90 protein-coding genes and 3 pseudogenes (1 of these 93 running past the window's edge) are annotated in these 115,343 nt (G+C 43.4%); 79 read left to right on the forward strand and 14 right to left on the reverse strand.

Annotated elements, in window-relative coordinates; genetic code table 11:
* Window positions 1–1,491 (forward strand): GBS Bsp-like repeat-containing protein (locus O3627_RS07770; protein WP_371621330.1); only part of this gene is annotated, 1,491 nt, incomplete at its 5' end.
* A gap of 33 nt (window positions 1,492–1,524) precedes the next feature.
* On the opposite strand, the gene O3627_RS07775 is transcribed toward O3627_RS07770, so the two are convergent.
* The 4 genes from O3627_RS07775 to O3627_RS07790 are packed head-to-tail and all read right to left on the reverse strand — an operon-like array spanning window position 1,525 to window position 6,101.
* Window positions 1,525–2,760 (reverse strand): aminoacyltransferase, encoded by a 1,236-nt coding sequence (locus O3627_RS07775; protein WP_268682983.1) that lies wholly within the window; start codon window positions 2,758–2,760, stop codon window positions 1,525–1,527.
* 14 nt (window positions 2,761–2,774) lie between these two features.
* Window positions 2,775–3,989, reverse strand: a complete 1,215-nt coding sequence (locus O3627_RS07780; protein ID WP_002906856.1) for an aminoacyltransferase — start codon at window positions 3,987–3,989, stop codon at window positions 2,775–2,777.
* Window positions 3,989–4,798 (reverse strand): sugar-phosphatase, encoded by an 810-nt coding sequence (gene yidA / locus O3627_RS07785; RefSeq protein ID WP_002906855.1) that lies wholly within the window; start codon window positions 4,796–4,798, stop codon window positions 3,989–3,991. The genes O3627_RS07780 and yidA overlap by 1 nt, the downstream gene beginning before the upstream one ends.
* 1 nt (window position 4,799) lies before the next feature.
* Window positions 4,800–6,101, reverse strand: a complete 1,302-nt coding sequence (locus O3627_RS07790) for an HD domain-containing protein (protein ID WP_002919284.1) — start codon at window positions 6,099–6,101, stop codon at window positions 4,800–4,802.
* Between the two features lie 115 nt (window positions 6,102–6,216).
* On the opposite strand from O3627_RS07790, the gene O3627_RS07795 reads away from it, so the two are divergent.
* The 3 genes from O3627_RS07795 (at window position 6,217) to O3627_RS07805 (ending at window position 10,464) form a co-directional block, all read left to right on the forward strand.
* Window positions 6,217–6,603, forward strand: a complete 387-nt coding sequence (locus tag O3627_RS07795; protein ID WP_187759440.1) for a DUF1934 domain-containing protein — start codon at window positions 6,217–6,219, stop codon at window positions 6,601–6,603.
* 284 nt (window positions 6,604–6,887) lie between these two features.
* Complete coding sequence (locus O3627_RS07800) at window positions 6,888–9,584, forward strand: cation-translocating P-type ATPase (RefSeq protein WP_371621331.1); 2,697 nt, start codon at window positions 6,888–6,890, stop codon at window positions 9,582–9,584.
* A gap of 88 nt (window positions 9,585–9,672) precedes the next feature.
* Entirely contained in the window at window positions 9,673–10,464 is a 792-nt protein-coding gene (locus O3627_RS07805; protein ID WP_002906849.1) for a DUF2785 domain-containing protein, read from the forward strand.
* On the opposite strand, the gene O3627_RS07810 is transcribed toward O3627_RS07805, so the two are convergent.
* Complete coding sequence (locus O3627_RS07810; protein ID WP_002900641.1) at window positions 10,458–11,318, reverse strand: metallophosphoesterase; 861 nt, start codon at window positions 11,316–11,318, stop codon at window positions 10,458–10,460. The two genes, O3627_RS07805 and O3627_RS07810, sit on opposite strands and share 7 nt — an antisense overlap.
* Window positions 11,319–11,628: 310 nt before the next feature.
* On the opposite strand from O3627_RS07810, the gene prfB reads away from it, so the two are divergent.
* The 3 genes from prfB to ftsX all read left to right on the forward strand — a co-directional run bounded on the left by prfB (window position 11,629) and on the right by ftsX (window position 14,380).
* Window positions 11,629–12,724, forward strand: a protein-coding gene (prfB, locus tag O3627_RS07815) for a peptide chain release factor 2 (RefSeq protein WP_097677707.1) whose coding sequence is annotated in 2 segments (ribosomal slippage) — window positions 11,629–11,700 and window positions 11,702–12,724 — 1,095 coding nt in all. Because the reading frame shifts where the segments join, the coding sequence is not laid out codon by codon here.
* A 44-nt stretch (window positions 12,725–12,768) separates the two neighbouring features.
* Window positions 12,769–13,461: a cell division ATP-binding protein FtsE gene (gene ftsE, locus O3627_RS07820; RefSeq protein ID WP_002895890.1), complete on the forward strand. Its 693-nt coding sequence runs from the start codon at window positions 12,769–12,771 to the stop codon at window positions 13,459–13,461.
* Window positions 13,454–14,380 (forward strand): permease-like cell division protein FtsX, encoded by a 927-nt coding sequence (gene ftsX, locus O3627_RS07825; protein WP_002895888.1) that lies wholly within the window; start codon window positions 13,454–13,456, stop codon window positions 14,378–14,380. Before ftsE ends, ftsX begins: the two co-directional genes overlap by 8 nt.
* Window positions 14,381–14,449: 69 nt before the next feature.
* Here the strand turns inward: ftsX and O3627_RS07830 are convergent, their stop codons facing one another.
* Window positions 14,450–15,088, reverse strand: a complete 639-nt coding sequence (locus tag O3627_RS07830; protein ID WP_315687573.1) for an MBL fold metallo-hydrolase — start codon at window positions 15,086–15,088, stop codon at window positions 14,450–14,452.
* Window positions 15,089–15,223: 135 nt separating this feature from the next.
* Here O3627_RS07830 and O3627_RS07835 point away from each other — a divergent pair, with 135 nt between their 5' ends.
* The 11 genes and pseudogenes from O3627_RS07835 (at window position 15,224) to O3627_RS07885 (ending at window position 28,515) form a co-directional block, all read left to right on the forward strand.
* Complete coding sequence (locus O3627_RS07835) at window positions 15,224–17,668, forward strand: bifunctional DnaQ family exonuclease/ATP-dependent helicase (protein ID WP_125383127.1); 2,445 nt, start codon at window positions 15,224–15,226, stop codon at window positions 17,666–17,668.
* 99 nt (window positions 17,669–17,767) lie between these two features.
* The gene (locus O3627_RS07840) at window positions 17,768–18,748 is read left to right on the forward strand and encodes a YeiH family protein (protein WP_125383129.1); all 981 of its coding nucleotides are present in this window, start codon (window positions 17,768–17,770) and stop codon (window positions 18,746–18,748) included.
* A gap of 12 nt (window positions 18,749–18,760) precedes the next feature.
* On the forward strand, window positions 18,761–19,993 hold the full coding sequence (locus O3627_RS07845) for an FtsW/RodA/SpoVE family cell cycle protein (protein WP_125341642.1): 1,233 nt from the start codon (window positions 18,761–18,763) through the stop codon (window positions 19,991–19,993).
* Between the two features lie 72 nt (window positions 19,994–20,065).
* The gene (locus O3627_RS07850) at window positions 20,066–20,614 is read left to right on the forward strand and encodes a DJ-1 family glyoxalase III (RefSeq protein ID WP_371621332.1); all 549 of its coding nucleotides are present in this window, start codon (window positions 20,066–20,068) and stop codon (window positions 20,612–20,614) included.
* Between the two features lie 234 nt (window positions 20,615–20,848).
* A complete protein-coding gene (locus O3627_RS07855) occupies window positions 20,849–21,415 on the forward strand; it encodes an HAD-IA family hydrolase (RefSeq protein ID WP_032915978.1) in 567 nt (188 codons plus the stop codon).
* Window positions 21,416–21,427: 12 nt separating this feature from the next.
* Window positions 21,428–23,377 (forward strand): DNA topoisomerase (ATP-hydrolyzing) subunit B, encoded by a 1,950-nt coding sequence (gene gyrB, locus O3627_RS07860; RefSeq protein ID WP_371621333.1) that lies wholly within the window; start codon window positions 21,428–21,430, stop codon window positions 23,375–23,377.
* 86 nt (window positions 23,378–23,463) lie between these two features.
* The gene (gene ezrA, locus O3627_RS07865) at window positions 23,464–25,188 is read left to right on the forward strand and encodes a septation ring formation regulator EzrA (protein ID WP_002906841.1); all 1,725 of its coding nucleotides are present in this window, start codon (window positions 23,464–23,466) and stop codon (window positions 25,186–25,188) included.
* Window positions 25,189–25,282: 94 nt separating this feature from the next.
* A pseudogene (locus tag O3627_RS07870) lies at window positions 25,283–25,959 on the forward strand (hypothetical protein).
* An 80-nt stretch (window positions 25,960–26,039) separates the two neighbouring features.
* On the forward strand, window positions 26,040–26,705 hold the full coding sequence (locus O3627_RS07875) for a hypothetical protein (protein WP_125383135.1): 666 nt from the start codon (window positions 26,040–26,042) through the stop codon (window positions 26,703–26,705).
* Window positions 26,706–26,739: 34 nt separating this feature from the next.
* The gene (gene serB / locus O3627_RS07880; protein WP_125383136.1) at window positions 26,740–27,387 is read left to right on the forward strand and encodes a phosphoserine phosphatase SerB; all 648 of its coding nucleotides are present in this window, start codon (window positions 26,740–26,742) and stop codon (window positions 27,385–27,387) included.
* Between the two features lie 9 nt (window positions 27,388–27,396).
* On the forward strand, window positions 27,397–28,515 hold the full coding sequence (locus tag O3627_RS07885; protein WP_125383138.1) for a glycerate kinase: 1,119 nt from the start codon (window positions 27,397–27,399) through the stop codon (window positions 28,513–28,515).
* Here O3627_RS07885 and O3627_RS07890 read toward each other — a convergent pair.
* Both O3627_RS07890 and O3627_RS07895 read right to left on the reverse strand, forming a co-directional pair.
* Window positions 28,512–28,850, reverse strand: a pseudogene (locus O3627_RS07890) (nuclear transport factor 2 family protein). The gene O3627_RS07885 and the pseudogene O3627_RS07890 sit on opposite strands and share 4 nt — an antisense overlap.
* Before the next feature lies 1 nt (window position 28,851).
* Entirely contained in the window at window positions 28,852–29,301 is a 450-nt protein-coding gene (locus O3627_RS07895; RefSeq protein ID WP_009660568.1) for a DUF1694 domain-containing protein, read from the reverse strand.
* A 208-nt stretch (window positions 29,302–29,509) separates the two neighbouring features.
* Here O3627_RS07895 and eno point away from each other — a divergent pair, with 208 nt between their 5' ends.
* The 5 genes and pseudogenes from eno to mgtE all read left to right on the forward strand — a co-directional run bounded on the left by eno (window position 29,510) and on the right by mgtE (window position 34,497).
* Complete coding sequence (gene eno, locus O3627_RS07900) at window positions 29,510–30,814, forward strand: surface-displayed alpha-enolase (RefSeq protein ID WP_002906836.1); 1,305 nt, start codon at window positions 29,510–29,512, stop codon at window positions 30,812–30,814.
* 80 nt (window positions 30,815–30,894) lie between these two features.
* The gene (locus tag O3627_RS07905; RefSeq protein WP_101771221.1) at window positions 30,895–31,485 is read left to right on the forward strand and encodes a hypothetical protein; all 591 of its coding nucleotides are present in this window, start codon (window positions 30,895–30,897) and stop codon (window positions 31,483–31,485) included.
* Between the two features lie 97 nt (window positions 31,486–31,582).
* Entirely contained in the window at window positions 31,583–31,987 is a 405-nt protein-coding gene (locus O3627_RS07910) for a PaaI family thioesterase (RefSeq protein ID WP_343091835.1), read from the forward strand.
* A 262-nt stretch (window positions 31,988–32,249) separates the two neighbouring features.
* Window positions 32,250–32,711: pseudogene (gene tnpA, locus O3627_RS07915) on the forward strand (IS200/IS605 family transposase).
* Between the two features lie 445 nt (window positions 32,712–33,156).
* On the forward strand, window positions 33,157–34,497 hold the full coding sequence (mgtE, locus tag O3627_RS07920) for a magnesium transporter (protein ID WP_371621334.1): 1,341 nt from the start codon (window positions 33,157–33,159) through the stop codon (window positions 34,495–34,497).
* A 47-nt stretch (window positions 34,498–34,544) separates the two neighbouring features.
* Here mgtE and O3627_RS07925 read toward each other — a convergent pair whose 3' ends face one another.
* Both O3627_RS07925 and O3627_RS07930 read right to left on the reverse strand, forming a co-directional pair.
* Window positions 34,545–34,736 carry a hypothetical protein gene (locus O3627_RS07925; RefSeq protein WP_011836777.1) on the reverse strand — a complete coding sequence of 64 codons (192 nt, stop codon included), beginning with the start codon at window positions 34,734–34,736 and terminating at the stop codon, window positions 34,545–34,547.
* A 68-nt stretch (window positions 34,737–34,804) separates the two neighbouring features.
* A complete protein-coding gene (locus O3627_RS07930; RefSeq protein ID WP_125383143.1) occupies window positions 34,805–35,815 on the reverse strand; it encodes a lactonase family protein in 1,011 nt (336 codons plus the stop codon).
* A gap of 242 nt (window positions 35,816–36,057) precedes the next feature.
* Between O3627_RS07930 and O3627_RS07935 the strand changes: the two genes are divergently transcribed.
* From O3627_RS07935 to O3627_RS07995, 13 genes are all read left to right on the forward strand, one after another.
* The gene (locus O3627_RS07935; protein WP_002895853.1) at window positions 36,058–36,330 is read left to right on the forward strand and encodes a hypothetical protein; all 273 of its coding nucleotides are present in this window, start codon (window positions 36,058–36,060) and stop codon (window positions 36,328–36,330) included.
* A 28-nt stretch (window positions 36,331–36,358) separates the two neighbouring features.
* Window positions 36,359–37,624, forward strand: coding sequence for an efflux RND transporter periplasmic adaptor subunit (locus tag O3627_RS07940; protein WP_125383146.1), 1,266 nt, complete (start codon window positions 36,359–36,361; stop codon window positions 37,622–37,624).
* Window positions 37,611–38,285, forward strand: a complete 675-nt coding sequence (locus O3627_RS07945; protein WP_002895848.1) for an ABC transporter ATP-binding protein — start codon at window positions 37,611–37,613, stop codon at window positions 38,283–38,285. Before O3627_RS07940 ends, O3627_RS07945 begins: the two co-directional genes overlap by 14 nt.
* Window positions 38,286–38,360: 75 nt before the next feature.
* The gene (locus O3627_RS07950; RefSeq protein WP_371621345.1) at window positions 38,361–39,515 is read left to right on the forward strand and encodes an ABC transporter permease; all 1,155 of its coding nucleotides are present in this window, start codon (window positions 38,361–38,363) and stop codon (window positions 39,513–39,515) included.
* A 21-nt stretch (window positions 39,516–39,536) separates the two neighbouring features.
* Window positions 39,537–40,193, forward strand: a complete 657-nt coding sequence (locus O3627_RS07955; RefSeq protein WP_002897805.1) for a response regulator transcription factor — start codon at window positions 39,537–39,539, stop codon at window positions 40,191–40,193.
* Window positions 40,190–41,557, forward strand: coding sequence for a HAMP domain-containing sensor histidine kinase (locus O3627_RS07960; protein WP_125383149.1), 1,368 nt, complete (start codon window positions 40,190–40,192; stop codon window positions 41,555–41,557). Before O3627_RS07955 ends, O3627_RS07960 begins: the two co-directional genes overlap by 4 nt.
* Window positions 41,558–41,733: 176 nt before the next feature.
* On the forward strand, window positions 41,734–42,912 hold the full coding sequence (locus O3627_RS07965; protein ID WP_002897803.1) for an AI-2E family transporter: 1,179 nt from the start codon (window positions 41,734–41,736) through the stop codon (window positions 42,910–42,912).
* On the forward strand, window positions 42,899–44,128 hold the full coding sequence (locus tag O3627_RS07970; protein WP_125383151.1) for a tetratricopeptide repeat protein: 1,230 nt from the start codon (window positions 42,899–42,901) through the stop codon (window positions 44,126–44,128). The genes O3627_RS07965 and O3627_RS07970 overlap by 14 nt, the downstream gene beginning before the upstream one ends.
* Window positions 44,129–44,276: 148 nt before the next feature.
* Complete coding sequence (budA, locus tag O3627_RS07975) at window positions 44,277–44,996, forward strand: acetolactate decarboxylase (protein WP_002897801.1); 720 nt, start codon at window positions 44,277–44,279, stop codon at window positions 44,994–44,996.
* A gap of 72 nt (window positions 44,997–45,068) precedes the next feature.
* Window positions 45,069–45,560 (forward strand): flavodoxin family protein, encoded by a 492-nt coding sequence (locus O3627_RS07980; protein ID WP_002900615.1) that lies wholly within the window; start codon window positions 45,069–45,071, stop codon window positions 45,558–45,560.
* Window positions 45,561–45,730: 170 nt separating this feature from the next.
* Window positions 45,731–52,576, forward strand: coding sequence for a CshA/CshB family fibrillar adhesin-related protein (locus tag O3627_RS07985; RefSeq protein WP_371621335.1), 6,846 nt, complete (start codon window positions 45,731–45,733; stop codon window positions 52,574–52,576).
* Between the two features lie 208 nt (window positions 52,577–52,784).
* Window positions 52,785–58,382: a CshA/CshB family fibrillar adhesin-related protein gene (locus O3627_RS07990; protein WP_371621336.1), complete on the forward strand. Its 5,598-nt coding sequence runs from the start codon at window positions 52,785–52,787 to the stop codon at window positions 58,380–58,382.
* 341 nt (window positions 58,383–58,723) lie between these two features.
* The gene (locus O3627_RS07995) at window positions 58,724–66,733 is read left to right on the forward strand and encodes a CshA/CshB family fibrillar adhesin-related protein (RefSeq protein WP_343093603.1); all 8,010 of its coding nucleotides are present in this window, start codon (window positions 58,724–58,726) and stop codon (window positions 66,731–66,733) included.
* Between the two features lie 184 nt (window positions 66,734–66,917).
* Here the strand turns inward: O3627_RS07995 and fbpA are convergent, their stop codons facing one another.
* A complete protein-coding gene (gene fbpA, locus O3627_RS08000; RefSeq protein ID WP_125383333.1) occupies window positions 66,918–68,567 on the reverse strand; it encodes an Rqc2 family fibronectin-binding protein FbpA in 1,650 nt (549 codons plus the stop codon).
* A gap of 528 nt (window positions 68,568–69,095) precedes the next feature.
* Between fbpA and trpX the strand changes: the two genes are divergently transcribed.
* From trpX to O3627_RS08050, 10 genes are all read left to right on the forward strand, one after another.
* Complete coding sequence (gene trpX, locus O3627_RS08005) at window positions 69,096–70,103, forward strand: tryptophan ABC transporter substrate-binding protein (protein ID WP_125383335.1); 1,008 nt, start codon at window positions 69,096–69,098, stop codon at window positions 70,101–70,103.
* A gap of 110 nt (window positions 70,104–70,213) precedes the next feature.
* Window positions 70,214–70,513, forward strand: a complete 300-nt coding sequence (locus O3627_RS08010; protein WP_125383337.1) for an AbrB/MazE/SpoVT family DNA-binding domain-containing protein — start codon at window positions 70,214–70,216, stop codon at window positions 70,511–70,513.
* 221 nt (window positions 70,514–70,734) lie between these two features.
* Window positions 70,735–71,478 carry an ABC transporter ATP-binding protein gene (locus O3627_RS08015; protein WP_185756178.1) on the forward strand — a complete coding sequence of 248 codons (744 nt, stop codon included), beginning with the start codon at window positions 70,735–70,737 and terminating at the stop codon, window positions 71,476–71,478.
* Window positions 71,479–71,480: 2 nt separating this feature from the next.
* Window positions 71,481–72,215, forward strand: coding sequence for an ABC transporter permease (locus O3627_RS08020; protein WP_343091843.1), 735 nt, complete (start codon window positions 71,481–71,483; stop codon window positions 72,213–72,215).
* A gap of 281 nt (window positions 72,216–72,496) precedes the next feature.
* A complete protein-coding gene (gene pheS / locus O3627_RS08025) occupies window positions 72,497–73,546 on the forward strand; it encodes a phenylalanine--tRNA ligase subunit alpha (protein WP_002904274.1) in 1,050 nt (349 codons plus the stop codon).
* A gap of 45 nt (window positions 73,547–73,591) precedes the next feature.
* The gene (locus tag O3627_RS08030; protein WP_125383342.1) at window positions 73,592–74,101 is read left to right on the forward strand and encodes a GNAT family N-acetyltransferase; all 510 of its coding nucleotides are present in this window, start codon (window positions 73,592–73,594) and stop codon (window positions 74,099–74,101) included.
* A gap of 142 nt (window positions 74,102–74,243) precedes the next feature.
* Window positions 74,244–74,753: a GNAT family N-acetyltransferase gene (locus tag O3627_RS08035; protein WP_125383344.1), complete on the forward strand. Its 510-nt coding sequence runs from the start codon at window positions 74,244–74,246 to the stop codon at window positions 74,751–74,753.
* 210 nt (window positions 74,754–74,963) lie between these two features.
* Entirely contained in the window at window positions 74,964–77,369 is a 2,406-nt protein-coding gene (gene pheT, locus O3627_RS08040) for a phenylalanine--tRNA ligase subunit beta (protein WP_125383346.1), read from the forward strand.
* A gap of 171 nt (window positions 77,370–77,540) precedes the next feature.
* Complete coding sequence (locus O3627_RS08045) at window positions 77,541–77,933, forward strand: YbgA family protein (protein ID WP_125383348.1); 393 nt, start codon at window positions 77,541–77,543, stop codon at window positions 77,931–77,933.
* 115 nt (window positions 77,934–78,048) lie between these two features.
* The gene (locus O3627_RS08050; RefSeq protein WP_125383349.1) at window positions 78,049–78,876 is read left to right on the forward strand and encodes an alpha/beta fold hydrolase; all 828 of its coding nucleotides are present in this window, start codon (window positions 78,049–78,051) and stop codon (window positions 78,874–78,876) included.
* 124 nt (window positions 78,877–79,000) lie between these two features.
* On the opposite strand, the gene O3627_RS08055 is transcribed toward O3627_RS08050, so the two are convergent.
* Both O3627_RS08055 and O3627_RS08060 read right to left on the reverse strand, forming a co-directional pair.
* The gene (locus O3627_RS08055; protein WP_185756180.1) at window positions 79,001–80,146 is read right to left on the reverse strand and encodes a cobalamin-independent methionine synthase II family protein; all 1,146 of its coding nucleotides are present in this window, start codon (window positions 80,144–80,146) and stop codon (window positions 79,001–79,003) included.
* Between the two features lie 132 nt (window positions 80,147–80,278).
* Window positions 80,279–80,746 carry a GNAT family N-acetyltransferase gene (locus O3627_RS08060; protein ID WP_125383353.1) on the reverse strand — a complete coding sequence of 156 codons (468 nt, stop codon included), beginning with the start codon at window positions 80,744–80,746 and terminating at the stop codon, window positions 80,279–80,281.
* Between the two features lie 233 nt (window positions 80,747–80,979).
* Here O3627_RS08060 and O3627_RS08065 point away from each other — a divergent pair, with 233 nt between their 5' ends.
* The gene (locus O3627_RS08065) at window positions 80,980–81,450 is read left to right on the forward strand and encodes an SP_0198 family lipoprotein (RefSeq protein WP_125383354.1); all 471 of its coding nucleotides are present in this window, start codon (window positions 80,980–80,982) and stop codon (window positions 81,448–81,450) included.
* Window positions 81,451–81,629: 179 nt separating this feature from the next.
* Window positions 81,630–82,667 carry a zinc-binding dehydrogenase gene (locus O3627_RS08070; protein WP_125383355.1) on the forward strand — a complete coding sequence of 346 codons (1,038 nt, stop codon included), beginning with the start codon at window positions 81,630–81,632 and terminating at the stop codon, window positions 82,665–82,667.
* 91 nt (window positions 82,668–82,758) lie between these two features.
* On the opposite strand, the gene O3627_RS08075 is transcribed toward O3627_RS08070, so the two are convergent.
* Window positions 82,759–83,484, reverse strand: coding sequence for a hypothetical protein (locus O3627_RS08075; protein WP_371621337.1), 726 nt, complete (start codon window positions 83,482–83,484; stop codon window positions 82,759–82,761).
* Between the two features lie 109 nt (window positions 83,485–83,593).
* Here O3627_RS08075 and O3627_RS08080 point away from each other — a divergent pair, with 109 nt between their 5' ends.
* The 31 genes from O3627_RS08080 to O3627_RS08230 all read left to right on the forward strand — a co-directional run.
* Window positions 83,594–84,202: a TetR/AcrR family transcriptional regulator gene (locus O3627_RS08080; protein ID WP_125383358.1), complete on the forward strand. Its 609-nt coding sequence runs from the start codon at window positions 83,594–83,596 to the stop codon at window positions 84,200–84,202.
* A gap of 67 nt (window positions 84,203–84,269) precedes the next feature.
* Entirely contained in the window at window positions 84,270–85,331 is a 1,062-nt protein-coding gene (locus O3627_RS08085) for an ABC transporter permease (protein ID WP_371621338.1), read from the forward strand.
* On the forward strand, window positions 85,332–85,997 hold the full coding sequence (locus O3627_RS08090; protein WP_168956234.1) for an ABC transporter ATP-binding protein: 666 nt from the start codon (window positions 85,332–85,334) through the stop codon (window positions 85,995–85,997).
* A 51-nt stretch (window positions 85,998–86,048) separates the two neighbouring features.
* Complete coding sequence (locus O3627_RS08095) at window positions 86,049–86,465, forward strand: GNAT family N-acetyltransferase (protein WP_125383359.1); 417 nt, start codon at window positions 86,049–86,051, stop codon at window positions 86,463–86,465.
* 174 nt (window positions 86,466–86,639) lie between these two features.
* Window positions 86,640–87,251 carry a TetR/AcrR family transcriptional regulator gene (locus tag O3627_RS08100; RefSeq protein ID WP_125383360.1) on the forward strand — a complete coding sequence of 204 codons (612 nt, stop codon included), beginning with the start codon at window positions 86,640–86,642 and terminating at the stop codon, window positions 87,249–87,251.
* 18 nt (window positions 87,252–87,269) lie between these two features.
* Window positions 87,270–89,036 (forward strand): ABC transporter ATP-binding protein, encoded by a 1,767-nt coding sequence (locus O3627_RS08105; protein WP_125383361.1) that lies wholly within the window; start codon window positions 87,270–87,272, stop codon window positions 89,034–89,036.
* Complete coding sequence (locus O3627_RS08110) at window positions 89,029–90,774, forward strand: ABC transporter ATP-binding protein (protein ID WP_125383363.1); 1,746 nt, start codon at window positions 89,029–89,031, stop codon at window positions 90,772–90,774. The genes O3627_RS08105 and O3627_RS08110 overlap by 8 nt, the downstream gene beginning before the upstream one ends.
* A gap of 182 nt (window positions 90,775–90,956) precedes the next feature.
* Window positions 90,957–92,903: a P-loop NTPase fold protein gene (locus O3627_RS08115; RefSeq protein ID WP_371621339.1), complete on the forward strand. Its 1,947-nt coding sequence runs from the start codon at window positions 90,957–90,959 to the stop codon at window positions 92,901–92,903.
* Window positions 92,904–92,916: 13 nt separating this feature from the next.
* On the forward strand, window positions 92,917–94,188 hold the full coding sequence (locus O3627_RS08120) for a DUF2130 domain-containing protein (RefSeq protein WP_125383265.1): 1,272 nt from the start codon (window positions 92,917–92,919) through the stop codon (window positions 94,186–94,188).
* Window positions 94,189–94,197: 9 nt separating this feature from the next.
* On the forward strand, window positions 94,198–94,641 hold the full coding sequence (locus O3627_RS08125) for a GNAT family N-acetyltransferase (protein WP_011836809.1): 444 nt from the start codon (window positions 94,198–94,200) through the stop codon (window positions 94,639–94,641).
* A 30-nt stretch (window positions 94,642–94,671) separates the two neighbouring features.
* Window positions 94,672–95,475: an alpha/beta fold hydrolase gene (locus O3627_RS08130; protein ID WP_125383263.1), complete on the forward strand. Its 804-nt coding sequence runs from the start codon at window positions 94,672–94,674 to the stop codon at window positions 95,473–95,475.
* A 3-nt stretch (window positions 95,476–95,478) separates the two neighbouring features.
* Window positions 95,479–96,357 (forward strand): tRNA pseudouridine(55) synthase TruB, encoded by an 879-nt coding sequence (gene truB, locus O3627_RS08135; RefSeq protein WP_125383261.1) that lies wholly within the window; start codon window positions 95,479–95,481, stop codon window positions 96,355–96,357.
* 249 nt (window positions 96,358–96,606) lie between these two features.
* The gene (locus tag O3627_RS08140) at window positions 96,607–97,536 is read left to right on the forward strand and encodes a bifunctional riboflavin kinase/FAD synthetase (RefSeq protein WP_312022703.1); all 930 of its coding nucleotides are present in this window, start codon (window positions 96,607–96,609) and stop codon (window positions 97,534–97,536) included.
* 111 nt (window positions 97,537–97,647) lie between these two features.
* Window positions 97,648–98,049 carry a Spx/MgsR family RNA polymerase-binding regulatory protein gene (locus tag O3627_RS08145; protein ID WP_002906786.1) on the forward strand — a complete coding sequence of 134 codons (402 nt, stop codon included), beginning with the start codon at window positions 97,648–97,650 and terminating at the stop codon, window positions 98,047–98,049.
* 2 nt (window positions 98,050–98,051) lie between these two features.
* On the forward strand, window positions 98,052–98,330 hold the full coding sequence (locus O3627_RS08150) for a UPF0223 family protein (protein WP_125383257.1): 279 nt from the start codon (window positions 98,052–98,054) through the stop codon (window positions 98,328–98,330).
* Window positions 98,320–99,090: an inositol monophosphatase family protein gene (locus O3627_RS08155; RefSeq protein WP_185756173.1), complete on the forward strand. Its 771-nt coding sequence runs from the start codon at window positions 98,320–98,322 to the stop codon at window positions 99,088–99,090. The genes O3627_RS08150 and O3627_RS08155 overlap by 11 nt, the downstream gene beginning before the upstream one ends.
* Window positions 99,091–100,395 carry an RsmF rRNA methyltransferase first C-terminal domain-containing protein gene (locus O3627_RS08160; RefSeq protein WP_125383253.1) on the forward strand — a complete coding sequence of 435 codons (1,305 nt, stop codon included), beginning with the start codon at window positions 99,091–99,093 and terminating at the stop codon, window positions 100,393–100,395.
* A gap of 131 nt (window positions 100,396–100,526) precedes the next feature.
* Complete coding sequence (locus O3627_RS08165) at window positions 100,527–101,408, forward strand: phosphate ABC transporter substrate-binding protein PstS family protein (RefSeq protein WP_125383251.1); 882 nt, start codon at window positions 100,527–100,529, stop codon at window positions 101,406–101,408.
* Window positions 101,405–102,322 (forward strand): phosphate ABC transporter permease subunit PstC, encoded by a 918-nt coding sequence (gene pstC / locus O3627_RS08170; protein WP_002895771.1) that lies wholly within the window; start codon window positions 101,405–101,407, stop codon window positions 102,320–102,322. Before O3627_RS08165 ends, pstC begins: the two co-directional genes overlap by 4 nt.
* Window positions 102,312–103,196, forward strand: a complete 885-nt coding sequence (pstA, locus tag O3627_RS08175) for a phosphate ABC transporter permease PstA (RefSeq protein WP_002895770.1) — start codon at window positions 102,312–102,314, stop codon at window positions 103,194–103,196. The genes pstC and pstA overlap by 11 nt, the downstream gene beginning before the upstream one ends.
* Window positions 103,197–103,206: 10 nt before the next feature.
* Window positions 103,207–104,010: a phosphate ABC transporter ATP-binding protein PstB gene (gene pstB, locus O3627_RS08180; protein ID WP_002895769.1), complete on the forward strand. Its 804-nt coding sequence runs from the start codon at window positions 103,207–103,209 to the stop codon at window positions 104,008–104,010.
* 75 nt (window positions 104,011–104,085) lie between these two features.
* Complete coding sequence (gene pstB / locus O3627_RS08185) at window positions 104,086–104,844, forward strand: phosphate ABC transporter ATP-binding protein PstB (RefSeq protein ID WP_009660526.1); 759 nt, start codon at window positions 104,086–104,088, stop codon at window positions 104,842–104,844.
* Window positions 104,845–104,858: 14 nt separating this feature from the next.
* The gene (phoU, locus tag O3627_RS08190) at window positions 104,859–105,512 is read left to right on the forward strand and encodes a phosphate signaling complex protein PhoU (RefSeq protein ID WP_002895767.1); all 654 of its coding nucleotides are present in this window, start codon (window positions 104,859–104,861) and stop codon (window positions 105,510–105,512) included.
* A 157-nt stretch (window positions 105,513–105,669) separates the two neighbouring features.
* Window positions 105,670–106,266 carry a hypothetical protein gene (locus O3627_RS08195; protein ID WP_125410323.1) on the forward strand — a complete coding sequence of 199 codons (597 nt, stop codon included), beginning with the start codon at window positions 105,670–105,672 and terminating at the stop codon, window positions 106,264–106,266.
* A complete protein-coding gene (locus O3627_RS08200; RefSeq protein ID WP_125410324.1) occupies window positions 106,263–106,853 on the forward strand; it encodes a hypothetical protein in 591 nt (196 codons plus the stop codon). Before O3627_RS08195 ends, O3627_RS08200 begins: the two co-directional genes overlap by 4 nt.
* A gap of 257 nt (window positions 106,854–107,110) precedes the next feature.
* Complete coding sequence (locus O3627_RS08205; RefSeq protein WP_002900568.1) at window positions 107,111–107,740, forward strand: hypothetical protein; 630 nt, start codon at window positions 107,111–107,113, stop codon at window positions 107,738–107,740.
* Window positions 107,731–109,071 (forward strand): hypothetical protein, encoded by a 1,341-nt coding sequence (locus O3627_RS08210; RefSeq protein ID WP_125337297.1) that lies wholly within the window; start codon window positions 107,731–107,733, stop codon window positions 109,069–109,071. Before O3627_RS08205 ends, O3627_RS08210 begins: the two co-directional genes overlap by 10 nt.
* A 10-nt stretch (window positions 109,072–109,081) precedes the next feature.
* Window positions 109,082–109,378 (forward strand): hypothetical protein, encoded by a 297-nt coding sequence (locus O3627_RS08215; RefSeq protein WP_125337299.1) that lies wholly within the window; start codon window positions 109,082–109,084, stop codon window positions 109,376–109,378.
* An 8-nt stretch (window positions 109,379–109,386) separates the two neighbouring features.
* Window positions 109,387–109,713 carry a hypothetical protein gene (locus tag O3627_RS08220; RefSeq protein ID WP_125337301.1) on the forward strand — a complete coding sequence of 109 codons (327 nt, stop codon included), beginning with the start codon at window positions 109,387–109,389 and terminating at the stop codon, window positions 109,711–109,713.
* A 166-nt stretch (window positions 109,714–109,879) separates the two neighbouring features.
* Window positions 109,880–112,420, forward strand: coding sequence for a M1 family metallopeptidase (locus O3627_RS08225; RefSeq protein WP_343091860.1), 2,541 nt, complete (start codon window positions 109,880–109,882; stop codon window positions 112,418–112,420).
* Between the two features lie 163 nt (window positions 112,421–112,583).
* A protein-coding gene (locus tag O3627_RS08230; RefSeq protein ID WP_371621340.1) for a GbpC/Spa domain-containing protein crosses the window boundary here: on the forward strand, window positions 112,584–115,343 show its 5' portion. It continues 1,431 nt past the right edge of the window; 2,760 of the gene's 4,191 nt are visible here — the first part of the coding sequence; the start codon lies at window positions 112,584–112,586; its stop codon lies off the right edge, out of view.

Genomic DNA, 115,343 nt, shown 5'->3' on the forward strand with positions numbered 1-115,343 from the left:
TACTATGTGCAAAATGATGGCAATCTGGTTGGTGCTGGTGGCATCAAAACTAATGTTTCTCTAGGTAAGCCAAAGGGCAACATAAGTATTCAAAATAAGAATAATGTCAACGGCAGTTTTGATGTTGTGATTTCGAACGTTTCTGCCCCTTATGAAGTGTCTGCTGTCAGTGTTCCGGTTTGGTCTGAAGCTAACGGTCAAGACGATATTATCTGGTATACAGCTACTCAGCAGGCTAATGGTACCTATAAAGTTACTGTTGAATCTAGTAAACATAAAGACTCAGTTGGTAAGTATCATATCCATCTTTACTATGTCCGTAACGACGGGCAGTTAGTCGGTGTTGGCGGTACTACAACCAATGTGTCAGCAGTTAAACCACAGGGTAAAATCAGTATCCAGAATCGTAACAGCGAAAATGGCGATTTTGATATTGTAGTTTCAGATATCGTATCGCCAGGTGGTCTGAAGGGAGTTTCCCTGCCAACTTGGTCTGAAGCCAACGGCCAAGATGATATCAAGTGGTACACAGCAGAACGTCAAGCTGACGGCACTTATCGTAAGCATGTTCGTGCGAGCGACCATAATAACGTTCAAGGCGAATATAATGTTCATCTCTACTATGTGCAAAATGATGGCAAGCTAGTAGGAGCAGGCGGCATCAAGACCAATGTGTCTATCAGTAAGCCGCAGGGTAAAATCAGTATTCAAAATAAAAATAATGATACTGGAGAGTTTGATATTGTAGTATCAGGCATTGTGGCACCAGAAGGACTCAAGACAGTTTACCTGCCGACTTGGTCAGAAGCGAATGGCCAAGATGATGTCCAGTGGTACACAGCGGATCGTCAGGCTGATGGTACTTATCGTAAGCATGTATATGCGCGTGACCATAAGAATAATGCAGGCGAGTACAATGTTCACTTGTATTACTTAAATAATCAAAATCAGCTGCAGGGAGCTGGTGGAGAAAAGACCTCTATCTCTGTAAACCGTCCTCAGGCAGCTAGTCAGCGAGACCGTGTTCTTGCGGCGGCAGCTGCTATGGTAGGTGTCAGGGGAGGCAGTGCAGAGCATCAGCGCTTGGTCGACGATTATAACAGTGTCAGACCGCTGCCAGTTGGCTATGCTGTGAAAAACACAGATGACTGGTGCGACATTTTCACGACGGTTATTTTTCAAAGAGAAGGCTTGAGCGATCTTATCGGCCGTGAGTGCGGTGTAGAGCGCCATATTCATATTTTCCAAAGACTGGGTATCTGGAATGAAGATGGTAATTCGACTCCTAGCGCAGGCGATATCATCACCTTTAACTGGGACAAAGATACCCAGCAAAATGATGGCTGGGCTGATCATATCGGTATTGTCGAAAAAGTTGAGAATGGTATCATTCACACGATTGAAGGCAACAGCAATAACGTAGTTAAACGCAACACTTACCGCATCGGTCACGGGAATATCCGTGGTTTTGCGACACCTCGTTATAAATAAACACGCAAAAAAACCAAGGGAAACCTTGGTTTTTTAACGTCTTAGAATTTTCTTTATGAGCTGAAGCAACTTAAACTTGAGAGGGTTAGGATAATAACGGAAAGTTCCCATTTTTCGAACGATGAAGCCGTTGAAGTTTTGTTTGAAGCGCAGAACACCGTCAGAACCGTCGAAAATTCCCATAATGCCGAGGAAATTATAAAATGGAATGCCTCTCTTGATGCTTTCGGTCATAACATATTCCTGCAGCAGGGCAGGGGCATAGAATTTGTTAAACTCAGGATAAGATCCACTGAAGAGGTAAGTTGTTTCCTGAGGGGTGTAGATAAAGAGGCTGGCAGCCAGGATTTGGTCTTGGTCGCCGTACTTATCAATTAGTTCTTGGGCTTCAGCTTTGCGGGTTTCAAAGCTATCAAACTGGCTGGAAAGTTCTCGCAGCTGATTTTGCTTCTTTTCAGATTGAGGATTTTTTTCCAAGTCAGCCTGCAGTTTCTGGATTTTTTGGCCCAGTTTCTCTTGGTCTTTTTGTAAGTTCTGAAGATAGTCCTTGAAGTTGAGACTGGCTGTCATAAAGTCCGCCTGCTGACCAAAGCTATCATAAAAATCTTGATAGTAGTCTAGTGGCTTGTCATCATATTCCCGCCGGTCAGAAGTAGCAGCTGTGATGTCTTTGAAAATGCTGAGTTGGTCACGTTCCAGCCTTTTTAGCTTGATACCAAAGGTATTCGCCTTTTTGACAGTCGCCTTACCATTTTTACTGAAGGATTTGAGCAGGTCTTTCTCCGTCAGACCAGCTAAGTCTTTGACATAATGCCAATCAGGCTCCCCGCCTGGATAGCCCGTCTGTAAACCGTCAAAGTCAAAGCCCAAGTCAGTCAGTTGCTGGATAAGCTCGACTTTTTCATCAGATGTGGGCTGGCCATTGCTGTCAAAGGTCTGATAAGTCTCGTAGGGCTTGATGATGAGCTCTAGAGCGCCTTCTTTTTTAGCGTAAGCCTGCAAAGATTGATAGAAGGGAGTCAAGTATTGAGCATCGGTAGAGACAGGGCCGCAGTTGATTTCCATATGGAGGCCGCCAGTCATCGGCATACTGTAGAGGACAGCAGACACCACTACCTGTCCCTGTGGGTCAGTGTAGCCAACATACTGGGTACTGAAGCCACGCTTGCTCAGCAGCTTTGCCATTTCTACGGTCTGCATGAAAGAGCGTTGGGAGCTAGCTGAGGTATGCTGGATGAATTCTTCTTGGCTGAGAAGTTTAAAGGTCATAGGCTTCCTTTCTGTTAATGCTTGCTGCGCAGTTTCTTTCTGAGTGTGTAGGCCAGATTAGAGAGGTGGTAGAGGGGATTAGTTGGCAGGTTGAACTCACCAGCGAATTCCTCAATGGTCGGATTGAACTTGGATTTAAAGCTATAGAGACCACCCTTGAGATCGTTTTCGATTCCGCCCATATTTTGCCAATCAGCTCCGCGCTCAAAAGCATGTTTGGCCGTTTCGTACCAAGTGATAATGGCTGGCTGGTAACGGCGGTATTCCTCGTCCATTCCGGCATAGATATTTTCAGAGGTTTTGCCGTATTCCAAGACCAGTGTGCCAGACAGGGGAACGACAGTAGCACCTTGGCTGATTTTGTCCTGCAGGAAGTCAATCTCTTCTTGGAGGCGTTTCTGTTCTTGCTGGTTATTCTCAATCTTGCCAGGCTTGGTTTTCTCGGTAAATTTCTCTGCTTCCTTGAGTGTCTTGGTCAGCTGAGCCTGCAAGTCTTCCAATCGTGCCTTTAGATCAATGCTGGATAAGGTGACATAGGAATGCTCAGGATAAGTATCCAAGAGTTTTTGGTAATAGTCTTTTCCACGCAGGTGGATGTTTTTTCTGTTTTCTGTCTTTTTCATCAAGGCTGAAAAGTCATCCAGTAATTCTGCTCCGCCAAATTGGATTTGGATGCCTTTGTTACGGGCTGTGCGAATAGCCTGCCGAGTACTCTTAGAAAGCAGATCCTCGCTGAAATCTTCTTTATGGATATTGGCCTGCAAGCGAGGCTGGATGGTTTCGTCCAGAGACTCAGTCCGTCCGACCCAGACAGTTCCTGCTTCCTGTAACTGTTGAATCAGCTCAACCGTCTCTGTATTGTCTTGCAATTCAGCACCCATCTTGCTTTCTGCCAGAAAGAGGCTAGGGTCAAACTTGACAAAGAGCGCTTTTTTCTCCTTGGCAAATTTCTTGAGCGAGGCCAAAACAAAGGTCAGCAGCTCCTTGTCACCATAGTCCATGATGGGACCGCGCGGAATATAAAGCATGGTCATCCCTAAGGGCAGTGGCTTGATCAGGACACTGGCTGCAGCAACCAAGCGGTCGTCTTTATAGAAGCCCAAGCGCTCATTGGCCCAGTTATCCTTAATCTGAGCCCAGGCTGAACTCTGCAGAAGATTGGCCTGCGGATGAGCCGTGACAAAATCGTCGTGTTCCTGAGCTGAAATTCCAATTTTGTAACTAAACATTATTTTAAAACCCACTCTCTAATAGCGTGCGCTACGCCAGATTCGTCGTTCGATTTGGTGATATATTTGGCGATTTTCTTGAGTTCTTCCTTGCCGTTTTCCATGACAACAGGAGAGCCAACGGCTTCCAGCATGGCGCGGTCGTTTTCTTCATCACCGATAGCCATAGTCTGCTCCTTGCTTAAGCCAAGTTTTTCAGCCAGATGAAGGATAGCAGCCCCTTTATTGACAGTCTTTTTGACAATTTCCAGATAGAAAGGAGCTGATTTAACCAGTGTATATTTTTCAGCTAATTCCGGTGGCAGCTTAGCAATGGCCGCGTCCAAAATTTCCGGCTCATCAATAAACATGCACTTGACGATTTCTTTATTGGCCATTTCTTCAGGTGTGCGGTAGAAGATTGGCATGCTGACGAGATTGGACTCGTAAACAGTGTACTTGCCGATGTTGCGATTGGCTGTATAAATGCCGTCCTTGGTGATGGCATGCATGTGAACACCTAATTTTCGCCCGAGCAGTTCGATATCCAGATAGTCGTCATAGGTCAGTGTTTCTTTGATTAATTCTTGACTTGTGACAGTATCCTGCACCAGTCCGCCGTTGAAAGTAACGACATAGTTGTCTGGCTGATTAAGCTCTAGATCCTCGAGAAGCTTTTGAACGCCTGCAATAGGACGGCCGGTTGCAATGACGATTTTGACACCAGCAGCTTTGGCATCCTGAACAGCACTGAAGACTTCAGGAGTGATTTCTTTTTGGTTATTTAAAAGGGTACCGTCAATGTCAACGGCAACTAATTTGATAGACATATTATTCTCCGTAGGTAAATTGGTCGTTTTTGATATAGTGCATAAAGGTCTGGTTTTTTTCGCTGAAAAGTCCGGTCTCTGCTAGCATTTCCTTGGGGAAGTAGAAGCGATTATCACCCTGTCTGGTCCCGGCTAGCGAATGGACGATAGGAGACAGGCTGGACAGTTCTGCTAAGCTGCCATCTTTTTGTAGGATTTCTATCTGGGTCCGGGGTTTTTCAACGTCAGGCCGGTAGAAATCGTAAGGTAAATCAAAATTACGATGGATAGCAGTATAGTAATCAGGGTCAAAACCAACCTGTCCAACTAGGTCTCGCATGATATCCAAATGCCCTTCGTTTTCCTGAGAGAAGACGATAGACTTAAAGACCTTGCGGTTGATAAAACGCTGAGCCAAGTCAGATAAAATCTTGTCTGGACTAGTCATCCAGACTTGGAAATAGGTATTCATAACACCATCATCCAAGGCCAGATAATCCTGCAGGGTCACTCTGTTTTCAAAGAATGGAATGAGATTGGGCGATGACAGCGCAAAATAATCTTTCTGGGCCGGATAGAGGAACTTAGCTCGCTTGAGCAGATTTTGCAGCAGAACTTCCATCGCTCGGCTGGCCGGGTGGAAATAGACCTGCATGTACATCTGGTAGCGGCTGACTACGTAGTCTTCCACCGCATGCATGCCATTGCGCTTGAAGGCGATGCCGTTTTCTACTGGACAAATCACTCGTAAAATTCTGGTTAAGTCAAATTGCCCATAGGAAGCGCCAGTAAAGAAGGAATCGCGCAAGAGATAATCCATCCGGTCCACATCAATCTGGCTGGAAATCAGCTGGACCACCTGCTTATTGGGATAGGTATGGTTAATAACGCTAGCTACCTTTTCTGGAAAATCTGGTGAAACCTGCACCAGTACCTGATGAATCTCTGTTTCAGGACTGGTGATGATTTGCCGCGTAATGTCCTCGTGATTAGTATCAAAAAGGCGCTCGAAAGTGTGTGAATAAGCTCCGTGTCCCAAGTCATGCAGGAGAGCGGCTGTCATGGTCAGTAGGCTTTCATGGCTGTCCCAGTTGGCTTGGTATTTTTCGTTGAAAATCTTGGTGATGCGCCGAGCAATCTCATAAGCTCCCAGACAATGCGAAAAACGGCTGTGCTCCCCGCCGTGGAAAGTATAGCCGGAAGTACCCAGCTGTTTGATGCGGCGCAGCCGTTGAAATTCTTTAGTATTGATTAAATCATAGATAACCTGATGGTCCACATGAACATAATTATGAACTGGGTCCCGAAATACTTTTTCAATCATGTTACCATTATACCACAAATCATAGTAGGAAAAAAATCAAAGCTGCAACTGAAAGAAGAGCAATTTTATCCTTTTTTTGATAAAATAGGGAAAGAAAAAGAGAAACGAGATGAAGATGCAAATCAGAATAAAAAATCACATCCAGCTGGACGGGCATACCGAGCTAATCGATCAGGTCTACGATACGGACTGGACGCAAAAAGGAGACTTTCATTATCTGCTATACAAGAATGAAGAAGGAGAGAAAGTAGTTCTGAAGTTTCACGATAAAGAGCTTGTTATGACGCGCTTTTCTGAGCCTAAGTCCATCATGCGCTTCATCAGTCAAGGTCAGGCGCTAGTTGGCATCCATACACCTGTGGGCTTCCAGCAGTTTGTGACCGATACTTCTTTCTATAAAGTTGATTTGACCAAGCAGGTTCTGCAACTTCATTATCAGTTAAAAACAGTTGATGGAGAGCAGATTTTTGCCTGCTATGAAATGGAGATTAGCTGGGGTTAGCTGTAATTCTCTGAGAAATCTCTTGAAAATCATGATGTTTCCCTTGCAAAAGCCTGAAAATTTGGTATAATAGTTTCTAACTCAAGGGAGTAGCTAACGGAATAACCGTTACAAGGTCGTCAATACGAAAGAAATTTCCGGCCTTGTATGAAATAGCGAGACTTGTTAATAAACAGGTCTCTTTTTTGTTTCTGACTTTTTGGATATGACTGGTGCGGCTCAAGATGATGAGTCGTAGTGGTCAGAAAAGTTCAGAAATAAAAGAGGCCAAGAGGAGGAATACATTGTCAAAAGAACAAAAGCGCCAAGCTTTTTACACCCAGAGTCCTGAGGAAATTTTCAAAACTTTGGACGCTTCAGAGCAAGGTTTGTCCAGTCAAGAAGCAGCCAAGCGTTTAGCTGATTATGGCCGCAATGAACTGGATGAAGGGGAGAAAAAATCTCTCTTAATGAAGTTTTTGGAGCAGTTCAAGGATTTGATGATTATCATCTTGTTGGTAGCAGCTGTCTTGTCTGTTGTCACATCAGGCGGCGAAGACATCGCAGATGCTTTAATCATCTTAGCAGTCGTAATCATCAATGCCATCTTCGGTGTCTATCAGGAGGGCAAGGCTGAAGAAGCCATTGCAGCTCTCAAATCCATGTCCAGCCCGGCTGCACGTGTCCTGCGTGATGGTCATGTCACAGAAGTAGATTCTAAGGGGTTGGTACCTGGTGATATTGTTAGACTGGAAGCCGGTGATGTTGTCCCAGCGGATATGCGACTTTTAGAAGCTAATTCACTGAAAATCGAAGAAGCAGCTTTGACAGGTGAGTCTGTTCCGGTTGAGAAAGATTTGACTGTTGAGGTAGCTGCAGATGCTGGTATTGGCGACCGGGTCAATATGGCTTTCCAAAACTCAAATGTGACCTATGGTCGTGGGGTTGGGTTGGTTGTCAATACAGGGATGTATACGGAAGTCGGCCATATCGCAGGTATGTTGCAGGATGCGGATGAAACGGACACACCTCTTAAGCAAAATCTTAATAGTCTGTCTAAGGTTCTGACCTATGCTATCTTGGTGATTGCTGCAGTGACTTTTGTAGTCGGTGTCTTCATTCAAGGGAAAAATCCACTGGATGAGCTGATGACCTCTGTAGCCTTGGCAGTTGCGGCTATCCCTGAAGGTCTGCCTGCTATCGTTACCATTGTGCTAGCTTTGGGAACTCAGGTTCTGGCTAAGCGGAATTCGATTGTCCGTAAGCTTCCGGCTGTTGAGACTTTGGGATCAACTGAGATTATCGCTTCAGATAAGACTGGTACCCTGACCATGAATAAGATGACGGTCGAAAAAGTCTTTTATGACGGAGTCCTGAATGAAGCTGGACAAGATATTGAACTTGGGCTGGAGCTGCCGCTCTTACGTTCGGTTGTCTTAGCCAATGATACTAAGATTGACCAAGAAGGGAAGCTAATTGGTGACCCAACAGAAACAGCCTTTATCCGATATGCTCTGGACAAGGGCTATGATGTGAAGGCCTTTTTAGAGAAATATCCTCGTGTAGCTGAGCTGCCCTTTGATTCAGATCGTAAGCTCATGTCTACTGTCCATCCATTGCCAGATGGGAAATTCTTAGTGGCAGTCAAGGGAGCACCAGATCAACTATTGAAACGCTGTGTTGCCCGTGATAAGGCTGGAGATGTTGCAGCGATTGATGATGCTACTTCACAGCTGATTAAGTCTAACAACTCAGAGATGGCTCACCAAGCTCTGCGCGTGCTGGCTGGTGCTTACAAGATTATTGATGCAGTTCCGACTGACCTGACATCTGAAAATCTAGAAAATGATTTAATCTTTACTGGTTTAATCGGTATGATTGACCCAGAACGTGCAGAAGCAGCAGAAGCTGTTCGTGTAGCCAAGGAAGCAGGTATTCGTCCGATTATGATTACTGGTGACCATCAGGATACAGCTGAAGCTATCGCTAAGCGCTTGGGTATCATCGAAGAGGGAGATACTGAAGACCATGTCCTGACTGGTGCAGAGCTCAATGAGCTTTCTGATGCAGAATTCGAAAAGGTTGTTGGCCAATACTCTGTCTATGCACGGGTTTCTCCTGAGCATAAGGTACGGATTGTCAAAGCTTGGCAAAACCAAGGTAAGGTCGTAGCCATGACAGGTGATGGTGTCAATGACGCACCAGCTCTGAAGACAGCTGATATCGGTATCGGTATGGGAATTACCGGTACAGAAGTATCTAAGGGTGCCTCTGACATGATTCTGGCAGATGATAACTTTGCGACCATCATTGTAGCCGTGGAAGAAGGACGTAAGGTCTTCTCTAATATTCAAAAGACTATCCAGTATCTCCTTTCAGCTAATACAGCTGAGGTACTGACTATTTTCTTGGCAACCCTCTTTGGCTGGGATGTGTTGCAGCCAGTTCATCTGCTTTGGATTAACCTAGTAACGGATACCTTCCCAGCAATTGCTTTGGGAGTTGAGCCTGCTGAGCCAGGTGTTATGAGTCATAAGCCTCGTGGCCGTAAGTCTAGCTTCTTCTCAGGTGGAGTGATGAGCTCTATCATCTATCAGGGTGTCTTGCAAGGGGCTTTGGTTCTGGCGGTTTATGGTTATGCTATCTCTAATCCCGTCCATGTCGGTGATGTCAAGACTATCCATGCGGACGCTTTGACAATGGCCTTTGCAACGCTTGGCCTTATCCAGCTCTTCCATGCTTACAATGTAAAATCTGTTTATCAATCTATCTTTACAGTTGGTCCATTCAAGTCTAAGACCTTTAACTGGTCTATTCTGGTTTCTTTCATCCTATTGATTTCAACTATTGTAATTGATCCACTGGAAAAGATTTTCCATGTGACCAAACTGGACTTGTCACAATGGACAGTTGTTCTGATTGGTAGCTTTGCCATGATTGTCATTGTTGAAATTGTTAAGTTCATCCAACGTAAATTAGGTATGGACAAAAATGCTATTTAATAGCAAAAAGTCATCTACGGATGGCTTTTTTGCGTACAAGGCGATATAATCAAATTCAAAGAAAGCAACTCGAAAGGACGGTGAAAGTATGTATCAAAACTTACGAAAGAAGTTGGAAGAAGCTTCTCCTTTATATTATGAGGAAGAAATCTTATGGTTACTGGATCATATTGATCATCCAGAAGCGAAAATCCGTGATGAGTTAGTCTTTTCGTCCATAGCAAGGGGACTTCAGGATGATCTGTTTTCAGCTGAACAGTTTCGTTTCTTAGCTCAAGAAGCAGTCAAAAGACAAGGACTTTTTTATATGAGTGATAAAAATGGTCAAGCTACCTTAACACGTTCCTTCACGGCTTTGCTTTATGCTAATCTCTTAAACTGTGATGGCAATCCAAATTCTTCGTATTATCAGGCTTTATCAGTGCAAGGAAGAAAATACTTACTAGATAAGGGGCTAACCTACTTGTCAGTAGAAAGAGACACAAGGGGTTACTCCAGGAAATACGGTTGGGTTCATGCCTTCGCTCATGGAGCAGACTTATTGACAGAAGTGGCTTGTCATCCGGACTTCCCCTCCAGTAGGATGCCAGAGGTTTTAGAGATCATTCATCAAGTTTTTAAAAGAGTTTCAGTCCGTTTCGGAAATGATGAGGATTGGCGCTTATCCCAGGTGCTCTATCAAGCTGTCTTAAAGAAAAAACTGTCGCAGCATGAACTTAGACTGTGGCTTCAATCACAGAGTTTTCCATTGGAAAGTAACCAAGACTTCATTGCTTTTTCCAATTTTCGTTCCTGTTTATTAGAAGTCTATGTGCAGTTGGACAGCAAAAAGCAGCTCTCAGATGAGCTGAGAACTGCTATTCAACATTTTCATTACTGAACTTCAATCACCATTAAAGCATCTCGCAGTTCGTCTGCTAGGTGTTTTTTCTTATAGTCTCGAAATTCGGCTAAATCTTTAACAGCATTATAACGCTTGTGCAGGCGGTACATCTGGGGAATTTTATACTGAGGAAAGTCATTAAAAAAGTTTCGAGTCAGTTCCCATTCGCGGATATAGCCCAGAGGACGCATATGGTAGCGGACACCTTCGATAACACGGCTTTGGTGGCGGTGATGGAGATGACCAAAAATCACTTCTTTCACCCTGTATTTGACAAAGAGCCGATGAAAAGCTTGGCTTCCTAGGAAGGCGTTGAAGCGCTGGAAGTAGGGATGGTCGTATAGAAAGTCTTGATGGGGGACAAAATGCAGAGCAACAATAATGGGACCATCTAAAGTCATCAGCAGTTTTTCTAACTCTTGCAGTGTCTGAGCTGTAATGCTAGGGTCGTCGAGTTGACGCTCCAATCTGCGGTCAAACCAGAAATTAGTCTTGGTTCTCAGATGCTCTTCCTTGCTTTTTTCTGGACCAAAGCTGTAGTCGTACCAGCCAGAAAAGCTGATGAGCTTGGTCTGGCCAAATTGCTGGATCTGAAAATCATAGTTTGAAATTTCTTGCTCAGAAAGTCCCAGCATATCGTGGTTTCCCAGATTAAAAGAGAGGGGAATCTCTTGCTTCAAAGTTTCAAGAAAGGGCAAACTGATCTTGGTCAGGTCGTTGGACAAATCTCCTGCAATGTGTAGGTGGTCAATCCCTTCCTCTTTTAAAAGCTGGCGAAGAACTTGCCGCTCAAAATCTCCAAACTGGTTGGAGTCCAGATGGAGGTCGCTCATAAATCCGATTCTTGTCATAATTTTAGTCTAGCATATTTTTCAAAACTTGAAAATGCTTAAGGTCCTATGGAGTTTCTCCCTTTTATCTAAACACCTCATAAATTATCGTAATTTTGTATTTCGTTTATCCATAGATGAAGTCTAGGAAGGCTTGAAATAATTCTTCCAACCCCATGTCATTATATTACTTTTCTAACAATTAAGTGACAAGGAGTCGCTTGTCTTGCCTAGCTAGGGAAAATCCGATAAAATGTAAGCTGCTGAATGTGAGATTAGGCAAACTGTTTAATTTATGTTATAATTAAACGATATGTGAAAAGAGGTATTTATGGACATTTCAGAAATTCGTCAAAAGATTGACGCAAATCGTGAAAAATTAGCTTCTTTCAGGGGGTCTCTTTGACTTAGAAGGTCTGGAAGAAGAAATTGCCATCTTAGAAAATAAGATGACAGAACCCGACTTTTGGGATGACAACATTGCAGCCCAGAAGACTTCTCAAGAGCTAAATGAACTCAAGCAAACCTATGAAAATTTCCATCAAATGACCGAGCTTTTTGATGAATCGGAAATCTTGCTTGATTTTCTGGCTGAAGATGAGTCGGTTCAGGGTGAGTTGGAAGAAAAACTGGCTGAACTCGAGAAAATGATGACCAGCTACGAAATGACCCTGCTCCTATCTGAGCCTTACGACAATAACAATGCTATCCTTGAAATTCACCCGGGCTCTGGTGGTACAGAGGCCCAGGATTGGGGAGATATGCTGCTGCGTATGTATACACGCTTTGGCAATGCCAAGGGTTTCAAAGTAGAGGTCTTGGACTATCAAGCGGGAGATGAGGCAGGCATTAAGTCGGTGACCCTTTCATTTGAAGGACCGCACGCTTATGGTCTGCTTAAGTCAGAAATGGGAGTCCACCGTTTGGTCCGGATTTCGCCATTCGACTCAGCCAAGCGTCGCCATACTTCCTTCACCTCAGTAGAGGTCATGCCAGAGTTAGATGACACCATTGAGGTGGAAATTCGCGATGACGATATTAAGATGGACACTTTCCGCTCGGGAGGAGCCGGCGGGCAGAACGTCAATAAAGTTTCGACTGGTGTGCGGCTGACGCATATTCCTACAGGAATTGTGGTGCAGTCTACGGTTGACCGGACTCAGTATGGAAATCGTGATCGGGCGATGAAGATGCTACAGGCCAAGCTTTATCAGCTAGAGCAAGAGAAACAAGCAGCCGAAGTCGATTCACTCAAGGGAGATAAGAAGGAGATTTCCTGGGGCAGCCAAATCCGCTCCTATGTCTTTACGCCTTATACTATGGTCAAAGACCATCGGACCAGTTACGAAGTAGCACAGGTGGACAAGGTGATGGATGGAGATTTGGATGGTTTCATCGACGCTTATTTGAAATGGCGTTTGAACTAGGAAATGCAAGAGATTAGAATTAGATTGAAAGGAAATTTCAATAGATGTCAATAATTGAAATGAAAGATGTTGTCAAGAAGTATGGCAACGGGACCACTGCTCTGCGTAGTGTGTCTATTAACGTAGAACCTGGGGAGTTTGCCTATATTGTAGGTCCTTCAGGAGCAGGAAAGTCAACCTTTATTCGTTTGCTTTACCGGGAGATAAAGCTGGATAAGGGAAGTCTGAAAGTAGCTGATTTTGACTTGGCTAAGATTAAGAAGCGCGATGTTCCAATGCTGCGCCGTCAGGTTGGAGTCGTCTTCCAAGACTACAAACTTCTTCCTAAAAAGACGGTGTATGAGAATATTGCCTACGCCATGGAAGTTATCGGTGAGCGCCGCCGTAATATTAAAAAGCGGGTTATGGAAGTGCTGGATCTGGTTGGTCTTAAGCATAAGGTCCGCTCATTCCCTAATGAGCTTTCCGGTGGTGAGCAGCAGCGGATTGCCATTGCGCGTGCTATTGCTAACAACCCTAAAGTCCTGATTGCGGATGAGCCGACAGGAAACTTGGACCCAGATAATTCTTGGGAGATTATGAACCTGCTGGAGCGGATTAACCTTCAGGGAACAACTGTCCTGATGGCCACCCACAACAGCCAGATTGTAAATACTCTGCGTCACCGCGTTATTGCTATTGAAAATGGCCGTGTGGTACGTGATGAAGCGGAAGGAGAATACGGATACGATGATTAGAAGATTTTTTCGTCATTTGATTGAGTCGCTTAAGAGTCTTACGCGGAATGGTTGGATGACTGTAGCGGCTGTCAGCTCGGTTATGATTACCTTGAGCTTAGTGGCTGTCTTTGCTTCAGTAATTTTAAATACAGCCAAGTTGGCAAATGATATTTCCAATAATGTCCGCGTCATGGTATACATGCGTAAGGATGTTTTCGATAATAGCGAAACGATTGTAAAAGAAGGTCAAACAGTTCAGAATGAAGACTATCACAAGGTCTATGATGCTCTGACTTCTATGAAAAATGTAGAGAAGGTTACTTTTTCTAGTAAGCAAGAGCAGTATAATAAGCTAACAGAGACCATGGGTAGTGAGTGGGATGTTTTTGATGAAGAAAATAATCCTCTTTACGATGCTTATATTGTTGAGACCAAGGCACCTAAGTATGTAGAATCTGTTACAAAAGATGCTCGTAAGATTGATGGTGTATCAGAGGTTCAAAATGGTGGTACCAATACCAAAAATCTCTTTGCGTTTTCTAATTTCATCCAAACATGGGGATTGATTGGGACAGCGCTTCTGATTTTCATTGCTATCCTTCTCATTTCCAATACTATTCGGATTACCATTATTTCCCGAAGTCGTGAGATTCAAATCATGCGCTTGGTTGGTGCCAAAAATAGCTATATCCGCGGTCCATTTCTGTTTGAAGGAGCATGGATTGGCTTGTTAGGAGCAACAGTTCCGTCACTTGTAGTGTATTTGACATATGGTATAGCCTACCAGACTATGAATAAGAGCTTGGTAGGTCAAGGACTTTCTATGATTGATCCAAAACTCTTTAGTCCGATTATGATAGCAGCACTCTTTGTGTTGGGAATTCTTATCGGATCATTGGGATCTATCATCTCTATGAGACGCTTCTTGAAGATTTAACAAATCATAAAAAAACAGAGTTTGAAGAATTTCAAACTCTATTTTTGTTATAGTTAATTGCTTTAATGGCTACTGAGCTAAAAATGGATTAAAGATTTTTTCATGTGAAATAGTGGTATCATGACCATGCCCAGGATAAACAGCGTAGTCTTTAGGTAATACCAGAAGTTTCTCGCGAATGGATGTCAGCAATTGCTCCATGTTTCCTGTCGGCAGATCCGTTCGTCCGATGCTTTCTCGAAAGAGGGCATCGCCCGTCAAAACAAGGCAGTCATTAGGAAAGACTAGAGAGACACCTCCGATGGAGTGGCCAGGTGTTGCAAGCACATAGAAGTGAAAGCCTCCAATATCATAGTCTGTTTCGTAGGAGAAAAACTCTTCTGCTGGTCGACAGATAATATCATCCAGATCAGCATGGCGCGCCAGACCAGATAGGTTATCTGTCGGTGTGTAGAGCCAGCTGCTTTCACTCTCAGCCACATAGACAGGTGGGGCAGCATAGTGCTCCCGGACCTTTTCTAAACTCATAATGTGGTCATAATGGGTATGGGTCAAGAGTATAGCAATCACAGGCTTGGCGAGTTCCTCCAGCTTGCGCTCAATCTTTTTCCAGTCACTGCCAGGATCGATGACTAGGAGACCCTGATCGTTCTCTAAGATATAGGTATTTTCAAAAGCAACAAGGTTGATAATTTTATGAATTTTCATCTGATTTCCTCGGAAAATGTATTCTGCTATTGAGTGTAACAGAAAAGAAAATTTTTTGCACAGAATTGCTTTCTAGGCTAGGGCTGAAAATTTTCAGATGTCTCAGAAAGGCTTTTATGATATAATCATAGCAGTATGACACAAAATGATTATAAGTATGCCGTTGTGGACTTGGAGGCTACAGGAACGGGCAGCAGTGCAAAGATTATCCAGATTGGCATTGTTCTGATTGAAAATGGAATCATTACTAAGACTTATGAAACAGATGTCAATCCTCATGAGGAACTGGATGAGCATATCAAAGAGTTGACAGGTTTGGATGATGAGCGGCTTGGCCGAGCCCCGGAGTTTTCTCAGGTAGCAGCGGAGGTATATGAGCTGATTCAGGATGCGATTTTTGTTGCTCATAATGTCAAGTTTGACGCTAATCTACTAGCGGAGGCCCTTTTCTGGGAAGGGTTTGACTTGCTGACACCGCGTGTGGACACGGTGGAGTTGTCTCAGGTCTTTTACCCGACCTTTGATAAATATTCCTTGGGTAATCTCTGCGATCTGCTGGATATTTCTTTGGAAAACGCCCATACTGCTCTGGCAGATGCTCAAGCAACGGCTCAGCTATTTTTAAAAATACAAGACAAAATCAAGAGCCTGCCCAAGGCCTTGGTTGAGAAAATGCTAACTTTGGCGGATAGCATTATCTATGAGTCGCGTCTGGCTATCGAGGAAGTTTATCAGACAATGCCGGATCAGCAAGATAAGGAACTGCAATCCTGCCATGGTATTTTCCTGCGACGTCCCCAAAAGCTGACTTCGGAAAAGAAGCTGTCGCAGGATTTCCTGACCAATCTATACCTGCTGGGCTTAGAAGAGCGGCCAGAACAGCTCAAGTTTGCTCGCTTTATGGAGGAAGCTCTGGACCAGCAGGAGGCTAGTTTTTTAGAGGCGCAGACAGGCTTAGGTAAGACCTTTGGCTACTTGCTGCCTATCTTGTCTAGAGGTCAAGAAAAAGTACTAGTGACGGTTCCGACTAAGATTCTGCAGGACCAGCTGTTGCGAAAGGAAGGGCGATTGTTGGAGGAAGTATTTGGTATTTCCTTTCACAGTCTCAAGAGTCCGGAGAATTATCTCAAGCTGGACCATTTCTATCAGACACTGGACAGGGAATATGACAACCGTTTGGTTAATCGCTGCAAACTGCAACTCTTGGTTTGGCTGACAGAAACCAAAACGGGTGATTTGAATGAAATCGGACAGGCTCATCGCTTCTCAAGCTACTTTAATGAAATCCGTCATGATGGCAAGCTAAGCAAACATTCTCTTTTTTATGAGGAAGATTTTTGGCGGTTGGGACAGGTCAAGTCAGCTACTAGTCGAGTCGTGGTTACCAATCATGCATACCTGCTGACGCGTTTAGAGGATGACCAGTCTTTGCTGGACAATCGTATTCTGGTAGTTGATGAAGCTCAGAAGATGTTTTTCGCCTTGGAAAGCTTCTCTCAGTCCAGTATAAATCTAACTAAAACGCTGCAGCAGATAAATCATCTCCTTCAGGAAGAAGGGAAACTTCTGCAGCAACGGCTTTTGCAAAGCATTCAGTTTGAGCTGGCTGATGCCGCAGAGAAGCATCGCAAGAAAGCATCAGAGCTAAGTCCGGAAAAGATTTCCCGACTGCTTCAGGATGTGTCCGAGTTAAAGACAAGTTCATTGCCTGAGCTGCAGCACTTGTTCAGTGGCAAATACCAGTATTATTGGTTGGTTGATGAAGTTTTGGCAGATCATCGCTTGATGACTCTGCATGCTGGCCGTTCAGAATTGCTGCATTTTACAGACTTTTTGCCTGAAAGGGCCAAGGTTATCTTGGTTTCGTCTACTCTGGAAATCAGCTCAAAGGTCAATCTGGCGCAGTTGCTAGGCTTTGAAAGTTATCATTTTTACAAGCTGAAAAGCAAGAAGAAGCCACTGCAGAAGCTCTTTTTAGATGAAAGTTTTCCAGCAGTAGTGGATTTGTCAATTGAGGATTTTACTCGAGAGATTGTTGCTTGCCTGCAAGAAGTGGCAAAACTTGGTCTGCCTATCGTCGTCCTCTTCACCTCTAAAGATTTGCTTTTGGCTGTTTCGGACTTGCTGGCTCTGCCGCATTTGGCCCAATATAAAAATGGCGATGCCGGCAATATCAAACGCCGTTTTGATAGAGGAGAGGCAGGTATCCTTTTGGGCTCTGGCAGCTTCTGGGAGGGGGCTGATTTTGCTGAGCAAGACCAGATTATTCAGCTGATTACTCGGATTCCATTTGACAATCCCAAGGATTTCTTTGTGCAAAAGATTAACAGCCGCCTGAAAGCGGAAGGTAAGAATGCCTTTTATGATTATCAACTGCCTCTTGCCATCTTACGGCTTAAGCAGGCTATTGGCCGGACCCGGCGCAATGAGCATCAGAAATCAGCTGTTATTCTTTTGGATAATCGCATTTCTAGTAAACGCTATGGAAAGCAGATTCAGCATCATCTGTCACAATTGGCTTCTTTGGATATTCTGCCAGAGGCAGCCATTATGCAGGAATTACAAGAATTTTTTGACTGAAACTATCTGAAATCAGCTGATTTTTATTGGCTGATTTTTTAGGTTCATTCAGATTTTTGGGACAAAATTTGTTATAATGAGAGGCATAGGAAAGAAGGGGTGTTCGTGAAAAAATATTTACCAGGAATTCTGTTGTCCTTTGGCATAGCGGCTGTTTCTATCTTTTTAGGCGGCTTGCTTCCCTTGATAGGCTCTAGTGTTTTGGCTATTGTCTTTGGGATTGTTTTGAACAACAGCATGAAGCTGCCGGCTGTTTTTCAGGAAGGACTCAGCTATTCGGGGAAGAAATTGTTGCAGTATTCCATCATCTTTTTGGGATTTTCCATGTCCATTGGTCAGGTTTCTGAGACAGGGATTTCTTCTCTTCGTATCAGTCTTATCACCATTCTGATAGCCTTTCTGGCGGCTTATCTGGCTGGCCGTTTCTTTAAGATGAACCGTGTCTTGACTATTTTAATCGGTTTTGGAACAGCCATCTGCGGAGGTTCTGCCATTGCGGCTGCTTCACCAATCTTAGACGCTGATGAAGAGGAAATTGCCCTGTCCATCTCCACTATTTTCTTTTTCAATATTTTAGCAGTATTCATTTTCCCTTTTTTAGGGCATTTGCTGCAGATGTCGGATACCTTTTTCGGGACTTGGGCTGGAACAGCCATCAATGATACTTCGTCAGTAGTGGCAGCAGGCTATACATATAGCCCGTCAGCTGGGGACTTGGCGACTATTGTCAAGCTTAGTCGGGCTCTGATGATTGTACCGGCCTGCTTGATCTTCACAGCTTATCGCTATATCAAGTCTAAGAAGTCGTCACAAAAGACAAACTTGAAACAGATTTTTCCTTGGTTTATAGCTTGGTTTGTCCTAGCTTCACTTATCAGCAGTCTTGGATTTCTGCCGGCCTCTGTCATCCCCTATACAAAATTCATTTCTCAGTGGCTGATGGCTATGGCCTTGGCAGCTATTGGCGCAAAGGTTTCCTTTAAGCAGTTTAAGCAAGCAGGAGCAGCGCCTTTGCTGACTGGTGCTTTCGCTTGGTTTTGCGTCGCTGTTTCCAGCTTGATTATCCAGTATTTTTTCTAAAAAGGAGGGACTATGCCCTATCAAAGACGGACGTTTGAGTCTCGGATTGATTATAGTTTAATTTTGCCCGTTTTGATGCTGCTTTCAATCGGAGTTGTGGCTATATACATTGCTGTTAGTCATGATTATCCTGACAATGCCTGGCCCATGGTTGGTCAGCAGATTGCCTGGATTGCGGTGGGCTTCTTGCTCAGCTTTATCCTCATGTTTTTTAACACCAAGTTTCTCTGGAAAATTACGCCTTATCTCTATGTTTTTGGTCTTGGCCTCATGGTCTTGCCTCTGATTTTTTACAGCCAATCTCTGGTAGCCTCCACTGGTGCAAAAAACTGGATTGCTATTCGTGGTGTGACCCTCTTTCAGCCCTCGGAGTTCATGAAGATTTCATATATTCTCATGCTGTCGCGGCTGGTGGTTCATTTTCTCCAGCAGCACAAGCAGGATGAGCGAACCTTGGCTTTAGACTTTTTTCTGATTCTGAAGCTTGGGCTCTACACAGTGCCTGTTCTGGTTCTGTTAACCCTTCAGAGTGATTTGGGGACAGCTTTAGTTTTTGTTGCTATATATGGCGGTATCGTTCTACTGTCAGGTGTTTCTTGGAAGATTATTCTGCCGGTCTTTCTGACGGGAGTCCTGCTGTTGGGAGGATTTCTCTTTATCTTTATTTCCGATGGCGGTCGTGCCTTTCTGCATAATCTAGGCATGCCAACCTACCAAATCAATCGGATTTTGGCTTGGCTTCATCCTTTTGACTACGCTCAGACGACCACCTTCCAGCAAGCACAGGGACAAATCGCTGTCGGAAGCGGCGGTCTGACTGGCCAAGGCTTTAATGTCTCTAATCTCTTGGTGCCTGTTCGGGAAAGTGATATGATTTTCACTGTCATTGCGGAAGATTTTGGCTTTCTGGGCTCAACCTTGGTTATCATGCTCTATTTACTGTTGATTTATCGCATGCTCAAGATTACGATTAAATCCAACAACCAGTTTTACACCTATATCTCAACTGGCTTTATCATGATGCTGCTCTTCCATATCTTTGAAAATATTGGAGCGGTGACAGGGATTCTACCTCTGACAGGGATTCCGCTGCCCTTTATCTCACAGGGTGGCTCTTCTATCATCAGTAATCTTATCGGTGTTGGTCTCCTACTGTCCGTCTCCTATCAGAACAGCCTGACGGATGAAAAGAAGGAGCGAATTCCAGCTGTCCGTAAAAAAGTCGTACTGAAGAAATTAAAATAAAAATAAAGCAAGTTTTTGACTCACAAATCAGATGCGATTTTGTGACTGGCTCATCTCAGAAAGGATATTTTTATGAAAAAAGCAGCTTTACTCTTAGCTCCCGGCTTTGAAGAAATCGAGGCCTTGACAGTTGTGGATGTCTTGCGCCGTGCAGGTCTTGTCTGCCATATGATTGGTTTTGATGAATCAGTGACTGGATCTCATGCCATCACTGTTCAAGCGGATCAGGTCTGGAAGGGTCGGCTGGATGACTATGATATGGTTATTTTGCCAGGGGGGATGCCAGGATCGGCCAATCTCCGTGATGATGACCGCCTGATGCAGCTTTTGAAGGACTTTCAGCAGTCGGACAAATTCATCGCTGCCATTTGTGCCGCTCCCATTGCTCTTGACCGCGCAGGTGTCTTGACTGGTAAGTATTTCACTTGCTATGATGGTGCGCAAGACAATATTAAAAATGGAACTTACCGGAAAGAAACAGTTCTTGTTGATGGGAAGCTGATTACTAGCCGTGGTCCATCAACTGCCTTGGCTTTTGCCTATGAGCTGGTTCGTCAGCTGGGAGGAGACGCTGACCAGTTGGCTGATGCTATGCTTTATACAGATGTATTTGGAAATTAAAAATAGGCTGGGATTCATAATGTTTCCCAGCTTTTTTGAATCCTTATGACTTTTGCGGTCCTCTATATGGAACGGATTTAGAGCTGTTGAAAAGGACGAAACCAGCAGCCATTTTTAAATTTTAGATTCTTTGAGATATTTTGTTTAGAAAAAGGCTTGAAAAAAGTCGGAAAAGTGCTGGATTCGGGCAAATATTAGCCCCTTTTTCATGAAAATTATGGTATAATGAAAGGTATGAATTATCAAGATTACATCTGGGATTTAGGTGGAACACTCTTGGATAATTATGAAACTTCGACAGCAGCTTTTGTTCAAACCTTGAAAGAGTTTGGTCTGCAAGCTAGTCACGACGAAGTTTATAAGGCCCTCAAGGTGTCTACGGACTATGCAGTCCAGCAGTTTGCTCCCCAAGAAAAAGACTTTTTAAAGTTTTATAAGGCCAATGAAGCAGAAGAGTTGACTCACCCTGTCTTATTTGACGGCGCGGCAGACTTGCTTAGGCGGATTGTGGCCAAGGGTGGGCGGAACTTTCTGGTCTCTCACCGGGACAACCAAGTACTGGAAATCTTGGAGAAAACTGCCATTTCATCAGCTTTTACAGAAGTGGTGACAGCTGCAAATGGTTTTCCAAGGAAACCCTCTCCAGACTCCATGCTCTATCTAAAAGACAAGTATCAGATTGCCTCTGGCTTGGTCATTGGTGACCGTCCGCTGGATATTGAAGCAGGGCAGACAGCTGGCTTTGACACCTATCTCTTTGATAATATGCAGCATCTTGAAGAATTTATAGATATTGATTAGAAAAGGAACACTATGACAGAAGAAAAGCAGCAAGATATACAGGCCCAGGAATATGATGCCAGTCAGATTCAGGTCTTAGAAGGCTTAGAAGCCGTTCGTATGCGTCCAGGAATGTATATCGGTTCGACCTCCAAGGAAGGTCTTCACCATTTAGTATGGGAAATTGTTGATAACTCAATTGATGAGGCGCTGGCTGGTTTTGCCAGTCACATTCAAGTCTTTATCGAAAAAGACAATTCCATCACGGTAGTAGATAACGGTCGGGGAATTCCTGTTGATATTCAGGAGAAAACTGGCCGCCCAGCCGTGGAAACCGTCTTTACCGTGCTCCATGCCGGAGGAAAATTCGGTGGTGGCGGATACAAGGTATCAGGAGGTCTGCATGGTGTGGGCTCTTCCGTTGTAAATGCCCTGTCCACTCAACTGGATGTCCGCGTTTATAAAAACGGCCAGATTCATTACCAAGAATACCGTCGCGGTCATGTAGTCGCGGACCTAGAAATCATCGGTGAGACAGACCGTACTGGTACGACAGTTCACTTTACACCGGATCCAGAGATTTTCACTGAAACAGTAGAATTTGACTTTGAAAAGCTCAATAAGCGGGTACAAGAACTGGCCTTCCTCAATCGTGGTCTCAGAATTTCCATCACTGATAAGCGAGATGGAATGGAGCAGGTCAAGGATTACCACTATGAGGGTGGGATTGCCAGCTATGTCCAATACATCAATGAAAACAAGGATGTAATCTTTGAAACGCCGATTTATACTGACGGCGAAATGGACGACATTACGGTTGAAGTAGCTATGCAGTATACGACTGGCTACCATGAAACAGTCATGAGCTTTGCTAATAACATCCACACCCACGAGGGTGGAACGCACGAGCAAGGTTTCCGGACTGCCCTGACTCGGGTTATCAATGACTATGCCAAGAAAAACAAGCTTCTCAAAGAAAACGAGGACAATCTGACTGGGGAAGATGTTCGTGAGGGACTGACAGCGGTCATCTCTGTCAAGCACCCCAATCCTCAGTTTGAAGGTCAGACCAAGACCAAGCTGGGCAATAGCGAAGTGGTCAAGATTACCAATCGCCTCTTTAGTGAAGCTTTCTCAGATTTTCTTTTGGAAAATCCTGCTGTGGCTCGAAAAATCGTTGAAAAAGGAATTTTGGCTTCTAAGGCCAGAATTGCTGCCAAGCGAGCTCGGGAAGTAACCCGCAAGAAGTCTGGTTTGGAAATCTCCAATCTGCCAGGTAAATTGGCTGACTGTTCGTCCAACGACCCACAGGAAACTGAACTTTTCATCGTGGAGGGGGATTCAGCGGGTGGTTCAGCTAAGTCCGGTCGTAACCGTGAATTTCAGGCCATTCTGCCAATTCGTGGTAAGATTCTCAATGTTGAAAAAGCCAGCATGGACAAGATATTGGCCAATGAAGAAATCCGCAGTCTCTTTACTGCTATGGGAACTGGTTTCGGTGCTGACTTTGATGTCAGCAAGGCCCGCTACCAAAAATTAGTCATCATGACCGATGCCGATGTAGACGGTGCTCACATTCGGACCCTGCTCTTGACTTTGATTTACCGCTATATGAAGCCGGTTCTGGAAGCTAGATTTGTCTATATCGCTCAGCCGCCAATCTATGGTGTTAAGGTCGGAAGTGAAGTCAAAGAATACATCCAGCCAGGTGCCAACCAAGAAGAAGAGCTTCAAGCTGCTTTGGCTCGCTACAGTGAAGGTCGCTCCAAGCCAACCATTCAGCGCTATAAAGGGCTCGGAGAGATGGATGACCATCAGCTGTGGGAGACAACTATGAATCCTGAACATCGCTTGATGGCACGGGTTTCAGTGGATGATGCAGCGGAAGCTGACAAGATTTTTGACATGCTGATGGGGGATCGCGTTGAACCTCGTCGTGAATTTATCGAAGAAAATGCTGTATACAGTACGCTCGACGTCTAAAAAAATCAGAAAAATCAACCATTATGGGCAAAAATATGATATAATCATTATGTTTGCTTTATAGTAACAATGTGAAGGAGTTCTATATGTCTATTGGACTAGTTATTCTCGTTGCTGTGGTAGCTCTGCTTTTGGTTGTCGGCTATGGTACTGCAGTTCTGATGAGAAAGAGAAATGAAGCTTTACTTCAAAATTTGGAGGAGAGAAAAGAAGCACTCTATAATCTCCCTGTAAATGATGAAGTTGAAGAAGTAAAAAATATGCATTTGATTGGACAGAGTCAGGTAGCCTTCCGTGAATGGAATCAAAAATGGGTAGACTTGTCCTTAAATTCATTTGCTGATATCGAAAATAATCTATTTGAAGCAGAAGGTTACAATAATTCTTTCCGTTTCATAAAAGCCAAGCATGCCATCGGCAATATTGAGAGTCAGATTGATTTGATTGACGAAGATATCAAGATGATTCGTGCTGCCTTGGAAGATCTTAAAGAGCAAGAGTCTAAGAACAGTGGCCGAGTGCTCCATGCCTTGGATTTGTTTGAAAAACTGCAAACTCAGGTGGCTGAGAATGCTGACTCGTATGGGCAAGCCCTAGCTGAGATTGAGAAACAGCTGGAAAATATCCAGTCAGAATTTTCTCAGTTTGTGACTCTTAATTCTTCGGGTGACCCGGTTGAAGCAGCTGAAATCTTGGACAAGGCAGAGGATCATATTCTTGCTCTGACGCATATCGTTGAGAAAGTTCCTGCTATTGTTGAAGAGTTGACTGTGAAACTGCCAGATCAGTTGGAAGACTTAGAATCTGGTCATCGTAAGCTTTTGGAATCTGGTTATCACTTTATCGAAACAGATATAGAGTCTCGTTTCCAACAGCTCCATGCAAGCCTCAAACGCAACGAAGCTAATATTTCAGCTCTAGAGCTGGATAATGCTGAGTATGAAAATGAGCAGGCGCAAGAAGAGATTAACGCTCTCTATGAAATTTTTACGCGGGAAATTGAAGCCCATAAAGTAGTGGAGAAGTTGATTAAAAACTTGCCTAGCTATCTGGCTCATACAAAGGAAAACAACCAGCAACTCCAAAAAGAGATAGAACGTTTATCTCAAACCTTCCTTATCTCTGATACGGAGACTTCTCATGTCAAGGAGTTGCAGGCCGAGCTTTCTGCCCAGGAAGATGTGGTACTTAGCGCGGTAGAAGATTCTTCTGAAACCAAGCAAGCTTATTCTGTTGTTCAGGAAGAGTTGGAAGCTATCCAAGAGCGTTTGAAAGAAATCGAAGATGAGCAGATTTCTCTTGGCGAAGCACTGGCAGAGATTGAAAAAGATGATGCCAATGCTCGCCAGAAGGTCAATATCTATGCGAACAAATTGCATACCATTAAGAGATATATGGAAAAACGCAATTTGCCAGGTATTCCAGACTCTTTCTTAGAAATTTTCTTCTCAACCAGCAACAATATTGAAGAGTTGGTGAAGGAATTGGAAGCTACACGAGTCAATATTGAATCAGTTAACCGTTGGCTGGAAATTCTGGGAAATGATATGGAGCAATTGGAAGAAGAAACCTATCGTATCGTCCAAGATGCTACCTTGACTGAGCAGCTGTTGCAGTATTCAAACCGCTATCGTTCCTTTGATGATAATGTACAAGCAGCTTTCAACAAGTCCTTGTATGTCTTTGAACATGACTACGACTACGCTCAATCCTTGGAAATCATTTCAAAAGCTTTGGATCTTGTCGAGCCAGGCGTGACAGAGCGTTTTGTGACATCCTACGAAAAAACACGCGAGAATATTCGTTTTTAAAAGAAGTTCCTTCGGGAACTTTTTTTCATTCTCAGCAAAAAGGCTCTTATGTTATAATAGAGGGACAAATGAAAGCGGAAAGTCTATAAAAGAAATGAAAAAGATTAAAAAATATATTATTCTCATTGTTCTTGGAGGTGTAGTCGTTTTATCGATAACATTGATAAATGGCTGGCGTTTGGATGATTACACTGTCCCCAAAAATAGAACAAAAGAACAGTACGAATTTGAGAAAACATTTGACCCTATGTTTAAATTTTTGGAAGAAGAAAAAAAGATTTTACTGGATTAAAGGCTTATATTTGTGATGTTTATATAAAAGTCGGAGATCAAGTAAAGGATTATGAGATTGATTTAGATATTACTGAATCAGCCATTAAGGGTGATTATACCATAACATTTGGTGACACTAAAGAGACAGTTCCTGTTACATACTCTAATGGTAAACTAAATTATGGCCCGGAGATAACTCCTTTATTTGATGAAGAAATCCTTAACTTAGTTGTTCAAAGAGATTATTTCGCTTCCTTGGATGTGAAAGAGACTTTTGATAGCGCTGAAACAGAGCTTCGCGATATTATCTACAAACCAGAAGAACAATCAGAGTTATATAAAAAAATGGTGGAAAAGTATAACCTGCCATCAGACACGAAACTTTCAGTTAGTATTGGGTATGCGTATTATGATAGATATGATGTCCTACTAAGTTTAGAATCTAAAGAAAAAGTGATACAAATCAGTACTGCAATTTATTTAGCGAAAGGAAAATAGTCAGCCTACCATTTATTTTTATGGTAGAGTAGAAATGAAATAAAATAAACCAAACTTTTAGATGGTGGAGTAAAGTATACATGAGAAAAATAAAAATTATTTTATGGGTCATAACTTCATTGATAGGTCTTATGGCTGCAGCATCATTGAATGGCTGGCGTTTAGATGATTATACTATTCCAAAAAACAGGACAAGAGAACAGTATGATTTTGAAGGCACTTTTGAGCCAATGTTTAAGTTTTTAGAACAAGAGAAAAAGGATTTTACTGGATTAAAGGGTTACATAAGTCATGTTTATATAGAGCATGGAGACGAAGTCAAAAAATATTCAGTGGATTTAGATATTACTCAAGCTGATATTAAGGGTGATTACACAATAACAATCGGTGATAAAGAAGAGACTGTTCCTGTTACTTATTCTAACGGCAAACTAACTTACAGCTCAGAGATAAGTCCTTTATTTGATGAAGAGATTCTTAACTTAGTTGTTCAAAGAAATCATTTTGAATCCTTAGATGTGAAAGAGACTTTTAAGAGTGCAGAAACAGAGCTTCGCGATATCATCTACCAGCCAGAAAATCAATCTGAACTCTTTAAACATCTCAAAAACAAGTATGATCTACCAGAGGATACTACCTGTCGAATAAGATTAGATCACTCTAGCGGAACAATCTATGGGGGTTCAATACTAATGGAATCGAAGGATAAAGCTGTTCGAATAGATTTAATGATATTTAAACAATAAGATGGATAATCAATAATTGGTAAGGAGTTAAGAGATGAAAACAGTCAAAGGCTTGTTAGTCATGGATGTAGACAGCACCTTAATCATGGAAGAGGGGATTGACCTGCTAGGAGAGGAGGCAGGGGTAGGAGCTAAGGTTGCGGCTATTACCGAGCGTGCCATGCGAGGAGAGTTGGACTTTGAAGCTGCCTTACGTGAGCGGGTCGCCCTTTTAAAAGGTCTGCCAGAGGATATTTTTGCTCGAATTGCTGAAAAGATTCACTTCACTCCGGGAGCCGAGGACTTGGTCAAGGAGCTGCATAAACGTGGTTATAAAGTAGGCTTGGTGTCAGGTGGTTTTCATGAGACCGTGGACAGACTGGCTGAGCAGCTTGGAATTGACTACGTCAAGGCAAATCGTTTGGAAATCCAGCAGGGCTTTTTAACAGGCCAAGTCTTAGGAGAGATTGTCACTAAGGATACAAAGCTTGCCATGTTAAAAGCATGGGCAGCTGAAAACAAGTTGGAATTAAATCAAACAATTGCTATGGGAGATGGCGCCAATGATCTGCCTATGATTCAAGCGGCAGGGATGGGAATTGCCTTTATGGCCAAGCCGATCGTGCGCGAGCAAGCTCCTTACCAGATTCAAGAATGCAATCTCTATCGGGTCATTGATCTTTTAGACAATAGAAAAGAGTAGGAGAGAGGCATGCATATTCTAATTGCACCGGATTCATTCAAGGAAAGTTTGTCAGCTGCTCAGGTTGCTCAAGCTCTGCAGACAGGATTTTCTCAGGCCTTGCCAGATGCCAGCTTTGACTTGCTGCCGGTTGGTGACGGCGGCGAGGGGACAATGGCTGCGCTGACAGCAGCCTTGGTCTGGGCTGAATTTTACCACACCGTAACCGGACCCTTTGGCCAGCCAGTAAAAATGCCCTACGCCAGAAATGGTCAGCAAGCGCTTTTTGAGATGGCTGATTTGGTCGGACTTGCCTCTATTCCTCAGGAAAAACGAAATCCCTTGGCCATAGAAACCAAAGGATTGGGAGAATTGATTGTGCACCTGGCTGAAGACGGTGTCAGAAAGATTTTAGTTGGTGTTGGGGGTTCGGCTAGCAACGACGGTGGGATTGGACTAGCAGCGGGCCTGGGCTATGAATTTTTCGATGCGGACAATCATAGACTGCGCCCCATTGGCTCGTCTTTGGGAAAGGTTGCCCGAATATCAGCTGAGCAGGTTCCTGCTTTCTTGAAAGAAGTTGAGATTGAGATTTTGACGGATGTAGACAATCCTCTATGCGGTGAGCGTGGTGCGACAACTGTTTTTGGAGGACAGAAAGGTCTAGCACCCTTATTATTCTCTCAAGTGGATCAAGCCATGGCAGATTTCTATCAGTTGGTTGATCCTCAGGTGATTGATATGGATGGTGCTGGAGCCGGAGGCGGAATGGCTGCAGGACTGGTCGCTTTTGCTGGAGGAAAAATCGTTTCGGGTATCGAAACCTGTTTAGATTTACTGGATTTTGATGACAGAGTTAAAAAAGCGGACTTGGTCGTCGTTGGCGAAGGACGGATGGACCGTCAGTCTTTGGCGGGTAAGGCACCAGTTGGGATCGCAAGACGAACACCTGACGGCATCCCTGTACTGGCTATTTGCGGTAGCTTGGCATATGATTTACCGGATTTCCCAGTTGAGAATATTCAGTCAGCTTTTCCTATTATTGCACAAGCAGATAGTTTAGATAAGATACTAGAGCAAGCCGAGCAAAATTTGATTCGAACGGCCAGAAATATTGGCAATGTACTAAAAATGAAAAAAAGCGGTTAGTCCGCTTTTTTTAGTAGGTATTCAATTTCTTTGACTATCATGCCCTTTTCAAAGAAGAAGATGTCACAAGACAGGTCACCAAAGTCATTTTCTAAAAGGGTCACAATCCGATTCTGGTCGGAATTAAGCTAATAATAAGTGCAACGAAACTGGACGGGGGTGTTATGGTAGACTTTTTGAATTTTAGTCAGGTAGTCCACTTTACCTTTGATGATTTCGATTGTGTCATCCTGTAATTCCCAGCTAACATGATCAGAAAGAAAGGTCTGATAGGTTTGCCAATCACGCTGGTTTTCAGCTTCAAAAAAGGCAAAAAGTTTTTCTAAATTTGTCATTTTATCCAAACCATTTTTTCCAGAGGGAGCGCTTTTCTTTTGCTGGTTTTTCTGCTGGCTGAAGGAGACTAGCAAACTGTTGGCTCATGTCCTTGTCATCTACTTGGACCAGATGGTCGCTATGGACAATCAGGCCAAAAGGAGAAGACTGGTAATCACTTGAGACGATAGTAGCCTCGCAGCCCAGTTCCTTGGAGGTTTTTAGATAAAAGATTTGATTGCCAGACTCGACTTCTGGGGAAATTTTGACTATTACAGGTTGGCAGTTTTTCATGATGCTGCTGAGCATTTCCTTGAAATGATTGCGAATGAAAGAGTCGTTGGCTTGCTCAATAGAGCAGGAGGCCAGCACTCGCTCCTCAAAAGTTCCTAAAAATCTACGCTGTTCATCAGGGTTGAGCTTGACTCCGCCCTGGGCTTTTTCCATGATTACTTTATTAATATCAGTCATAATAAAATTGTACCATAAAAGGAGAAATTCTAAAAGGTCGAATCTTCTTTCTGATTTGCTGGAAAAACATTTATATAGTAAATTTGGAATCGTTTTCTTGTGCAAAATTTCTCAAATTTGCTTAGTTTCTCTATTTTTCCTTGAAAAAAAAGCGTTTTTGAGGTATCATAGACTAGTAAATAATTTTAAATAATAAGGAGAGTAAGAAATGTCAATTATTACTGATGTTTACGCTCGCGAAGTCCTAGACTCACGCGGTAACCCAACACTTGAAGTAGAAGTTTATACTGAATCAGGTGCTTTCGGACGTGGTATGGTTCCTTCAGGAGCTTCTACAGGTGAGCACGAAGCAGTTGAACTTCGTGATGGCGACAAATCTCGTTACGGTGGTCTTGGTACACAAAAAGCAGTTGATAATGTAAACAACGTTATCGCTGAAGCTATTATCGGTTATGATGTTCGTGACCAACAAGCTATCGACCGTGCAATGATCGCTTTGGACGGTACTCCTAACAAAGGTAAATTGGGTGCAAACGCAATCCTTGGTGTGTCTATCGCTGTAGCTCGTGCTGCTGCTGACTACCTTGAAATCCCTCTTTACAGCTACCTTGGCGGATTCAACACTAAAGTTCTTCCGACTCCAATGATGAACATCATCAACGGTGGATCTCACTCTGATGCTCCAATCGCATTCCAAGAGTTCATGATCTTGCCAGTTGGTGCTCCAACATTCAAAGAAGCTCTTCGTTACGGTGCTGAAATCTTCCACGCTCTTAAGAAAATCCTTAAATCTCGTGGTTTGGAAACTGCCGTTGGTGACGAAGGTGGATTCGCTCCTCGTTTTGAAGGAACTGAAGATGGTGTAGAAACTATCATCGCTGCTATCGAAGCTGCTGGTTATGTTCCAGGTAAAGATGTATTTATCGGATTTGACTGTGCATCATCAGAATTCTACGATAAAGAACGTAAAGTATACGACTACACTAAATTTGAAGGTGAAGGCGCTGCTGTTCGTACATCTGCAGAACAAATCGACTACCTTGAAGAGTTGGTTAACAAATACCCAATCATCACTATCGAAGATGGTATGGATGAAAATGACTGGGATGGTTGGAAAGCTCTTACTGAACGTCTTGGTAAGAAAGTACAACTTGTTGGTGACGACTTCTTTGTAACAAACACTGACTACCTTGCACGTGGTATCAAAGAAGGTGCTGCTAACTCAATCCTTATCAAAGTTAACCAAATCGGTACTCTTACTGAAACTTTTGAAGCGATTGAAATGGCTAAAGAAGCTGGTTACACTGCAGTTGTATCACACCGTTCAGGTGAAACTGAAGATTCAACAATCGCTGACATCGCAGTTGCAACTAATGCAGGTCAAATCAAGACTGGTTCACTTTCACGTACAGACCGTATTGCTAAATACAACCAATTGCTTCGCATCGAGGATCAACTTGGTGAAGTTGCTCAATACAAAGGTCTTCAAGCTTTCTATAACTTGAAAAAATAATTCATTCAGATTGAATGAAGTAAAAATCCCTCAAGCTTGACTTGAGGGATTTTTCAATAAAGTAAAGGGAGATTCGGGAGATGTTTTATTTTTTTCTATATATTCTAAGTAGAGAATGGCCAGCTCTTATTCTCTTAGCTGTTGGATTGCTTATATCTTATTGGTTGAAGTCGTGGCGTTTGGCACTTTTGGCAGTCCTTGTATTCTTTTTGGTCACCAGTATATTGTGGCGACCTCAGTTGAGTCCGTGGCTTACTTTTCTCTTTTTATTCCTCGCTTTCTATTTATTGATTAAAAGATACAAATGGGTTCTTTATCCTGCTCTTGCTTTAGGCTTGTTGCTGTTGGCAGTTTCTCCTATAATTGGCTATCTTATTACAGTTTATGTTCCAGTAAGCCATTATGCCTATCTAGAGGAGAAAGGACAGACGGTAGTGGTTCGAGAAGACTATTATGGAGCTTATTTTGGTGATAGTAATATAGAGATTACAACTTATGTAGATGGGCAGCTTACATCATCAAAGGTAAAACGGTATGATAATGTCCCTATGAATAAGTTTTATAAAGAGAAAGATGTTAACTTAGATGCTTTTCTTGATCAACCCCTAACAAGCAAACGATTAGAGGAGTTAAAAGGTTTTATTAAGGAGAGGGAGCATCAAGAACCGTAGTTTACCAAGAAGTTGTTTTGATAGACCTATTGGGAATTTTCCTTGCCCGAATCGATAAAAAGTAGTATGATAAGACACAGATTATGAGGAGAAAGAAATGAAAGACTTTCACTTTGATGCGATTTCAGCATTTGAAAACTATGAGATTGAAAAGATGAAGGACGGTCAGGTTATTGTCACGACAGAAGTCGTTCAGTCTTCTTTGAACTATTATGGTAACGCTCACGGAGGTTATCTGTTTACTCTCTGTGATCAGATTTCTGGTTTAGTCTTGATTTCTCAAGATTTAGATGGGGTGACGCTTCAGTCTTCTATCAACTATATGCGAGCGGGACATCTGGGTGATAAATTAATCATTTCAGGAAACTGTGTTCACCCAGGGCGTAAAACACGAGTTGTAGATGTTACTATTACGAATCAAGATAAAGAAAATGTATGCAAGGCAACATTTACCATGTTTGTAACTGGTCAGAGAAAAGAAGCTAGGAAAATTAATATTTAGTTTAAAAGGCCTGATTTCTAACTGGAAACGGAGTTTTAAGTTTTTAAAATATGATAACCAGTATCTGAAATCGTGCACATAAAAAGCATCGCTCAAAGAGGATGCTTTTTATGTTTGTGACTTTCAGTCTGTCTCGCTCCGTAAGGTGCGAGACAAATAAACCACCCGCTATGCGGGTGCGCATCGAAGGTTATACCAAAAAAACTCTAAACGCGATACAATAAAGGTGTTCAAGCCAATTGTGAAGCGAAAGGAGAAAAATATGGCGCAAAAGGCACATAGTTTATCACACACAAAGTGGATGTGTTCTATCACATTGTGTTTACACCTAAGTATAGGTGAATCTTATCTATAATCAATATCGAAACAGTTTGGGTGAAATATTTCACCGATTATGTAGTTATAAAGGTGTTGAAATTATCGAGGGTCACTTGATGCCGGATCATGTATATATGTTAGTAAGTATTCCACCAAGGATAAGTGTTTCTAGTTTCATGGGGTATTTAAAAGGGAAAAGTGCACTCATGATGTTTGACAAACACGCCAACCTAAAGTACAAGTTTGGGAACCGACATTTCTGGGCGGAAGGTTATTACGTGAGTACAGTAGGACTTAATGAAGCCACAATTAAGAAATATATCCAAGAGCAGGAAAACATGATATAGCGTTGGATAAATTGAGTGTAAAAGAATATGAAGATCCCTTTAGGGATAGTGGTAAGTAATGCAAACACCTCTTTGAGAGGTTTGTGACGAGTCAAGAGCAATGAGGCTTGAACAAAGTGAAAGCCAGCATCTTTAGGCGCTGGCTGTTGATCTGGGCTTATAGCCATGGGACAAACCACCCGTTAGACGGGTGGTTATGATGTGTACAGATATAACAATGAATATTTTTTGATTTAGGAACCACCCTAATTGGTGAGAGGGAGATTTATCATCTTTTCCTAGAAAATTGCCTAGAAGTAGTGTGTAGGGCTGGTCATGCTCTTTCCCTTGAAAAATTGGGGGGACAAGATGACAGTTTTTCTTTCGGAAATATAATCAAGAGATCCCTGCGTTTCTTTGTGACTACATGATTGAAAAAGTGAGTGATTTATTGAAGATTTTATAGCTTTCTTGTATCAAAATCAGTCTTTTATGGTATACTAGCAAAGTGGAAGGAGGAGTACAATGGAAGAATTATTAAATCAGGTCTTACTATCACAGGATAGTGAAGTTTTCAATCAGATATTTGACGATTACTATCCCATTGATATTGCTCTTTCTTTGGAGGCTTTGGAGGATGAGGAAGGGAATCTCCTCAAAACCTTTACGGAAATGGCTAGTGATGATCAATTGGTAGAGATTTTAAAAGAAGCCGAGCCGGAGTTGCAACGAAAGATTATCCAATCGATTTCTTTCAAACGTACCAGCACTCTTTTTCATCTTATGCCAGATGATGATGTGGTAGATATTTTGGGTTACTTGAGTGTAGACTTGCGTAAACAATACTTAAGTATGATGAAAAATACCAGTCAAGAGAATTTGAAAGCTATGTTGGCTTACGATCCTCAGACAGCTGGTGGTCTGATGACGACAGAATTCATTACCTTAAATGAAAATCTGACCGTCTCAGCAACTCTCAATAAATTGAGGGAGATTTCGCCCAATACGGAAGTTATTGATACCTTATTTATTAGAAATGCGCATCATTCGCTAGTTGGCTGGATTGATATTCGTGATTTGTTTATACATGATGCAGAGATAAAACTCAGTGAATTTATGAATACTCAGATAGTGAGTGTAACGCCAGAGGTTGACCAAGAGGAAGTGGCACAGCTTTCTGCTAAATATAATTTATCGGTCGTACCGGTCGTCAATCATCGGCAGGTATTGCTAGGAATCATCACAATTGACGATATCGTCGATGTTTTGCAAGAAGAGTATCAAGAAGATATCTTGCGGATGGGTGGTGTCCAAGAAAGTGAAGAAATTGGAGGACCTTTCAAAGAATCACTCAAGAAACGCTTACCTTGGTTGATGATTAACCTAGTAACAGCCTTTCTAGCTTCTGCGACAGTGGCACTTTTTGATGATACGATTTCAAAAGTTGTAGCATTAGCAGCGATTAGTCCTATTATTACGGGAATGGGAGGAAATTCTGCCTCTCAGACACTTGCTTTGGTTATCCAGGGAATTGCCTTGGGGAAACTGGATCTGAAAGAAGATCAGAATTTAGTATTCAAAGAAATCGTGCTAGCTTTGGTTAATGGTTTCTTTACTGGTTTGATTGCAGCGATTGTCATGTTTGTCTTCTATCAAAATTTCTATCTGTCTGTTATTGTGGTATTGGCTATGATGATCAATCTAGCATGTGGTGCTCTATTTGGTTACTTTGTACCGCTGATTATCAAGACACTGCATCAGGATCCGGCTCTAGCCTCAACCATTTTCATTACCACGGCAACAGATGTGTTAGGTTATCTAGCTTTTCTAGGCTTAGCACAAATTTTCTTACCATTGATTATATAAAAAATGATACACAAAAAACGCTTGATTTTTCAAGCGTTTTTGTTTTCTTAGTTGTCGAACAAACCTTTAATTTTATCAATAGCACCGCTGGCCATTTCATTTCCAGCTACTAGTTTTTTAGCTTGATCAAGGTATTCACCGAGTTTGTCTTTATTTTCTTCGATAAACTTTTTAGCGCCATCAAAGTCTTTCTTTTCAATCATTTCTTTTACTTGGTTAAATAAATCTACTGGATTCATAGTTGTTGCTCCTTAGTAATCTTTTATACTATTTAATCAAATTTCAAATAGAAAAACAAGAATTCTGCTTATTTAAAGGTCACACAAACAGCTTCGGGAACGTAGAAATCGTGGGAGATTTCTGTTAATTTTCCACTCTCTGCATCGCGTTTGAAGATGGTTGCATTATCAGAGTCTTGATGGACGGCGATGATATGGTATTGATCTGGTGTGATGTTGAAATCCCGCGGATTTTGACCATTGGTAGGTACAATCTGGATTAACTCCAAGCTGCCGTCAGCTAAGATTTTGTAAACGGCAAGAGAGTCATGACCGCGGTTGGAACCGTAGAGAAACTTGCCATCAGCAGACAGACGGATAGCGGCTGTTCCATTGGCTCCTTCAAAATCCTCTGGCAAGGTGGAGACAGTTTGCAGGTGTTCAAAATGGCCGACTCCATCGTAAATCAGGACTTCAATAGTAGAATTAAGTTCACAGATCAAATAGGCGATTTTATAATGATGGTGGAAAACGATATGGCGGGCACCAGCTCCAGCAGCACATTTGTAGGTATCCAGAGGGGTAATCTTTCCATCTTCAGCAACATCATAGGTGGTGACTTCATCAGTTCCCAAGTCGCAGGTGATCAGGTATTGATCTGGTGTAAGGTCAGCATAGTGGACATGAGCAGACGCTTGGTTGGCGTGTGGTCCTTGACCTTGATGGCTAGCTGAGTCAGCCAGTTCTAGTTTGCCATCAGCTAGGCGTTTGTAGACTAAGACTTGTCCCTTATGATAATTGGCACCGTAAACCAAGTTACGCTCTTCGTCAACTGCTACATAGCAGAGCGGAGCCCCCTCTTCAACGACATGGTTGAGGAGCTGACCTGTCTGGTCAAAGGCTGCAATCCCCCCCTGTCCGTCCTTTGCTCCGACAGAATAGAGATGCCCAGCCTTATCAAAGGCTAGGTAGGTAGGACTGGGTTCTTCAGCAACCAAGGTCAAGTTTTCTAAAGTTCCTTTGTTAGAATTAAAATCTGCTTTGTAAATTCCTTTGGAATCTCTGCGAGTATAGGTTCCAAAGTAAACCGTTTGTGTCATTCCATTACCTCGTGTATATTTAGATTACTTGCTACTATTATATCATAAAAGCAGATGATAGGGCTTAGAGCGGAGGATTTGCCTGATTTTCAAAAGAATAGTATTGGTTTTGAAAAAACAGATAAAAAACAGATAGTGGGTAGGAAGGGGATAGATGGCTTTGTTAGAATAGAATTGTTCAAAAAAATAATTACTGTCAGGAAGCAACAAACTTCCTGCTTGCTAAACAAAGGAGAAATCAAATGAACGTTAAAAAAATTGCTATGCTCGTTGCTCTTATCGGAATGTCAGGATTCTTTTTAGCTGCATGCGGAAATAAAGAAGCTGATAACTCAGAAATTAAGGATGGGAAACAAGTGGACTTCCAGAAGGATGCTGTTGATAAGAAGACTAAGACAGTCGATGGCAAAGAAGTGACAGAATACACAATGCCGGATGGAAATGTTATTCAAATCCCAGCAGATGGTGAGGAAATTCCAGAAGATGGATCAGGATCTAGCTCAGAAGCTGAATAAAGATTAAAACATGTAGGTTGGAGGCAATATGTTTCGAAGAAAAAAAATGAATCGTAAGACCATTCTATTGGGCAGCACGGTCATTCTCGCTTGTGCTGGGCTGGGAGGCTATCTGTATTTTAGACAGATCAATCAACAACAGGCCATGAAAATGGCAGATAAGACGATTGATTCGCTGACAGTCCAAGAAGCTGTCAATAACAGCAAAAAAACAAGCCTGGTTTTATCTGGGGAAGTAGTTGCCAACAATAGCAGTAAGGTCAAGATTGACCCGTCTAAAGGGGAAGTCAAGGAAGTATTTGTCAAAAATGGTGATACCGTTACACAAGGACAGCCGCTCTTTTCCTATGCGACAGAGCAGCAATTGACAGCCCAGTCGGCTCAATATGATGCCCAGTCCAAGGCTAATGGCATTACAGCCGCTCAAAACAGCGCTGCGATTAAATGGGAAACCTATAATCGCAAGTTGGCCAGCTTAAACTCACTCAAGGACAAATACAATTCCAGTCAGGATGAGTCATTGCTGGAGCAGATAAAGTCAGCTGAAGACGAGCTGGCTCAGGCGTTGAGCGATGCTAAGACAGCGGATAATGAAGTGACGACAGCTCAAATTGAGGCTGAAAAGGCCCAGGTGACAGCTCAGACAGAATCAGACCGGATGAAGTATGATACTGTGACTGCCGATACAGCAGGAACAATTACCTCTATGAATGAAGATTTGCCCAATCAGTCCAAGGCCAAAAAGGAAGAAGAAAACTTTATTGAGATTATGGACAAGTCCAAAACTCTGGTCAAAGGTACTGTCAGTGAATTTGACCGTGAAAAGCTGAGTGTCGGCCAGAAAGTGGAAGTGGTGGATCGCAAGGATCCTAAGAAACGCTGGAGTGGTACGGTAACTCAGGTCGGTAGTCTGACAGCAGAAAATACTTCCAATAATAATGGTGGGAATAAGCAACAGGAAAATCCCAACCAAGGTAAGTATCCTTATACCGTAGAGCTGGATCAAGGTGGTGAAATGCCGTTGGTGGGTTCCCATTCCTATGTCAACATCGTGGAGAATGCTCCCGAGGCAGGAAAGGTAATTGTCAATAAGGCTTATACTTTCAATAAAAATGGCAAGACCTATGTCTGGAAGGTAGAAGGCAAGACTCTGAAATTGCAGGAAGTTAAGACCAAGAAAGTTTCTGACCGTTTGGTAGAGATTACAGAAGGTCTGACTATGCAGGATACCATTTCAACGCCAAGAGCAGGTATGGAAGAAGGGATGGAGGTAGGACAGCATGTTAAAGCTTAAGGATATCCACAAATCTTATCAGCAGGGCAGTCAGGAATTTCCAATTTTAAAAGGAATTGATCTGCATGTGAAAGAGGGGGATTTTCTAGCTATCATGGGACCGTCTGGATCCGGTAAGTCCACTCTGATGAACATTATCGGCTGTCTGGATAAGGCAAGTTCAGGGACTTATCATATTGAAGGGACCGATGTGTCTGAGCTGTCCGACAATCAGCTGTCCGATCTGCGCAATCAGAAGATTGGCTTCGTTTTTCAAAATTTTAACCTCATGCCCAAGCTGACGGCCTGCCAAAATGTGGAACTGCCTCTAACTTACATGAAAATTCCTAAAAAGGAGAGACGGGAGCGGGCACTGGAAATGTTGCGATTGGTCGGGTTGGAAGAAAGAAGTGATTTTAAGCCTATGGAGCTGTCCGGTGGTCAGAAGCAGCGGGTAGCCATTGCACGAGCCTTGGTAACTAATCCCAGCTTCATCCTTGGTGACGAACCAACGGGGGCCCTGGATACCAAGACCAGTGTGCAGATTATGGACCTTTTCAAGCAATTTAATGATGAGGGCAAAACCATTGTTATCATTACCCATGAGCCGGAAGTAGCCCAACTCTGCAAGCAGACGGTTATCCTGCGGGACGGTAATATAGAGAGCAAAGCGATAGGATAGAAAGGAAGCTGTATGGAAGATATTTTTGTAGCTCTGAATTCAATCTTGTCGCATAAAATGCGCTCTATGCTGACCATGTTGGGGATTATCATCGGGATAGGCGCTATCATCGCTATCTTTTCTATCATTGAGGGAAATACGGAGAATACCAAGCGTCAGCTCATTGGCGGAAACAATAACACAATCAAGGTTGTCTATGACAAGAAAAGCGCCATCGATCCAACCATTCCAGAGAAATCTCAAGCTCAGAAGCCTTCTTATATTCCCTTTATGGGAGAGGATGTGTTGAGCAAGATTAAGGAAATCTCCGGGGTCAAGAATGCTCTGCTGACCTACGGTACAGATGAGAAGATTTACTACCTGAGCCAAAAGTCATCTGGGAAGATTCAGGCTGTTTCGCAAACAGCCGCTGACATCAAGCAGCAACGTCTGCTAGAAGGTGAAGGATTCGACTCAGAAGCCTTTAAAAATCAAGAGCAGGTGACCTATCTGGAAAAGTCTCTTTATGACAGTCTCTTTCCAAAGGGTGATGGTATCGGCAAGTATGTGGAAGTCTTGGGTAATCCTTTTAAAGTTATTGGTGTATTTGAGTCGACTGAGCAGAGTGGCTTAACAGCTGGTGCGGAAAAGGTAGCCTATATTCCCCTGCAACAGTGGCATCGGATTTTTGATACCATTAATGTCAGTCCAGAAGTGACTGTCCAAACCCACAAGGCCGATGATTTGAAGAAGGTGGCCAAGAAGGTCAGTGATTATCTCAATCAGCAAATGCCACCGTCAGACTATATGTTTGGTGTGCTCAACCTGCAGGAATTCGAACGGCAGCTGGACAATCTCAACAAGTCCAACTTCGTCTTGCTAGCAGGTATTGCCAGCATCTCCCTCTTAGTCGGAGGTATTGGTGTTATGAATATCATGTTGGTTTCAGTGACAGAGCGGACTCGTGAAATCGGGATTAAAAAGGCTCTGGGAGCTCGGCGGAAGATTATTCTCAAGCAATTCCTGATTGAGGCGGTTATCCTGACTCTGATGGGAGGGATTATTGGCGTGGTGGCTGGTATCGCCTCAGGCTTTGCCATCACCCAGTCTCTAGCCTATCCGTATATTTTATCCCTCTTTTCTGTCTTTGTAAGTTTGCTCTTTTGTTGTATAATAGGAGTAGTATTTGGGCTCCTGCCAGCTGTGAAAGCATCCAAGCTGGATCCGATCCAAGCCCTGCGATTTGAATAGGTAAAGGAGAAAAAGCTAAGTATGCACAAGATTCTAGTGGTGGAAGATGATACTACGATTAATCAAGTGATTTGCGAGTTTTTAAAGGAAAGTCAGTATGAGGTAAGGCCAGTATTTGATGGTGGCGATGCTTTGCAGGCTTTTGAAGAAGAACCCTTCGATCTAGTCATCTTAGATATGATGCTGCCGACCAAGAGCGGTCTGGAAGTACTGAAGGAAATCCGCAAGACCTCTCAGATTCCGGTCATGATTTTGACAGCTCTGGATGACGAGTATACCCAGCTGGTCAGCTTTAATCACCTCATCAGTGATTATGTAACCAAGCCTTTTTCACCGCTAATCTTGGTCAAACGGATTGAGAATATTCTGCGCAGAAATACGGTTGCTTCAGAGATTGCTGTTGGCGACCTGACGGTTTCTATTGATGACTGCACGGTTTACTGGCAGGGTGAGAAAATGCCTCTGACCAAGAAAGAATATGAAATCTTGCAGACTCTGGCTAAGAGGAAGGGTCACTTGGTGACCCGAGATCAGCTGATGAATACCATTTGGGGCTACAGCGAGCTGGATAGTCGGGTACTGGATAATCATATCAAGAATATCCGCAAAAAGATTCCTGGTGTGCCGCTGAAAACCATTACGGGTATGGGTTATCAGCTTGGAGGAGAAGACAAGTGAAAATTGTCAAAAAGAACTTTCTCTTGACCTCGTCCATCATTTTCGTGGTGGTGACTATCGTTCTAGCCAGTCTTTACTTTGCCATGCCTGTGTATTATCAGCAGGTTAAGAGTGGAGAAGCTCAGCGGGAATTTGACCAAGTTTCCAAGCAGGTTAAGGGAAAGTCCAGTCAGCAAATCGGCGAGCTGTTGAGTGATTATAGTAAAAAGAGCAATCTGATTTGGTTTACCTTGCTGGCGAAAGACAATACGATTCTCTATCCTTCACTCGAAGCTGGCGATGAAAGTTCTCTGCAGCTGACCATCGTTCCAACAATTGCCAACAGCGACTATGAGAGCAAGAGTTTATCAGAAAGCTTTCGAACTTCAGATGGTAAAGAAGTTGTCCTGAGAGGGGAATATTCCTTACAACCGGTTTCTGATGCTAGTCGGATTTTGCTTAATCTCTATCCATTTGTCTTGCTTGTATCTCTGAGTCTGGGTGGTCTGGCTGCCTATCTCTACAGCCGGACTTCCAGTCAACGTATCAAAGCCATCTCTAAGAGCACCCGTCAAATGACGAGTCTGGCTCCAGATGTGACCTGTCAGGTCAAGGGGCGTGATGAGATTGCCGAACTGGCCCAAGATATCAATCATCTCTATGCTAATCTGCTGACCAGTATCGAGGCCTTGCGCCTAGAAAATGAAAAAGTAGCAGAAAGCGAGCGTGAGAAAGCTGAGTTTTTGCGGATGACATCGCATGAGCTCAAGACGCCCATTACCAGCATGATGGGGATGGTCGATGGCATGATTTATGGAGTAGGAGAGTTCAAGGATCGAGACAAGTACTTGCAGAAGTGCCGAGAAATCCTAGAGGAGCAGTCGGAGTTAGTCCAGTCTATCTTAGCCATTTCTAAACTGGAGATGAAGACTGAAACCGAACAGGAAGTCTTTTCACTCAAGCAGGTCTTGGAGGAAAATCTGAGCACCTATCGAGTTTTAGCAGATGTCAGACACTACCATTTTCAAGTTGAGCTGGCTGAAGCGAAGGTCAAGGGGAACCGCACCTATCTGCTCAAGGCTATCAAAAATCTTCTGGACAATGCCTTTCATTATACAGTAGAAGGTGGACAGATTCTACTTAGGCTGGAAGAGCATAAGCTAGTCATCGAAAATGAAGCGGAACGAGTCTTAAACAAAGACCAAATTCAGCAGATTTTTCAGCCTTTCTACCGGCCAGACTACAGTCGCAATCGCAAGGATGGCGGAACTGGTCTGGGACTCTTTATCGTTCAGCAAATTTTGGACAAGCATGGTCTGCGATATCAGTTTGAAGCCGTTGATGGGCAGAAGATGCGCTTTAGCATTTCTCTGCCCGCTGTCTAGAAATAGCCTTACATTCTAGCTGGCCTTGCAGGAGCAGAAGAGAGAAGTCAGAAGCTGTATTTTGCTAAAAATACAAGTCTTCTGGCACCTCTCTTTTTTTGCTTTTCCCTATAGCTGAGCAGAGAATTTTTCTCTGAAAAATGTTACAATGAAATGACGAGTTAAAGGAGGAGAATATGGAGCACAAAGAGAAAGATTTTAGCCTATCTTGGTTTTTTAAATGGTTTTTAGATAACAAGGCCATTACAGTATTTTTAGTAACCCTTTTGATGGGGCTGAATATTTTTATACTGAGTAAAATCAGTTTTATTTTTAGTCCAGTCATTGAATTTTTGGGAGTAATTATGCTGCCGGTTATTTTAGCTGGTCTGCTTTATTATCTGTTAAATCCCATCGTCGACTGGATGGAAAAGCACAAGATTAATCGACTGGTTGCTATTACCATTGTCTTTGTTTTAATTGCTTTTTTGATTATCTGGGGCTTGGCTGTTGCTATTCCTAGCTTGCAGCATCAGGTCATGGCCTTTGTCAGAAATGTTCCAGCTTATCTAAAGCAGGCTGACAAGTTCATCGACGATGTTGTGACCAAGTATATTTCGGCAGATTTCAAGCCGCAGATTGAGGAATACACTAGCAATCTGTCTAGTCAGATTACCGATTGGGCCAGCAATTTTTCATCGCGGGCAGTTAATTGGGCGGGGAACTTGATTAGTACAACTTCGCAGATTGTCGTGGCTATTATCATCATGCCGTTTATCCTTTTTTACCTGCTGAGAGATGGGAAAAATCTGAAAGGCTATGTGACCCAGTTTCTGCCAACTAAATTCCGCGAATCCTTTGGTCAAGTGATGACGGATATCAACAGCCAGCTGGCCAACTATGTGCGCGGTCAGGTGACGGTCGCTATCATTGTAGCTCTGATGTTTATCGTTTTCTTCAAGATTATTGGTCTGCGCTATGGTGTCACTCTTGGAGTAATTGCGGGCGTTCTCAATCTGGTACCTTATTTGGGCAGCTTTTTGGCCATGCTTCCAGCTCTGGCAATCGGTTTGATTGCTGGCGGTCCAGTGATGCTGGCTAAAGTCATTGTCGTTTTCATCGTTGAGCAGACTATCGAGGGGCGTTTTGTTTCTCCTCTGGTCTTGGGCAGTCAGCTCAGTATTCATCCAATTACGATTTTATTCGTATTATTGACTTCTGGTACCATGTTTGGCATTTGGGGCGTTTTCCTGGGAATTCCCGCCTATGCTTCAGCAAAAGTAGCCATTGCAGCCATCTTTAAGTGGTATCAGAAAGTAAGTGGCCTCTACGAAGCCGATTTTGAACAAGAAGGAGAAATCAGTGAGCAAGAGTGAGCAAATGTTGGCAGCTTTACAGGAGCAGGACCTAGCTCTGGCTGATCGCTATTTCGAGCAAGCCCTGACTACAGACAGCGAAGAAGAATTATTGGATTTGGCCGATTACTTAGAGAGTATCGGCTTTTTCCCTCAGGCCAAGCGTATTTTTGAAAAGTTGGCTCCTGACTATCCAGCTTCTTATATCAGTCTGGCAGCTATTGCCAGTGATGATGGGGACTTGGAGCAGGCTTTTGCCTATCTGGAGGAGATTCATCCAGGCAGTGACTGGTATGTTGCTGCTCTCTTGGCTAAGGCTGACCTCTATCAGCTAGAGGGGCTGCCTGATGTAGCTCGTGAAAAACTGGCTCAGGCAGCAGAGCTGACTGATGAGCCTTTGGTAACCTTTGGTCTGGCTGAGATAGATTTGGAGCTGGGGGATTTTTCTCAGGCGATTAAGGAATACGCCCAGCTGGACAATCGCTCAATCTTTGAGCAGACAGGTGTCTCAACCTATCAGCGGATTGGAGTCTGCTATGCCAGCCTTGGAAAATTTGCAGCGGCTATTGAGTTTTTGGAGAAAGCAGTTGAGCTGGAATACGATGATGCTGCTGTTTATGAGCTAGCAACTATATTAGCGGACCAGGAAGAATACCAGAAGGCCAATCTTTATTTTAAGCAACTGGATACTCTGTCACCGGATTTTGAAGGCTACGAATATGGTTATGCTTTGTCTCTTCATGCGGAACATCGGACGGCTGAAGCTCTGACTCTTGCTCAGCAGGGCTTGGCTAAGAATCCTTTTGAGACTCGGCTCTTGCTTTTAGCCTCACAGCTTTCTTATGAACTTCATGATGAGAAAGCGGCTGAAAATTATCTCTTGCAGGCTCAGGAAGATGCGGATGATTTGGAAGAGATTGTCTTGCGACTGACTACTCTTTACTTGGAGCAGGAGCGTTATGAGGATATTTTAGAATTTGCAGAGCAAGAAGTCGATAATGCCTTGACTCGCTGGAATCTGGCGCGTGCTTATCAGGCTTTGGAAAATCTGGAAAAAGCAGAGGAACTCTATAATCAACTGGCTCGTGAATTGCATGATAATCCAGAGTTTCTAGAGCAGTATGTCTATCTTTTGCGAGAATTAGGCAGATTTGAAGAAGCTAAAAGGGCTGCTGCTTCTTACCTGAGATTGGTACCTGATGATGCTAGTATGCAGGAGCTTTATGAAAGTTTATAATAGCTGAAGAAGCACTCGCTCAGCCCTTTCCCGAGATTTATGGTATAATGATTGGCGTAGAAATTCAGTAAGCCACTGTAATAAAGATGAAAAAACTTAGCTGGATGGGCAATAATATTTATAAGAAGAGAAAGATTAAGGAAAAAGAATGGCAGAACCAATCAAATTATTTCAATATAATACTTTGGGAGCCTTGATGGCTGGTCTTTACGATGGCAGTATGACTGTTGGAGAGCTGCTTCAGTATGGAGATTTGGGCTTGGGAACACTGGACTCTATTGATGGTGAGCTTATTATTCTCGATGGTAAGGCTTATCAAGCAAAGGGCTCTGGAGAAGTGCCAGAAGTGGTTGAGGTGTCACCGGATATGACAGTACCTTATGCGGCAGTTGTTCCACATCAGGCGGAGGTCATTTTCCGTCAGCGCTTTGAGATGGATGACAAGGAGTTGGAAAAGCGGATTGAGTCTTACTATGATGGCGAAAATCTTTTCCGCTCTATCAAGATTCATGGCGATTTCGCCCGCATGCATGTTCGGATGATTCCCAAGTCTACGACGGAACGGAAGTTTGCAGAAGTAGCAGTCAACCAGCCTGAGTATCGTAAGGAAAATGTCACGGGGACCATCGTTGGTATCTGGACGCCAGAGATTTTTCACGGAGTCAGTCTGGCAGGTTATCATCTGCATTTTGTATCAGACGATCTGACTTTTGGCGGACATGTTATGGATTTTGTTATCAAAGAAGGTGTCGTCGAGTTGGGTGCTGTAGACCAGCTGGATCAGCGTTTCCCAGTACAAGATCGTAAGTATCTCTTTGCTAAGTTTAATATGGATGAGATGAAAGAAGATATGGAAAAGTCGGAATAAATAGTAGGGGTGAGCATTGTTTGCTTCCCTCTTTTTTGATATAATTGGAAAAAATAAAGGAGAAAAGAAGCTATGATTTATTTGGTAAACGCCAGCCCGAATAGGAATGGTAATAGTTTTAAGTTGGGGCACTTTTTTCTGCGGGATAGAGATTATGAGGCTCTTCAATTAGTGGACTACCACATTGAGCAATATGGCCAGTCAGCAGAAAACGACCAGTTCTTTCAAGTCTATGAGCAACTGAGTCAGGCTGATGTACTGGTCTTTACCAGTCCTATTTATTGGTGGTCTTTTTCGGGTCTGCTAAAAACCCTGTTGGACCGATTGGCTGATGTGCATGAGCCTCAGGAAGTACTCAAGGGCAAAAGGGTGTTTTTCCTCCTGCAAGGTTCTCAGCCCAGCAAAGAAATTGAAATGCTGGACTACGTGATGAGCCGCTTTTGCCAGAACTGCGGACTCGAATATGAGGGGCTGGCAGTAACCAATCATGAGCTAAAAGAAATTGATGGTTGGGAATTAGCAGCCCTACAGGAAAAATTAGATAAGGTTTTATCAGAAGGTTAAAAGTGAGAAGATTCGTTTGCGAGTCTTCTTTTTTTACTATAAAAATGGAGTCTTTTTTTATGTGTCTATTTTTGGACACTATGCCCCTCAACTACAGTCATATCCATGGCTAACTATATATAAATGTTGTATAATACCAATTGCTATTAAATATTAATATAGGAGATTCTATGGGAAAAGAATTATTTAACCCCCATTTAAATAAGTTTTCAATTCGAAAATTAAATGTCGGAGTTTGCTCGGTATTATTATCTACCGTTTTCCTTTTAGGTACTGCGGCTACGGTCAATGCAGATGAAACTGCCAGCGGATCTGTAGATGAAAATATCTCACTGCCAGAAAAGCCGACGGACTCTGCTGTGAGTCAGCCAGTCAGTCAGCCTGCTCTTGAGAATACAGCAACATCTGCTGTTCCTGAAACAGCTAACTCAGAAGCAAGTGCTGATCAAAATCAGCTGGTAAGCCCAGCTGCTGCCCCAGAGCAAGCGACACCTGAAAAGGCGCAAGAAGCTAATCAAACAGCTGAGACCTCTAATGAAGCCAGACCAGCTGAAGCTAGTCGGACGCGCTCTTATTCAGTGCAATATACGCCAAAACCAAGTTCTGCGGCTATGCCAAGGTCTGATCGTAACGGCCAGCCAATGGAGACAGGAACATCATTCCGTACTACAAGTCCTGCTGGTCAAGCTAGCTCTGCTATACAAGATGCAACACCTAATCCTACAGTTTCTAAACCAACACTGGAAGAATCAGTAAGAAAACGCTCTGATGAGTTGATGAAGCAAGTGAACTGGCTAGATTTTGGTGATACTAAATCACTGAGAAATCTAGATAAAGATGGCTCCTTTAAAGTTGGAACAGTATATGAGAAGGAAATTTCGCCGGGCTATGTGGTCAAACTGACTGTGACGGAATTGAAACCTTTCTATGCGACAGAGATCTATCGTGATCGAGTAAAGGGGACTGAGTACGAAAGCAGTTATGATCCCAATGCAAAAAATACTTGGCTTCAATATACCAATAGCAATAATTATGCTTATCAGTATTGGTATGGTGATGATTACCGTCCTAAAATTACTGGTGCTGCTCAGAATCAATATTCAGCTATTAAGTCAGAAGGAATTGATACTAAAGGGCGTAAGACCCAACTGCAGGTTCCTAAAGATGAAGCCAACTATGGTGTGAAGTTCAAAGTTGAAGCTAGATATCGTGGGAAGCCAGTTAAAGCAACAGTTGTCATGGCTGATGGAGAAGAGGCAAACCCTGGCGAGTATGCTATCTTTACAACCAATGGTAAGGGTTGGGAACATTTGGCCGAGTGGAAGCGAACAGTTACAGACGCAAATGGTGTGACTACTGAGATTACAGAAACCTATAAGCCAATGAAGCCTACTACAGAAGGACAATTTATTGGAAATGACGGTACTGGGGTTCATTGGCAGGCCTATGTCAGTCCGGACCAAAAGACAGGCGGACTGGGAAGCCAAGTATTTGGACCGAACGTTTCTAGACACAATACAATTCCGCTTGTCATGACACGTGGTGCATCAGAGGTTGGTATTTACATAGCTTCTTCTGGCCAGCAGGCTGCGATGATTGGTTTTATGGCAATCGATGAAGGGGATGCACCGGATTCCTATGGAAAAGCTATCCATGCTATTTCAAGATACAATGCTGAAACTGGCGGTCAAAATCCACAGCCATTCTTGGGCCGTGTTCAGGCTGATATTGATACCTCGTCTGGCAACAACTGGAAACATGATGATGATACAGAATTGGCCGATGAAGGTGTCAATCAGCTCTTGTCTGATGATTTAGTCGGGAAAACCAATGGTCTTTTTCCAGTAAACCGTCTGCATGACGGAGATTATTCTCTCCGCATCCATGCTTCGGCTAATGGATACGAAAAAGCCTATGTTCGCGCATGGATTGACTTCAATAATAATGGTGTCTTTGACGAAGACGAAGCCAGTGAATTTACCGAAGTAACAACTGCGGGAGATTATACTGTCAACTTTAAGAAGAATCCAGCTATGACCAATCCTGAACTTAGCAAGCTGGGAATGCGTGTTCGTATTGCCTTGAACAAGGGAGATATTGAAAAGCCTACCGGAACTGCATTTAGTGGTGAGGTGGAAGACCTAGAAGTTGAACTGACCTATCCACCAAAAGGTGAGAAGAAGGAAAGTACTGGAATCCGTGATCAGAGACAGACAGCCACTCTTCATTTCACTCCGCAGGGAATTGCTCAAAATACTGAAAATAAGAAAGTAGCAATTGATACTACCAAAGCTCCGATTGTATTAGATACGAGAGGAAATGCCCTGACAGCTGATGCAGAAGGCTGGTATAACACTGCTGAAGGCCGTTATAAAGTAACTGCAAACGGTGCTGATGTAGATGTGGTATATGAGCCTAAAGCTGGCTTTATCGGCACAGCCCAGGGAATTAACATCCGTCGTTTTGATACTAACGGCGCAAGTACAGATTGGATTGCTAAGAATCAGGCTGAAGCGGTTATCAATGATCAGCTCAACACCATGGATGGACGTTATGTACCAACTGTGCTGAATGTTCCTAAGTATGAAACAACGGATGCTCAAGGACTGACGCAAGAAAAGACGCCTGTCTTTAATGATGGTGATGCTCGCAAAACTTCGGCAAGTCCGACGGCAGCAAATCCAGTAAAATTTGTGAAAGCGGATGGAACGACTACAGATGATACTAGAGTTCCAGCTTTATCAAATGGTCAGGAAGTCGGTCGTTTTGAAGTCCAACCTGCAACAGGTAAGATTACTTTCAAACCAAACAAAAACTTTGTTGGTACAGTAGATCCTGTGTCTGTTCAAATGATTGATGGCAAAGGTATTCCGCACCAAGCTGTTTATCAGCCAAAGGTGACTCCTGTTAGACCATCTGCTCAAGGTGCCAGCAGCGAGGCCATTCAAGGTGCAGTTCAGACAGGACAGCTGACCTTCAATCCGGGCAATAATCGTGTGCCTATTGATAGCAAGAAGTTGCCAACCTTTGATAATGACAGCCAAACTAAAACAGTTGCTGGTGTCGGCACTTATCAGGTGGATAATCAAGGCCTAGTTACCTTTACTCCACTGCCGACTTATACTGGCCGTCCAGCAGCAGAGACTGTCAAGCGAGTAGATGTCAATGGGACAGAAGTAACTGCTAACTATCAGGCTGATGTAAAAGCAGCAGCACCAAGTGCGACGAATGCTGAAACCAGTGGCATACAAGGTCAAGTTCAGCGAGGAAAAGTCAGCTTCACAGAAGGTTCTGCGCAAGTCAACGGTCAAAAACAAACGGTGGCCTTTCCAGCTGGCTCAACTCCGCTCTTTGACAATGGTTCGGCTGTTAAAGAAGTGCCTACTGTTGGTAAGTTTGAAGTGGATGAGGATGGAAATGTAACCTTTACTCCAGAGAAACAATTTAAAGGCCTTACGCCAGACATCAGGATTACTCGTACAGATACGAATGGCAGCACGGCTACAGCTATCTACAAGGCGACAGTCACTGCTGTAACTCCAACAGGGACAAACATCACCAGCACTGGTAAACAAGGCCGTCCACAGACAGGTAAGCCAAACTTTGTAAGTGGAAACCCAGATGTACCACTGGATAATGATACTGCAGCGACTTTCGATGATGGAAGCAAGCGCAAGGTTGTTCCAAATGTTGGTATCTTTGAGGTGGCACCAGATGGATCTGTCACTTTCACACCTAACAAGCAATTTGTTGGCACACCAGATCCAGTTGTTGTTAAGCGTGTAGATAAGAATGGCACTCCTGTGACGGCTAAGTACACGCCTACAGTTGAGAAAGTGACTCCAAGAGCAACAGGTGCTCAGACAAAAGGCCCACAAGGTCAAGTTCAAAAAGGCAAGGTTACTTTTGAACCAGGAAGTCCGCAGGTCGGCTTCCCAGAAAACAGCACGCCAGTCTTTGATACCGGCACGAATGTGAAAGAAATTGCCAAAGTCGGTAAGTTCGAAGTAGACGGAGAGGGTAATGTCACTTTTACTCCAGTCAAAACCTTTGTAGGTAAAACTCCTGAAGTTGAGCTCAGCCGTGCAGATGTCAATGGAACAGTTGCCAAGGCTAAATATCGGGCGACTGTGACCGCTGTGACTCCGACGGGAACTGGAGATCAGACAGAAGGTCCGCAAGGACAAGTTCAAAAGGGCCGTGTAACTTTTAAAGCTGGCGATCCCAAAGTAGGATTCCCAGCCAACAGCACGCCAGTCTTTGACACAGGTACGAATGTCAAAGAAATTGCCAAAGTCGGTAAGTTTGAAGTAGATGGAGAGGGCAATGTCACCTTCACGCCAGACAAACAGTTCAAGGGTGAAACACCAGAAATTAGCATTTCTCGCAAAGATGCAAATGGTATTGCCGCAAAAGTTACTTATGTTGCGACGGTTACATCAGTAACTCCAACAGGTACTAATGTGACTAGTACTGGCCCACAAGGTATTCCGCAAACGGGTACCCCAACTTTCCAAGGTGGTGATCCGCTGGTTCCGATTGATGAAGCAGTAGAGCCAACTTTCGAAGATGGCAGCAAGGAAAAGGCTATTCCAGGTCAGGGAACATACACGATTGCTCCAGATGGCACAGTGACCTTCACGCCGGAGAAGCAGTTTGTAGGAAAGCCAGATCCAATCACTGTAAAACGTGTCGATAAGAACGGCACTCTGGTTACTGCAACTTACAGTCCAGAGTTTACCAAGGTAACTCCAACAGGTACTGGTGATAAGACAGAAGGATTGCAAGGTCAGGTTCAAGAAGGCCATGTTACTTTCACTCCAGGTCATGATTCTGTGCCGTTTCCAGCTGAAACAACTCCGCTCTTTGACAATGGTTTGACTGTTAAAGAGGTTCCAACCGTTGGTAAATTTGAAGTGGATGCCAATGGCAAGGTTACTTTCACGCCAGACAAGCAGTTTAAGGGAACCACTCCTGAGCTGACATTGGTTCGAGCTGATGTGAATGGCACTCCTGTCACCGTCAAATACCAAGCTGTAGTGAAAGAAGTGGTTCCAACGGGAACAAATATTACCAGCATTGGTGAGCAAGGCCGTCCACAAACAGGCAAGCCAAACTTCGTGAGCGGCACTCCGGGAGTTCCACTGGATAATGATACTCCGGCTACTTTCGATGATGGAAGCAAGCGCAAGGTTGTTCCAAATGTCGGTATCTTTGAAGTGGCACCAGACGGTTCTGTTACCTTTACCCCAGATAAGCAATATGTTGGGACGCCAGATCCAGTTGTTGTTAAGCGAGTGGACAAAAATGGCACTCCTGTGACAGCTAACTATACGCCAACTGTTGAGAAAGTGACTCCAAGAGCGACAGGTGCTCAGACGGAGGGGCTTCAAGGCCAAGTTCAAAAAGGCAAGGTTACTTTTGAAGCAGGAAGTCCGCAAGTCGGCTTCCCAACCGGCAGCTCACCGGTCTTTGATACTGGTACGAATTTCAAAGAAATTGCCAAAGTCGGTAAGTTCGAGGTTGATACAGAGGGGAATGTTACTTTCACACCAGTCAAATCGTTTGTTGGTAAGACACCAGAAGTTGAACTTAGCCGTACAGATGTCAATGGTACAGCAGCAAAAGCCAACTACCAAGCAACTGTGACAGCTGTTACTCCGACAGGTACTGGTGATAAGACAGAAGGATTACAAGGTCAGGTTCAAAAAGGTCATGTCACCTTCACGCCAGGCCATGAATTAGTTCCATTCCCAGCAGGCTCGACTCCGCTATTTGGTAACGGAAAAAATATTAAAGAAATACCAAATATCGGTAAGTTCGAAGTAGATGCAGATGGCATTGTGACCTTCACTCCAGACAAACAGTTCAAGGGTGAAACACCAGAACAGGGATTAATTCGTTTAGACGCTAACGGAACTCCGGTTATTGTCAAATATCAAGCAATAGTGAAAGCAGTAGTCCCAACTGGTAAAGATGCTACATCTACAAATATCAAGGGCCATGTTCAAACTGGCAAACCTATCTTCGAAGCAGGTGATCCATTGGTTCCAATTGATGAAACAGTTGAACCAACTTTCGAAGATGGAAGTAAGGAAAAGACAATTCCAGGTCAAGGAACATATACCATTACTCCAGATGGAGCAGTGACCTTCACTCCAGATGCTGATTTCCTTGGTCAGGGAAGCGGTGTGACTCTTGTCCGTCGCGATAAGAATGGCACCTCAGTGACGGCTCGCTATGTTCCGACCGTGGTTGCACCATCAACCAGCCAGGACAGTGTGTCCAGCGGCCGCAAGGGCCAAGCTCAAACGGGCACGCCAACCTTTGAAGGGGCGATTGACCAGGCAGTAGCACCGACCTTTGCGGATGGCAGCACCGAAATGGTTGTCCCAGGAGAAGGAACTTATCGTTTCAATATGCTGGGGGCAGTGACTTTCGTACCGGAGGCAGACTTTGTCGGAACTGCTCGCGGAGTCGTCGTGAAGCGTTCAGATATTTATGGCAATGCCGTGACGGCTACCTATACCCCAACTGTTTTGGGAAGTACTGCCACAGAAGATACCGGCAGCACGGGTCTCAAAGGCCAGCCGCAGACTGGTAAACCAATCTTTGAAGGCGACGTAGATCCAACTGTTCCGCCAACTTTCGAGGATGGCAGTACCGAAAAGGTTGTTCCAGGTCAAGGTACTTACACGATTGCGCCAGATGGCACTGTGACCTTTGTACCGGAAACTGGCTTTGTCGGTCAAGCTGATGGCGTGACAGTGATTCGCAAAGACCGCAATGGTCAGACGATTTCAGCAATCTATGTTCCGACTGTGACAGAAGATCCTGTTCAGCCAGAGCGGACGATTACGCCTGCACAACCTTCTCTTTCCAAGAGTGAGAGTGGAAAAGCCCTTCCTAAGACAGGTACAGAAGAAACCTCCTACTTGGCAGCAAGCTTACTTGCGGGAGTATCAGGTTTGGGACTGTTTGGCTTAGAGAAGAGGAAGAAAAAGTCTGAAGACTAAGAGGTGAGAACTTAGCTTCTAACCGCTAAATCAAAATAGGAAAGATTCGTTTATGGATCTTTCCTATTTTTGTTAAAAATAGACTGTTTTCAACAAAGTGTCTAATTATAATGTTAGTTTCTTACAATTATAGTTATATATATGGATAACTAAAATAGAATAGTGTATAATAAAATCTGCAATTTAAATGATTATTTAGGAGATTATTATGGGAAAAGATTTATTTAATCCTCACCTGCGTAAGTTTTCGATTCGGAAACTAAACGTCGGTGTTTGTTCTGTGCTCTTGTCAACCCTGCTTCTTTTGGGAGCAGCAACACAGGTTAGCGCTGATGAAACTGTTGGTTCTAATGCCCAAAGTGAGGTTTCGCAAACAGGTACAGCAGGTTCCTCAGGAAGTACTGCAGAATCAGTAAATTCACCAGCTGAGGAAAGTAAGCCTGACACTATTGCAGTTCAAGCAGAAGATGCGTCTGCGGTAGCGACTGCAAGGCCTGATTCAGTTGATAAGCCAACAAGTGAGCAACCAGCTGCAGAAACTACCTCTTTGCAAACAACTGTTCCTGCAGAAGTTAAGTCTGAGGAAAACAGCCAACCAGCTCCTGCTCAACCGGCAGGAACTACAGAGACTCCTCAGCCTAGTCGCTCTCGTCGCGTAAGACGGGATGCAGCACCTACTGGTCTGCGAGATGGTGACCCTAACAACACCATTGAGAAGCCTACTTTGGCTGATTCTGAAAAAAAGAACCCGACAGACTTGATGAAGCAGATTAACTGGCTGGATCTTGGTGATAAAAGTGCCATCAGCAACTTAGATACGGACGATTCCTTTAAAGTTGGTACTGTCTATGAAAAAGAAATTTCACCAGGCTATCGTATCAAACTGACAGTGACGGAATTAAAACCTTTCCACTCAACAGAGATTTATCGTGACCGCGTCAAGGGTACTGCGTATGAAAATAGCTATGATCCGAATGCGAAAAACACTTGGTTCAGGTATGTAAATGAAGACTATAAAAAGCAAGAAGCTGAGGGAGATTCAGCTAGACCGAAAATTATAGGAGCGGAGCAGAATCAATGGACATCTGTCCGAGACCAAGGGATTAACACCAATGGCCGAAAGACTCAATTACAAGTCCCTAAAAATGGTGCCAGCTACGGAATAAAATTCAAGGTAGAAGCGACTTACCTTGGGAAACCTGTAAAAGCAACAGTTATCATGGCAGATGGAGAAGAAGCTAACCCAGGGGAGTATGCTATCTTCACGACCAATGGCCAAGGATGGGAACACTTGGCAGAATGGAAACGTGTTCGGCCAGATGGGTCTGTAATTACCGACACTTATGCACCGATGAACCCTAACAGATATGGACAATACATAGGGGATAATGCGACTATACCTGTAATCGATTGGACTTCTTTTACTAATCCAGATCAAAAAACAGGAGGCTTGGGCTCTCAGGTCTTTGGTCCTAATACTTCTAAAGATCACACAGTTCCGATTGTGATGACACGTGGTGCTTCAGAAGTTGGGATTTATATTGCTTCTTCTGGTCAGCAAGCTGCTATGATTGGTTTTATGGTAGTAGATGAGGGGGATGCACCACCTTCTTATGGAAATGCTGTTCATGCTATTTCTGGCTATGATGCCAATACGGGTGCAAGAACTCCTCAGCCATTCTTGGGTCGAGTTGAAGCTGATATTGATACTACTTCGGGTAATGACTGGAGGCATGATGACGATACTGATCACGCAGACGAAGGGGTTAATCAGCTCTTGCCTTCTGATTTGACAGGTAAGACGAATAACCTTTTCCGAGTCAATCGTCTTCAAAATGGTGACTACTCAGTTCGCTTGCAAGCCTCTGCCAATGGTAATAGCAAGGCCTATGTTCGTGCTTGGATTGATTTCAATCAAAACGGTGTTTTTGATGAAAATGAGGCCAGCGAATTTACTGAAGTAACAACGGCTGGTGACTATACTGTTAATTTTAAGAATAATCCAGCGATGACCAATCCTGCAGTTAGCAAGCTGGGAATGCGGGTCCGCATTGCCCTAAATAAGGGAGATATTGAAAAACCTACGGGAACAGCCTTTAGTGGGGAAGTTGAAGACTTAGAAGTCATCTTGACCTATCCGCCAAAAGGTGAAAAGAAGGAAAGTTCAGGAATAATCGGCCAGCCTCAGAAAGCTACTCTTCAGTTTACACCTCAAGGTATCGATCAAAATGATGAAAGCAAGAAAGCGGCTATTGATACAACTGTAGCACCTGTCGTTTTGGACAATGCAGACCATACATTAACAGCAGATGGCGACGGTTGGTACAATACTGCTGAGGGACGATATAAAGTAACAGCCAAGGGTGCAAATGTGGATGTGATATTTGAACCTAGCAATGGCTATATTGGTACTACTCAAGGAATTAATATCCGACGTGTTGATACTAATGGTGCAAGTACTGATTGGATTGCGAAGAATAATGGAGAACCTGTTATCAACGATAAGTTGAATAACATGGATGCCCGCTATATTCCGACTGTTTTGAATTTCACGGAACATCGTTCGACGGACGCACAAGGTTTGCCTCAAGTGCAAGATATTGTCTTTAATGATGGAAATCCTGCTAAGACACCTGTTCAACCATCTTCAACGAATCCTGTCTCTTTCTTGGATGCTGATGGCAATCGTATTGTTGGAACAAGCGCGAAGGCAACCTCGCAAGGCCAAGAAGTGGGAACCTTTGAGTTAGATCCAGATACTGGGCGTGTGACTTTCACTCCGAATAAGTCGTTTGTGGGGACAGTTGACCCAGTCAATCTACAATTGCATGATACCGATGGAACAGAGCACCGCGCAACCTATCAACCGACAGTAACGCGTCTTGTTCCAACAGCACAAGGAGCAAGCTCTGAGGGTATTCAAGGTGCTGAACAATCTGGTAATTTGATTTTTACGCCAGGTGATAATCGTGTGCCAATTAATGAGGCAGTTGCTCCAACTTTTGATAACGGTCAAACAACTAAGGTTGTTCCGAATGTCGGAACTTATATGGTTGATAACTCAGGTCGTGTAACCTTCCAACCGGTTCCTAGCTACACTGGCCGTCCAAGTGCTGAATCTGTTAAACGTGTTGATATGAACGGGACAGAAGTAACCGCTGCTTATCAAGCCGAAGTTAAGGCCGCAACCCCAACAGGTCAAGATACACAGTCTACTGGTTTACAAGGGAAACTTCAAACGAGTCACATAAGCTTTACTCCAGGTCAAGCAAGTATTAATGGACAGAATGCGACGGTGCCTTTAGCGCCAGAGGGACCACGATTTGTAGTTAATGGGCAAATTCAACAAGCTAATAGTCTGCCTGTCCATGATACAAGTGGCAAGCTACAAGGAACTTATACTGTTCAAGCTAATGGAGATATTAGCTTCCAACCTGCACCAGATTTTTATGGGACGCCTACTCCTGCGCGTCTTCGTGTAAGTGATAAGAACGGATCTACAGCAGAAGCAGTTTACCAACCTACAGTGACTCAAGTAACCCCAACCAGCACCAATGCTGAATCAACTGGCCTCCAAGGTCAACTACAAAGTGGCAAACCAACTTTCAGCCCAGGTGACTCAACTGTTCCAATTGATATGGATTCTCCAATGACCTTCGAAGATGGTCAGCCTAAAAAGACTGTTCCAGGAGTAGGTGTATACACAATCAATTCAGATGGTTCTATCACTTTTACACCTGAGAAACAGTATGTTGGCACCCCAACACCAGTGACTGTGAAACGTGTGGATAAGAATGGTACTGAAGTTACTGCTACATATACACCGACCGTTACCAAGGTAACTCCAACTGGCACCAATGCGAATAGTACAGGTCCTCAAGGTGTCCCTCAAACTGGCATTCCAACCTTTGCAGGTGGTGATCCACTAGTTCCAATTGATGACTCAGTAGAGCCAACTTTCGAAGATGGAAGTAAGGAGAAAAAGATTCCAGGTCAAGGAACGTACACCATCACTCCAGATGGCGCAGTGACCTTCACACCAGAAAAGCAGTTTGTAGGAAAACCAGATCCAATCACTGTTAAACGAGTAGACAAGAACGGCACACCAGTGACTGCGACATACAGTCCAGAGTTTACCAAGGTAACTCCAACTGGTACTAGTGCAACGAGCACAGGACCTCAAGGTGTCCCTCAAACTGGCACCCCGATCTTTGCGGGTGGTGATCCACTAGTTCCAATTGATGAAACCGTTGAGCCGACCTTTGAAGATGGTAGCAAGAAGAAGACTATTCCAGGTCAAGGAACTTACACCATTGCCCCAGATGGCGCAGTGACTTTCACACCGGAGAAGGAGTTTGTAGGCAAGCCGTATTCAGTTACTGTGAAACGTATCGATAAAAACGGTACGCCAGTTACTGCAACTTATAGTCCTGAGTTTACGAAAGTGACTCCAACAGGCACCAATACAACCAGCACCGGTCCACAAGGTCTTCCGCAAACCGGCACACCGACCTTTGCAGGTGGTAATCCACTAGTTCCAATCGATGAAACCGTTGAAGCAAGCTTCGAAGATGGAAGCAAAGAGAAGACCATTCCAGGTCAAGGAACATACACGATTGCTCCAGATGGCGCAGTGACTTTCACTCCAGATAAGCAGTTTGTAGGCAAACCTGATCCAATCACTGTGAAACGAGTAGATAAAAATGGCACTCCAGTAACTGCGACATACAGTCCAGAGTTCGCCAAGGTAATTCCAACTGGTAAAGATGCTACATCTACAAATATCAAGGGCCATGTTCAAACTGGCAAACCTATCTTCGAAGCAGGTGATCCATTGGTTCCAATTGATGAAACAGTTGAACCAACTTTCGAAGATGGAAGTAAGGAAAAGACAATTCCAGGTCAAGGAACATATACCATTACTCCAGATGGAGCAGTGACCTTCACTCCAGATGCTGATTTCCTTGGTCAGGGAAGCGGTGTGACTCTTGTCCGTCGCGATAAGAATGGCACCTCAGTGACGGCTCGCTATGTTCCGACCGTGGTTGCACCATCAACCAGCCAGGACAGTGTGTCCAGCGGCCGCAAGGGCCAAGCTCAAACGGGCACGCCAACCTTTGAAGGGGCGATTGACCAGGCAGTAGCACCGACTTTTGCGGACGGCAGCACAGAGATGGTTGTACCAGGAGAAGGAACTTATCGGTTCACTATGCTGGGAGCAGTGACCTTTGTGCCAGAAGCTGACTTTGTTGGAGCTGCTCGTGGAGTCGTCGTGAAGCGTTCAGATATTTATGGCAATGCCGTGACGGCTACCTATACCCCAACTGTTTTGGGAAATACTACCACAGAAGATACCGGTAGCACCGGTCTTAAAGGTCAGCCGCAGACTGGTAAACCAATCTTTGAAGGAGACGTGGATCCAACTGTTCCGCCAACTTTCGAGGATGGCAGTACCGAAAAGGTTGTTCCAGGCCAAGGTACTTACACGATTGCTCCAGATGGTACTGTGACCTTTGTACCGGAAACTGGCTTTGTCGGTCAAGCTGATGGTGTGACAGTGATTCGCAAAGACCGTAATGGTCAGACGATTTCAGCGGTTTACATTCCGACTGTGACAGAAAATCCTGTTCAGCCAGAGCGGACGATTACGCCTGCACCTCCATCACTTTCTAAGAGCGAGGGGACAAAATCCCTTCCTAAGACAGGTACAGAAGAAACTTCATACTTAGCAGCAAGCTTACTTGCTGGAGTATCAGGTTTGGGACTGATTGGCTTAGAGAAGCGGAAGAAAAAGTCTGAAGACTAAGAGGTGAGAACTTAGGTTCTAACACCTGAATTAAAAGAGGAAAGATTCATTAGTGAATCTTTTTTCTTTATATTCAAAGAAATAGATCTTAAAAACTTCATGATAGCATTTCTAAAATGTTAAACATTAAAGTAGAATCTGAGATACTCTCAGATTTATTTAATTTATAAGGATTTTTCTATGGTCTATTTTTTCTTTTGTTTTCAAAAATAGACTATAAAATGCTTTGTGTCAATTTTTTTAAAAATTTTTTATATAATTATAGTTATATATATAGCTAACTAAAATGGAATGTTGTATAATAAAACTATTGTAACTAGATGATTATTTAGGAGATTATTATGGGAAAAGATTTATTTAATCCTCACCTGCGTAAGTTTTCGATTCGAAAACTAAACGTCGGTGTTTGTTCTGTGCTCTTGTCAACCCTGCTTCTTTTGGGAGCAGCGGCACAAGTTAGTGCTGACGAAGCTAGTGATTCTGGTGTCCAAAACGAAGTTTCGCAAACAGGAATAGCCGAATCATCAGTGAATTCTGCTGAAAATGTGGCTTCTGAACATATACAAGCAAAAGAAAGTTCAGCACTTGCTTTTGCTACTGAGCCTTCTCAATCAGATGATAATCCTAGTCCAAGAAGCTCAGAGCCTGAGAAAGTTGAAGGATCTACTGAATCTACAGCAACTAAATCAGTTGAGAATACTCAACCAATCAATGTTCACCCAGAAATATCTAACGCGGCTGTCGTGGCTGAAAAGTCAGAAGCAATAGCAGATGTATCTCAGCCTAATCGCTCTCGTCGTGTGAGACGGGATGCGGCAACTACTGGACAGCAGAACAGCGTAACAACAGGAGTTCCGATAGGTACTGGACCAGCTGGGGCAGATGATGCTACCTCTACGCCACGAGTACCTAAACCAAGCTTGGATGAATCAGTTAAGAAAGACAGTGTTCAGTTAGCTAAGCAGATTAGTTGGCTTGATTTTTCAGATGCTGGCAGTTGGAAAAACTTGGACCAAAGCGGTGGCCTTAAGGTAGGAACCACCTTCACTAAGGAAATTTCACCCGGCTATGTAGTGACTTTAACGGTCAAAGAGCTTAAGCCTTTTAACTCGACTGAAATCTATAGAAAACGGGTTGAAGGGACAGCATCACAGAGTACCTATAACCCCAACGCAGAGAATGGTTACCTAAAGTCTGCGCCAGATTATGGTAAAACACCTCCAACAGTTACAGGGGCAGCTCAGAACGAGTGGACGACCATACGTGACCAAGGCTTTAATACTCAAAAACGTAAGACTCAGTTGGTTTATCCCAAAAACTCTACCAACTGGGGGGTAAAATTCGATATTGAGGCGACCTATCTCAATAAGCGCGTAGCCCCTACGGTGGTTATGGCCGATGGTGAAGACGCCAACCCAGGTGAATTCGCAATCTTTACCACGAACGGGACAGGTTGGGAATACATGGGTGAATGGAAGATGAAAAGTCCGGCCAAAGAACCCTATACGGTTATCACGAAAAAAATGTTGGATGATGAGGACGTTAAGAGAAGAGGTCTCTTAATCCTTAAGGATAAGAGCGTAGACTGGTATAAATATCTCAGTCCAGATACAGTGACAGGAGGTCTTGGGACTCAGGTCTTCGGACCAAACCGTTCGAATGAACGGACAGTTCCTGTCGTGATGACACGTGGGGCCTCTGAAGTAGGTTTCTATGTGGCATCATCTGGGCAACAAGCTATGATGATGGGCTTCCTTGTGGTGGATGGCAGTGATGCGCCGGAAAGTTATGGCGAAGCCTTCCATACCATTTCAGGACGTGATTCGGTGACTAACGCCCCTATTAATCAACCTTATCTAGGAACTACGCCAGCTGATATTGATGTTGAGTCAGCTAATGACTGGGTTCTGGATGATAAAAAGGAACACAAGGACGAGGGGGCCAGCCAATTACTAGCGGACGATCAATTAAACGCTTCTAATGATTTGCTTGATTTAGACAAAGCAAAAAATGGAACTTATACGATTAAAATCAAAGCTAACCCAAATGGCAATGCTAAATCCTATGTCAAGGCCTGGATAGACTTCAACAATGATGGAGTCTTCAATGAAAGCGAAGGTAGCAACCTACAAGAGATTACAGCTGCTGGTGACTATACCTTGACCTTCAATGCCAACTCAAATATTACTGGCGGTCAAGTAGACAAATTGGGTATGCGTTTCCGAATTGCGACTAATAAAGGTGATATTGAACAACCAACCGGTATTGCCTTTAGTGGTGAAGTAGAAGATATGCTCTTACACCGCATTTATCCTCCTAAAGGTGAAAAGCAGACTACGGACGGCTTTACAGGTGAGACTCAAACTGCTGTCCTTCACTTCACACCTAAAGGAACGGATCGTTCAGATGACAGTGTCAATGCAGTTATGAGTACCCAAGCGCCTCAGGTTCTGGATAAACAAGGCAATGCTCTGACGCCTGTTGATGGCAACTATATTCGTCCAGAAGGGACCTATCACTTGACCGTCAAGGACAATGACGTGCAAGTAGCCTTCACTCCAAATGCAGACTTTTCTGGAACTGCTGACGGAATTAATATTCGTTGGACTGACAGCAATGGTACCTCGACTGGTTGGACTTCGACAGATGCTTCTGACCCTAATAAGAATGATCAATTGACTACAATGGATGGCCGTTATGTACCGACAGTTCGTAAGATTCCAAACTACGAATCAAGTGGTCTTCAGGGACTGGAACAAAACAAAACGCTAGTCTTTAACGATGATGATGCGAATACGGCCCCTGTCATGCCAGATGCTACCCATCCTGCCAGCTTTGTGGATGCTAACGGTCAGACAGTAGCAGGCAACACGGTGCCAGCCATGTCCAATGGCCAGCAAGTCGGGACCTATGAATTAGATCCAAATACCGGCCAAGTGACCTTCAAGCCTATCAAAACTTTTTATGGTACGCCAGACCCAGTGGTAGTTCAAGTCAGTGATGCCGATGGTAAAGCACACCGAGCACGCTACCAACCTAATGTGACCCAAGTAACACCAAGAAGCACCAATGTTGAATCAACTGGCCTCCAAGGTCAAGCACAAAGTGGTAAGCCGACCTTCACCCCAGGTGACCAACAAATCCCAATTGACATGAGCAAAGCCATGACTTTTGAAAATGGGACGAACACCTTGGAAGTAGCTAATGAAGGAACTTATACTATCAATTCAGATGATACCATTACCTTCAAGCCACTTAAGCAATTCACTGGCAAGGCAACACCGGTTACAGTCAAACGTGTCGATGCCAACGGCACAGAAGTGACTGCAACCTATACACCGAACGTGACCAAGGTCACACCAACCAGCACACCTGCTACTTCATCAGGTCCTCAAGGGGTGCCACAAACAGGCACGCCAGTCTTCAAGGAGGGCGATCCAGCGGTCCCAATCGATATGACCAAGCAAATGACCTTTGACGATGGTCAACCTAAGAAGATTGTTGCGGGCGTAGGGGAATACACCATCAATTCAGATGGATCTATTACCTTTACTCCAGATAAGAAATATGTTGGAACCCCAGCCTCAGTGACGGTCAAACGAGTTGACGAAAATGGCACCGAAATAAGAGCAACCTATACGCCAACCGTGACGGAAGTGACGCCAAGAAGTACCAATGCCGTTTCAAGCGGCTTGCAAGGACAACAACAAAGTGGCAAGCCGATCTTCACCCCAGGCGACAAAGCTGTGCCGATTGATATGGCCCAACCAATGACCTTTGAAGATAATCAAACAACCAAGAAGGTAGACAAGGTCGGGACTTATGTCATTGAGTCAGATGGTACGATTACTTTCACGCCAGACAAGCAATATGTGGGGACCCCATCTCCAGTAACAGTTAAACGCGTAGACACAAATGGAACAGAAGTAACGGCTACTTACACACCAACCGTGACGCGTGTCACACCAACCAGCACCAATGCTGAGTCAACAGGCCTGCAAGGTCAACCACAAAGCGGCAAGCCAACTTTCAGTCCAGGTGACCAACAAATCCCAATTGACATGAGCAAAGCCATGACCTTTGAAAATGGTACCGACACATTGGTAGTAGCTGATCAAGGAACTTATACTATTAATTCAGATGGTTCCATTACTTTTAAGCCAGAGAAGAAATTTACTGGCAAGGCGACCCCAGTCAAGGTTAAACGAGTTGACACAAACGGAACAGAAGTAACGGCCACTTACACTCCTACTGTTGAAGAAGTTATTCCAAACGCAACTGGCGATCAGACTGAAGGTCCACAAGGATTGGTTCAGAATGGTAAAATTACTTTTGAAGCTGGAAGACCAGAAGTAGGTTTTTCAGCAGACAATACCCCAGTTTTTGATACGGGTACCAATGTGAAAGAAATTGAAAATGTTGGTAAGTTTGAAGTGGATATTGATGGCAATATTACCTTTACCCCGGTTAAGACATTTGTAGGTAAAACACCTGAAATTGAAGTCAGTCGTGCAGATGTCAACGGTACCCTTGCTAAGGCAAAATATCAAGCAACAGTGACAGCTGTAAAGCCAACTGGTGTTGGAAACAAGACAGAAGGCCTGCAAGGTCAAGTTCAAGAAGGTAAAGTGACCTTCACACCAGGGCACGACTCTGTTCCATTCCCTGTTGGTTCGACTCCATTGTTTGATAACCATTCAACAGTGAAAGAAGTACAGAATGTCGGTAAGTTTGAAGTGGACTCTGATGGTAAGGTTACCTTTACCCCACTCAAGCAGTTTAAGGGGGAAACACCAGAACTTGAATTGACTCGCACCGATGCTAATGGCACTCCAGTAACCGTCAAGTACCAAGCAGTTGTGAAAGAAGTGGTTCCAAGAGGAACTGACGCGACTAGCACAGGTCCTCAGGGGGTTCCGCAAACAGGTAGTCCAAGCTTCCAAGGTGGTGATCCACTTGTTCCGATTGATATGGATTCTCCAATGACCTTTGAAGATGGTCAACCTAAGAAGACAGTTCAAGGAGTAGGAGAATATACCATCAACTCAGATGGTACTATCACCTTTACCCCAGACAAACAGTATGTGGGGACCCCAGCTTCAGTTACTGTTAAACGTGTAGATAAGAACGGCACGGAAGTTACTGCCACCTATACGCCAACGGTAACACGGGTAACGCCTACTAGTACCAATGCTGAATCAACTGGTATCCAAGGTCAACCGCAAAGTGGCAAGCCAACTTTCAGTCCAGGTGACCAAGCTGTTCCAATCGATATGACCAAGCCAATGACCTTTGAAAATGGGACTGACACTTTGGTAGTGGCTAATCAAGGAACTTATACCATTAATTCAGATGGATTCGTTACCTTCCAACCAGTTAAGCAATTTACTGGCAAGGCGACACCTGTTATGCTTAAACGAGTCGATGCTAACGGTACAGAAATAACTGCTTCTTATACCCCAGAAGTTACCAAGGTAACTCCAATCAGCACCAATGCTGAATCAACTGGCATTCAAGGTCAGCCGCAAAATGGGACACCTACTTTCACTCCTGGAGACTCTGCTATTCCAATTGATATGGATTCTCCAATGACCTTCGAAGACGGTCAGTCTAAGAAGACTGTTCCGGGAGTAGGGGAATACACTATCAACTCAGATGGTTCCATCACCTTTACTCCAGAGAAACAGTATGTAGGTACCCCAAATCCAGTTACCGTTAAGCGAGTGGATAAGAATGGTACAGAAGTAACCGCTACTTATACTCCGACAGTGACGAAAGTGACTCCAACTGGTAATAGTGCAACGAGCACAGGTCCTCAAGGTGTTCCACAAACCGGTACTCCAACGTTTGCGGGTGGTGATCCACTAGTTCCAATTGATGAATCAGTAGAGCCAACTTTCGAAGATGGAAGTAAGGAGAAAAAGATTCCAGGTCAAGGAACATACACGATTGCTCCAGATGGCGCAGTGACTTTCACCCCAGAGAAGCAATTTGTAGGCAAACCAGATCCAATCACTGTAAAACGTGTGGATAAGAATGGCACTCCAGTAATGGCAACTTACAGCCCAGAGTATACTAAGGTTACGCCAACTGGTACTGACACTAAGTCAGAAGGCTTGCAAGGCCAAGTTCAAGAAGGTAAAGTGACCTTCACCCCTGGTCACGATTCAGTTCCATTCCCTGCTGGTTCGACTCCGTTATTTGACAATGGTTCTTCTGTCAAAGAAGTACCAAATGTTGGTAAGTTCGAAGTGGATGCAGATGGTAAGGTGACCTTTACTCCAGACAAACAATTCAAGGGGGAAACACCGGAACTCGAATTGACTCGGACTGATGCGAATGGAACTCCAGTAACCGTCAAATATCAAGCGGCAGTGAAAGAAGTGACTCCAACTGGCACCAATGCGACTAGCACCGGTCCTCAGGGTGTTCCGCAAACTGGCACCCCAACTTTCCAAGGCGGCGACCCACTGGTTCCAATTGATGACCTAGTAGAGCCAATTTTCGAAGATGGAAGTAAGGAGAAAAAGATTCCAGGCCAGGGAACGTACACCATTACTCCAGATGGAGCAGTGACCTTCACGCCAGACAAGCAATTTGTAGGTAAACCAGATCCAATGACTGTGAAACGTGTTGATAAGAACGGCACTCCAGTCACTGCAACATATAGCCCAGAGTATACTAAGGTAACTCCAACTGGTACTGGCACTAAGACAGAAGGCTTGCAAGGCCAAGTTCAAGAAGGCCAAGTCACCTTCACTCCAGGCCATGACTCTGTTCCATTCCCAGCTGGTTCAACTCCATTATTCGATAATGGTACCGCAGTTAAAGAAGTACCAAATGTTGGTAAGTTCGAAGTTGATGCGGACGGCAAGATTACTTTCACTCCGGATAAACAATTCAAGGGTGAAACGCCAGAACTCGAATTAACTCGTGTGGATGCCAATGGCACTCCAGTAACTGTCAAGTACCAAGCGGTAGTGAAAGAAGTGCTTCCTACAGGAACCAATGCAACGAGCACAGGTCCTCAGGGTGTTCCGCAAACAGGCACTCCAACTTTCCAAGGTGGTGATCCACTTGTTCCAATCGATGACACAGTGGAGCTAACCTTCGAAGATGGAAGCAAGGAAAAGACCATTCCAGGTCAAGGAACCTACACCATCACTCCAGATGGCTCAGTGACCTTTACTCCAGACAAGCAGTTTGTAGGCAAACCTGATCCAATCACTGTTAAACGTGTTGATAAGAATGGCACTCCAGTAACTGCGACATACAGCCCAGAGTTCGCCAAGGTAACTCCAACTGGTAAAGATGCTTCCTCTACAAATATCAAGGGACATGTTCAAACCGGCACACCTGTCTTCGAAGCAGGTGATCCATTGGTGCCAATTGATGAAACAATTGCGCCAACCTTTGACGACGGAAGCAAGGAAAAGACTATTCCAGGTCAGGGAACATACACCATCGCACCAGACGGTACAGTGACCTTCACTCCAGATGCTGATTTCCTTGGTCAGGGAAGCGGTGTGACCCTTGTCCGTCGTGATAAGAATGGCACCTCAGTTACAGCTCGCTATATTCCGACCGTAGTGGAACCATCAACTAGCAAGGATAGTGTATCCAGCGGTCGCAAGGGCCAAGCTCAAACAGGCACGCCAACTTTTGAAGGGACGATTGACCAGGCAGTGGCACCGACCTTTGCGGACGGCAGCACAGAGATGGTTGTCCCAGGAGAAGGAACTTATCGGTTCACTATGCTAGGGGCAGTGACCTTTGTGCCGGAAGCCGACTTTGTCGGAACTGCTAGCGGAGTTGTCGTGAAGCGTTCAGATATTTATGGCAATGCTGTGACGGCTACCTATACCCCAACTGTTTTGGGAAATACTGCCACAGAAGATACCGGCAGCACTGGTCTTAAAGGCCAGCCTCAAACTGGTATGCCTATCTTTGAAGGCGATGTAGATCCAACCGTTCCGCCAACTTTCGAGGATGGCAGTACCGAAAAGGTTGTTCCAGGCCAAGGTACTTATACGATTGCGCCAGATGGCACTGTGACCTTTGTACCGGAAACCGACTTTGTCGGTCAAGCTGACGGCGTGACAGTGATTCGCAAAGACCGCAATGGTCAGACGATTTCAGCGGTTTACATTCCGACTGTAACAGAAGCTCCTGTTCAGTCAGAGCGGACGATTACGCCTGCACCACCGTCTCTTTCCAAGAGTGAGGGTGCAAAATCCCTTCCTAAGACTGGTACAGAAGAAACCTCCTACTTGGCGGCAAGCTTACTTGCGGGAGTATCTGGTTTGGGATTGATTGGCTTAGAGAAGAGAAAGAAAAAGTCTGAAGACTAACATAGGCTTGAAGAAATTCTATTAATGAACTAGAAGAATTTCGGAAAAGCGCAAAAACAGGTAGAACTTATGTTCTACCTGTTTTGTTATCAAAAATTATTGGAGTTGATGGAGATAATAGAATGCTTCAGCTAGCTAATGACTGTCCTGCTCCTAAGTCTGTTTGATAGTTAAAGAGGTAACTTTATATCTTCATGCTTTTAATTTTCTCTTCATCTGGTGTGACGCGCAAGGTTTTCTGGCCCGTATAGGTGACAAATCCTGGCTTTCCACCGGTTGGTTTGTTGAGCTTTCTAGTCTCAATCATATCTACTTGGACCAGATTAGAGAGTCTGGCCTTGGAGAAGTAAGCCGCTAGCTCGGCAGCGTCAGTCTTAACTTCATCGCTGGGCTGAAGATTGCCTGTGATGACCACATGACTGCCTGGGATATCCTTAGCATGGAACCAAAGCTCATCTTTTTTGGCCATCTTAAACGTCAGCTCATCATTTTGTAGATTGTTGCGGCCAACTAGGATAATGGTTTGGCCATCTGTTGCCAAATATTTCTCCGGTTTCTGCCTTTTCTGGATTTTCTCTCTCTGGCGTCGGCGGATAAAGCCAGTCTGGATTAGTTCCTCCCGAATTTCCGCAATTTCAGTCAGGCTGGCCTGAGCAAGGGCTGTTTCCACGCTCTCTAGGTAGAGAATCGTAGTCCGTGTCTCCTCAATTAAGCTGGTCAGGTGTTTGACAGCTTCCTTGAGCTTCTGGTAGCGTTTAAAATAGCGCTGGGCATTTTGATTGGGCGTCAGAGCCTTGTCAAGCGAGATCATAATCTTCTCACCTGTGTAGTAATTGTCCAATTCCACCTGTTCTTGGTCGTTGGGCACCTGATGGAGGAAGGTGGTCAAGAGCTCCCCTTTTTGGCGGAATTCTTCTGCATTCTCCGTTGCTAGGAGCTCTTCCTCTTGCTTACTTAGTTTTTTTCGGTTCTTTTCCAACTCATTTTCTACTCGGCGGATGAGCTCGCTGGCCTGCTGGTTGACCCGGTCTCGCTCAGCTTTGTCCTTATAAAAAGTGTCTAAAAGCTCGGATAAGGTGGAGATTTGGGTCTTGCTGTCGGAAAATAGCAGAGCAGAGAAGGATTTTTCGGTCAGGCTTGGCTGAGTCGGACTGGCAAAGAAGGCTCGGAAAGTTTTGAGCTTGTCAGCTGTCAGACGGCCACTGAGCTCAGTAGCCGTATCCCGACCCAATCCCTGAAAAATTTGCTGCAGGCGTTTGGGCTCTAAGTCTTCAGTATGTAGGATTTCAAAGAGCTTTTCATCGCCTACAGTGAAAGGATTAAGACTGCCAGTCTGAGGCGGTGCGACATAAGTTGAGCCCGGCAGGATGGTTCGATAGCTATTTTGTGAAAATCCGACATGTTTGATGGCTTCAATAATTTTCCCGCTAGCCTTATCCAAGAGAATGATATTGCTGTGCTTGCCCATGATTTCGATGACCAGAGTCACAGCCACGCTGTCGCCGATTTCGTTCTTATTGGAGACGCTGATTTCCAAAATCCGGTCATTCTCTGCCTGCTGGATAGCTTCAATAACGGCGCCCTGCAGGTATTTGCGCATAACCATGATAAAGGTATTGGGAACAGCTGGATTTTCAAACGTGGTATCTGTCAGCTGGACGCGCCCAAAGACCGAGTGGGCTGATAGGAGCAGCTTGTGGCTTTGGCGGTTGCTGCGAATCTGTAAAACCAGCTCCTGTTCAAAGGGCTGATTAATCTTCTGAATGCGGCCGCCCACTAATTCGCGGCGGAGCTCCTCAGTCATGTGGTGTAAAAAAAATCCGTCGAAAGACATGCTTTTCTCCTTGAAACTTGCTATAGAAAATTATAACAAAAAACCAAGCTAAAAGCTTCTAAAGTCTCGCCAAAAAGCAATTTAATTTTTGCCTATAACTGCCTCTATAAAGCAAATCAGAACATTTTATAAAAATTTTCAAAAAGGTCTTGACATCCTTTCAGGAAAAACTTAAAATATAGGAAATTAGAAAAGTAGTAGATGCATTTGTTTTTAGCGAGCTTGTGGTTGGTGGAAATGAGCAGCAAATCTTTACGAAATTGGGCTAATTGATAAAATGAATTTGAAACAATAAGAATTCGGTATGCACACCTTACAGTGCAGCTTGTTTGATGACAAGATAGAGACATGGGGAATATTTGCTATTTTCCATAATTGAGGTGGCACCGCGATTTTCGCCCTCACACAGAATACCTGTGTGAGGATTTTTTGTTGCTTATTATAAAAAAAGGAGAATTACCTATGTTTAAACGATGGCGTCCCTAGGGATTGAACAAAAAATATAAAACATAGAAATGGAGAAAGAACATGAAAAACAAACGATTAATCACTATCTTAGGCCTTCTGGCCGTTTTGGCAATCGGTGGGATTGTCTATTCCAGCTTGAACAGCAAAGGTAACACCACAAAGACTAGCAGCGACAGTCAGACGGTCAAGGTCGGCGTGCTGCAGTATGTCAGTCACCCATCGCTGGATTTGATCTACAAGGGGATTCAGGATGGTTTGGCTGAGGAAGGCTATAAGGGAGACAAGATTAAGATTGACTTTATGAATGCTGAGGGCGATCAGAGTAAGGTCTCTACTATGAGTAAGCAGCTGGTTTCCAATGACAACGATGTGCTGATTGGGATTGCGACTCCGTCTGCACAAGGACTGGCAGCAGCTACTAAGGACAAGCCTATTGTCATGGGAGCTATCACAGATCCAGTCGGAGCAAACCTAGTGAAAAATCTGGACAAGCCAGGGGGCAATATCACGGGTGTCTCTGACCGCAATCCAGCTAAGCAACAACTAGAGCTGATTAAAAAATTGACTCCAGATGTAAAAACTATCGGTGCGCTCTACTCTAGCAGCGAAGACAACTCCAAAGCTCAGGTGGAAGAGTTCAAAAAATTGGCTGAAGAGGCAGGCTACAAGGTAGAGGAATTTTCGGTTCCTTCGACCAATGAAATTGCTTCAACCATGAATGTCATGACTGGCAAGGTTGATGCTATCTGGATTCCAATTGACAATACCATTGCGTCAGCTTTTGCGACAGTTGTGTCCAGCAATAAAGAAGCTAAGAAACCGATTTATCCAAGTGCGACGGCCATGGTAGAAGAAGGAGGCCTTGCCTCTGTCGTTGTAGACCAGTATGACCTAGGTGTTGCGACTGGTAAAATGGCTGCTAAAATCCTTAAAGGTGCTAAACCTGCTGACACTGCAGTAGATATTTTCGATACAGGTAAATCTGTTATCAATACCAAAAATGCCAAAGAACTTGGCATTACTGTACCAGAAGATGTTCTGAAAGAAGCAGGTCAGGTTATCAAATAAAAAGAAGGAAGTCTGTTGCTTGACAGGCTTCTTTTTCTCGATAGTCTCTTCTTGTAAAACCTTTCTCGCAGTTGTATAATAGAATTGGCTCAAGTGAATGAGAAGAGCAAATGAAGTTCAGTTTGTTCCAGTTGATTTTACGAAGAGATAGAAGCGGAAAGGGAGTTAGTCAAGAAAGAATGGAAGAAGATATTCAAAAAAACCGCTATATGGGATCGGTCAAGGTTGGCCCCAAGGGGCAGATTGTCATTCCCAAAGAAGTGAGAGATATGTTTGGAATTCAACCTGGGGATGCTCTGGTCCTCTTTGCAGATGCCCAGCAAGGCATTGCCATCCAGCGTTACGAGCTCTATGAAGATCTATTTAATCAGACCTTCAATGGAGATAAGAATTCAAAAAGTGATTTATAAAATCGGAATCTGCTTAAGCAGATTTTTTCTTTTGCTTTTATTTGCTACTACTAATGAATAGGTGTATAATAAGTATAAGAAGTTATACAAATCATACCAAACTCTTTCGAGATTGAGTTAGAATAGCTCAGTTTTTAGCTAAATGAGTAAGTTGTGACTAGCTTTAGATATCAAAGTCATATCTTTAAAATAACATTTCGCTTTTTATTTCCTCATATCTGATGAAAGGAGATGTCCTTATGTATGCAGTTGAGATGCAAGATTTGACCAAGCAATACGGCTCAAAGACGGTTGCTGATGGTTTGAATCTAAAAATTGAAGAGGGTGAATTCTTTGCCATGCTGGGCTCTAATGGTGCGGGGAAGACAACAACGATTAAGATGCTGTCCTGTCTAGTTGAGCCGACAGCAGGAGATGCTCGAATGCTAGGCTATAGCATTCGCAAGGAGGAAGACGCTGTCAAGGAAATGATTAATGTTTCGCCTCAGGAAACAGCTGTTGCTCCCAAGCTGACAGTCAAGGAAAATCTGGAGATGATTGCTCGTTTATATGGATTTTCTAAGGAAGAAGCGGTGCAAAAGACAGAGCATCTGATGGAGACATTTGACCTGACGGATAGGCAGCATGATTGGGCCAAGTCCCTGTCAGGTGGCTGGCAGCGCAAGCTCAGTATTGCAATGGCTCTAATCAGTCAGCCCAAGATTTTGTTTCTGGACGAACCGACCTTGGGACTGGATGTACGTGCTAGAAGGGAGTTATGGAAGAATATTGAGCAGCTAAAGGGAAAAGTTACAGTGATTCTGACAACACATTATCTAGAAGAAGCCGAGGCTTTGGCCGACCGACTTTGCATTATGGATAAGGGAGTGGTGCAGATTTTGGGGACAGCAGAGGAAATTATTCAAGCTTCCGGCAAGAAGGATTTTGAAGAGGCCTTTTTGTCCTATACGGAAGGAGGGGAATGAGCATGAGAGCCTTCATTTTTGCAAAGCGCAATTTCAAAGAAATCATGCGTGATTATGTCAGCAGTCTGATGGGAATTGGTTTTCCTGTCTTTCTGATTATCGCCCTGTCCCTTATGAAGCAGAGCCTCAAAGGTATGCCAGCTATATTTTCCATTGAAAATTTTGCCCCAGGTATGATGGTGTTTGGTGCTTCCTGGTTAACTATTTTTGTTGGTAGTTTAATGGCCACGGACCGCAATAGCTCTTTTCTCATGCGGTTGCTATCTACACCACTTAGAAGTGTGGATTATATCTTAGGCTATTCGATTCCAGTTCTGCCTCTAGCTCTTTTACAGGGCATAGCTAGTTTTGCAACTGCAATGATTTTTGGCTTATCCTTAAATCTGGGAACTTTTTACGCCCTCTTGGTTTTGATTCCAGTAGCTCTGCTCTTTATTTCATTGGGCTTGCTTTTAGGCTCAGCTTTCTCTAGCAGTAATGCAGTCAGTGGTTTTGGAACTATTCTTATCAATGCCACGGTTTTTCTCAGTGGAGCAGTGCTTCCGATTGAGATGATAGGAGGTGGTTTTGAAGCATTTTGCAATTCCTTGCCATTTGCCCATGCAGCAAAGGCTGTTCAGTTGGCATTGGCTCAAGATTTAAATTCACTTTTGCCACATCTGTTCTGGGTTTTGCTCTATGCTTTCCTATTCTTTATCCCTTCTGTCTGGATTTTCAAAAAGAGGATGAAAGGGTAGAGGTTTAGTTCAATCTAGAATTCAGCTGGATTAGCTTGCGAAATGTTTAGAAATCTGTTAGAATGAAATATAACTGAATAGCAATCCGCAAGACCAGTAACCTAGGGGAAGTTTAACAGGGAGGAGAGCCATCGACTGAAAGCTCTCTAGATGAAAGCTAGGCGAATTCACTTGCTCTAGGATTGATAAGTAAGGTCTGGCTTGCCAGATAAAAAACGGATGGTACCGCGTGTCAACGCTCCGCTTATGGAGATTGGCGCGCTTTTTATTTTGGAGGGAAAATGACGAAAACGATTGAAGAACAACTAAAAAGCCTGCGTGAAGAGACTTTAGCTTCTCTTAAGCAGCTCAAGGCTGAGAATCAAAAGGAACTTCAGGATTTGCGTGTAGCAGTCTTAGGTAAGAAGGGTTCGCTGACTGAAGTCCTGAAAGGGATGAAGGATATCTCAGCCGAAATGCGGCCGATTATCGGGAAGCATGTCAATGAAGCGCGTGATATTCTGACAGCGGCCTTTGAAAAGACAGCTCAAGAGATGGAAGAGCAATTAGTAGCTCTGAAACTGGCTGAGGAATCCTTGGATGTGACTCTGCCAGGCCGTCAAATTCCAGTAGGGAACCGTCATATTCTTAGCCAGACTAGTGAAGAAATTGAAGATATTTTCATCGGAATGGGCTATCAGGTCGTTGACGGCTTTGAAGTGGAGAAGGACTATTACAACTTTGAGCGGATGAATCTGCCTAAGGACCACCCAGCACGGGATATGCAGGACACTTTCTACATTACAGAGGAAATCTTGCTCAGAACCCACACCAGTCCGGTACAGGCGCGAGCTATGGATGCTCATGACTTTTCTAAAGGGCCACTCAAGATGATCTCACCGGGGCGCGTTTTCCGACGGGATACCGATGATGCGACTCACTCCCATCAGTTCCATCAGATTGAAGGCTTGGTGGTTGGAGAAAATATTTCCATGGCAAACTTGCAAGGAACGCTGCAGCTGATTGTCCAAAAGATGTTCGGCCAAGACCGCAGTATCCGTCTGCGTCCGTCATACTTCCCATTCACAGAGCCGTCTGTTGAAGTGGATGTTTCCTGCTTCAAGTGTGGCGGTGCCGGCTGTAATGTCTGCAAGAAGACAGGCTGGATTGAGATTATGGGAGCTGGTATGGTGCATCCGCGCGTATTGGAAATGAGCGGCATTGATGCAGAGAAATATTCTGGATTTGCCTTTGGTCTTGGTCAAGAGCGGGTAGCTATGCTTCGCTACGGTATCAATGACATTCGTGGATTCTACCAAGGAGATATTCGTTTTTCTCAGCAGTTTAAGTAGAAACCTGTATTCATAGATGCAGCTTTTCTGAGAAAGGAGTGCAGTATGCTAGTCAGAGTCAAAAAAGAAGAAGCGAGTCTCTTACGAGAGTTGGAGGTCGCGACTTATCAAGAAACCTTTGGTCCATTTATCAAGGAAGCTGATATGGCTCATTATTTTGACAATGAGCTGTCGCTTGCGACCATCGAAAAGGAACTGGCAGACTCTGAGTCAGAGACCTATTTTGTTGTCAAAGACGGTGAAATTGCTGGTTTTCTCAAGTTTAACTGGGGACAGGCTCAAACGGAGCAAGAACTGCCACAGGCCTTTGAGGTTCAGCGAATCTATGTCTTGAAGGCTTATCATTGTCAAGGCTTGGGCAAAGAATTGTTTGAGTTTGCTTTGGAAGAAGCCAAAAAACGAGGTTTTGACTGGGTATGGCTGGGCGTCTGGGAGAAGAACTTTAGAGCTCAGGAATTTTACTCTAAATACGGTTTTGAAAAGTTTGGTCGGCATGATTATATCACTGGTGATAGAGTAGATGCAGGTTGGCTACTGCGCAAGAAATTGAAATAAACAAGAAAATTTAAAGAGAGGAAATGATACGACCTAAAAGCTCGAAATTTAGATGATTTGCTTATGAAATCAGGATTTCAGACAAATCCTAAAATTTAGTTGGTCAAGTTCCTCAGTGATAGAATAGAGAAAGGAGTGCAGTATTCTAGTCAGAGTCAAAAAAGAAGAGGCGAACCTCCTGCGAGATGTGGAAGTCCAAACTTATCAAGAGACCTTTGGCCCTTTTTTCGGTGAGGAGGACCTGGCTCATTATTTTGACAATGAGCTGTCACTTGCAACTATCGAAAAGGAACTGGCAAATCCTGAGTCAGAGACTTATTTTGTTGTCAAAGACGGTGAAATTGCTGGTTTTCTCAAGTTTAACTGGGGACAGGCTCAGACAGAGCAGGAATTGTTTGATGCTTTTGAAGTTCAGCGGATCTATGTCTTGAAAGCCTATCATGGTCAGGGTTTGGGTAAGAAATTGTTTGAGTTTGCTTTGGAAGAAGCCAAAAAACGAGGTTTTGACTGGGTCTGGCTGGGCGTCTGGGAGAAGAACTTTAGAGCTCAGGAATTTTACTCTAAATACGGTTTTGAAAAGTTTGGTCGGCATGATTATATCACTGGTGATAGAGTAGATGCAGGCTGGCTGCTGCGCAAGAAATTAAAATAAACGAGAAAATTTAGAGAGAGAGAGGAAATGATACGACCTAAAAGTTTAAATTTAGATGATTTGGTCATTCAGATTCCTCAGCGATAGAATAGAGAAAGGAATTGAACTTGGGCTAAAAACTCGGAAAAAAGATAGATTTGCGAGCATTCATCAAATGCTTGGGTAATCTCCTATTTTTCAATTGTTTTTGACGCCCTTGGTATCTTAAATATGCTAGTAAGTTATAAGTGGTTAAAAGAGTTAGTAGACATTGATGTGGCAAGCGCTGAGCTGGCTGAGAAAATGTCAACGACAGGAATTGAAGTGGAAGGTGTGACATCACCAGCTGCTGGCCTGTCAAAAATTGTTGTTGGTGAGGTGGTATCGTGTGAGGATGTTCCAGATACCCACCTGCATGTTTGTCAAGTCAATGTCGGAGAAGAGGAGAACCGTCAGATTGTCTGTGGTGCTCCAAATGTTCGCGCAGGCATCAAGGTTATGGTGGCTTTGCCAGGTGCTCGCATTGCCGACAATTATAAGATTAAAAAAGGAAAAATCCGTGGCTTGGAGTCACTGGGCATGATCTGCTCTCTCGGTGAGCTGGGCATTTCTGATTCTGTCGTGCCAAAGGAATTTGCGGATGGCATTCAAATCCTGCCTGAAGAAGCAGTGCCAGGTGAGGAAGTCTTCTCTTATCTGGACTTGGACGATGAGATTATCGAGCTTTCCATCACACCAAATCGGGCAGATGCTCTGTCTATGCGTGGGGTGGCTCATGAAGTGGCTGCAATCTATGACAAGTCAGTACATTTCAAAGATTTTCCGCTAGTGGAAAATGAAAAGCAAGCAGCTGACAGTCTTTCAGTAGCCCTTGAAACAGAGAAAGCCCCTTACTACGCGGCTCGTATCTTGGAAAATGTTACCATTGCCCCAAGTCCTCAGTGGCTGCAAAATCTCCTCATGAACGAAGGAATTCGTCCGATTAACAATGTAGTGGACGTGACCAACTACATCCTGCTTTACTTTGGTCAGCCTATGCATGCCTTTGATTTGGATACGTTTGAGGGTGATCAGATTGTTGTGCGGGAAGCGCGTGCTGGTGAAAAACTGGTGACACTGGACGGCGAAGAGCGCGAGCTGGAAGTCAGCGACCTAGTCATCACTGTGGCGGATAAGCCAGTGGCCCTTGCAGGTGTCATGGGCGGAGCAGCTACCGAAATCTCTGGCCAGTCCACTCGTGTTGTTCTAGAAGCAGCTGTTTTTGATGGTAAATCAATCCGCAAGACCAGCGGGAGACTTAACCTGCGGTCAGAATCATCTTCCCGCTTTGAAAAAGGGATCAACGTGGCAACTGTCAATGAAGCTTTGGACGCGGCAGCAAGTATGATTGCGGATTTGGCAGGAGCGACTGTTCAGGCTGGTATCGTATCAGCTGGTAGTTTAGACACTAGCGATGTAGAAGTAGTGTCTAGTCTCGCGGATGTCAACCGAGTTTTGGGAACAGACTTGCTTTATACAGATATTGTGGATGTCTTCCGCAGACTTGGCTTTGGCTTGTCAGGAAATGCTGAACAGTTCACTGTCAGTGTACCTTGCCGTCGCTGGGATATTTCAATCGAAGCGGATCTCTATGAAGAAATTGCTCGCATTTATGGCTATGACAAATTGCCAGCTAGCCTGCCAAAAGATGACGGGACTGCTGGTGAATTGACTGCAACGCAGCAACTGCGCCGTCAAGTACGGACCTTAGCAGAGGGAGCTGGACTGACAGAAATCATCACCTACGCTTTGACGACTCCAGAAAAGGCGATTGAGTTCACTCTCAATCCTAGTAACTTGACTGAGCTCATGTGGCCGATGACAGTGGAGCGCTCTGTTCTTCGTCAGAACATGGTTTCTGGAATTTTGGATTCCATTTCTTACAATGTAGCTCGTAAAAATAAGAATCTAGCTCTCTATGAGATTGGAAAAGTCTTTGAGCAGACTGGCAATCCTAAGGAAGAGCTACCAAATGAAATCAATAGCTTTGTCTTTGCTTTGACAGGTCTGGTTAATGAAAAAGATTTCCAGACCAAGCCAGTAGCAGTTGATTTTTTCTATGCCAAAGGAGTGGTAGAAGCACTCTTTGATAAGTTGGGCTTGACTGCTGAATACGAGGCTAACAGCCAGATTAAGAGCCTGCATCCTGGTCGGACTGCTTTGATCTCTATCAATGGACAGCCTGTCGGCTTTGTCGGCCAAGTCCATCCTGCGACAGCCAAGGCTTACGATATTCCTGAAACTTATGTGGCTGAGCTCAATCTGTCTGCTATCGAAGAGCAGCTCCAGCCAGCACAGCCATTTACAGAAATCACTAAATTCCCAGCTGTCAGCCGTGACGTGGCCCTCTTGCTCAAGGCTGAAATCACTCACCAAGAGGTCCTTGATGCAATCCAAGCAGCTAGTGTTAAGCGTTTGACAGATATTAAGCTCTTTGATATCTTCTCTGGTGACAAGCTGGGGGTTGGCCTCAAATCTATGGCCTACAGCCTGACTTTCCAAAATCCAGAAGCCAGCCTGACTGACGAAGAAGTGGCTAAATACATGGAAAAAATCGAAAAATCCCTGACCGAAAAACTCGGCGCAGAGGTACGTTAATGAACTATTCCCCAGTCATGTGATTGGGGATTTTGATTAATGCCCTTCGAAATCTTATTCTAATCATAGTTGATTTGCTTTCTATCTTGGCAAACTTATTACTGGGATGCGAGCAATGATGTAGACGAAACGAGAAGTATTCGAAATTGAAAATCAGTAGGAAAAGTAATCATGGAAAATATAAACCAAATCTCCGAATGTCAGACTCTTTGGGCTAGAAATAAATATCTGGTTCTCAGTCATTCCAGTAAGATCTATCTGGAAATCCGTCAGTATCTGAAAAGTGACTCTGTGGAAGCAGCTCATGTTCAAGACTTGATTGATCAGGCGGTAACCTTGCCTGAAAACCGCGGTCAGGTCAGCAATGCCTTTCAGCATATTTGGGGCTATTTTAAGAAAAAAGCCAGCACGACTGAAAAAGAAGATTTTATGCATCTTTTGCTTCGTTACCAATCCGGTCAGGCTGAGAAAAAAGACTTGGTAAGAGCTGCAAGGGACTTGCTAGTCAAGTATCCCAATTCTTATCTGAAAAAATCGACTTTGTTATTTGGGGATGAAGCATGAGGAACTGAAATTAAGGGGAGAGAATAAGCTTGCTTGTCTAGTAGCTTTGAGGGGTGTAGATGATTTGACTGTTTTTGATAAAGGCTCCACCTCGAGCAAAACGTGTCTTTAAGGTATGATTGGAGAAATGATGTTTTTTACTTATCAGGGAAATAAATTATATTATAAAGTGATTGGTCAAGGAAAGCCAGTCTTGGCAATTCATGGTTTGGGCTGTTCATCTGAATTGATGGAAGGATGTTTGGAACCCATTTTTGAGAAACATGCTGACTATAAAAGGATTTATTTAGATTTACCTGGCATGGGTAGGTCTGATGCCAATCCTGCTTTTGCAAGTGCGGATGTGATTTTAGAGATGCTCTTGAACTTTATAGAGACTGTAATCAGCGAACAAACTTTTCTCTTAGCTGGAGAGTCTTATGGTGGCTATCTTGCTCGAGGAATTTTGGCTAAGAAAAGGTCAGAGATTGATGGTTTGTTGCTTATTTGTCCAGTAGTTGTACCCAATCCGCAAGAAAGAATTCTTCCAAAAGACAGCCTGCTAATTAGAGAGGTAGGTTTTGATATAGCAGGCAAAAACGAAGATTTCGTTGATTTGGCGATTTTACAGACTAAAGAAACTTATCAACGGTTTGAAAAAGAAATCCTGGCAGGGCTTCAGATGATGAATGCTCCCTTTGTCCAAAAACTGCAAGAAAACTATGCTTTTTCGTTTGAAGTGGATCAAGAGATACAGGAAAAGGGCTATGACGAGCCCAGCCTTTTTATAGCAGGAAAGCAGGACCAAGTCGTGGGCTTCCAGCAGTTAGCGCAACTGTCTCACTATTATCCAAGGGCAACTCATGCTGTAATGGATCTTGCTGGTCACAATGCACAGATAGATCAAGAGGCTCTCTTTACGGCCTTGGTTGAAAATTGGCTCAAGCGAATTGAGCTTTCCTGATACTCCAAGATTTAATAAGTTGAACAGATGCAGATGAAACTGGAGTTCATCAAAGAAATCTAATACAGCCCAAAATTGATTTTAAAAACATAGAAAAAAGCGGTCATACCGCTTTTTTTGTTTATTATCCCCAGAATTTCTGGGCGATTTCTTGACCTTGTTTGATTTTGGCCCATTGTTGCTCAATGGTGAGTTCATTTCCAGAGTCACAAGAGGCAAAGCCGCATTGGTGGGAGAGTAGGAGTCGCTCTTTCGGTAGAACGGTTGCTGCTTTCTCGAGGAGGTCTAGGACACGCTTTTCATCATCCAAGCCTGTCGTTTTGCTGGAAAGAAGTCCTAAAACGACTTCCGCATCCTTGTCTTTCAAAGCTGCTAGGGCTGATACATCACCAGCTACATCGCTGTCCCACTCTAGGAAGTAGCGATCATAGTGTTGGTCGCGCAGGAATTTTTCCGCGATAGCTTCGTAGGTACCCTCAGCAGCAGAGCGGCTTTCGTAGTTACCACGGCAGTTGTGGGTCCAGATAGTCAATCCAAGCTCATGAGCGTAGTCTACAACTTCGTTATTAATAGCGACAAACTCGTCTGCTAGGTCAGCAAGACTAGCATTGCCTTCAGCAAAGAAGCTGGCAGGATTGGACTCGTCAAAAAGCTCCCAGAGACAGTCGTCAAACTGGATAATCTGTCCGCCAGCAGCCTTATAGTCGTCCAAAAATTCCTTATAAGCTTGAATCAAGCCTTTTTTCAAATCTTCATTGGTCTCATAAACTTGTCCTGGTCCCGCTAAGCGGTCAAAGACAGCTAACTCAGTATAAGCATGAGCAGGCCCCCAGACAGTCAGCTTAGTATCTTCACCAGCAGCCTCTTCCTTGACTAGCTTATAAATCTCGATAAAGTGATGGTTTTTACCAGAGAGTGGTGCTGTGATGCGGATACCAATGTCCTTGCGGGTCTCGTATTGCCCACCATCGTGGTCCTTAAAGGTATAGCCGTGGTCAGCAATGTAGCGCTCGATTCCCTTAAGTCCCCAGACAAAGTCCAGATGCCACATAGACTTGGAGTATTCTCCATCTGTCAGGATGTCAATACCCTTAGCCTTTTGCTCAGCGATAATCTCCTTGATGTCAGCTGTCTCCGTCTCATGGTAGCCTGGGAAACTGTCGTAGAAGGGATATTGGATATCATCGCGGTGCTCAATTTCTGTTTTATACTGGCGCAGATTTTCTGGCCGCAGAAGAGATCCAACCAGTTGAAATTTTGATTTTGTCATAAGCTTACTCACTTTCATTAGGGATTATGGTTTATTGTATCGAAAATTCCTCGGCAAATAAAATAGTTAATTCTGCTGATAGGGTATAGCCGAAAACTATTGCTAGCGCTTCCTGGAATTTGTCTTTCAAGATTAAAGAATCTTCTCCATCACTGTTTCCTGAGGCTGAAGTCCTAACCGCTCATAGAAACGCAGGGCTCCAACATTGTCGTTCCAAACATTGAGAGTCAGATTATAGCAACCGATTTCCCGAGCATAGTCTTCTGCAAAGCGATAAAGCTGCTCGCCGACCTTTTGCCCTCTGGCTTTCTCATCTACACATAAGTCCTCGATAAAAAGTGTCTTGATAGGATTGAGTATAGAACTGACAGGTTCCTTGATGGAGCAAAAGAGATGACCGAGGATTTCTCCAGCTTCATTTTCAAAGACGAAAATAGGGGTGGACTCTTGCTCCAGAATCTTCTCTAATTCTTCATTGCTAAACTTGCTTCCCTTGGCCTTGAAAATGTCTGGACGAGCCTGATGGTGGACAAGCAAGATTTGCTGAAGGAGTTCTTGGAGTGCAGGAATATCGCTGACTTGGGCTTTTCTGATTGGCATGATGTTCTCCTTTTATCTTTTTAAGAATCATTATACGACAGGGAACTATTTTGTCAAGAGAGTTCGGAAAGACAACAGAACAAGCAGCGTCTGAATAGCAAAGTTCAGTCAGAGTGAGCCATTTCCTTTAGGTGTATTTTCCTTATAATAAAAACTGCTTTTTCTTGACAAATGAAACAGACAAGTGTAGAATATAAGTATAAACTACAAATGTAGAAAAAGGAGAAAGCGATATGACGATTACAAAAAAAGCCTTTATCGGAATTCTATCTCTGACAGCAGCAGTCCTATTGGCTGCCTGCTCAGGCAATACTAACCAAGGAGGGAATACTAGTTCATCACAGAATACACAAGGCCAAACATCACAATCTGCGCAAAATCAGACTTCGCAGTCATCAGCTGCATCTTCCTCTAATCAGCCTTCGTCATCATCAAATACAGGGCAGGCTACAAATCTAGATGGGCGCTACCAAGCAACCGACCATGATGGTGACCAGCATGTCCTAGAAATCAATGGTACGACTGGTGCTTGGACTGAGACCGAGGTCGATGGCAGTAAGGAAATCAAGCAGGTACAAGTAGATAGTGCTAATCAAAGACTGATTGTCGGCGATGATGTCAAAAGTTACCGCCAAAATGGCAATCAGCTGATTGTGGACGAATTGGATGATGATCCAGACACTCTGACCTTTACCAAGCAGTAAAGCGCTTCTCATTCTGCTCAGGACAACAGGTGGGGCAGTGAGGAAATCAAACTAGGAAACTCTGAGAAAGGAGTTTCCTTTTTTATAAGAATTTTATCATAAATGATGGCAAAAATTTGACTTGAAGTTTGCTATATGTTTATAATAGTTACTATAAAAATATCAGAGGAGAAGAAACTATGAAATCAACAGTTTATACAAAAGCTGGCCAAGTTGGTCTAGCAGAAATTGGTCGCCCGCAAATTGAGGCAGCAGATGATGCTATTATCCGCATTGTCCGTACTTGCGTTTGCGGATCGGATCTCTGGAGTTATCGTAATCCAGATATTGAATCCGGCCATCAAAATAGTGGGCACGAAGCCATTGGAATTGTCGAAGAAATCGGAGAGGCTATTACAACGGTCAAACCGGGAGATTTTGTCATTGCACCTTTCACCCATGGCTGTGGGGAGTGTGATGCCTGTCGCGCTGGCTATGATGGGACTTGTGACCGCCATATTGGCACCAATTGGTCTAATGGGGTGCAAGCGGAGTACATTCGCTTCGAATATGCCAACTGGGCTCTTGTCAAAATTCCGGGTCAGCCTTCTGATTATACAGAAGGCATGCTCAAATCCCTCTTGACACTGGCTGATGTCATGCCGACTGGCTATCATGCTGCGCGAGTGGCAGATGTTAAGCCTGGTGATAAGGTGGTCGTGATTGGTGATGGAGCTGTGGGGCAATGCGCTGTGATTTCTGCTAAAATGCGTGGCGCTTCCCAAATCGTTCTTATGAGCCGTCACGAAGATCGACAAAAGATGGCCTTGGAATCAGGTGCGACAGCTGTTGTGGCTGAACGTGGCGAAGAAGGAATTGCCAAAGTGCGCGAAATTCTCGGTGGCGGAGCCGACGCTGCTCTCGAATGTGTCGGAACAGAAGTAGCCGTAGATCAAGCCCTTGGGGTTCTTCACAATGGTGGACGTTTAGGTTTCGTTGGTGTTCCTCATTACAATAACCGTGCGCTCGGTTCTACCTTTGCTCAAAACATTACAGTGGCAGGCGGAGCAGCCTCTGTCACAACTTACGACAAGCAAATCTTGCTCAAGGCAGTTCTTGATGGTGATATTAATCCAGGCAAGGTCTTTACTTCAAGCTACAAACTGGAAGATATTGATCAAGCTTATAAAGATATGGATGAACGCAAGACCATTAAGTCCATGATTGTCTTTGATTAGGTAAAGAAGAAAACAGTCTTGCTGCGGTCTCTTTAAGATGGCAGTAGGCTGTTTTTGTATGGCTTGATAGGTATTTTTTAGGAAAGGGAATTCATTCTTTATGTTCTCTACACCAAGCTATCCACCTTGACCATTCGGCGGCCAGGTGGAGCTGGTGTTCTTTGATAAGGCTGTCTGGACAAAGGCTGGGGAATTCGACGCAGAATCGGGCTTCTAGACCTTTTTCTGTGTCGCGAAACTGATGGCGAATACCACCGATATTGCAACCATTCGCTAGACTGGCAGCACCAGCAGTTTGGAAGGGATAAGACGCATCACGAGGCTCCTCTATTTCAGCTTCACCACCAAGGTTAAGGAAAAACTGTGTCGGTAGCGGGCTATTTCCTGCAGTCTCAATGACTTCAAGTTTGTCCCCGTACGGCTGCAAGGCATAATGGTCTGGACAGACACCAAGATTGACTCGTTTATGAACATTTGTCTTTTCTAACATCAACTTTTCTAGCATTATACTGAAAGAAGCGGCACTCAGTCCACTTGCAAAAATCGTTACAACAGCTCTTTTTCGTGGTTTCTTGGACCATTTGGCTGCCCATTTCATCAAATATTGGCTCCATTTGAGTTTTGTTCCGATTTGCTGGATTAGCTCTTCGTATGTCAGCTTCATTTTTGCTTCCAGTAGGGCTTGGTCTAAAATCTCCGTGTTGTCAGTATTAGGTAGCTGTAGATTAAGTATCTTAGCTGCTTTATGGATTCTCTGCTTCCGCCATTGCTCAATTCTTTCTTGACTGACTTCCTTTTGATTGATTTTAATTTTCATCTTTTAACCCTCTTGTTCTTGTCTTCTGCTTATATTTATTATATAGTGGGAGCTGAATGGTAGACAAGCATCAATTTTGGATAGACTGTTGCATTTTGAGGTGAATAGCATGTATGAGAAAAAACGAAAAAAGACAGAAAAGCAGATAGAGGATAGCTTGCTGCAGCTGATGAAAGAGCAGACTTTTGAGACTATCAGTATTCGTCAGCTGATTGACTTGGCGGAGGTGAATCGTAGTACCTTTTATCGGCATTATTTGGATAAATATGATCTGCTGGAGAAGATGGAAGACCGCTTGCTAGATGATTTGAAGTCCTATTATCAAGAGTCTCTAGAATCTGCTTGCTTGTTCAAGTTAGAAAAGGATTTTAAGGTGGCGGACTATATCCATGAGGAACAAAATCTTTTTCATTTTTTTGGGCCTTACTTGGAAGACTTAGCCATTCTTTTAGGGCCGAATGGCAGTCCAACTAGTTCGAGGCGGTTGCAGGAAGCTCTGAGGGAGATTTTCTCGCAGAGTATTTCCTTGGCTGATCCACATTTAGAGGAGGTTGAGGTGGACTTGCTCCTGAATCATCAAGCCGCGTCCTTTATGGGAACCCTGACTTACTGGCTGGCTCATCCTCGCTATAAGGCTCAGCGAATGAGTGATTTTCATGCTAGGGTGACCTCTGTCGGTCTGGCGGGCTTTGTCAGAGAGCATATGGAGGGGGATTGACAGGATAGTTTTTCCAGCTTGCTTCTTTATGGTATAATAGTCTGGAATATCTCAAAGGAGGACAGCTTTGTTTTTAGCTTTTAAAGAGATTGTCTACAGTCGCGGACGCTATCGTTTAGTGGTTGCTGTGGTCTTTCTCATTACCTATATGGTTTTCTTTTTATCCAGTCTTTCCGTCGGTTTGGCTAGGCTTAATCGCTTGGCTTTGGACCAATGGCAGGCTGAGTCGATCGTCTTGTCGGAGTACGCCAATAAGAATCTAATAGCTTCGACTCTCAAGGAAGAGGAATACAGCCGCCTGCTTCAAGGGGACTCAATTGCGGCTTTAGGTCAGACGTCAGCAGTGGCCAATTATGAAGATGGGACTGATAAACTCAATGCTCAGGTTTTTGGTCTCTCTTGGGATAGTTTTCTAGCGCCTGACATTATTGAGGGACGTCCTGCTGAGAATGCTTATGAAGTTATTGCGGATAAGCGTCTGCAGCAAAAAGGTGTAAAACTAGGCGACCAGCTTCAGCTCAATGGCAGTGAGCGCCTCTATCAGGTTGTTGGTTTCACAGAGGATAATACCTTCTTTACGCAACCTGTAATTTTTATGGATCTAGATGATTTCAGGGAATTAAAGTACGGTTCAAGTCAGGTTAAGAATATCAGTGCACTTGTGGTCAAGGATGGTCAGAAGATTGAAGAAGCAGGACTTAGTCAACTCTCTATGAATGATTTTATAGAAAATATCCCTGGCTATCAGCCTCAGGTACTGACTTTTTCCTTTATGATTGGGGCCATGGTTTTGATTACATTTTTGGTATTGGGAATTTTCATGTATATTATTACCATCCAAAAGACGCATCTTTACGGTATTATGCGCGCCCAAGGAATTGCCAGTGGGAAGATTATTGCTTCTATTTTTTGGCAGATTTTCATCCTGTCCACTCTGGGAATCAGCTTAGCTGTCTTGGCTCTCTTGGGAACCCAGCTAGTCTTGCCGGCTTCTATGCCTTTTTACAGTGACTGGAGAGCTTATGCTGGTTTAATTATCCTCATTGTTTTCATGTCACTGGCTGGCGGACTCTTGTCCATTCATCGGGTTCTGAAAATTGACCCTATCACAGCGATTGGAGGTGAGTAAATGTCAATCATAGAACTAAAAGGAGTTACAAAAGAATATGGTCAGGGGCATACGCTGGTTCAAGCCCTGAAACCAACTGATTTCCAACTAGAAGCAGGGCAGTTTGTAGCTATTATTGGGCCATCAGGCTCAGGAAAAACAACCTTTCTTACCTTGCTAGGGCATTTGCAAACTCCCTCAAAAGGACAGATTCTCCTGCATGGGAAAGATACTTCCCAGCTCAAGGAAAAGGAACGAGCTGCTCTACGCTTCAATGATTTCGGCTTTATTTTGCAGACTTCCAATCTCATTCCTTTTTTGAAAATCGAAGACCAGTTCCAGCTGATTGACCGCTTATCTAAAAAGGAAAGGACGGATCTAGACAGTCTGATTGAGCTGCTGGATTTAAAAGGAACTCTCAAGCAGTATCCGAAAGAATTGTCCGGCGGAGAACGGCAGCGGGCTGCTATCGCCCGAGCACTTTACAATAGCCCTGATATTATCTTGGCTGACGAGCCGACAGCTAGTCTGGATACAGAGCGGGCCAAGCGGGTGGTTCATCTGCTCAAAGAAGTGACCCAGAAATTCCATAAGAGCGTAGTCATGATTACCCATGATACCCGCCTTCTGGACGAGGTTGACAAGGTCTATGAGATGCAAGACGGAGTGCTGACTCAAGTTCGATAAAGCTTTAGAATGGTTTATGCAATCAAACAGAGAAAAAACAAGGAGAGGACTATGATTGATTATAAAATAAATCCGCAGCTGGATTTTGCAGCAGTGCTAGATCTCTATGCTTCGGTTTGTTGGAGCAATTACACCAATCATCCTCGGCGGTTAGAGCAAGCCTTCCATCAGTCCTTATTTGTGATGGCTGCCTATGATGATGAGGAGTTGGTTGGTTTGATTCGAGCAGTCGGAGATGGACTTACCATTATCTTCATTCAGGATTTACTGGTGTATCCACACTACCAGCGTCAGGGGATTGGACGAAGCCTTCTTCAGAAAACATTGGAAAGATTTAAGGATGTTTACCAAATCCAGCTGGCAACGGAGCAGTCAGATAAAAATCTAGCTTTTTATCGAGAGCTCGGCTTTCGCCGACAGGAAGATTTCGACTGTACTGGCATGATTTATGCACCTAATAAAAATTAAAATTCTAGAGGAGCTTGTTAATAAGCTCCTTTTGTCATGTTTACAAGAGGAAAAGGAATAGAACTAGACCGATGAAAATATTTTTCGGCCTTTTTTTGTTTTTTCTTGACAGTTAAATTGTCAGAATTTATAATAAAAGAAGAAAGGCGATAACGGTGTTATCGAATTTAAATCATGAAAAAAGAAACAGATGAGTTAAATGAAAAAATCTTGGAAAGCGCAAGGAGTGAGTTCTTAGCTTATGGCTATCAGGATGCTTCACTGCGGAGAATTTGTCGCGCTGCTGGCTTGACGACTGGGGCACTTTATAAGCGCTATGAGAGTAAGGACAGTCTCTTTACTGCCCTGCTTGAGCCTACTCTGACAGCCTTAGACCAGTATGGACAAGAGCAGAAGCGACGTGGCTATGCTTTCCTAGAAGAGGGACACCTGTCTGACATGTGGGCACATCGCTTAGAGGATCTCCAGTCCCTGATGCGGATTCTCTATGAGCATAAGGATATTATGCAGCTCTTGCTCTTTAAATCTCAGGGATCTTCGCAAGCGGACTTCAGGATGAGTCTGCCTCATTTGGCTGCAGACGAGACTTATCGCTATTTGGAGCTGGCTTACAAAGAGGGGAAGATTAATCATCTGGTCAAACACGAGTTTCTGCGATCGTGCATGACAGCTTATTACACAGCTGTATTTGAGCCCTTGGCTCAAGACTGGCCCAAAGAGCAGGCGCTGGAATTTTGCCATTCCATCATGGACTTGTTTGACTGGGGAGGTTTGCTAGGTTTTTGATAGAAAGAAGGAAATTCTATGAAGAAAAAATCTGTCCTTACTTGGATCTGGGACTTTGTTTCCCTTCATAAGATATATTTTGTGCTCAGTCTGATCTTTGCCTTTGCCTCTGTGATTTCAGGATTTCTGCCTTATTTCTTTATTGGTGGAATGATTAATCAGCTCTTGGCTGGCAATAAAAACTGGGATTTCTACCTGCAGCAATCAGCATGGGTGGGTCTGGCCTGGATTGGCTACTGGGGATTCCACGGTATTTCTACCATGCTGTCGCATACGGCTACTTTTAAGATTTTAGCGGAAATGCGGCGCCGCCTGACAAACAAGCTAGCTAGGCTGCCTCTAGGTACAGTGCTTAGTCAGTCATCAGGCAGTTATAAAAACATCATTGTCGAGCGGGTGGATGCGACCGAAACGACCTTGGCTCACCTGATTCCAGAGTTTACCGCTGGGATTTTTGGTCCGATTATTGTCCTCATTGCCATGCTAGTCATCGATTGGCGGATGACCTTGCTGTCTCTCCTGACTATTCCTATTGTGGTATTGGCCTATGTTCGGATGGCTGTCAATAGCGAAGCAGACTATCAAAATACTCTGGTCAAGACCAAAAAGCTCAATGATACAGCGGTGGAATACATCAATGGGATTGAGGTTATCAAGGTTTTTGGCAAGGAAAAGTTCTCTTACGATAAGTTTGTGACAGCTGCTAGAGAAGGAGCAGACTGCTTTATTGAGTGGATGCGCAAGTTCAATCTGGAGATGGGCATTGTGACTGCATTTTTGCCATCAGGCTTGCTCTTTCTGCTGCCGGCTGGCTGTTATTTCTATCTGCAAAGCAGCTTGACTGCCGGCAATTTCATTCTAATGATTATTCTTTCGCTCAGTCTTCTGACTCCACTGATTTTAGTGGCTAGTTACATGGACGATTTACGGAAAATCGGGACTATTTTTGGCCAAGTCATTGATATTTTGGAAAAGTCTGATTTGAAAAGGCCTCAGGAGCTGAGAGAACTTCCAAAAGGAAGGGACCTGGTTATGACGGATGTCAGCTTTGGCTATACCGATGAAGAGGAAGTACTACATGGTATTTCGCTAGATATTAAGGCTGGCAGCATCAATGCTTTAGTTGGGCCATCAGGCTCAGGTAAGTCTACAATTGCCAAGCTTCTAGCTTCTTTCTGGGATGTCACTTCTGGTCAGATTACCTATGGTGGCTTGGACATTCGTCAGTTTCCGCTAGACTATTACAGTCGGCAGATTGCTTACGTGACTCAGGATAACTATCTCTTTGATGAGACTATTATGGAAAATATCCGGATGGGAAATCCAGCAGCTTCTGATGAAGAGGTCATCGAAATTGCCCGTCGCTGTGGCTGTTATGACTTTATCATGGACTTGGAAGACGGCTTTGAGACTCAGGTAGGATCTGGCGGCGGTCATTTATCTGGTGGGGAGCGTCAGCGGATTGCCATCGCCCGTGCCATGCTTAAGGATGCGCCGATTCTTATTTTGGATGAAGCGACTGCTTATACAGATCCGGAAAATGAAGCACGGATCCAGTCCAGTCTAGCTCGTTTGATTGAGGGACGGACCTTGATTGTCATTGCCCACAGGCTGTCTACTATTATGAGTGCAGACCAGATAGTCTTGCTCAATGATGGTCGGATTGAAGCTAGAGGCCGGCATGAAGAATTGCTGGCAGCCAGTCCACTTTATGCTTCCATGTGGCAGGCCCATATTGCTACCAGGGATAGTGGTGAAATGGAAGGAGGGCTGACTCATGCTTAATATACTGAAGAAATTCTTTGATTTCTGTACGCCAGAGGACCGTAGGAAATTTTATCAATCTATTTATCTGGGCATCATCAAGTCCTTTATCATCGCTCTGCGTATCCCAGCAATCGGCCTAGTCGTTATGGGACTGATTGAGAAGAACCTCTCTATGCAGACTTTCTGGCTGGCTCTGGGTATCATGTTGGTATCCACTGTGCTAAACGTCTGGATTACCCTGAAAATCACCATGCTGCAGACGGAGGCGGGCTATCATACCTGTGCTCAGAAGCGGATTGAAATTGCCGAGCACATGCGCTATCTGCCCATGGGTTACTTTAATCAAAATAGCTTAGGCAAGATTACCAGTGTTACGACCAATACGCTGGAAGGACTGTCTGATGTAGCTACGCGAGTGGTTATGATGACTGTGCAGGGCTTTCTGACGACTGGTCTCATCACCGTTTTAGTCTTTCTCTATGACTGGCGGGTTGGTCTGGTTCTCTTGGTGGGGCTCGTCCTCTTTCTCCTGCCAAATACCCTCATGCGTTGGCAAGTTGGCAAGGTTTCTGATGAAAAGTATCAGGCGGATATGGACCTAGTAGCCGTTGTTTTAGAGTATAGCCAAGGGATTGCAGAAGTTAAGAACTATAATCTGGTCAACCGTTCTGCTAAAAAGCTGTCCAAGGCTATTGAAGGCAAGAGTCGGCTAGATACCAAAATGACACTCGTGACCTCACCATACATTGCCCTCCAAGGTATGGTGACCAAGCTGACTGGTCTCTTTATGGGGCTTTTCTCTATCTACTTTTATCTCAATAGCAGTATGGAGCTTCTTGTCACCATTATGATGATTGTCAGTGGTTTTATGATTTATGAAAATCTAGACGGCGTTGGGTCTTTCTCTTCTCTCCTGCGCATTGTTGATCTGTCGGTTGATATGGTCAATCAAGTTTTGGCTATCCAGCCAATGGACATCAGCGGTCAGGATATTGAGCCTAGGAGCAGCCGGATTGAGCTGAGAGATGTTAGCTTCTCTTATGGAAATAAGAAAATTATTGACCGGCTTTCCCTCACCATTCCCGAAAAAACAACAACTGCTCTGGTCGGACCTTCTGGATCAGGCAAAACAACGCTCTGCAACCTCATTGCCCGCTTCTGGGATGTGGATCAAGGAAGTATCAGTCTGGACGGACATGATGTTAGAGATTACAGCTATGACAGCCTGATTCGTAATTTCAGCTTTGTCTTCCAAAGCGTCTATCTCTTTGAGGACACTATTGCCAATAACATTCGTTTTGGCAAGCCGGAGGCCAGTCAGGAAGAAGTGATAGAGGCTGCCAAGAAAGCTGCCTGTCATGACTTTATTCTCTCGCTGCCTGATGGCTATGATACCAAGATTGGTGAAGGAGGTGCCAGTCTTTCTGGAGGTGAGCGTCAGCGCATTTCCATTGCACGAGCAATTATCAAGGATGCGCCTATTATCATTCTGGATGAAGCAACAGCCAATGTTGATCCAGAGAACGAAGAAGCCCTCATGCAGGCCATTCAGGCTCTAACTCGTGATAAGACCATTATCATGATTGCCCACCGACTCAAGACAGTTGAGCATGCAGACCAGATTCTAGTGCTGGATCAAGGCCGCATTGTCGAGCAAGGCAAACACCAATACTTACTGGCCAAACAAGGTATCTACAGCAAATTTATCCAAGAAAGAAAAACAGCCGCCAGCTGGCGGATTGAGATGGGGGAGTAATAAACTGATACAGCAAGCTATTTTGCTTGCTGTTTTTGCTTGCTGGACCGCTATTTTGTTTCTATGCCAGACCAGCTAAGTGTGCTATAATGATGTAGAAGAATAGGAAAGAGCTTGTCCGAACTTCCGAGTGGGAAAGAGTTTGACATCGGAGGAAGCGAAAGCTCGTTAGCGAGGGAATTATGAGTAAAAATAGAGAGATTAATTCAATAGAGGAAGATAGGTTTGGCTTAGAAAATCATGTTAAAGAATTTTATGAACAATATATTGATTCAGACTATACAGGTACAGTTCTTTTAAGTGGTAATTGGGGCGTCGGAAAGTCTAGCTATATTAATTTAGTAGAAAATTATGCAATTAAGAACAAAGAAAGTAATAAATTTATTAGATTAAATTTTTGGGCGTTTTCAGGTGAACAAACGATATATCGTTATATCTTTACTAATCTATACCCTAGAATTAATATTATTCTAAATTGGCTAGCTCCGATTGTGGTTGCTCTATTTTTTCTGTTAAACAATTTTATAAATTGGATGTTTTCTAATCCGGTCAATTGGAATTTATTAGCTCCGCTATTGATCTTAACATCGATAGTAACTGTTTTTCAAGATAAAGCCATAAAAGAAGGATGGTATGAATCTTCTGTAACTAAAAAATTTAAAACTAAAAAGCAGAAATTAATAATAGTTGTTGATGATTTCGATCGTATTCCTTCCAATATCAGAGATGACATATATGCCGTTTTGTCTAATTTAAACGCATTTAACAATCATTTAATCATTATTATTGGGGAATATGAGAGATTGAAGGGAAAAAGTGAGGAGTCTCTTTTTATTCAGAAAATCATTGATAAAATTATTATAATGCCACATAGCATGTCATCTCGAAATGTGTGGTATCATTTCCGTGAGATACTTGAATCAATGAGTGGTTTTGCAGATATCTCTGAAACAGATATTATTCTGTTAGGAGATATTCAGAATGCATTTATTGTTGAACAACGTAATATGAGAGACTCGATTCATCTTTTAGAAGTTTTTGAAAAAGAATACGCTAATAAAAAAGAAAAAGTAAATTTTAGCGAATTACTTTTAATGTGTTACATATATGAATTTCACCATAAATTTTATAATGAGATTGTTCATGATAAATCGAAGTTTTATAGAATGACTAACACAAATTATTCTGAGATTATCACGGATTTAATTAATAAAGCGCTTAAAAATACAGAAAGAAATGTTTTCAGGTATTCTAGTTTTACTGAAGAACAATATTTTGAAAGGTATTTAGTAGGCTTTAATGTGAATAATAGTATATCAAAAATTGATGTCCAGACAATTTTTGAATCTGATAAGGCTACTCAGATTAATCTATTAAGAAAAATTTATGATAATGACCAACAAGAGGAATTTTATAATCTTCTAAGTAAAGAATATTTAGATATTAATAAATTGTTAGATGATGATATGATTGCTCATAATTTTAAAAATATTACTGAAGAAAATTATTCATCCCTATTAACTAATTTGATATCATTGAATGCAGAGATTAATGGTTTTAGTCTTTCAAATTTTAATCTTGATTATCTGGAAAATATAATTTATAAAATTAGAGATATTTTAGATGATATTTTTGATTTGACGCCAGTCCAACAATTTGAAAACTATATTTTAAAAATTTCTGAACTTGATTTATCTGGGAAATTGACTTTGCTTCCAAGATTTGTTCCAAGGAGAGATGGAATATCTGAGGAGCATGATATTCTTGTAAATAAAACGTTTAAAGAATATGGTGAATTTGAAATTCTCAGTGTACAGAATCCGTATATGATATTTTTGTTTTGTAAGACTCTAAGAGGAGACCTTCAAAAGGCTGTTGCTAATAAAATTAATTTGATACTTGAGTTTGATAATTCAAGTTTTTATCAATTTGTAATGGATAATCTCGTAACTAGATACACTTCTTACTCAAATAGTAGGGTCGACGAACGAAAACTGTTAGTTTTGGATAATATCTCGTACAATGAAGATTTTAAAAATAAATTTTTGAAAAAGATCAATCAATTAGAAGAAGATCAAAAAAATAAGTTGTTGGAACTAATTGAGGAAGCTAACAAGTTTAAAGAATAACGTGAGGTACCCCATGAACGAAATCAAATGCCCCAACTGTGGGGAGGTTTTTACTGTCAATGAGAGCCAGTACAGTGAGCTTTTGTCGCAGGTTCGGACAGCAGAGTTTGACAAGGAAATTCATGCTCGAATTGAGCAGGAACTAGCTTTGGCAGAGCAAAAATCCCAGAATGCCCAACAAGCTCTGCTATCGCAGAAAGAACAGGAAATTAGCAATCTTCAAAGTCAGATTGCTCAGTTTGAGACCCAGCAGGAATTGGCAAAGAAAGAGGCGGAGCAGGCAGCTAGTCTTCAGTTGCAAAAAAAAGACAAGGAAGTTCAGCAATTGGAAAGTCAGCTGACAACTCTGCGCTTGGAGCATGAAAATCAACTTCAAAAGACCTTGTCTGCGCTGGAAAAAGAGCGAGACGAGGTTAAGAACCAGCTAGTCTTGCAAGAAAAGGAAGCAGCGCTGGCTCAGACCTCGCTCAAAGAGCGCTATGAGGTAGAGCTGCGGCAGAAAGATGAGACCATAGAGTTCTACAAGGATTTTAAAGCCAAGCAGTCCACTAAGATGATTGGTGAGAGTTTGGAACAGCACTGCGAGTACGAGTTTAACAAGAACCGTATGGCTATGTTTCCACGAGCTGAGTTTGGCAAGGACAATGATGCCAGAACCGGCAGCAAGGGCGACTACATTTACCGTGAGGTGGATGGAAATGGCGTGGAAATCCTGTCCATCATGTTTGAGATGAAAAATGAAGGTGACGAGACGGCGACCAAGAAGAAAAATGAGCATTTTTTCAAAGAGCTGGATAAGGATCGGAGGGAGAAAGGCTGTGAGTATGCTATTCTGGTGACACTTCTTGAGGCTGATAGCGAGCTTTACAATTCAGGTATTGTCGATGTATCCTATGCCTATGAGAAGATGTATGTTATCCGACCTCAGTTCTTCCTACCCATGATTACCCTCTTGCGTAATGCTGCGCTTAACTCGCTCCAGTACAAGCAGGAACTGGCCTTGGTGCGGGAGCAGAATATTGATATTACGCATTTTGAGGAAGATTTGGATGCCTTTAAAGTAGCTTTCGCCAAGAACTATCAGTCTGCTTCGACAAACTTTGGCAAGGCCATTGAGGAGATTGACAAGGCTATCCGCCGGATGGAAGAGGTCAAGAAGTTCCTGACGACCTCTGAAAACCAGCTGCGCTTGGCAAACAACAAATTGGACGACATCTCTGTCAAAAAACTGACACGCAAAAATCCTACCATGAAAGCTAAGTTTGGAGCTTTGAAGGGAGACTAGGAGGATCCTATGCAGATACGAAAAGCAACCATGAAAGATGCTGAAGCCTTACTGTCTTTATACGAAGACTTGGGCTATCCAACGACCGCTTCTAAGCTGGCTCGACGTTTAGAAACGATTCTTTCTCAGCCGCATTATGGCTGTCTTTTAGCTGAAAGAAACGGAGAAATTTTAGGTTTCTTAGGTTATGCAAAGCTCTTCTTTTTTGAAGCAGATGGATCTTACTATCGTATTTTAGCTTTGTCAGTTGCAAAAGAAGCAAGACGACAAGGAATTGCTAGTAGGCTAATCGATGAATTGAAAAAACAAGCGGTAAAAGAAGGAGTTAAGGCACTGACTCTAAATAGTGGATTAACTTCTGAACGAAATGCTGCACATCAGTTTTATCAGGCGGTTGGATTTGAAAAAGTGACTGCCGGCTTTGCACTGCATTTAAAAAGTCAACATGAATAAACATGATAAAATAGTAAGGGAAACGAAGTAATGTCTTCAACAAAAGGGAAAACCTTATATTTTAACGATAAAAGCATGGACTATGTGTCCTTTGGAAAAGGGAAGAAGCCGCTGCTCATCATTCCAGGTCTAGGGGATGGTTTGGCGACTGTAAAGGGAATGGCGCAGATGCTTGCCCTATCTTATAGGAGCTTCGCAACAGCTTACCAGGTCTACGTTTTTAGTCGAATCAATCAATTGCCAGAAAATTATACAACGCGAGATATGGCGACTGATATAGCTGAAGCAATGGATGTTTTAGGTCTGAAAACGGTAGCTGTCCTAGGAATTTCCCAAGGCGGTATGATTGCCCAATGGTTGGCATCAGATTTCCCAGAAAGAGTTGAAAAATTGATTTTGACAGTTACAACTGCGAAACTGAATAATCTTGGTAGGGAGCGGATTACTCGCTGGCTTGAGTTGAGTCAGACTGGAGCCTATAAGGAACTGATGTTGGATATTGCAAGTCACTCTTATACGCCAAAATCCTTTGGAAAGTTTAAATACCTTTATCGAATAATGGGAATCTTTGGTCGCATTAAAGATAAACAGCGAATTGCTATTCAGGCCGTATCTTGCTTAAAACATGATAGTTTTGCCGTTTTGGGAAAGACCAACTGTTCTACGCTAATCATCGGAGCAGAAGAAGATGATGTTCTAGGTGTAGAAGCTTCGCTCGAATTGCACCATCACATCAAAGATAGTCAACTAACTATTTTGCCAGACTGTGGCCATGCACTTTATGAACAGCATAAGGACTTCCAAAAGAGAGTTTTACTATTTTTAGAAAGTTAATCAATGAACGGAATTATCAACTTAAGAAAAGAAGCGGGCATGACCTCGCATGATGCAGTATTTAAGCTGCGCAAGATTTTAAAAACAAAGAAAATCGGTCATGGGGGCACCTTGGATCCAGATGTGGTCGGGGTGCTTCCGATTGCTGTGGGCAAGGCGACACGCTTGGTCGAGTTTATGCAGGAGGAAGGCAAGGTCTACGAGGGAGAGATTACGCTAGGCTGCTCAACAACGACAGAGGATGCCAGTGGAGACCTCCTAGAGCGGACGCCGGTGACAGAGCTTTTAGAAGAAGCCCTTATCGATGAAGTGATGGAGGCTATGACTGGTGAGATTCGCCAGATTCCACCCATGTATTCAGCAGTCAAGGTCAGTGGCCGCAAGCTTTATGAGTATGCAAGAGCAGGTCAAGAAGTGGAGCGGCCAGAGCGGCAGGTGACCATCTATAGTTTCGAGCGTACCAGTCCGATTTCCTATGAAGGTGAACAAGCCCGCTTTCGTTTTCGAGTCAAGTGCAGTAAGGGGACCTATGTCCGAACCCTGTCTGTTGATTTGGGAGCCAAACTTGGCTTTGCCAGTCACATGTCCCAGCTGACACGGACTTCCTCAGCAGGTATGAGCTTAGAAGATGCCTTGACCCTAGATGAAATAGCAGAGCGAGTAGCAGTAGATGATTTCTCCTTCCTCCAACCACTCGAATTAGGAATCGGAGATCTACTGAAAGTTGAGCTCTCTGACGAGCAGGTTGAGGATGTGAGGAACGGCCGTTTTATCAGCTTGATATCAGAAGAAGCTGAGCTAGCTGGCTTTTATAAGGAGAAGTTAGTAGTCATTTTGGAAAAGCGGGAAGCCGCCTACAAGCCCCGCAAAGTCTTCCTTTAATATCCGCAGTAGAATTGTCAAAAGATTGTTACTCTTTTGTAATATGAAATGTGCGCTTGCATGTTATAATAATTTCATTAAACCTCACAAAAGGACAGCAACTGCACAACTGCTGTCCTTTTGTTTTGCTTTTTTCAGATTTTGACAAACATCCTGTCTTTGAATGGTAAAAATCTTTTTGAATATTTTGCGGTTTCGAGCAGAACGGATATTGTAAAAATAGTAAATGCGTAGTAAAATAGAGGAATGATGATAACCAAGAGAATTATAGATGAAAAAGGGATTGATCAGACAGAAGATACGGTCCTTGTTCTAGGCTATTTTGATGGGCTGCATAAGGGGCATCAGGCACTCTTTGAGAAGGCGCGAGAGATTGCATCGGAGCAAGATCTAAAGATCGCAGTGATGACCTTCCCAGAGTCGCCTAAGCTAGCCTTTGTCCGCTATCAGCCTGAGCTCATGCTGCATCTAGCTAGTCCTGAAGACCGGATGGCGCAGCTGGAAAGTCTAGGTGTTGACTATCTTTACCTGATTGATTTTACTAGCCATTTTGCGGGCAATGCAGCCCGGGACTTTTTTGAGAAGTACGTGTCTCGTTTGCGCGCCAAGGCTGTGGTAGCTGGCTTTGACTATCATTTTGGCTCAGACCGCAAAGAGTCACATGAGCTGAGAGATTTTTTTAATGGCAAGATTGTTATCGTTCCGTCGGTTAATCTGGATAATCGGAAAATTTCTTCCACTCGGATTCGGGAGACGATTGCAGCTGGAGATATGCTGAAAACTCAAGAATTGCTGGGCTATCCTTTGTCCACTCGCGGTATCGTGGTTCATGGCAATGCCAGAGGACGGACGATTGGCTATCCAACAGCCAATCTAGCTCCCTTGGATCGAGTCCATCTCCCAGGAGATGGCGTCTATGTCGCGGATGTTGAGCACAATGGTCAGCGCTATCGTGGTATGGCTAGTGTTGGGAAAAATGTAACTTTTGACGGTGATGAACTCCGTTTTGAGGTCAATATCTTTGATTTTTCTCAGGATATCTATGGCGATACCATTCGGATTTACTGGCTGGATAAGATTCGCGAGATGGTTAAGTTTGATGGTATTGACAGCTTGATTGCTCAACTGCAGAGTGATGAACGGATCGCTAGAAGTTGGACTGGTTATCGAAATAGTTGAAAAATTTATATTTTCATGACATTCGGCAGTAATTTTCAAAAAAATATAGTCAAGCCAAATAAAATTTAGTATAATAGAGGTAGTTATTATACAGAATTAGAAGAGAAACGCATGATTACATTATTTTTATCGCCGAGTTGTACTTCTTGCCGTAAGGCGCGTGCTTGGCTGCTAAATCATGAAGTGCCCTTTCAGGAACATAATATCATGACGAGCCCTCTGTCAGCTCCCGAATTGCAACACATTCTTTCTTTGACAGAGAACGGTACAGACGACATTATTTCAACTCGCTCAAAAATTTTTCAGAAATTAGATTTGGATGTGGAGGATTTGTCCATTTCAACCTTGATTCAGTTGATTGAGGAAAATCCCAGTCTTTTGCGACGCCCAATTATTTTAGACGGCAAACGGATGCAAATCGGCTTTAACGAGGATGAAATTCGTGCTTTCCTGCCTCGTAGTTATCGTAAGGAAGAGTTAAGATCCGCAACCATGCGGGCAGATATTCAGTAAAGATGAACAAAAATTATAGTTACCCACTAGATTTATCGTGGAGCACTGAAGAGCTTGCTTCGGTGCTCTCTTTTTTTAATGATGTAGAAGCAGCTTATGAACAGAAAGTCCAAGCGGAAAAGCTCTTGAAGTCCTATGCGGCTTTCAAGCAAGTTGTTCCGAGCAAGGGTCAAGAGAAGCGAATCGGCCGTGAGTTTGAAAACGTCAGCGGTTATTCGCTTTATCGTGCTGTTCAAGAGGCAAAAAGTAAAGATAAAGGAAGCATTTCTCTTGGAAAATAAATTTCATTTTGCTAAAGAAATCATCTACCAAGCTGGTGCTTTTTTGAGAGAACATCTCTATGATGATTTGGATGTGAGTCAAAAGACCAGTGCCACTGACTTGGTCACCCAGATGGACCGGAAGGTTCAGGATGATTTGGTGGCTAAGATTCTAGCCCGCTATCCGCAGGATGCTATTTTAGCGGAGGAAAATGGACTCCGACATGATATTACTGATGGCAATGTCTGGGTGATTGATCCAATTGATGGGACTACCAACTTTATCACTCAGAAGGCTGATTTTGCAGTCATGATTGCCTATTTTGAAGAGGGCATTGGTCGTTTTGGCTTGATCTATGATGTGACCAGAAACCAGCTCTATCATGGTGGCGGAGACTTTGATGTCTATTGTAACGACTGGAAACTTCCTGCTTTTGAGGACCGGCCTTTTCAAGATTTTCTCATGGCTTCTAATGCCGGTATGCTGCAAGCCAATGATTGGGGCTTGGCAGACTTGGCTCGGGAGTGTTTAGGCGTTCGGGTTTATGGCAGTGCTGGGATTAGCTTTAGCAAAGTACTGTCTGGCGGTCTCTTGGCTTATTTTTCCTACAACTGGCCTTGGGATTATGCGGCGGCTTCGATTATGGCGGAAAAGCTAGGCTTTATCGTCCAGACCTTAGATGGCAGTCAGCTAAATTTCCAGACTCGGCAGCCTGTCATGATGGCGCCTAAGTGCAAACTATCGGCTCTGAAGCCTTATTTAGAAAAGGGGAAGCAGTAGATGGACTTTCCTAAAGGTTTTAAAGAAAAATATGAGCAGATTTTAGGCGCAGAAGCGGCGGATTTTTTTGCGACTTTTGACGAGGAGCCGATTTCAGCCTTTCGTACTAATCCTTTAAAAGAAGGCCAGCAGAATTTCTCAGATGCCATTCCTCAGACAGACTGGGGCTTTTATGGCAAGGTGTCTGGCAAGTCTGCTGAGCATGTGACTGGTCTGGTTTATTCGCAGGAGCCAGCAGCTCAGATGGTAGCCCAGATAGCAGCACCATCTAAGGGGATGAAAGTCTTAGATTTGGCGGCAGCACCAGGGGGCAAGTCAACTCATCTTTTATCTTTTTTAGATAATACTGGCCTGCTGGTCTCCAATGAAATCAACAGCAAACGCTCAAAAATCTTAGTGGAGAACATTGAGCGCTTTGGTGCCAGAAATGTGCTTGTTACCAATGAATCTGCTGAGCGGTTGGCTCAGGTTTTCGAGGGATATTTTGATTTGATTGTGCTGGATGCCCCTTGTTCGGGCGAGGGCATGTTTCGTAAGCAGCCGGATGCTACCCAGTATTGGACTCCGGATTATCCAGTTCAATGCGCCCAGCTCCAGCGAGAGATTCTAACAGCTGCTATGAGTATGCTTGCCAAGGATGGTCGCTTAGTTTATTCAACCTGTACTTGGGCTCCTGAAGAAAATGAAGACATCGTTGCTTGGTTACTGGAAGAATTCCCTCTTGAACTGATTGATATTCCTAAGATAAACGGGATGACTGAAGGAATTGGCTTTCCTGAGACGGCTCGGATGTATCCGCATCGCTTCAAAGGTGAAGGTCAGTTTGCAGCCCACTTTCGTTTTACTGGTGAGAATAATAGTAAGAAGATTAAATCAGCTAAGAATCGTTTGACGAGCGAGCAAAGAAAGCTATGGCAGGACTTTGAGAGCAAGCATTTAAAAACAGTCTTGACTGGAGAGCTGCAGACCTTTGGGGACAATCTTTATTTGTTGCCGGCTGGACTGCCAGACCTGTCCAAGCTAAAGATTGCCCGTAACGGTTTGCATCTAGGAACGTTTAAGAAGAATCGCTTTGAGCCTAGCTTTGCCCTAGGCTTGGCTATGAAGCCCAGCGAAGTTCTGAATCGAGTTGAAATCAATAATCAGGACTTCAAGAAATATGCAGCAGGCGAGACGATTGAACTGGCAGAACCACAGCCAAACGGCTGGTACCAGCTGGTCCTTGGCGGGAACGGTCTGGGCTTTGCAAAAGTCACTGGAAAAACCCTGAAAAATTATTTTCCAAAAGGCCTGAGATTTAGATAAAATATTAGGAAAAGCTGGTATTATATGATATAGTTGAAGATGTGAATGTATTGAAAAAAAGCTTTTTTCTGCTAAGTAAGAAATACTAAAGATACTTCCCATCCTCTTGATTTTATTAAAGGAGAAATTTTTTGAACAAATTGAAAAAATTTGCTTTAGCGCTGACAGCTCTGGGCTTAGGACTCACCTTATCAGCTTGCTCATCTTGGATTGACCGTGGTGAATCTATGACAGCAGTAGGGTCAACTGCCCTGCAGCCTTTAGTTGAAGCAGCAGCTGATGACTTTGGATCTAACAACATCGGTAAAACGGTTAATGTTCAGGGGGGGGGATCTGGCACAGGTCTGTCTCAAGTGCAGTCAGGAGCTGTTGAAATTGGGAACTCTGATGTTTTTGCTGAAGAGAAGGAAGGGATCAAAGCATCTGACTTGGTGGACCATAAGGTCGCTGTGGCCGGTATTGCTGTGATTGTTAATAAAGAAGTGAACGTGGATAATCTGACGTCCGAGCAGCTGCAGAAAATTTTCACTGGTGAAATAACCAACTGGAAAGAGCTGGGTGGTAAAGACTTGGAAATTTCAATTATCAATCGTGCGGCTAGCTCTGGTTCCCGAGCAACCTTTGACAGTGTCATCATGGATGGGAAATCAGCTGTGCAGAGTCAAGAGCAGGATTCCAACGGTATGGTGAAAAATATCGTTTCGCAAACTCCTGGTGCGATTTCTTACCTGGCCTTTGCCTATGTTGACGAGTCTGTAAAAACCTTGAAACTCAATAACTACGAGCCAACAGCAGAAAATGTTGCTACCAATAACTGGTCGCTCTGGTCTTATGAGCATATGTATACACTAGGCAAGCCGACTGGTCTGGCTGCTGAGTTTCTGGAATACATGCTGTCAGACGATGTTCAAAAAGGCGTTGTTACTAGCATGGGCTATATCTCAATCAACGATATGAAAGTCAGCAAGGATGCTGATGGGAATGTCACAGCAATAGAAGGAGATTCAAAATGAAAAATGAGGAATTAACCAAAAAGTTGTTATCGCCTTCTAAGAATTCTCGCTTGGAGAAGTTTGGCCGCTATCTGACTTTTGCCTGTCTGTCGCTGATTGTGGTGATTGTGGCTATGATTCTAATCTTCGTTGCTCAGAAAGGTCTATCTACTTTCTTTGTCAACGGCGTTAATGTTTTTGATTTTCTTTTTGGTGGTGTCTGGAATCCTTCTGGTAAGGAATTTGGTGCCCTGCCAATGATTTTAGGCTCCTTTATCGTTACCATTCTGTCAGCCCTGATAGCAACTCCCTTTGCGATTGGTGCAGCTGTCTTTATGACAGAGGTTTCTCCAAAAGGAGCGAAGATACTGCAACCGGCGATTGAACTTTTAGTTGGTATTCCGTCTGTTGTTTATGGATTTATCGGTCTGCAAATCGTAGTACCTTTTGTCCGTACAGTCTTTGGCGGTACGGGTTTTGGGATTTTATCTGGTATTTTTGTGCTCTTTGTCATGATTTTGCCGACAGTAACCTTTATGACGACGGACAGTCTGAGGGCTGTGCCACGTCACTACCGTGAAGCAAGTCTGGCTATGGGCGCAACGCGCTGGCAGACTATTTGGCGGGTAACACTCAAGGCTGCTCGCTCAGGTATTTTTACAGCTGTGGTCTTTGGAATGGCGCGTGCCTTCGGTGAAGCCTTGGCTATTCAGATGGTCGTTGGGAACTCTGCGGTGATTCCAACCTCCTTGACAACACCAGCAGCTACACTGACCTCTGTCTTAACCATGGGAATCGGAAATACCGTTATGGGAACAGTGGATAATAACGTTCTCTGGTCTCTGGCTCTGGTGCTCTTGATGATGAGCTTAGCCTTTAACAGTGTGATTAAACTAATTACAAAAGAAAGAGGTAAGAAAAACTATGCACGCTAAGAAATTAGATAAATTGGCGACTGGTGTTCTCTACACAATAGCGAGTATCATTGTTGCCATCCTTGCCTCTCTCATCCTCTATATCTTAGTTAGAGGATTGCCGCATGTTTCCTGGTCTTTCTTGACAGGGAAATCCTCTTCTTACCAAGCTGGCGGTGGTATTGGGATTCAGCTATACAATTCCTTCTTCCTGCTGGTGATTACTTTGATTATCTCTGTGCCTCTTTCTATGGGGGCTGGGGTTTATCTGTCAGAGTATGCTAAGAAAGGTCCAGTGACCAACTTTGTCCGTACCTGTATTGAAATTCTGTCTTCACTGCCTTCGGTAGTAGTTGGGCTCTTTGGTTATTTGATCTTTGTTGTCCAGTTTGAGTATGGCTTCTCAATCATTTCTGGTGCCTTGGCTCTGACAGTCTTTAATCTGCCTCAGATGACGCGGAACGTCGAAGACAGTCTGCGCCATGTCCATCATACCCAGCGTGAAGCTGGTTTGGCCTTGGGAATTTCCCGATGGGAAACGGTCCTGCATGTGGTCATCCCGGAAGCTTTGCCTAGTATTGTGACAGGGATTGTACTAGCTTCCGGTCGTATCTTTGGTGAGGCAGCAGCCTTGATTTATACAGCAGGTCAGTCAGCTCCGGCTCTTGACTGGTCCAACTGGAATATTTTCAGCGTTACCAGCCCTATCTCTATCTTCCGTCAGGCTGAGACCTTGGCCGTCCATATCTGGAAGGTCAATAGTGAGGGAACAATTCCTGATGGAACAGCTGTTTCTGCTGGTTCAGCAGCAGTTCTCCTGATCTTCATTTTGATTTTCAATCTGGGAGCCCGCAAACTGGGCAGCTATCTGCATAAGAAATTAACCTCTGCTTAAAGGAGAAGAAATGACAGAATATAATTGGAATGAAAAACATATCATTACTTTTCCTGAAGAAAAGGTAGCCCTGTCGACCAAGGATTTGCATGTTTACTACGGTAAAAAGGAATCCATCAAGGGCATTGATATGCAGTTTGAAAAAAACAAAATCACTGCTTTGATTGGCCCCTCTGGATCAGGTAAATCAACCTATCTTCGCAGCCTCAACCGCATGAACGATACCATTGATATTGCCAATGTGACTGGAGAGATTCTCTATGAGGGGATTGATGTCAACCGCCCTGAAATCAATGTTTATGAAATGCGTAAGCATATCGGCATGGTTTTCCAACGGCCAAATCCTTTTGCCAAGTCCATCTATCGAAATATCACCTTTGCCCATGAACGGGCTGGTGTCAGAGATAGAAAGGTTCTAGATGAAATTGTGGAGACTTCGCTTAAGCAAGCAGCTCTTTGGGATCAAGTCAAAGATGACTTGCACAAATCAGCCCTGACCCTCTCTGGCGGTCAGCAGCAGCGGCTCTGCATTGCCCGTGCTATCTCAGTCAAACCAAACATTCTGCTCATGGATGAGCCAGCGTCAGCCTTGGATCCGATTGCGACCATGCAGCTGGAAGAAACCATGTTTGAACTTAAGAATAACTATACCATTATCATTGTGACCCACAATATGCAGCAGGCTGCCCGTGCTAGTGACTACACTGGATTCTTCTATCTGGGCGACTTGATTGAGTACGATAAGACGGCTAATATTTTCCAAAATGCCAAACTTCAGTCCACTAATGACTATGTTTCAGGCCACTTTGGTTAAGCTGCCGTCCGTATTCATCACGATTCAACAAGCTTAGTCTTTGGTTGAATGTAAAATAAAATGAAGGAAAAATGTATGACAGAACCTATTTTGCAAGTCAAGGACTTGTCGGTTTATTATAATAAAAAGAAAGCCCTTAATAGCGTTTCACTTGATTTCATGCCAAATGAGATTACGGCTTTGATTGGACCGTCAGGCTCAGGTAAGTCAACCTTGCTTAAGGCCATCAACCGAATGGGCGACCTGAATCCAGAAGTAACGACTACAGGAACGGTCATTTATAACAGTCACAATATCTATGGTCCGAGGACAGATACGGTAGAGCTTCGCAAGGAAATCGGAATGGTCTTCCAGCAGCCCAATCCTTTCCCTATGACCATCTATGAAAATGTAGTTTATGGACTTCGGATTAATGGTGTCAAGGACAAGGCAGTTTTGGACGAAGCAGTAGAGCGCTCCCTTATTGGTGCTTCTATCTGGGACGAGGTCAAGGACCGTCTGCATGATTCCGCTATCGGTCTTTCCGGTGGTCAGCAGCAACGGGTTTGTGTGGCTCGCGTGCTAGCTACTAGTCCTAAGATCATTCTCTTGGACGAGCCGACATCAGCCTTGGATCCAATCTCAGCTGGGAAAATCGAGGAAACTCTCTACAGTCTGAAAGACAAATATACCATGCTTTTGGTCACTCGCTCCATGCAGCAGGCATCTCGGATTTCTGAAAAGACCGGCTTCTTCCTTGGTGGAGACTTGATTGAATTTAATGAAACCAAGAAGATGTTCCTTAATCCAGCCCACAAAGAGACCGAAGACTACATTACTGGTAAATTCGGATAACAGAAAGGAATCTTATGCTTAGAGTACAATTTGAAGAAGATTTAGAAAAACTTCATAATCAATTCTACGCGATGGGAAACGAAGTACTATCGCAGATTAACCGAACGGTTCGTGCCTTTGTCACGCATGACCGTGAACTGGCTCGTCAGGTCATTGAAGACGATGCTGAAGTCAATGAATACGAGGTGAAACTGGAGAAGAAATCTCTAGAAATCATAGCCCTGCAGCAGCCTGTGTCTCAGGATTTGCGGACCGTTATTACCGTGTTGAAAGCCAGCAGTGATTTGGAACGCATGGGTGACCACGCCGTATCTATCGCCAAAGCTACTGTTCGGATGAAGGGAGAAGTTCGCATTGAGTCCGTAGAAGATGCCATCAGCAAGATGGGGCGCGATGTTAAGAATTTCGTCGAAGAAACCCTGAACGTCTACCTCAATGGAAATGTAGACCAAGCCTATGCTGTAGCAGCTATGGATGAGAAAATCAACCAATACTTTGATGATATTCGCGATCTTGCTACAGAGGAAATCAAACAAAATCCAGAACTGATTGTGACTGGCCGCGACTATTTCCAAGTTATCTCTTACTTGGAACGAATCGGCGATTATGCCAAGAATATCTGTGAATGGGTTGTCTACTTTGAAACAGGTAAAATTATTGAGTTGTGATGATAAAAAAGGTACGATTTATTTCGTGTCTTTTTTGTATATTCATGATTATGCTGAAGTGTCCTGTTTTTCATTGGAACTTGACTCCGACTATGTTACACTATAGGAATATAAAGCATGAAATGTCTTTTCATAGCGAAGTATTTAGGTGGAAATAATGAAGAAAAAACTTTTTACGACACTTGCCCTTATTCTTGTCTTGGTATCTGGTGGGATCTTTGTCTATAATAAACTGACTAAACTCAACTTAGGTTCCAAAACAACTAAGCTCTATCAGCGAGGCTTTCGGCTCTTAGAAGAACAAATTGGCACTTATATTAAGGAGAAATATTCAGGTATTGAAAAAATTGAATTTTCTCCAATTTATGTGACTGGAGATTATGATTCTTCTATGCTGAATGCTTATGTACGTCCGACTATTTATGATAAATACGGGCATAAAGCAACATTAGGAAAAACAATAGAGAACTACACACCTAATAGCTATGGATTAGTTACTCATATAATTCTTAATTTTGATGGAGGTGGAAATGAAGCTATAGATTTAAAGGACTCAAACGGGAATAACATTGATGTTTCAAATGCAAAACATTTGCCAGACGAAGCAAAGCTCACGAAGGCTAGAAGTACAGATGAAAATATTTCTTTATTGGTTGAAGACAGTCAGTTAAAGGATGTTGTTAAGGATGAAAAAGGAAGCCCAGAAGCTCAAATTGTATACAATATAGAGTTACAGAAAGGTGAGGCTGGATGAAGAAAAAAATATTTATAACACTTGCTCTTATTCTTGTCTTGGTATCGGGTGGCATTTTTGTCTATAATAAGATGACAAAACCTAACCTTAGCCCCAAAACAGCTAAACTCTATCAACATGGCTTTCGACTTCTGGAAGAGCAACTAGGAACTTATATAAAAGAGCATTACTCAGGGGTTGAAAAGATTGAGTTTTCCCCAATCTACGTTACTGAGGAAGGGTCAACTTTCTCAAATGTCTATATCCGTCCAACTATTTATGATAAGCATGGAAATAAAGCCACTCTTGGTACTAAAGTTAATAATGTGTATCCAAGTAGCTTTGGTATCGTCTCACATATAATTCTTAATTTTGATGGAGGTGGAAATGAAGCTATAGATTTAAAGGACTCAAACGGGAATAACATTGATGTTTCTAACGCGCAACATTTACCTGATGAAGCTAAACTCACAAGAGCTAAAGGGATTGATTTGAATATGGAATTATTAGTTGAATACGGTCAGTTAAAGGATGTTATTAAGGATGAAAAAGGAAGTCCGAATGCAGAAATTGTTTATAATGTTAACTTGAGTAAAGGAGACGAATGATATGACTTTGTCTGATCAAGAGGTTCAAAGATTACAGTTTGGTCTTAAGAAAGACGTAAAGAATGAAAGCAAAGTTATTTATAGGATTTGAAATAAAACTTTTTTATGTAAAAGACTCCAGATATTATAAACAGATAATTGAGAGCGCTTTTATAAAAAATGAATGAGACCAGAAATAATGGTATGACTAGAAATATTATGATATACTATAATTAAAAAATAAAAGCGTTTTCATAAAGGTGTGAGGTAGGTAAACAATGAAGAAAAAAAAATTTGCGATCATTGCAGTTCTTATAGTTTTAATTTCAGGAGGAGTATATTGTATGACAAAATGGATTGAACACAAAAACTCTCCATATAATGTTAGTGATGTTTTAGACGATAAAGGAGTAAAACTTTACAAACGAGGATTTCGTTTGTTGGAAGAACAACTGGCAACTTACATTAAAGAGCATTACTCTGGTGTTAGTAAAATTGAGTTTTCGCCAATTTTTGTTCAAGGTGGGGATGGGCAGAGTATGTTTCGTGCAACAATTGTGCCTGTCATTTATGACAATCATGGTAATAAGGCTTATTTAGGACGTTCTGTTGGAGAAGAAGATTTTGGCCGTTTTACAAGTAGTGGCAGTATTCAACTTAGCTTTGATGGATTTGACAATGAAGTTATTGAAATAAAGGTGGATGATGACTATGTCAATATCTCTAATAATGAGATATTGCCGGAAAAAGCAAAATTATCAACAAGCAAACGAATTGATAATAATATATCAGCCTTAATCAAAGCTGGACAAATAAAGAATATAGAAAAGAATCAAAACGGAAGTCCTCGTGCTGAAGTGAAATTTAATACTCAAATTAGAAAAGGAGATCATTTCAAATGGCGTTAACAGACGAGGAAATTCAGGAACTCCAAACTGAAGTTCTTGACATAATCAATGAAAAAAATGAAGGTCAGACTTATACTACTGATAAAAGTGAAATTGAATATAAAGTAATAAAGGAAATCAACAAAACTACACAAGCTGTAACAGTAGCACCAATTATTAATGGACAAGTTGATTACACTCAAACTACCATTGTTGTTGCTGGTACTCAATCACCTAATAACGAAATTAATAACCATGTTACAGAATCAGTATTCAATGCGGTAATGGCAAGAAATCAATTAACAGAACAGACAAAGGACGTTCGAGAATTTTATAATCAATCATTAGCTAGTGCTAAAAAAATGGCTGGCAAAGGACAAGAAGTTGATATCAGTAATATGTCGGGATTCAGTCAAGCGGGACCAGCAGTTGCTAAAGTAGCTGCGGAAATGAAAGTCCAAAAGATTACAAATTTCATGGACTGGGGTGCGTGGAATTCGTTGACAAAAAATACAGCCGACTATAGAGGTATTAGTGATGAAGAATTAGCATATATTAATAAACACTTACATTCATACAGTGATCAAGGGAAGGATTTAACAAGTTGGGATGGCCATGGTGGGATCATTACGTATGGAAAAGTATTTACCGTAGAGGGAAAACATCATAATGCTGGGTTGCCAAAGATTAAAGGTAATAGCCCAGATCTTGAATGGTATGAAAAAAATGGTCTCTTTTGCTCAGGTATGACCGAAAAGCAAGTCAGAAAGATTGCAAAACATAAAGCAAAAATGTACGAAATAAATCCAGTAACCGCAAATTTTGGATTAGACTATGCTAAAAAAGATTCTGAACATTATGTTCTTGAGTATCTAAAAGAATATGGAGGCTTCGCTCCTGAGCCTTCTAAGCAGGATTTAATCTCCATAAATAGGAGATACATTGATGAATTGCATGCTTCTTTAAGAATTAGTTCTGGCGACAAAAAAATTAGTTTAAGAGAGGAACTCGTTCGCACAAGTGCTCAAACTGCTCTGCTTCAAGCTGAGGTCTATGAGCAAGAGATTAAAGATAAGTTAGCAAGTGCAAAATCAAAAGTAGAGGAACATATATCTGAATTAAGTAATGCAGCTCATACCCTTGCTCACAACCTTTCATCTGGTGAAGTGGAAGATCTCTTGTCTGAACTGACCTTATCCAAAGCTTGGAATGGGGGGACAGAAGCCTCAACTCTCGACTCAGCAAGTGCATATACGTCTAAAATGACAGAAATCGCTGGCAATTTAAACAAGGCCTCTGATAATATCGTAGCGATTGATCAAAAAGGCGCCCAGATTTTCACAAAAAAATAGGAGGAAACGCATGATTGAACCAAATACAGAAGATCGAGCTGAAGCCGAACGTATAAAAAAAGAATATTTAAAGATTCAGGAACGCACAGCTATTCGTGGCTTGATTTCAGCTAAAAAAGCCATTCTTCTTGAGGAAAGTCAAGCTTTGCAAAGCTGGCTGAATAATCAAGCCGAGACTATGAAATCTTTTGCGTCTTCTCAAGTGCCTGCGGATTTATCTGGTGCTTTCTCTGGTGGGGCGGCAGATTCAGTCAAAGAGGTGCTAGGCACTGTTCCTAAGCCTAGTTTGACCAGCCCTATCTTATAGGAGGCTTTATGGATATTCAGAAAAAGATTGATCGTCTTGATGACGATCACATAGCGTTTCGAAAGAAAGTTAGTGAGTATGAATGGGATTATCAGGATATGAGACGAGAGGCTAAAAATGTTTCAGAGCGAATGAGCGAATGGATATTATCTTTTTGTCGCAATAGTCCTAATACCGTCCCCTCATATGAATTAAGCCAAATAGAGGAAAATAGAGAAATTTTTGAGAGAAAAATTCATCGTTATGAAGAACGGCTAAACAAAACTTATCACGAAGAAAATCGAATCTATAATAAAAAATTAGAGGAACTTGAGAAAGAAAAGAAGAACTCTTAACCTTTCTTCCATTTTCATAAACTACATGGACAGGTACTACCTGTCTTTTTGTTTGCATTTATTCTGCAACGAAATCTTCTAAATATGATACAATAATAACAGATTATAAGCGAACAAGGGGAGCAGATTAATCTTGCTACGTTGTTCGTTAGATGAGGAGAAGCTGATGCAAGCAGTTAAACATTTTATTGAAACTTTTGTTCCTGAGCACTATGATCTTTTTTTGGATCTGAATCGTGCCGACAAGACTTTTTCAGGCAAGGTAACCATTACTGGGGAAGCTAAGACGAGTAAGATTTCCCTACATCAAAAAGATTTGACAGTTGAAGCTGTAGAAGTGGCTGGCCAAGCTCGTCCTTTCACTCTTGATAAGGACAATGAAGCTCTTTATATTGAGCTGGAAGCAGCTGGTCCTGTAGTGGTGACAATAACTTATACTGGTAAGATTACGGACAATATGACGGGGATTTACCCATCTTACTACACGGTAGATGGTGTGAAAAAAGAAATCATTTCTACGCAGTTTGAGAGTCACTTTGCCCGCGAAGCCTTTCCGAGTGTAGATGAGCCAGAGGCTAAGGCAACTTTTGATTTGGCTTTGAAATTTGACCAAGCAGAGGGTGAATTGGCCCTGTCTAATATGCCGGAAATTGATGTTGAAAACCGCAAGGCGACTGGCGTTTGGAAGTTTGAAACGACTCCACGTATGTCTTCCTATCTCTTGGCTTTTGCTGCAGGTGATATGCAAGGAATTACTGCTAAAACCAAGAATGGAACTTTGGTAGGAGTTTATGCGACCAAGGCCCACCCAGAGAGCAATCTAGAGTTTGCTTTGGACATTGCGGTTCGCTGTATTGAATTTTACGAAGAATACTACGGAGTCAAGTATCCTATTCCTCAGTCACTTCACGTGGCCCTGCCAGATTTTTCTGCTGGGGCTATGGAAAACTGGGGCTTGGTGACCTATCGGGAAATTTATCTGCTGGTGGATGAAAATTCAACAGCTCTGAGCCGTCAGACAGTTGCCTTGGTTGTTGCGCACGAACTAGCTCACCAATGGTTTGGAAATCTAGTGACCATGAAGTGGTGGGATGACCTCTGGCTCAATGAAAGTTTTGCCAATATGATGGAGTATGTCTCAGTTGATGCGATTGAGCCTAGCTGGAAGATTTTTGAAGATTTCCAGACCAGTGGTGCTCCTTATGCCCTCAAGCGTGACGCGACAGATGGCGTCCAGTCGGTCCATGTAGAGGTCAAGCATCCTGATGAAATCAATACTCTTTTTGATGGAGCGATTGTCTATGCCAAGGGTAGTCGTCTTATGCACATGCTGCGCCGTTGGCTGGGAGATCATGCTTTCCGTAAGGGGCTAGGTGCCTATTTCGAGAAGCATCAGTATGGCAATACCATCGGTCGCGACCTCTGGGACGCTCTTTCTCAAGCTTCTGGTCGTGATGTAGCTTCCTTTATGGATGCTTGGCTGGAGCAGCCGGGTTATCCAGTTGTCACTGCTAAAGTCGAAAATGACTGCTTGATTTTGAGCCAGAAGCAGTTCTTCATTGGGGAGCACGAAGACAAAGGTCGCCTCTGGCCAGTACCGCTCAACAGTAACTGGCAAGGCCTTCCTGATACTCTGACGACAGAAAGACTGGAAATTCCTAATTATGCAGCCTTAGCAGCGCAAAATGAAGGAGCCCTGCGTCTCAATACAGAAAACACTGCTCACTATATTACAGATTATCAGGGTGAGTTGCTAGATGCTCTTCTGAATAATCTCAGCTCTTTGGACAATATCAGCAAACTACAAATCGTGCAGGAGCGTCGACTTCTGGCAGAGTCTGGTAAGATTTCCTATGCGGACCTGCTGCCAGTTATCAGCAAGTTGGCAAACGAAACTTCTTATATGGTAGTTTCGGCTGTTTCCCAAGTGCTGGAAGGATTGAATCGCTTTGTGGATGAGGGCAGTCAGACTGAAGAAGATTACAAAGCCCTGTTGAAAGTTCTCAGTCAAAGCAATTTCGACCGTCTTGGTTTTGAAAAACAGGCAGGCGAAAGCGATGAGGACGAGATGGTTCGTCAGCTAATTGTGGGTAATATGATTAAGGCTGACGATGAGACAGCTAAAGCTCAAGCAAGCCAGATTTTTGACAAGTATCGTGATAATTTGGAAAAACTTCCTGCCGCTATTCGTCTGCAGGTATTGGTCAACCAAATCAAGCATCATGAAAGCAAGGAGCTGACTAAGCTTTATCTGGACTTATATGTCGCTTCAAATGATGGAAGCTTCAAAAATGCTCTTTCTACAGCCCTTTCTTATACGAAGAACAAAGAAACCTTGGATGAACTTTTAGCGACTTGGAAGGATAAATTTACTGTGAAACCGCAGGATTTGTCAGCTTGGTATGCCCGTTTCCTCAGCCGAGATTTTACTCAAGAAGCAGTGTGGACTTGGGCGCGTGAGAATTGGGACTGGATCAAGGCAGCGCTAGGTGGCGACATGAGCTTCGATAGCTTTGTCATTAGCCCAGCAGTGGTCTTCAAGACAGAGAAGAGATTAGCAGAGTACAAAGACTTCTTTGAACCGCAGTTGGACGATATGGCGATTAGCCGAAACATCAGCATGGGAATCAAGGAAATCGCTGCGCGTGTTGAATTGGTGAGTCGCGAGAAAGAAGCAGTGGAAAAAGCAATTCGAGCTGCAATCTGATAGTTTTAATTAAAATATCTAGAAAGTTTGGGATAGTAGCCTATCTCAGGCTTTTTCTTTATCATTTTGAGTATTTAAACATTGCTAATATGCCTTTGCTTTGATAAAATAGAAAAGTATGTGAAATAAACAGGCAACTGTTTAAAGGAGAAATGGAGTTTATATGGAAAAGAAAATAGTCTATGGCTTCCGCAAGAGCCGTCTTTCTAAGGGCTTGTGCGGAGCTGTTTTAGGTGCGGCTTTGTTGGTAGCTGCCGGATCAGTTCAGGCGGAGGAGAAGATATCTTCAGCAGCAGATCAGTCTGCCCTTTCTGAAGCTACTCTTTCGCCAACCGAAGCATCCCAGACAACTGCTGCCCCTGCTCAGTCAGAGCCAGTTAATCAAGACAAGCTTCCCTTGGAGGTTTCCCATGCAGACTTGGACCAAGCTGTGGCAGAGGCCGAGAAAGCGGGAGTTCAGCTAAAGCAGGAGCCAACTGTTGATTTAGGAACAGCTAGAGATCCAGAAGAAGCTGCTAGTAAACGGGAGACAGCCCTAACAGATTATGCGACCCAAGTCAAGGAAATACGTGAAACCACAGCAGCTTATCAAGAGCAACTGAAGACTTATGAGAAAGAACTCAGTCAGAAAGAGTCTGCCAATCAAGCCTTGAAAAACCAATATGACAAGGCTTTAGCTTCCTATGAACAAGAGTCCAGCCGTATTCAAGCTGAAAATGCTCAGCTTCAGGCGGAATATGAGCAGAAACGGACGGCTTATCAAGCAGAATTGAGCCGTATAGTAAAAATCAATCAAGAGAAAGAAGGCTCCTATCAAGCAGCTTTAGCAGCCTATCAAGAGGAGCGTTCACGGATTTTACAAGAAAATGCTCAAGCAAAAACAGCCTACCAAACTGCTATGGAGAGCTATGCTACAGAGCTGAAAGCTACTCGGGAGAAGAATGCAGAAGCAAAGCTTCGCTATGAAGAAAAGCTTGCTCAGGTCTCAGCTCATAACAAAGCTGCCCAAGCTGAAAATGCAGCCATTGCAGAACGAAATCAGGCAGCTGAAAAGGCCTATCAGGAAGCAGTCAAACGGTATGAAACTGAGGTTTCCCGACTGGCTCAGGTTAAGGCAGAAAAAGAAGCTGTTTATCAAGCTGCCTTGGCTGACTATGAGAAAGAATTGGCTCGGGTTCTGAAAGAAAATGCTGAGCTAGAGCAGCAGTATCAGTCAGAATTGACGGCTTACCAGCAGGAAGTAGAACGCATTCAAAGAGCCAATCAAGCTGCTAAACAATCTTATGAGACAGCCTTGGCTAAAATCCAAGAGCAGAATAAAGAGATTGAGGACCAAAATCTAGCTGTTCAGAAGAAAAATACTGCCTTAAAGGAGCAGTATCAGGCTGATTTGGCAGCATATCAAGAGCGATTGACTGAGATTCGTCAAAAAAATCAAGCGGCAGAGAAAGACTATGAGAGCAAATTAGCTGCTTATCAAAAGAATCGCTCTGAAATCGAGGCGGCCAATGATGCCAAAGCGAGAGATCATCAAGCAGCTTTGACTGCCTATCAATCTGAACTTGAGCGTGTCCAAGCTGAAAATAAGAAGCGCCAAACTGCCTATGAGACAGAAAAAGCAGAAGTAACAGCCCGTAATGCTGCCATTGAAGCTGAAAACGCCCAGATTCGTCAGCAAAATCAGGAAAAACAAGAGCTTTATAAAAATCAATTAGCTCAATATGAGCAGGATGTGGCTCGAATCACCGAGAGCAATCAGAAAAGTCGAGAAGCATATGAGAAAGCCTTACTTACCTATCAGGAGGCGACTGCTCGGATTGAGACAGAAAACAAGAATAAATTAGCTGCTTATCAGGCAGCCTTGGCGACCTACCAAGCAAATCTTGCAAGGATTGAAGCAGAAAATCAAAGACTAAAAGAAGACTATGAGGCAAACCTTGCTTCTATTTCAGCGCAGAACGCAGTGATTGAGCAGGAAAATGCAAGCATTAAGGGAAAAAATGCCCGCTTGAAAGCTGACTTTGATAAGCTCTTGGAAGAATATAAGAAGGCAAAAGCTGCCTATGATACAGCCAAAACTAAGTATGATGCAGCTCTTGTAACTTTTGAGAGAGAGTTGCAGGAAGCTGAAGCTAAGAAAAATGAAGAAGGCTATCTCAGTAAGGTTGAAAGCCAGCCTTTTGTTTTCAAATCTGAGCCCCAGGCTGTCTTGACGCTAGATCCCTCTATTAGAACCTATACCAATGATGAGCTGACTGATGAGGTTCGTTCTTGGGGAATGGATAAACAAGGAATATCTGATTTGACCAGTGTTTTAAAAGGGAAAGAACATCAGACTAAAGTTGTTCTGCAAAAAGATGTGCCTCTGGTAGCTACTTATACCAATATCAAAAATTCCAGTATTCAGGGCAAGAAAATCGCCAAAGTTGTTTACACCTATACTCTCAAAGAATCTTCTAAGAGTCAGGATAAGCTGCCAGTTTTCTTAGTTAAGGATCCGACCTTAACTGTGTGGACCTTGGATTTTCATGGCCAATCTCGAATCAATGTCCAAGCGGAGTTTTTCGATGAAGCTGGAGAAAAGCTTGATATGACAGATTCGCTTGTCAGCTTCTCATCTTTAAATACGAATAAAGCTGCGATTGAGTACATCAAGAATTTTAATGGTGAATATGTTCCTATCACAGGATCTGCTATTAACATTCACCCAGATACCAGTGTTCATGCCGATATTTCTATTAACCATGAGAAGGAAGGCTCTCGCTTTGAGTATAATAAGTGGGATACACCTACTAGTCCTTATAACTGGTATGGCGCTATTGTCGGTAAGGCACAGGGCGATGTCATTTCCTTTGATATTGGTTCACGAAATCGGGGTTCTGCTTGGTTTGTATTTAACTCAGATATTAAAGCTAAAGGTGTC

Source organism: Streptococcus sp. 27098_8_82 (assembly GCF_041431615.1).
Taxonomy (GTDB): Bacteria; Bacillota; Bacilli; order Lactobacillales; family Streptococcaceae; genus Streptococcus; species Streptococcus sanguinis_K.

What these genes read in the sequence shown, in the direction of transcription:
- pstA (WP_002895770.1), top strand. Translation starts at nt 102,312, where the DNA reads ATGCACGCTAAGAAATTAGATAAATTGGCGACTGGTGTTCTCTACACA.
- O3627_RS08195 (WP_125410323.1), top strand. Translation starts at nt 105,670, where the DNA reads ATGAAGAAAAAACTTTTTACGACACTTGCCCTTATTCTTGTCTTGGTA.
- ftsX (WP_002895888.1), top strand. Translation starts at nt 13,454, where the DNA reads ATGATTAGAAGATTTTTTCGTCATTTGATTGAGTCGCTTAAGAGTCTT.
- O3627_RS08095 (WP_125383359.1), top strand. Translation starts at nt 86,049, where the DNA reads ATGATTGATTATAAAATAAATCCGCAGCTGGATTTTGCAGCAGTGCTA.
- fbpA (WP_125383333.1), bottom strand. Translation starts at nt 68,567, where the DNA reads ATGTCTTTCGACGGATTTTTTTTACACCACATGACTGAGGAGCTCCGC.
- pstC (WP_002895771.1), top strand. Translation starts at nt 101,405, where the DNA reads ATGAAAAATGAGGAATTAACCAAAAAGTTGTTATCGCCTTCTAAGAAT.
- O3627_RS07925 (WP_011836777.1), bottom strand. Translation starts at nt 34,736, where the DNA reads ATGAATCCAGTAGATTTATTTAACCAAGTAAAAGAAATGATTGAAAAG.
- O3627_RS07850 (WP_371621332.1), top strand. Translation starts at nt 20,066, where the DNA reads ATGAAAAAAGCAGCTTTACTCTTAGCTCCCGGCTTTGAAGAAATCGAG.
- pheS (WP_002904274.1), top strand. Translation starts at nt 72,497, where the DNA reads ATGACGAAAACGATTGAAGAACAACTAAAAAGCCTGCGTGAAGAGACT.
- trpX (WP_125383335.1), top strand. Translation starts at nt 69,096, where the DNA reads ATGAAAAACAAACGATTAATCACTATCTTAGGCCTTCTGGCCGTTTTG.
- O3627_RS08225 (WP_343091860.1), top strand. Translation starts at nt 109,880, where the DNA reads ATGCAAGCAGTTAAACATTTTATTGAAACTTTTGTTCCTGAGCACTAT.
- O3627_RS08090 (WP_168956234.1), top strand. Translation starts at nt 85,332, where the DNA reads ATGTCAATCATAGAACTAAAAGGAGTTACAAAAGAATATGGTCAGGGG.
- truB (WP_125383261.1), top strand. Translation starts at nt 95,479, where the DNA reads ATGAACGGAATTATCAACTTAAGAAAAGAAGCGGGCATGACCTCGCAT.
- O3627_RS08050 (WP_125383349.1), top strand. Translation starts at nt 78,049, where the DNA reads ATGATTGGAGAAATGATGTTTTTTACTTATCAGGGAAATAAATTATAT.
- O3627_RS07835 (WP_125383127.1), top strand. Translation starts at nt 15,224, where the DNA reads ATGACACAAAATGATTATAAGTATGCCGTTGTGGACTTGGAGGCTACA.
- budA (WP_002897801.1), top strand. Translation starts at nt 44,277, where the DNA reads ATGGCAGAACCAATCAAATTATTTCAATATAATACTTTGGGAGCCTTG.
- O3627_RS08060 (WP_125383353.1), bottom strand. Translation starts at nt 80,746, where the DNA reads ATGCCAATCAGAAAAGCCCAAGTCAGCGATATTCCTGCACTCCAAGAA.
- O3627_RS08125 (WP_011836809.1), top strand. Translation starts at nt 94,198, where the DNA reads ATGCAGATACGAAAAGCAACCATGAAAGATGCTGAAGCCTTACTGTCT.
- O3627_RS07845 (WP_125341642.1), top strand. Translation starts at nt 18,761, where the DNA reads ATGCCCTATCAAAGACGGACGTTTGAGTCTCGGATTGATTATAGTTTA.
- O3627_RS08220 (WP_125337301.1), top strand. Translation starts at nt 109,387, where the DNA reads ATGGATATTCAGAAAAAGATTGATCGTCTTGATGACGATCACATAGCG.
- O3627_RS08045 (WP_125383348.1), top strand. Translation starts at nt 77,541, where the DNA reads ATGGAAAATATAAACCAAATCTCCGAATGTCAGACTCTTTGGGCTAGA.
- O3627_RS07780 (WP_002906856.1), bottom strand. Translation starts at nt 3,989, where the DNA reads ATGTTTAGTTACAAAATTGGAATTTCAGCTCAGGAACACGACGATTTT.
- O3627_RS08150 (WP_125383257.1), top strand. Translation starts at nt 98,052, where the DNA reads ATGAACAAAAATTATAGTTACCCACTAGATTTATCGTGGAGCACTGAA.
- O3627_RS08110 (WP_125383363.1), top strand. Translation starts at nt 89,029, where the DNA reads ATGCTTAATATACTGAAGAAATTCTTTGATTTCTGTACGCCAGAGGAC.
- eno (WP_002906836.1), top strand. Translation starts at nt 29,510, where the DNA reads ATGTCAATTATTACTGATGTTTACGCTCGCGAAGTCCTAGACTCACGC.
- O3627_RS08205 (WP_002900568.1), top strand. Translation starts at nt 107,111, where the DNA reads ATGAAGAAAAAAAAATTTGCGATCATTGCAGTTCTTATAGTTTTAATT.
- O3627_RS08145 (WP_002906786.1), top strand. Translation starts at nt 97,648, where the DNA reads ATGATTACATTATTTTTATCGCCGAGTTGTACTTCTTGCCGTAAGGCG.
- O3627_RS07985 (WP_371621335.1), top strand. Translation starts at nt 45,731, where the DNA reads ATGGGAAAAGAATTATTTAACCCCCATTTAAATAAGTTTTCAATTCGA.
- O3627_RS08160 (WP_125383253.1), top strand. Translation starts at nt 99,091, where the DNA reads ATGGACTTTCCTAAAGGTTTTAAAGAAAAATATGAGCAGATTTTAGGC.
- O3627_RS08065 (WP_125383354.1), top strand. Translation starts at nt 80,980, where the DNA reads ATGACGATTACAAAAAAAGCCTTTATCGGAATTCTATCTCTGACAGCA.
- O3627_RS07995 (WP_343093603.1), top strand. Translation starts at nt 58,724, where the DNA reads ATGGGAAAAGATTTATTTAATCCTCACCTGCGTAAGTTTTCGATTCGA.
- O3627_RS08120 (WP_125383265.1), top strand. Translation starts at nt 92,917, where the DNA reads ATGAACGAAATCAAATGCCCCAACTGTGGGGAGGTTTTTACTGTCAAT.
- O3627_RS07910 (WP_343091835.1), top strand. Translation starts at nt 31,583, where the DNA reads ATGAAAGACTTTCACTTTGATGCGATTTCAGCATTTGAAAACTATGAG.
- O3627_RS08130 (WP_125383263.1), top strand. Translation starts at nt 94,672, where the DNA reads ATGTCTTCAACAAAAGGGAAAACCTTATATTTTAACGATAAAAGCATG.
- O3627_RS08015 (WP_185756178.1), top strand. Translation starts at nt 70,735, where the DNA reads ATGAAAGGAGATGTCCTTATGTATGCAGTTGAGATGCAAGATTTGACC.
- O3627_RS07935 (WP_002895853.1), top strand. Translation starts at nt 36,058, where the DNA reads ATGAACGTTAAAAAAATTGCTATGCTCGTTGCTCTTATCGGAATGTCA.
- O3627_RS07945 (WP_002895848.1), top strand. Translation starts at nt 37,611, where the DNA reads ATGTTAAAGCTTAAGGATATCCACAAATCTTATCAGCAGGGCAGTCAG.
- O3627_RS08140 (WP_312022703.1), top strand. Translation starts at nt 96,607, where the DNA reads ATGATAACCAAGAGAATTATAGATGAAAAAGGGATTGATCAGACAGAA.
- ftsE (WP_002895890.1), top strand. Translation starts at nt 12,769, where the DNA reads ATGTCAATAATTGAAATGAAAGATGTTGTCAAGAAGTATGGCAACGGG.
- yidA (WP_002906855.1), bottom strand. Translation starts at nt 4,798, where the DNA reads ATGTCTATCAAATTAGTTGCCGTTGACATTGACGGTACCCTTTTAAAT.
- O3627_RS07775 (WP_268682983.1), bottom strand. Translation starts at nt 2,760, where the DNA reads ATGACCTTTAAACTTCTCAGCCAAGAAGAATTCATCCAGCATACCTCA.
- phoU (WP_002895767.1), top strand. Translation starts at nt 104,859, where the DNA reads ATGCTTAGAGTACAATTTGAAGAAGATTTAGAAAAACTTCATAATCAA.
- O3627_RS07965 (WP_002897803.1), top strand. Translation starts at nt 41,734, where the DNA reads ATGGAGCACAAAGAGAAAGATTTTAGCCTATCTTGGTTTTTTAAATGG.
- O3627_RS08200 (WP_125410324.1), top strand. Translation starts at nt 106,263, where the DNA reads ATGAAGAAAAAAATATTTATAACACTTGCTCTTATTCTTGTCTTGGTA.
- O3627_RS08105 (WP_125383361.1), top strand. Translation starts at nt 87,270, where the DNA reads ATGAAGAAAAAATCTGTCCTTACTTGGATCTGGGACTTTGTTTCCCTT.
- O3627_RS07810 (WP_002900641.1), bottom strand. Translation starts at nt 11,318, where the DNA reads ATGACAAGAATCGGATTTATGAGCGACCTCCATCTGGACTCCAACCAG.
- O3627_RS08215 (WP_125337299.1), top strand. Translation starts at nt 109,082, where the DNA reads ATGATTGAACCAAATACAGAAGATCGAGCTGAAGCCGAACGTATAAAA.
- pstB (WP_009660526.1), top strand. Translation starts at nt 104,086, where the DNA reads ATGACAGAACCTATTTTGCAAGTCAAGGACTTGTCGGTTTATTATAAT.
- O3627_RS07790 (WP_002919284.1), bottom strand. Translation starts at nt 6,101, where the DNA reads ATGATTGAAAAAGTATTTCGGGACCCAGTTCATAATTATGTTCATGTG.
- O3627_RS08080 (WP_125383358.1), top strand. Translation starts at nt 83,594, where the DNA reads ATGTATGAGAAAAAACGAAAAAAGACAGAAAAGCAGATAGAGGATAGC.
- O3627_RS07980 (WP_002900615.1), top strand. Translation starts at nt 45,069, where the DNA reads ATGATTTATTTGGTAAACGCCAGCCCGAATAGGAATGGTAATAGTTTT.
- O3627_RS08070 (WP_125383355.1), top strand. Translation starts at nt 81,630, where the DNA reads ATGAAATCAACAGTTTATACAAAAGCTGGCCAAGTTGGTCTAGCAGAA.
- O3627_RS08055 (WP_185756180.1), bottom strand. Translation starts at nt 80,146, where the DNA reads ATGACAAAATCAAAATTTCAACTGGTTGGATCTCTTCTGCGGCCAGAA.
- O3627_RS07955 (WP_002897805.1), top strand. Translation starts at nt 39,537, where the DNA reads ATGCACAAGATTCTAGTGGTGGAAGATGATACTACGATTAATCAAGTG.
- O3627_RS08115 (WP_371621339.1), top strand. Translation starts at nt 90,957, where the DNA reads ATGAGTAAAAATAGAGAGATTAATTCAATAGAGGAAGATAGGTTTGGC.
- ezrA (WP_002906841.1), top strand. Translation starts at nt 23,464, where the DNA reads ATGTCTATTGGACTAGTTATTCTCGTTGCTGTGGTAGCTCTGCTTTTG.
- O3627_RS07805 (WP_002906849.1), top strand. Translation starts at nt 9,673, where the DNA reads ATGTATCAAAACTTACGAAAGAAGTTGGAAGAAGCTTCTCCTTTATAT.
- mgtE (WP_371621334.1), top strand. Translation starts at nt 33,157, where the DNA reads ATGGAAGAATTATTAAATCAGGTCTTACTATCACAGGATAGTGAAGTT.
- O3627_RS08030 (WP_125383342.1), top strand. Translation starts at nt 73,592, where the DNA reads ATGCTAGTCAGAGTCAAAAAAGAAGAAGCGAGTCTCTTACGAGAGTTG.
- O3627_RS07950 (WP_371621345.1), top strand. Translation starts at nt 38,361, where the DNA reads ATGTTGGGGATTATCATCGGGATAGGCGCTATCATCGCTATCTTTTCT.
- O3627_RS07940 (WP_125383146.1), top strand. Translation starts at nt 36,359, where the DNA reads ATGTTTCGAAGAAAAAAAATGAATCGTAAGACCATTCTATTGGGCAGC.
- O3627_RS08010 (WP_125383337.1), top strand. Translation starts at nt 70,214, where the DNA reads ATGAAGTTCAGTTTGTTCCAGTTGATTTTACGAAGAGATAGAAGCGGA.
- O3627_RS07885 (WP_125383138.1), top strand. Translation starts at nt 27,397, where the DNA reads ATGCATATTCTAATTGCACCGGATTCATTCAAGGAAAGTTTGTCAGCT.
- O3627_RS08210 (WP_125337297.1), top strand. Translation starts at nt 107,731, where the DNA reads ATGGCGTTAACAGACGAGGAAATTCAGGAACTCCAAACTGAAGTTCTT.
- O3627_RS07875 (WP_125383135.1), top strand. Translation starts at nt 26,040, where the DNA reads ATGAGAAAAATAAAAATTATTTTATGGGTCATAACTTCATTGATAGGT.
- pheT (WP_125383346.1), top strand. Translation starts at nt 74,964, where the DNA reads ATGCTAGTAAGTTATAAGTGGTTAAAAGAGTTAGTAGACATTGATGTG.
- O3627_RS07855 (WP_032915978.1), top strand. Translation starts at nt 20,849, where the DNA reads ATGAATTATCAAGATTACATCTGGGATTTAGGTGGAACACTCTTGGAT.
- O3627_RS07905 (WP_101771221.1), top strand. Translation starts at nt 30,895, where the DNA reads ATGTTTTATTTTTTTCTATATATTCTAAGTAGAGAATGGCCAGCTCTT.
- O3627_RS07990 (WP_371621336.1), top strand. Translation starts at nt 52,785, where the DNA reads ATGGGAAAAGATTTATTTAATCCTCACCTGCGTAAGTTTTCGATTCGG.
- O3627_RS08100 (WP_125383360.1), top strand. Translation starts at nt 86,640, where the DNA reads ATGAAAAAAGAAACAGATGAGTTAAATGAAAAAATCTTGGAAAGCGCA.
- O3627_RS07930 (WP_125383143.1), bottom strand. Translation starts at nt 35,815, where the DNA reads ATGACACAAACGGTTTACTTTGGAACCTATACTCGCAGAGATTCCAAA.
- pstB (WP_002895769.1), top strand. Translation starts at nt 103,207, where the DNA reads ATGACAGAATATAATTGGAATGAAAAACATATCATTACTTTTCCTGAA.
- O3627_RS08075 (WP_371621337.1), bottom strand. Translation starts at nt 83,484, where the DNA reads ATGAAAATTAAAATCAATCAAAAGGAAGTCAGTCAAGAAAGAATTGAG.
- gyrB (WP_371621333.1), top strand. Translation starts at nt 21,428, where the DNA reads ATGACAGAAGAAAAGCAGCAAGATATACAGGCCCAGGAATATGATGCC.
- O3627_RS07795 (WP_187759440.1), top strand. Translation starts at nt 6,217, where the DNA reads ATGCAAATCAGAATAAAAAATCACATCCAGCTGGACGGGCATACCGAG.
- O3627_RS08020 (WP_343091843.1), top strand. Translation starts at nt 71,481, where the DNA reads ATGAGAGCCTTCATTTTTGCAAAGCGCAATTTCAAAGAAATCATGCGT.
- O3627_RS07895 (WP_009660568.1), bottom strand. Translation starts at nt 29,301, where the DNA reads ATGACTGATATTAATAAAGTAATCATGGAAAAAGCCCAGGGCGGAGTC.
- serB (WP_125383136.1), top strand. Translation starts at nt 26,740, where the DNA reads ATGAAAACAGTCAAAGGCTTGTTAGTCATGGATGTAGACAGCACCTTA.
- O3627_RS07830 (WP_315687573.1), bottom strand. Translation starts at nt 15,088, where the DNA reads ATGAAAATTCATAAAATTATCAACCTTGTTGCTTTTGAAAATACCTAT.